General features: G+C 71.1%; 94 protein-coding genes and 1 riboswitch (1 of these 95 only partly in view). Of the genes, 52 read left to right on the top strand and 42 right to left on the bottom strand.

The window, feature by feature from the left end; genetic code table 11:
- Positions 1-287: 287 nt before the first annotated feature.
- A complete protein-coding gene (locus tag ABTZ59_RS16565) occupies positions 288-917 on the top strand; it encodes an aspartate/glutamate racemase family protein (RefSeq protein ID WP_351397076.1) in 630 nt (209 codons plus the stop codon).
- 379 nt (positions 918-1296) lie between these two features.
- On the opposite strand, the gene gnd is transcribed toward ABTZ59_RS16565, so the two are convergent.
- On the bottom strand, positions 1297-2739 hold the full coding sequence (gene gnd / locus ABTZ59_RS16560) for an NADP-dependent phosphogluconate dehydrogenase (protein ID WP_351397073.1): 1443 nt from the start codon (positions 2737-2739) through the stop codon (positions 1297-1299).
- Positions 2740-3023: 284 nt separating this feature from the next.
- Here gnd and ABTZ59_RS16555 point away from each other — a divergent pair, with 284 nt between their 5' ends.
- From ABTZ59_RS16555 to ABTZ59_RS16520, 8 genes are all read left to right on the top strand, one after another.
- Positions 3024-4145, top strand: coding sequence for a DUF1996 domain-containing protein (locus ABTZ59_RS16555; RefSeq protein WP_351397071.1), 1122 nt, complete (start codon positions 3024-3026; stop codon positions 4143-4145).
- A 105-nt stretch (positions 4146-4250) separates the two neighbouring features.
- On the top strand, positions 4251-6020 hold the full coding sequence (locus ABTZ59_RS16550) for a discoidin domain-containing protein (protein ID WP_351397068.1): 1770 nt from the start codon (positions 4251-4253) through the stop codon (positions 6018-6020).
- Positions 6021-6362: 342 nt separating this feature from the next.
- Positions 6363-7124: a DeoR/GlpR family DNA-binding transcription regulator gene (locus ABTZ59_RS16545; RefSeq protein WP_351397065.1), complete on the top strand. Its 762-nt coding sequence runs from the start codon at positions 6363-6365 to the stop codon at positions 7122-7124.
- Between the two features lie 114 nt (positions 7125-7238).
- A complete protein-coding gene (locus tag ABTZ59_RS16540) occupies positions 7239-8603 on the top strand; it encodes an ABC transporter substrate-binding protein (protein WP_351397062.1) in 1365 nt (454 codons plus the stop codon).
- A complete protein-coding gene (locus ABTZ59_RS16535) occupies positions 8600-9583 on the top strand; it encodes a carbohydrate ABC transporter permease (RefSeq protein WP_351397060.1) in 984 nt (327 codons plus the stop codon). Before ABTZ59_RS16540 ends, ABTZ59_RS16535 begins: the two co-directional genes overlap by 4 nt.
- A complete protein-coding gene (locus tag ABTZ59_RS16530; RefSeq protein WP_351397058.1) occupies positions 9580-10479 on the top strand; it encodes a carbohydrate ABC transporter permease in 900 nt (299 codons plus the stop codon). Before ABTZ59_RS16535 ends, ABTZ59_RS16530 begins: the two co-directional genes overlap by 4 nt.
- On the top strand, positions 10479-11468 hold the full coding sequence (locus tag ABTZ59_RS16525; protein ID WP_351397055.1) for a zinc-dependent alcohol dehydrogenase family protein: 990 nt from the start codon (positions 10479-10481) through the stop codon (positions 11466-11468). Before ABTZ59_RS16530 ends, ABTZ59_RS16525 begins: the two co-directional genes overlap by 1 nt.
- Positions 11465-12409, top strand: a complete 945-nt coding sequence (locus tag ABTZ59_RS16520) for a PfkB family carbohydrate kinase (protein WP_351397052.1) — start codon at positions 11465-11467, stop codon at positions 12407-12409. Before ABTZ59_RS16525 ends, ABTZ59_RS16520 begins: the two co-directional genes overlap by 4 nt.
- A gap of 85 nt (positions 12410-12494) precedes the next feature.
- Here ABTZ59_RS16520 and ABTZ59_RS16515 read toward each other — a convergent pair whose 3' ends face one another.
- The 4 genes from ABTZ59_RS16515 to ABTZ59_RS16500 are packed head-to-tail and all read right to left on the bottom strand — an operon-like array spanning position 12495 to position 17052.
- Positions 12495-13850 carry a GH1 family beta-glucosidase gene (locus ABTZ59_RS16515; RefSeq protein ID WP_351397049.1) on the bottom strand — a complete coding sequence of 452 codons (1356 nt, stop codon included), beginning with the start codon at positions 13848-13850 and terminating at the stop codon, positions 12495-12497.
- A 20-nt stretch (positions 13851-13870) separates the two neighbouring features.
- Complete coding sequence (locus ABTZ59_RS16510) at positions 13871-14731, bottom strand: carbohydrate ABC transporter permease (protein WP_351397047.1); 861 nt, start codon at positions 14729-14731, stop codon at positions 13871-13873.
- Positions 14724-15734, bottom strand: a complete 1011-nt coding sequence (locus ABTZ59_RS16505) for a carbohydrate ABC transporter permease (protein WP_351397044.1) — start codon at positions 15732-15734, stop codon at positions 14724-14726. Before ABTZ59_RS16505 ends, ABTZ59_RS16510 begins: the two co-directional genes overlap by 8 nt.
- A 10-nt stretch (positions 15735-15744) precedes the next feature.
- On the bottom strand, positions 15745-17052 hold the full coding sequence (locus ABTZ59_RS16500) for an ABC transporter substrate-binding protein (RefSeq protein WP_351397040.1): 1308 nt from the start codon (positions 17050-17052) through the stop codon (positions 15745-15747).
- 142 nt (positions 17053-17194) lie between these two features.
- Here ABTZ59_RS16500 and ABTZ59_RS16495 point away from each other — a divergent pair, with 142 nt between their 5' ends.
- A complete protein-coding gene (locus tag ABTZ59_RS16495) occupies positions 17195-18607 on the top strand; it encodes an ROK family transcriptional regulator (protein ID WP_351397037.1) in 1413 nt (470 codons plus the stop codon).
- A 144-nt stretch (positions 18608-18751) separates the two neighbouring features.
- Here the strand turns inward: ABTZ59_RS16495 and ABTZ59_RS16490 are convergent, their stop codons facing one another.
- Entirely contained in the window at positions 18752-19891 is a 1140-nt protein-coding gene (locus ABTZ59_RS16490; RefSeq protein WP_351397034.1) for a LacI family DNA-binding transcriptional regulator, read from the bottom strand.
- A gap of 16 nt (positions 19892-19907) precedes the next feature.
- Positions 19908-22430 carry a glycoside hydrolase family 3 C-terminal domain-containing protein gene (locus ABTZ59_RS16485; RefSeq protein WP_351397031.1) on the bottom strand — a complete coding sequence of 841 codons (2523 nt, stop codon included), beginning with the start codon at positions 22428-22430 and terminating at the stop codon, positions 19908-19910.
- 240 nt (positions 22431-22670) lie between these two features.
- Between ABTZ59_RS16485 and ABTZ59_RS16480 the strand changes: the two genes are divergently transcribed.
- Complete coding sequence (locus ABTZ59_RS16480; protein ID WP_351397028.1) at positions 22671-23981, top strand: transglycosylase family protein; 1311 nt, start codon at positions 22671-22673, stop codon at positions 23979-23981.
- Here ABTZ59_RS16480 and ABTZ59_RS16475 read toward each other — a convergent pair.
- Entirely contained in the window at positions 23862-24812 is a 951-nt protein-coding gene (locus tag ABTZ59_RS16475; protein WP_351397026.1) for a DMT family transporter, read from the bottom strand. The two genes, ABTZ59_RS16480 and ABTZ59_RS16475, sit on opposite strands and share 120 nt — an antisense overlap.
- Positions 24813-24920: 108 nt before the next feature.
- Between ABTZ59_RS16475 and ABTZ59_RS16470 the strand changes: the two genes are divergently transcribed.
- From ABTZ59_RS16470 to ABTZ59_RS16405, 14 genes are all read left to right on the top strand, one after another.
- On the top strand, positions 24921-25706 hold the full coding sequence (locus ABTZ59_RS16470; protein WP_351397023.1) for a (2Fe-2S)-binding protein: 786 nt from the start codon (positions 24921-24923) through the stop codon (positions 25704-25706).
- 43 nt (positions 25707-25749) lie between these two features.
- Complete coding sequence (gene glgA, locus ABTZ59_RS16465; RefSeq protein WP_351397021.1) at positions 25750-26922, top strand: glycogen synthase; 1173 nt, start codon at positions 25750-25752, stop codon at positions 26920-26922.
- A 65-nt stretch (positions 26923-26987) separates the two neighbouring features.
- Complete coding sequence (gene glgC, locus ABTZ59_RS16460) at positions 26988-28205, top strand: glucose-1-phosphate adenylyltransferase (RefSeq protein ID WP_351397018.1); 1218 nt, start codon at positions 26988-26990, stop codon at positions 28203-28205.
- A gap of 135 nt (positions 28206-28340) precedes the next feature.
- Entirely contained in the window at positions 28341-30995 is a 2655-nt protein-coding gene (locus tag ABTZ59_RS16455; protein WP_503002950.1) for a PA14 domain-containing protein, read from the top strand.
- Positions 30996-31232: 237 nt separating this feature from the next.
- Entirely contained in the window at positions 31233-32165 is a 933-nt protein-coding gene (locus tag ABTZ59_RS16450; protein ID WP_351397012.1) for an NADP-dependent oxidoreductase, read from the top strand.
- A 5-nt stretch (positions 32166-32170) separates the two neighbouring features.
- A complete protein-coding gene (locus ABTZ59_RS16445) occupies positions 32171-32986 on the top strand; it encodes a GNAT family N-acetyltransferase (RefSeq protein WP_503002964.1) in 816 nt (271 codons plus the stop codon).
- Between the two features lie 148 nt (positions 32987-33134).
- Complete coding sequence (locus tag ABTZ59_RS16440; protein ID WP_503002948.1) at positions 33135-34643, top strand: SDR family NAD(P)-dependent oxidoreductase; 1509 nt, start codon at positions 33135-33137, stop codon at positions 34641-34643.
- A 281-nt stretch (positions 34644-34924) separates the two neighbouring features.
- The gene (locus tag ABTZ59_RS16435; protein WP_351397006.1) at positions 34925-35098 is read left to right on the top strand and encodes a hypothetical protein; all 174 of its coding nucleotides are present in this window, start codon (positions 34925-34927) and stop codon (positions 35096-35098) included.
- A 444-nt stretch (positions 35099-35542) separates the two neighbouring features.
- Positions 35543-36712: a DUF6777 domain-containing protein gene (locus ABTZ59_RS16430; protein WP_351397003.1), complete on the top strand. Its 1170-nt coding sequence runs from the start codon at positions 35543-35545 to the stop codon at positions 36710-36712.
- 63 nt (positions 36713-36775) lie between these two features.
- Positions 36776-38848 (top strand): SpoIIE family protein phosphatase, encoded by a 2073-nt coding sequence (locus ABTZ59_RS16425; protein ID WP_351397001.1) that lies wholly within the window; start codon positions 36776-36778, stop codon positions 38846-38848.
- Between the two features lie 109 nt (positions 38849-38957).
- The gene (locus ABTZ59_RS16420; protein ID WP_351396998.1) at positions 38958-40424 is read left to right on the top strand and encodes a wax ester/triacylglycerol synthase family O-acyltransferase; all 1467 of its coding nucleotides are present in this window, start codon (positions 38958-38960) and stop codon (positions 40422-40424) included.
- Between the two features lie 137 nt (positions 40425-40561).
- Entirely contained in the window at positions 40562-41548 is a 987-nt protein-coding gene (locus tag ABTZ59_RS16415) for an aldo/keto reductase (protein WP_351397110.1), read from the top strand.
- Entirely contained in the window at positions 41545-41859 is a 315-nt protein-coding gene (locus ABTZ59_RS16410; protein WP_351396995.1) for an L-rhamnose mutarotase, read from the top strand. The genes ABTZ59_RS16415 and ABTZ59_RS16410 overlap by 4 nt, the downstream gene beginning before the upstream one ends.
- A gap of 56 nt (positions 41860-41915) precedes the next feature.
- Complete coding sequence (locus ABTZ59_RS16405; RefSeq protein WP_351397107.1) at positions 41916-42782, top strand: amidohydrolase family protein; 867 nt, start codon at positions 41916-41918, stop codon at positions 42780-42782.
- Here ABTZ59_RS16405 and ABTZ59_RS16400 read toward each other — a convergent pair.
- On the bottom strand, positions 42770-43489 hold the full coding sequence (locus tag ABTZ59_RS16400; RefSeq protein ID WP_351396992.1) for an alpha/beta hydrolase: 720 nt from the start codon (positions 43487-43489) through the stop codon (positions 42770-42772). The genes ABTZ59_RS16405 and ABTZ59_RS16400 overlap by 13 nt on opposite strands.
- Before the next feature lie 160 nt (positions 43490-43649).
- On the opposite strand from ABTZ59_RS16400, the gene ABTZ59_RS16395 reads away from it, so the two are divergent.
- The gene (locus ABTZ59_RS16395; protein ID WP_351396989.1) at positions 43650-44525 is read left to right on the top strand and encodes an Fpg/Nei family DNA glycosylase; all 876 of its coding nucleotides are present in this window, start codon (positions 43650-43652) and stop codon (positions 44523-44525) included.
- 82 nt (positions 44526-44607) lie between these two features.
- Here the strand turns inward: ABTZ59_RS16395 and ABTZ59_RS16390 are convergent, their stop codons facing one another.
- Positions 44608-45288: a zf-HC2 domain-containing protein gene (locus tag ABTZ59_RS16390; RefSeq protein ID WP_351396987.1), complete on the bottom strand. Its 681-nt coding sequence runs from the start codon at positions 45286-45288 to the stop codon at positions 44608-44610.
- A gap of 82 nt (positions 45289-45370) precedes the next feature.
- Between ABTZ59_RS16390 and ABTZ59_RS16385 the strand changes: the two genes are divergently transcribed.
- The 4 genes from ABTZ59_RS16385 (at position 45371) to ABTZ59_RS16370 (ending at position 49351) form a co-directional block, all read left to right on the top strand.
- The gene (locus tag ABTZ59_RS16385; protein WP_351396984.1) at positions 45371-46120 is read left to right on the top strand and encodes a LytR/AlgR family response regulator transcription factor; all 750 of its coding nucleotides are present in this window, start codon (positions 45371-45373) and stop codon (positions 46118-46120) included.
- 116 nt (positions 46121-46236) lie between these two features.
- Entirely contained in the window at positions 46237-46614 is a 378-nt protein-coding gene (locus tag ABTZ59_RS16380) for a hypothetical protein (RefSeq protein WP_249950136.1), read from the top strand.
- Positions 46611-48164: a sodium/solute symporter gene (locus ABTZ59_RS16375; RefSeq protein ID WP_351396981.1), complete on the top strand. Its 1554-nt coding sequence runs from the start codon at positions 46611-46613 to the stop codon at positions 48162-48164. The genes ABTZ59_RS16380 and ABTZ59_RS16375 overlap by 4 nt, the downstream gene beginning before the upstream one ends.
- Positions 48161-49351, top strand: a complete 1191-nt coding sequence (locus ABTZ59_RS16370) for a histidine kinase (protein WP_351396978.1) — start codon at positions 48161-48163, stop codon at positions 49349-49351. The genes ABTZ59_RS16375 and ABTZ59_RS16370 overlap by 4 nt, the downstream gene beginning before the upstream one ends.
- A 62-nt stretch (positions 49352-49413) precedes the next feature.
- Here ABTZ59_RS16370 and ABTZ59_RS16365 read toward each other — a convergent pair whose 3' ends face one another.
- On the bottom strand, positions 49414-49929 hold the full coding sequence (locus ABTZ59_RS16365) for a hypothetical protein (RefSeq protein ID WP_351396976.1): 516 nt from the start codon (positions 49927-49929) through the stop codon (positions 49414-49416).
- Between the two features lie 113 nt (positions 49930-50042).
- Here ABTZ59_RS16365 and ABTZ59_RS16360 point away from each other — a divergent pair, with 113 nt between their 5' ends.
- Complete coding sequence (locus ABTZ59_RS16360) at positions 50043-50282, top strand: zf-HC2 domain-containing protein (protein ID WP_351396973.1); 240 nt, start codon at positions 50043-50045, stop codon at positions 50280-50282.
- Here the strand turns inward: ABTZ59_RS16360 and ABTZ59_RS16355 are convergent.
- Positions 50204-50785: a sigma-70 family RNA polymerase sigma factor gene (locus ABTZ59_RS16355; RefSeq protein ID WP_503002962.1), complete on the bottom strand. Its 582-nt coding sequence runs from the start codon at positions 50783-50785 to the stop codon at positions 50204-50206. The genes ABTZ59_RS16360 and ABTZ59_RS16355 overlap by 79 nt on opposite strands.
- 276 nt (positions 50786-51061) lie before the next feature.
- On the opposite strand from ABTZ59_RS16355, the gene ABTZ59_RS16350 reads away from it, so the two are divergent.
- The gene (locus ABTZ59_RS16350) at positions 51062-52267 is read left to right on the top strand and encodes a CapA family protein (RefSeq protein WP_351396967.1); all 1206 of its coding nucleotides are present in this window, start codon (positions 51062-51064) and stop codon (positions 52265-52267) included.
- 96 nt (positions 52268-52363) lie between these two features.
- Here ABTZ59_RS16350 and ABTZ59_RS16345 read toward each other — a convergent pair whose 3' ends face one another.
- Positions 52364-52822 carry a universal stress protein gene (locus tag ABTZ59_RS16345; protein WP_030349349.1) on the bottom strand — a complete coding sequence of 153 codons (459 nt, stop codon included), beginning with the start codon at positions 52820-52822 and terminating at the stop codon, positions 52364-52366.
- Between the two features lie 236 nt (positions 52823-53058).
- Here ABTZ59_RS16345 and ABTZ59_RS16340 point away from each other — a divergent pair, with 236 nt between their 5' ends.
- On the top strand, positions 53059-53904 hold the full coding sequence (locus ABTZ59_RS16340; protein WP_351396962.1) for a polysaccharide deacetylase family protein: 846 nt from the start codon (positions 53059-53061) through the stop codon (positions 53902-53904).
- Positions 53905-53933: 29 nt separating this feature from the next.
- On the opposite strand, the gene ABTZ59_RS16335 is transcribed toward ABTZ59_RS16340, so the two are convergent.
- Entirely contained in the window at positions 53934-54605 is a 672-nt protein-coding gene (locus ABTZ59_RS16335; RefSeq protein WP_351396959.1) for a class F sortase, read from the bottom strand.
- A gap of 309 nt (positions 54606-54914) precedes the next feature.
- Between ABTZ59_RS16335 and ABTZ59_RS16330 the strand changes: the two genes are divergently transcribed.
- Positions 54915-55400, top strand: a complete 486-nt coding sequence (locus ABTZ59_RS16330; protein WP_351396956.1) for a hypothetical protein — start codon at positions 54915-54917, stop codon at positions 55398-55400.
- A 170-nt stretch (positions 55401-55570) separates the two neighbouring features.
- Here ABTZ59_RS16330 and ABTZ59_RS16325 read toward each other — a convergent pair whose 3' ends face one another.
- Positions 55571-56110 (bottom strand): hypothetical protein, encoded by a 540-nt coding sequence (locus ABTZ59_RS16325; RefSeq protein ID WP_351396954.1) that lies wholly within the window; start codon positions 56108-56110, stop codon positions 55571-55573.
- Positions 56111-56292: 182 nt separating this feature from the next.
- A complete protein-coding gene (locus tag ABTZ59_RS16320; protein WP_351396951.1) occupies positions 56293-57057 on the bottom strand; it encodes a bestrophin-like domain in 765 nt (254 codons plus the stop codon).
- A 930-nt stretch (positions 57058-57987) separates the two neighbouring features.
- Between ABTZ59_RS16320 and ABTZ59_RS16315 the strand changes: the two genes are divergently transcribed.
- From ABTZ59_RS16315 to ABTZ59_RS16305, 3 genes are all read left to right on the top strand, one after another.
- Positions 57988-58953, top strand: coding sequence for an SCO0930 family lipoprotein (locus tag ABTZ59_RS16315; protein ID WP_351396948.1), 966 nt, complete (start codon positions 57988-57990; stop codon positions 58951-58953).
- 209 nt (positions 58954-59162) lie between these two features.
- Positions 59163-59975 carry an SAM-dependent methyltransferase gene (locus ABTZ59_RS16310; RefSeq protein WP_351396945.1) on the top strand — a complete coding sequence of 271 codons (813 nt, stop codon included), beginning with the start codon at positions 59163-59165 and terminating at the stop codon, positions 59973-59975.
- Positions 59976-59977: 2 nt separating this feature from the next.
- Complete coding sequence (locus ABTZ59_RS16305) at positions 59978-62143, top strand: putative bifunctional diguanylate cyclase/phosphodiesterase (protein ID WP_503002960.1); 2166 nt, start codon at positions 59978-59980, stop codon at positions 62141-62143.
- 30 nt (positions 62144-62173) lie between these two features.
- On the opposite strand, the gene ABTZ59_RS16300 is transcribed toward ABTZ59_RS16305, so the two are convergent.
- On the bottom strand, positions 62174-63115 hold the full coding sequence (locus tag ABTZ59_RS16300; RefSeq protein WP_351396939.1) for a LysR family transcriptional regulator: 942 nt from the start codon (positions 63113-63115) through the stop codon (positions 62174-62176).
- Between the two features lie 92 nt (positions 63116-63207).
- Here ABTZ59_RS16300 and ABTZ59_RS16295 point away from each other — a divergent pair, with 92 nt between their 5' ends.
- From ABTZ59_RS16295 to ABTZ59_RS16285, 3 genes are read left to right on the top strand one after another with little or no spacing between them, the layout of a single operon-like run.
- Positions 63208-63918: a succinate dehydrogenase gene (locus ABTZ59_RS16295; protein ID WP_351396936.1), complete on the top strand. Its 711-nt coding sequence runs from the start codon at positions 63208-63210 to the stop codon at positions 63916-63918.
- 1 nt (position 63919) lies between these two features.
- Positions 63920-65911: a fumarate reductase/succinate dehydrogenase flavoprotein subunit gene (locus ABTZ59_RS16290; protein WP_351396933.1), complete on the top strand. Its 1992-nt coding sequence runs from the start codon at positions 63920-63922 to the stop codon at positions 65909-65911.
- On the top strand, positions 65908-66657 hold the full coding sequence (locus ABTZ59_RS16285; protein ID WP_351396930.1) for a succinate dehydrogenase/fumarate reductase iron-sulfur subunit: 750 nt from the start codon (positions 65908-65910) through the stop codon (positions 66655-66657). Before ABTZ59_RS16290 ends, ABTZ59_RS16285 begins: the two co-directional genes overlap by 4 nt.
- A gap of 7 nt (positions 66658-66664) precedes the next feature.
- Here the strand turns inward: ABTZ59_RS16285 and ABTZ59_RS16280 are convergent, their stop codons facing one another.
- Positions 66665-67843, bottom strand: coding sequence for a Cmx/CmrA family chloramphenicol efflux MFS transporter (locus ABTZ59_RS16280; protein WP_351396927.1), 1179 nt, complete (start codon positions 67841-67843; stop codon positions 66665-66667).
- Between the two features lie 417 nt (positions 67844-68260).
- Between ABTZ59_RS16280 and ABTZ59_RS16275 the strand changes: the two genes are divergently transcribed.
- A complete protein-coding gene (locus ABTZ59_RS16275) occupies positions 68261-68749 on the top strand; it encodes a phosphatase domain-containing protein (protein ID WP_351397104.1) in 489 nt (162 codons plus the stop codon).
- 40 nt (positions 68750-68789) lie between these two features.
- Here the strand turns inward: ABTZ59_RS16275 and ABTZ59_RS16270 are convergent, their stop codons facing one another.
- Complete coding sequence (locus ABTZ59_RS16270) at positions 68790-69005, bottom strand: dodecin (protein ID WP_351396924.1); 216 nt, start codon at positions 69003-69005, stop codon at positions 68790-68792.
- A gap of 251 nt (positions 69006-69256) precedes the next feature.
- Here ABTZ59_RS16270 and ABTZ59_RS16265 point away from each other — a divergent pair, with 251 nt between their 5' ends.
- From ABTZ59_RS16265 to ABTZ59_RS16255, 3 genes are all read left to right on the top strand, one after another.
- A complete protein-coding gene (locus ABTZ59_RS16265; RefSeq protein ID WP_351396920.1) occupies positions 69257-70507 on the top strand; it encodes an extracellular solute-binding protein in 1251 nt (416 codons plus the stop codon).
- Positions 70508-70811: 304 nt separating this feature from the next.
- A complete protein-coding gene (locus tag ABTZ59_RS16260; protein ID WP_351396919.1) occupies positions 70812-71612 on the top strand; it encodes a GNAT family N-acetyltransferase in 801 nt (266 codons plus the stop codon).
- Entirely contained in the window at positions 71609-72556 is a 948-nt protein-coding gene (locus tag ABTZ59_RS16255; protein ID WP_351396917.1) for a lysophospholipid acyltransferase family protein, read from the top strand. The genes ABTZ59_RS16260 and ABTZ59_RS16255 overlap by 4 nt, the downstream gene beginning before the upstream one ends.
- On the opposite strand, the gene egtD is transcribed toward ABTZ59_RS16255, so the two are convergent.
- Genes egtD through egtA form a run of 4 tightly spaced genes read right to left on the bottom strand, consistent with a single transcriptional unit; the run spans position 72451 to position 76959 of the window.
- Positions 72451-73413: an L-histidine N(alpha)-methyltransferase gene (egtD, locus tag ABTZ59_RS16250; RefSeq protein ID WP_351396914.1), complete on the bottom strand. Its 963-nt coding sequence runs from the start codon at positions 73411-73413 to the stop codon at positions 72451-72453. The two genes, ABTZ59_RS16255 and egtD, sit on opposite strands and share 106 nt — an antisense overlap.
- Complete coding sequence (locus ABTZ59_RS16245) at positions 73410-74339, bottom strand: class II glutamine amidotransferase domain-containing protein (protein WP_351396911.1); 930 nt, start codon at positions 74337-74339, stop codon at positions 73410-73412. The genes egtD and ABTZ59_RS16245 overlap by 4 nt, the downstream gene beginning before the upstream one ends.
- Entirely contained in the window at positions 74339-75667 is a 1329-nt protein-coding gene (gene egtB / locus ABTZ59_RS16240; protein ID WP_351397101.1) for an ergothioneine biosynthesis protein EgtB, read from the bottom strand. The genes ABTZ59_RS16245 and egtB overlap by 1 nt, the downstream gene beginning before the upstream one ends.
- Positions 75668-75684: 17 nt before the next feature.
- Positions 75685-76959 (bottom strand): ergothioneine biosynthesis glutamate--cysteine ligase EgtA, encoded by a 1275-nt coding sequence (gene egtA / locus ABTZ59_RS16235; RefSeq protein WP_351396908.1) that lies wholly within the window; start codon positions 76957-76959, stop codon positions 75685-75687.
- 172 nt (positions 76960-77131) lie between these two features.
- Here egtA and ABTZ59_RS16230 point away from each other — a divergent pair, with 172 nt between their 5' ends.
- Positions 77132-78088, top strand: a complete 957-nt coding sequence (locus ABTZ59_RS16230; protein ID WP_351396905.1) for a TIGR02452 family protein — start codon at positions 77132-77134, stop codon at positions 78086-78088.
- Here the strand turns inward: ABTZ59_RS16230 and ABTZ59_RS16225 are convergent.
- Positions 78063-78542: a type II toxin-antitoxin system PemK/MazF family toxin gene (locus tag ABTZ59_RS16225; RefSeq protein WP_351397098.1), complete on the bottom strand. Its 480-nt coding sequence runs from the start codon at positions 78540-78542 to the stop codon at positions 78063-78065. The two genes, ABTZ59_RS16230 and ABTZ59_RS16225, sit on opposite strands and share 26 nt — an antisense overlap.
- 93 nt (positions 78543-78635) lie before the next feature.
- A complete protein-coding gene (locus ABTZ59_RS16220) occupies positions 78636-79334 on the bottom strand; it encodes an alpha/beta fold hydrolase (RefSeq protein WP_351396902.1) in 699 nt (232 codons plus the stop codon).
- A gap of 193 nt (positions 79335-79527) precedes the next feature.
- Here ABTZ59_RS16220 and ABTZ59_RS16215 point away from each other — a divergent pair, with 193 nt between their 5' ends.
- The 3 genes from ABTZ59_RS16215 (at position 79528) to ABTZ59_RS16205 (ending at position 82869) form a co-directional block, all read left to right on the top strand.
- Positions 79528-79797, top strand: a complete 270-nt coding sequence (locus ABTZ59_RS16215) for a hypothetical protein (RefSeq protein ID WP_351396899.1) — start codon at positions 79528-79530, stop codon at positions 79795-79797.
- A gap of 222 nt (positions 79798-80019) precedes the next feature.
- Entirely contained in the window at positions 80020-81210 is a 1191-nt protein-coding gene (locus tag ABTZ59_RS16210) for a thiolase family protein (protein WP_351396896.1), read from the top strand.
- Between the two features lie 222 nt (positions 81211-81432).
- Positions 81433-82869 carry an aldehyde dehydrogenase family protein gene (locus ABTZ59_RS16205; RefSeq protein ID WP_351396893.1) on the top strand — a complete coding sequence of 479 codons (1437 nt, stop codon included), beginning with the start codon at positions 81433-81435 and terminating at the stop codon, positions 82867-82869.
- A gap of 77 nt (positions 82870-82946) precedes the next feature.
- Here the strand turns inward: ABTZ59_RS16205 and trxA are convergent, their stop codons facing one another.
- Complete coding sequence (trxA, locus tag ABTZ59_RS16200; RefSeq protein WP_351396890.1) at positions 82947-83336, bottom strand: thioredoxin; 390 nt, start codon at positions 83334-83336, stop codon at positions 82947-82949.
- A gap of 141 nt (positions 83337-83477) precedes the next feature.
- On the opposite strand from trxA, the gene ABTZ59_RS16195 reads away from it, so the two are divergent.
- Complete coding sequence (locus ABTZ59_RS16195) at positions 83478-84905, top strand: dihydrolipoyl dehydrogenase family protein (RefSeq protein WP_351396887.1); 1428 nt, start codon at positions 83478-83480, stop codon at positions 84903-84905.
- Here the strand turns inward: ABTZ59_RS16195 and ABTZ59_RS16190 are convergent.
- On the bottom strand, positions 84893-86080 hold the full coding sequence (locus ABTZ59_RS16190) for an MFS transporter (protein ID WP_351396884.1): 1188 nt from the start codon (positions 86078-86080) through the stop codon (positions 84893-84895). The two genes, ABTZ59_RS16195 and ABTZ59_RS16190, sit on opposite strands and share 13 nt — an antisense overlap.
- Positions 86081-86140: 60 nt before the next feature.
- On the opposite strand from ABTZ59_RS16190, the gene ABTZ59_RS16185 reads away from it, so the two are divergent.
- A complete protein-coding gene (locus ABTZ59_RS16185) occupies positions 86141-87112 on the top strand; it encodes an ArsR family transcriptional regulator (protein WP_351396881.1) in 972 nt (323 codons plus the stop codon).
- A 174-nt stretch (positions 87113-87286) separates the two neighbouring features.
- On the top strand, positions 87287-89647 hold the full coding sequence (locus ABTZ59_RS16180) for an alpha-L-fucosidase (protein WP_351396878.1): 2361 nt from the start codon (positions 87287-87289) through the stop codon (positions 89645-89647).
- Positions 89648-89699: 52 nt separating this feature from the next.
- Here ABTZ59_RS16180 and ABTZ59_RS16175 read toward each other — a convergent pair whose 3' ends face one another.
- From ABTZ59_RS16175 to ABTZ59_RS16140, 8 genes are all read right to left on the bottom strand, one after another.
- Complete coding sequence (locus ABTZ59_RS16175) at positions 89700-90977, bottom strand: YeeE/YedE family protein (RefSeq protein ID WP_351396875.1); 1278 nt, start codon at positions 90975-90977, stop codon at positions 89700-89702.
- 393 nt (positions 90978-91370) lie between these two features.
- A complete protein-coding gene (locus ABTZ59_RS16170; RefSeq protein WP_351396872.1) occupies positions 91371-92735 on the bottom strand; it encodes an MFS transporter in 1365 nt (454 codons plus the stop codon).
- Positions 92736-92833: 98 nt separating this feature from the next.
- Positions 92834-93193, bottom strand: coding sequence for an ArsR/SmtB family transcription factor (locus ABTZ59_RS16165; RefSeq protein WP_351396869.1), 360 nt, complete (start codon positions 93191-93193; stop codon positions 92834-92836).
- 110 nt (positions 93194-93303) lie between these two features.
- Positions 93304-95643, bottom strand: coding sequence for a 5-methyltetrahydropteroyltriglutamate--homocysteine S-methyltransferase (gene metE / locus ABTZ59_RS16160; protein WP_351396866.1), 2340 nt, complete (start codon positions 95641-95643; stop codon positions 93304-93306).
- Positions 95644-95805: 162 nt separating this feature from the next.
- Positions 95806-96052: riboswitch (cobalamin riboswitch) on the bottom strand.
- A 78-nt stretch (positions 96053-96130) separates the two neighbouring features.
- Complete coding sequence (gene metX / locus ABTZ59_RS16155) at positions 96131-97288, bottom strand: homoserine O-acetyltransferase MetX (protein ID WP_351397095.1); 1158 nt, start codon at positions 97286-97288, stop codon at positions 96131-96133.
- Complete coding sequence (locus tag ABTZ59_RS16150; protein WP_351396863.1) at positions 97285-98646, bottom strand: bifunctional o-acetylhomoserine/o-acetylserine sulfhydrylase; 1362 nt, start codon at positions 98644-98646, stop codon at positions 97285-97287. The genes metX and ABTZ59_RS16150 overlap by 4 nt, the downstream gene beginning before the upstream one ends.
- A 145-nt stretch (positions 98647-98791) precedes the next feature.
- Positions 98792-99277, bottom strand: a complete 486-nt coding sequence (locus ABTZ59_RS16145) for a hypothetical protein (RefSeq protein WP_351396860.1) — start codon at positions 99275-99277, stop codon at positions 98792-98794.
- Between the two features lie 14 nt (positions 99278-99291).
- Positions 99292-99858 (bottom strand): COG4315 family predicted lipoprotein, encoded by a 567-nt coding sequence (locus ABTZ59_RS16140; protein ID WP_351396857.1) that lies wholly within the window; start codon positions 99856-99858, stop codon positions 99292-99294.
- Positions 99859-100141: 283 nt separating this feature from the next.
- Between ABTZ59_RS16140 and ABTZ59_RS16135 the strand changes: the two genes are divergently transcribed.
- The gene (locus ABTZ59_RS16135; protein WP_351396854.1) at positions 100142-101536 is read left to right on the top strand and encodes an LCP family protein; all 1395 of its coding nucleotides are present in this window, start codon (positions 100142-100144) and stop codon (positions 101534-101536) included.
- 24 nt (positions 101537-101560) lie between these two features.
- Here ABTZ59_RS16135 and ABTZ59_RS16130 read toward each other — a convergent pair whose 3' ends face one another.
- From ABTZ59_RS16130 to ABTZ59_RS16100, 7 genes are all read right to left on the bottom strand, one after another.
- On the bottom strand, positions 101561-102763 hold the full coding sequence (locus ABTZ59_RS16130) for a serine hydrolase domain-containing protein (protein ID WP_351396851.1): 1203 nt from the start codon (positions 102761-102763) through the stop codon (positions 101561-101563).
- Positions 102760-103683 carry a DUF6895 family protein gene (locus ABTZ59_RS16125; protein ID WP_351396848.1) on the bottom strand — a complete coding sequence of 308 codons (924 nt, stop codon included), beginning with the start codon at positions 103681-103683 and terminating at the stop codon, positions 102760-102762. Before ABTZ59_RS16125 ends, ABTZ59_RS16130 begins: the two co-directional genes overlap by 4 nt.
- A gap of 156 nt (positions 103684-103839) precedes the next feature.
- Positions 103840-104577 (bottom strand): hypothetical protein, encoded by a 738-nt coding sequence (locus ABTZ59_RS16120; RefSeq protein WP_351396846.1) that lies wholly within the window; start codon positions 104575-104577, stop codon positions 103840-103842.
- On the bottom strand, positions 104574-104756 hold the full coding sequence (locus ABTZ59_RS16115; RefSeq protein ID WP_249950535.1) for a hypothetical protein: 183 nt from the start codon (positions 104754-104756) through the stop codon (positions 104574-104576). The genes ABTZ59_RS16120 and ABTZ59_RS16115 overlap by 4 nt, the downstream gene beginning before the upstream one ends.
- Positions 104757-104925: 169 nt before the next feature.
- Complete coding sequence (locus ABTZ59_RS16110) at positions 104926-106767, bottom strand: APC family permease (RefSeq protein WP_351397091.1); 1842 nt, start codon at positions 106765-106767, stop codon at positions 104926-104928.
- 705 nt (positions 106768-107472) lie between these two features.
- The gene (locus ABTZ59_RS16105; RefSeq protein WP_351396843.1) at positions 107473-108543 is read right to left on the bottom strand and encodes an LLM class flavin-dependent oxidoreductase; all 1071 of its coding nucleotides are present in this window, start codon (positions 108541-108543) and stop codon (positions 107473-107475) included.
- A gap of 88 nt (positions 108544-108631) precedes the next feature.
- Positions 108632-109481, bottom strand: partial view of an ABC transporter substrate-binding protein gene (locus tag ABTZ59_RS16100; RefSeq protein ID WP_351396840.1) — the 3' portion only. The gene runs 143 nt beyond the window's last position; the window shows 850 of its 993 coding nt (coding positions 144-993); the start codon falls outside the window, past its right edge; the stop codon is at positions 108632-108634.

Here is a 109481-nt window from a genome sequence, read left to right as displayed (position 1 = left end):
CGCGGGGGGGTGGGTCGCGTTGACCTCCCGGGGGCGGACGCCCCTTTTGAGCGTCCCTGTGCGCCCCCCCCCCCCCCCGGGGGGGGGGGGGGGGGGGCGCCCCCCGCCCCCCCCCCCCTCGACCGGACAGGACCTAGGCGGCCAGATGGGCGCAGCGCCATCCCGCCGGGGCGCCCCAGGCCCCGGCCGAGACCGTCAGGGCCGCCCAGGAACAGGTGAAAGCCTCCCCGCGCCACCGGTGAGCGCGCGGCGCGACACGGGGCCGAACGCCGTCTAGCATCGCGATCATGCTGGCGCTGCTGCACACCTCACCGGTTCACGTTCCGGTCTTCGACGCCCTGCGGGACGCCGACCATCCAGGACTCGTCCTGCGTCATCTCGTGGACGAGTCCCTGCTCAGCCGGGCCAGGGCCGAGGGCCCGGACGCCGTCGCCGCCGATGTCGAATCGGCGCTCGCCGGCGCCGTCGCCGAGGGAGCGACCGCCGTGCTGTGCACCTGCTCGACCATCGGCGAGGTCGCGGAGCGGGCCGCCCCCGCCCTCGGGGTGCCTGTCCTGCGGGTCGACCGGCCCATGGCCGTGGCCGCCGCCGCGGCCGACCGGGTCGTGGTGGTCGCCGCGCTGGACAGCACCCTGGAAGCGACGGTGGCGCTGATCCGGCAGGAGGCGGGGGAGCGCCGTATCGAGGTGCGTACCGTACTGGTGGAAGGCGCGTGGGAGCGCTTCGAGGCCGGTGACCGCGACGGCTATCTGAACGCGGTGGCCGCCGCCGTCGACTCCGTCACCGAAGCCGATGTGATCGTGCTCGCCCAGGCGTCGATGGCCGACGCGGCCGAGCGCGCCACGAGTGTCGTTCCGGTGTTCTCCAGCCCGCGTCCCGGGCTCAACGCCGCCGCTGCCGCCGCCGTCGCCATCTGACCCCCGCGCGGGTCCGGCGAGTGTGGGCACCCGGGTACGCGCGGGTCCGGCGAGCGGACGCGTGCGGTTACGCGTGGATCCGGCGAGCGTGGGCACGCGCTCCGGGAGACATTGGGAACGCACGACTCCCGCACTTCTGGAGGTCCGGCATGGCCAGCTCCTTCCCCGATCCCGTACCGCCGGTGCCCACCCCGCCGCCGGGCCCGCCAGGTCCGCCGGGGCCGGTGCCCGGGCCGGGCCCCGCGCCGGAGCCCATCCCCTCGCCGCCGAGCCCCGTGCCCATCCCCGAACCCGAACCCGTGCCGCACCCGCCGGGCCCCGACCCCGTACCGGAGCCGGAGCCCTCACCGGGGCCACTGGGCTCCCGGGACACGTCTGTCTAGCTCGTCGAGACCTCGGAGCGGTCGCCGCCCCAGAGGGTGTGGAACGAGCCCTCACGGTCCGTGCGCCGGTAGGTGTGCGCGCCGAAGAAGTCGCGCTGCCCCTGCGTGAGCGCGGCGGGCAGCCGCTCGGCGCGCAGCGCGTCGTAGTACGCGAGCGCCGCGGCGAAGCCCGGCGTCGGCACCCCCTGGTGCACGGCCGCGGCGACCACCGCGCGCCAGTCGTCCTGCGCCGCGCCGATCTCCTCCGCGAACTGCTTGTCGGACAGCAGGCTCGGCAGGTCGGGTCGTGTGTCGAACGCCCCGCGGATCCGGTCGAGGAACGCGGCGCGGATGATGCAGCCCGCCCGCCAGATCGCGGCGACAGAACCGAGGTCGATGTCCCAGCCGTACTCCTCGCTGCCCGCCTGGATCTGGTGGAAGCCCTGTGTGTACGACACGATCTTCGACGCGTACAGCGCCTGCTCGACCTGTTCGGCGAAGCGCGCCGCGTCGGCCTCGCCGAGCGGAGCGGCCGTCGGGCCCGGCAGCGTCCTGGACGCCTCGCGCAGCGCGGCGTGGCCGGACAGCGAACGGGCGAAGACGGCCTCGGCGATGCCGGAGACCGGGACCCCCAGATCGAGGGCGATCTGTACCGTCCAGCGGCCGGTGCCCTTCTGCTCTGCCTGGTCGGTCACGATGTCCACGAACGGCTTGCCGGTCGCCTCATCCGTATGGGCCAGCACCTCCGCCGTGATCTCGATCAGATACGAGTCGAGCCGGCCGGTGTTCCATGACCGGAAGGTCTCCGCGATCTTCGCGGGGGAGTAGCCCGCCACGGACCGCAGCAGGTGGTACGCCTCGGCGATCAGCTGCATATCGGCGTACTCGATGCCGTTGTGCACCATCTTCACGAAGTGGCCCGCGCCGTCGGGGCCGATATGGGTCACGCACGGCGCGCCGTCGGGGGCCTTCGCGGCGATCCGCTCCAGCAGCGGGCCGAGCGACACGTACGACTCGGCGGATCCGCCCGGCATGATGCTCGGCCCGTGCAGCGCCCCCTCCTCACCGCCCGAGATGCCCACACCCACGAAGTGGATCCCGCGCTCGCGCAGTTCCCGCTCCCGGCGACGCGTGTCCGCGAAGTGGGCGTTGCCGCCGTCGATGATGACGTCGCCCTCCTCAAGCAGCGGGGCGAACTCCTCGATCACGGCGTCCGTCGGCTCACCGGCCTTGACCATGATGACCAGACGCCTCGGCCGCTCCAGCGCGGCGACGAAGTCCGCCGCCGACTCGGCGGCGACGAAAGCGCCCTCGTCACCGAACTCGTCCACCAGAGCGCGGGTCTTCGACGCGGTGCGGTTGTGCACGGCGACGGTGAAACCGTTGCGGGCGAAGTTACGGGCGAGGTTGCGGCCCATCACCGCGAGCCCCGTGACGCCGATCTGGGCAGTACCACTCATGCGTGCGCTCCTGGATATCGGTCGGATGTGTCGTGCCTCGCCAGTACGTCCCGCCGGGGAGGGATACGCACCGCCGAACACGGCCGTTCACCAATCGTCAAGCCGCCCGGGAGCTTTCGCATTCCGGGCTTGTCGCATCGTGCCGTGTCCGGCGCGTGAGCGGCAACAAGGGCCGTGCCCGGGATCGTTCACAGAGTATTGACACCCTCTCAGCGACGGCGTAACACTGACACGGCCTTGGAGAGCGCTCTCCCGCAGTGATTCCAAGCGGCATGGAGGTCCGCATGGCCGAGAGATTCCGCACCACCGCCCTGATGTCCGCGTTACTCGTCGCCACCGCACTGGCTCTGGTGGCCTTCGGGTTCTCCGCGATTCCGGACACCGCCAACGCCAGTACCGCCCCGCGCGCGGCCGACCGGCCGGCCGCGGCCGGGCAGGCGGCGCCGGCCGCCCACGCCGGGCACAAGATGGCTCCCGCCGCCCCCGTACCGTCGGGCGATGATCCCGACGGGGACGGCTACATACCGGCGAACCCGCCCGTGACCGGGGTGCAGCCGTCCACCGAGATCCCCCCGCACCGCTACTTCCACGAGTTCCAGGCGAACTGCTCGGTCACCCACACCAGGCCGGACGACCCGATCGTGTTCCCCGGTCAGCCCGGTAAGTCGCACGATCACACGTTCATGGGCAACAGGACGACCGACGCCTACAGCACCACGGCCTCGCTGAGCGGCGGCGGCACGGCGTGCAAGGCGCCGGGCGACACGTCCGCGTATTGGATGCCGACCCTGTACAAGGGTGATGTGGCGATCCCGCCGGTCGGTCCGCAGGTCATCTACTACAAGTCGGGCGTCACCGACTACCGCTCGGTGCGGCCGTTCCCCAAGGGGCTGCGCTATGTCGTCGGCAACCCGATGCAGTCGGCCGACGAGTTCCGCAACCACCCGGGCTGGGTGGAGGGCTGGGAGTGCGGGAACCAGTACAACAACACCGAGATCCCGGCGTCCTGCCCGACCGCCCAGGACGTTCAGCTCAACCTCCGCTTCCAGGCGCCGAGTTGCTGGGACGGAAAGTATCTGGACACCCCGAACCACCAGAGCCATATGGCCTATCCGGTCGCGCAGGGCGCCAACCAGGACGTCTGCCCGACCTCGCATCCGGTGGCTCTGCCGATGATCGAGTTCAAGATGGCCTGGCCCGTCAACGGCGATATGTCGCAGGTCAGACTGGCCAGTGGGATGGGGCACTCGTTCCACTACGACTTCTTCAACGCGTGGGACGACGCGACGCTGAACGCGTTGGTCCGGCACTGTGTCGTGGGCGGACTCCAGTGTGACGCCCGCGGCTACGACCAGACCCATCCGGAGGCGGGGGCCGCGCTCAACGCGGACTACGAACTGCCCTGACCGGCGCGCTCTCCTCGATGGGTGCCGGACACCCATCGAGGAGAGCGCTCTCCCATGCTCGTGCCCCCACCCCTCGCCCCCCACTTCCCGAGGAGACACCACCTCATGCACCCACCCGCCGTACACCCGGCCCGCGGAGCGGCCGGCAGAGCCCGCCGCCTGGCCCCGGTCGCCGTCGCCGCGCTCTTCGCCGCCTGCGCGGTGGCCCTCCCGGCGCCCGCCGCGCAGGCCGCCGGCAGCGTCGTCAAGGTCACCGGATCGCAGGGCTCCTGGCAGCTGACCGTCGATGGAGCGCCCTACCAGGTCAAGGGCCTGACCTGGGGCCCCGCGATGGCGGACGCCGCGCGGTACATGCCCGACGTGAAGTCGATGGGCGCCAACACCGTACGCACCTGGGGCACCGACGCCACCAGCAAGCCGCTGTTCGACGCGGCGGCGGCCAATGGAGTCAAGGTCATCGCCGGTTTCTGGCTCCAGCCGGGCGGCGGTCCCGGCAGCGGTGGCTGTGTCAACTATCTGACCGACACCACCTACAAGAACAACATGCTCGCGGAGTTCCCCAGATGGGTGGACACCTACAAGGACCACCCCGGCGTCCTGATGTGGAACGTGGGCAACGAGTCCGTCCTCGGGCTGCAGAACTGCTACAGCGGCGCCGCGCTGGAGCAGCAGCGCGACGCGTACACCACCTTCGTCAACGAGATCACGAAGAAGATCCACGCGGTCGACCCCAACCACCCGGTGACCTCGACGGACGCGTGGACCGGGGCCTGGCCCTACTACAAGCGCAACGCGCCGGACCTCGATCTGTACGCGGTGAACTCCTACGGCGATGTCTGCAATATCCGCAAGACCTGGCAGGACGGCGGCTACACCAAGCCCTATATCGTCACCGAGGGCGGTCCCGCCGGCGAGTGGGAGGTGCCCGACGACGCCAACGGGGTGCCGGACGAGCCCGCCGACACGGCCAAGGCGAGCGGCTACACGAAGGCGTGGGGCTGTATCACCGGTCACCCGGGCGTGGCGCTCGGTGCGACGCTCTTCCACTACGGCACCGAGTACGACTTCGGCGGCGTCTGGTTCAATCTGCTTCCCGCGGGCCAGAAGCGGCTCTCGTACTACGCCGTGAAGCGGGCGTACGGCGGCGACACCTCCGCCGACAACACTCCGCCGGTGATCTCCTCGATGTCCGTCGACGGCGCCGCCTCGGTCCCGGCCGGGCGGGAGTTCACCGTACGGACATCGGTCTCGGACCCGAACGGCGATCCGCTCTCCTACCAGCTGCTCCTGGGCAGCAAGTACCTCGACAACTCGGGACAGCTGACGGACGTCCGATTCACCGACACGGGCAATGGCACCTTCCGGGTCACCGCGCCCGAGCGGCTCGGAGTGTGGAAGGTCTATGTCAAGGCGTCCGACGGCAAGGGCAATGTCGGCATCGAGACGAAGTCCTTCAAGGTGGTGCCGCCGCCGGTCGACGGGACCAATCTCGCCCGGGGCAAGCCGGCCACGGCCTCCTCGTCCCAGCCGAGCGGCACCGGGTGCCCCTGCCCCGCGGGCAACGCGGTCGACGGCTCGTTCGACACCCGCTGGGCCAGTGACTGGAGCGACCCGCAGTGGATCCAGGTCGACCTGGGCCGGAAGACAACGTTCCGGCATGTGCAGCTGGCCTGGGAGGCCGCGTACGGCAAGGGATACACCCTCCAGACCTCCGACAACGGTCAGGACTGGGCCACGCTGAGGACCGTCACCGACGGCAACGGTGGCATCGACGACCATGACGTCGCGGGGGACGCGCGTTATGTGCGGGTCAACGCGACGGTACGGGGCACCGCGTGGGGCTACTCGCTCTACGAGTTCGGGGTGTACGGCTGATCTCACCGGCAGCGCGGAACCGTGCGGCGGGCCATGGATTCTCCGTGGCCCGCCGCCGAATGTTTAGCGGGCGAATTTGCGTATACGGGCGCAGCCCGCGCGTAAATCACGGACCGCACCGGGCGCCGATCGGGCACCGGATAAGCCATATTCGGGCAGTGATCCGCGCAACACCGCCTCTGCCACCCCTGATGACCAGCGCAAACGCTCTTGACCAAACGGGCATGAACGGACACAGTCGATGCTGCGAAGAAGCTGGTCGCAGCGGGTCCCTTGCTTGTACAAACGATCCATGAGCCCGAACGGGTGCTGAGCCGCAGCAAAGCAGGGAAGTGTGTCACCGTGGACACCGACGAACGACGACGTGAAATTCTTGAGATCGCCCGACGTGACGGGTCAGTGGAAGTCAGCGCACTGGCCACGAAGCTCCGGGTCGCCAAGGAGACCGTCCGGCGTGATCTGCACGCCTTGGAAGGTCATGGACTGGTACGGCGTACCCACGGCGGTGCCTATCCGGTGGAGAGCGCCGGGTTCGAGACGACTCTCGCGGTACGGACCACCCGGCTCGTACCTCAGAAGTCACGGATCGCGGCGGCCGCCGCCGACCTCCTGGGAGACGCGGAAACGGTCTTCATCGACGAGGGATTCACCCCCCAACTCGTCGCGGAGGCACTGCCGCGCGACCGGCAGTTGACCGTGGTCACCGCCTCTCTCGCCGTGGCGACCGCACTCGCCGAGGCAGAGAAGATCGCCGTTCTGCTGCTCGGCGGACGGGTGCGCGGCTCCACCATGGCCACGGTCGATCACTGGACCACCAGAATGCTCTCCGACTTCGTCATCGACCTGGCGTACGTCGGAGCGAACGGCATCTCCCGCGAGTACGGCCTCACCACCCCCGATCCGGCCGTCAGCGAGGTGAAGGCCCAGGCCATGCGCAGCGCCCGCCGCCGGGTCTTCGCCGGGATCCACACCAAGTTCGGCGCCGTCAGCTTCTGCCGCTTCGCGGAGGTCGGCGACTTCGAGTCGATCGTGACGGACGCCGGTCTGCCATCGGCCGAGGCACAGCGGTACTCACTGCTGGGCCCCCAGGTCATCCGCGTCTGAAGCAGCGCGCGCCACCCCTCATTTCGCCCTCTGCCCCCGGTCCGTGCCCGGGCCGGGAGGCAGGGCAGAGCCGTCCCGAAAACCCCTCTCGTAACGATGATCAGGAGAAATCTCATGCCCCTCCAGCAACGACGACGCGACCTCCGCGTGCGTGTGGGTGCGAGCGCGGCCCTGGTGGCCCTTCTCGCGGGGTGCAGCGGCGCGGGCGGCGCCTCTTCGTCCGGCGGTGGTGGCGACACCATCAACGTGCTCATGGTGAACAACCCGCAGATGGTCGAGTTGCAGAAGCTGACCGCCGACAACTTCACCAAGGACACCGGCATCAAGGTCAACTTCACGGTGCTCCCGGAGAACGACGTCCGCGACAAGATCACCCAGGACTTCTCCAACCAGGCCGGCCAGTACGACGTCGCCACCATCAGCAATTTCGAGGTGCCCTTCTTCGCGAAGAACGGCTGGCTGCACTCGCTCGACGAGTACACCGCCAAGGACAAGGCCTTCGACCAGGGCGACATACTCAAGCCCCTCCAGGAATCCCTCACCGCGGAGGACGGCAAGCTCTACGGCCAGCCCTTCTACGGCGAGTCGTCCTTCCTGATGTACCGCAAGGACGTCTTCGAGGCGAAGAAGCTGACGATGCCCGCGAAGCCCACCTGGCAGCAGGTCGCCGACCTCGCCGCCAAGGCGGACGGCGCGGAGGAGGGCATGAAGGGCATCTGTCTGCGCGGGCTGCCCGGCTGGGGCGAGGTCATCGCGCCGCTCACCACCGTCGTCAACACCATGGGCGGCACGTGGTTCACCAAGGACTGGGAGGCGCAGCTCACCTCCCCTGAGTTCACCAAGGCCACCCAGTTCTATGTCGACCTGGTACGCGAGCACGGTGAGGCGGGCGCGCCCCAGGCCGGCTACGCCGAGTGCCTGAACAACATGACGCAGGGCAAGTCCGCCATGTGGTACGACGCCACCGCCGGAGCCGGCTCGCTGGAGGCCAACGGATCCCCGGTCAAGGGCAAGATCGGCTACGTACCCGCCCCGGTGGACAAGACGGAGAGCTCCGGCTGGCTCTACACCTGGGCCTGGGGCATGCAGAAGGCGTCCACGAAGACCGAGAACGCGTGGAAGTTCATCTCCTGGGCGTCCAGCAAGGAGTACGAGAACCTCGTCGGCGAGAAGATCGGCTGGTCCAACGTGCCCGCCGGCAAGCGCGCCTCCACGTACACCAACCCGGACTATCTGAAGGACGCGGCGGCCTTCGCCGATGTCACCAAGCAGGCCATCGCCAACGCCAACCCGCGTGACCCGGGCACCCAGCCGCGTCCCACGGTCGGCATCCAGTTCGTCGACATCCCCGAGTTCACGGACCTCGGCACCAAGGTCTCGCAGGAGATCAGCGCGGCCATCGCCGGCAAGAAGACGGTCGCCGAGGCGCTCAAGAACTCGCAGGCGCTCGCCGAGAAGGTAGGCAAGGACCAGAAGTGAGTACCTCCGTCAGCACCCCCCCACTCTCCCCGGCCGGCCCGGGGCGCCCCACGGCGCCCCGGCGCGCCGGCCGGGGCGCCCCGGGCCGGGTCCGCGCCTGGGCCACCCGGGCTCCGCTGCTGCCCGCTCTGATCTTCCTGATCGCGGTCACCCAGCTGCCGTTCGTGGCGACGCTGGTGATCTCGCTCTTCGACTGGAACTCGCTCGCCCCGGACGACCGCGCCTTCGCGGGGCTCTCCAACTACGCCTCCGTCTTCACCGACGCGAGTCTGCGCGACTCGGTCTTCACCACCGTGCTCCTCACCGCGACCGTGGTGATCGTCAGCGTGGTCCTCGGACTGCTGCTCGCCCTGCTGCTCGACCGTGAGTTCATCGGCCGCGGCTTCGTCCGTACGCTGCTCATCACCCCGTTCCTGCTGGTCCCCGTCTCGGCCGCGCTGCTCTGGAAGCACGTCCTCTACAACCCCGAGTACGGTCTGCTCAACGGCGGTTGGGCGTGGTTCACCGGACTCTTCGGGGTCGCCGGCCCCGCCCAGCCCGACTGGATCTCCGACATGCCGCTGCTGGCGGTCGAGGCATCCCTGATCTGGCAGTGGACGCCGTTCATGATGCTCATCCTGCTCGCCGGACTCCAGAGCAGGCCCGCCGAGATCATGGAGGCCGCGAAGCTGGACGGCGCGACCGGCTGGCAGATGTTCCGCTTCCTGACGGTGCCGCATCTGCGCCGCTATCTGGAGCTGGGCGTCCTGCTCGGGTCGATCTACATCGTGCAGAACTTCGACGCGGTCTTCACGCTCACCTCGGGCGGACTCGGCACCGCGAACCTCCCGTACACCATCTACCAGACCTTCTACCAGGCTCACGAGTACGGACTGGCCTCGGCCGCCGGAGTCGTCGTCGTGATCGGCACCATCGTGATCGCGACCTTCGCCCTGCGTGTCGTCTCGTCCCTCTTCAGTGAGGAGGCGAACCGGGCATGAGCACACTCTCCGTACCGAACACCGCCACCGCGTCGCGCCCCCGCATCGACAAGTACGCCCCCGCCGCCAGGCGGGCCAGGCGGCGCTCCGCCGGGCTCGGGCTGCTGGCCTGGATCGTCGGAATCGCCTTCTGTCTGCCGGCCCTGTGGATGCTGCTGACCTCCTTCCACTCGGAGGCGGACGCGGCGACCAACCCGCCGTCCATCGGCGCGCCCCTCACCCTCGACAGCTACCGGGTGTTCTTCGGCGAGGGCGGCGGCGCCAGCCCCTGGCCGCCGCTGATCAACTCCCTGACGGCGTCGCTGTTCTCCACGCTGTTCGTGCTGGTGCTGGCGCTTCCGGCGGCGTACGCGCTCTCCATCAAGCGGGTGGAGAAGTGGACGGACGTCATGTTCTTCTTCCTCTCCACGAAGATGCTGCCGGTCGTCGCCGGACTGCTGCCGGTGTATCTCTTCGCCAAGAACATCGGGATGCTGGACAACATCTGGCTGCTCGTCATCCTCTACACCTCGATGAACCTGCCGATCGCGGTCTGGATGATGCAGTCCTTCCTCGCGGATGTGCCGGTCTCCATCATCGAGGCGGCGCAGGTGGACGGCGCCCGGCTGCCCACCGTACTGATGCGGGTGGTGGCGCCGGTGGCCGCGCCCGGTATCGCGGCCACTTCACTGATCTGCTTCATCTTCAGCTGGAACGAGCTGCTCTTCGCCAGGGTGCTCACCGGTGTGACGGCGCAGACCGCCCCCGTATTCCTGACGGGCTTCGTGACCAGCCAGGGGCTCTTCCTCGCCCAGCTGTGCGCCGCGTCCGTCGTTGTGTCCCTGCCGGTTCTCGCCGCGGGGTTCGCCGCCCAGGACAAGTTGGTCCAGGGCCTTTCTCTTGGAGCTGTTAAGTAATGAGGGCAGCGATCGTCGAAGCCGTCGGCAAGGTCTCCGTCACGACGGTTCCCGACCCCACCCCCGGCCCCCGGGATGTGGTTGTCGCCGTCGCGGCGTGCGGGATCTGCGGTACCGATCTGCATATTCTCCAGGGTGAGTTCGCGCCCACCCTGCCCATCGTGCCCGGCCATGAGTTCGCCGGGGAGATCGTGGAGATCGGCTCCGAGGTCACCGAACTGTCCGTGGGCGACAAGGTCGCTGTCGACCCGTCGCTGTACTGCAACGAATGCCGGTACTGCCGCTCCGGCCGGGGCAATCTGTGTGACCGCTGGAACGCGATCGGTGTCAGCAAGCCCGGTGGCGCGGCCGAGTTCGCCGTCGCGCCGGTCGCCAACTGCGTCAAGCTGCCCGATCACATCGATGTGCGGGACGCGGCCCTGATCGAGCCGCTGTCCTGCGCGGTCCGCGGGTACGACGTGCTCAGCTCCACCCTCGGCGCGGATGTACTGATCTACGGTTCCGGCACCATGGGACTGATGATGCTGGAGCTGGCCAAGCGCACCGGCGCCGCGGGCGTCGATGTCCTGGACATCAACCCGGAGCGGCTGGCGACCGCCAACAGGCTCGGCTGCTCGCGCACCGGCGCCTCGGCGGAGGAGTTCGACCGGCGCGGCGGCTGGGATGTCGTGATCGACGCCACCGGCAACGCGGGCGCGATCCAGGACGGCCTCGGCCGGGTCGCCAAGGGTGGTACGTTCCTCCAGTTCGGCGTCGCCGACTACGCGACGACCGCGGTCATCGAGCCGTACCGGATCTACAACCAGGAGATCACGATCACCGGCTCCATGGCGGTGCTGCACAGCTACGAGAGGGCCGCCGCGCTCTTCGCCACCGGCGTTCTCGACCCGGCGGTCTTCATCAGCGACCGGCTGCCGCTGGAGCAGTACCCGCAGGCGATCGAGCGGTTCAAGGCGGGCCAGGGCCGCAAGATCGTGGTCCAGCCGTGAGCGAGGGAATCGAGGTCGCCTCCGGCGCCGTCCTGGTGATGGGAGAGGCGCTGATCGACCTCGTACCGGTGCTGGACGAGCCGGAGTCCTACCGGGCCCAGCCCGGCGGCGCGCCCGCGAATGTCGCGGCGGGGCTGGCCCGGCTGGCCACGCCCAGCTGGTTCGCCGGGGCGCTCGGCGGCGACGGCTTCGCCCGGATGATCGAACAGCGGCTGGTCTCGGCCGGTACGGAACTGGGCCTGTGCGCACGCTCGGAGCTGCCCACGACGCTCGCGGTCGCCGACCCGGGCCCGGACGGCACCAGTTACCACTTCCATCTCCAGGACACCGCGACCTTCCGGCTGCCGGACCACTCCGCGGTGGTGGACCGGTTCGCCGCGGTCTACGTGGGTGGGGTCGCGGCGGTCGTCGAACCGGCGGCCGGGGCGGTCGCGGCCACCGCGCGCGCGGGCGCCGAACGGTCCCTGCTGGTGGTGGACCCCAATGTGCGCGAGGACCGGACCATCGATTCGGAGCTGAGCGCCCGCCGGCTGCGTGAGCTGTGCGAGCTGGCGCAGGTCGTCAAGGCGAGCGACGAGGATCTCGCGCGTCTGTGGCCCGACGCCGATCCGGACGAGACCTGCCGGTGGCTGGCGGAGGAGGGCCGGCTTGTGATCCTCACCCGCGGCGCCAAGGGCAGCACGGCCTACGCGGGCGGCGCGGAACCGGTCTCCGTGCCCGCGGTGCCCGTCGAGGTGGTCAACACCATCGGCGCGGGCGACGCCTTCATGGCGGCCGTGCTCACCTGGCTGAGCGCCAACGGCCCGCATCGCGAGGGCGGGGTGGCCGGGCTGTCGCGCGACCGGCTGGCGGAGATGCTCGTCCTCGCCTCCCGGGTGGCGGCCTCGGTGGTCGCCCAGACCGGTACGGAACCCTCGCTGCCCGACGGCGATCCCGGCTGACCTCGGGGCAGGCCCTGGACGGCCGGAGCCGCCACCCCGCACCGACGGGGTGGTGGCTCCGGCCGTCGCCGTGGGAGCACCCGTGTCAGGCCGCCTTACGGCCCCGGGCGTTCGCCGCGCGGATGATGTCCGCGTAGTGGTGGCCGCTGCCCTTGATGGTGCGCCGCTGCGTCTCGTAGTCCACATGGACCAGACCGAAGCGCTTGTCGTAGCCGTACGCCCACTCGAAGTTGTCCAACAGCGACCAGGCGAAGTACCCGGCGAGCGGGACACCCTTCGCCACCGCCCGCGCACAGGCCGCCAGATGCTCGTCCAGATACCTGGCGCGCTCGGGGTCGTCGACCGTGCCGTCCGCCGCGACGGTGTCGGGGAAGGCCGCGCCGTTCTCGGTGACATAGACGCGCCGCGCGCCGTACTCCTCGGTGAGCCGCAGCAGCAGCCGCTCAAGACCGTCGGCGTGCACCTCCCAGCCCATATGGGTGTGGCGCGCGTCCGGTACGTCGATCTGCCGGGCGAACGGCGCGGCCCCGGTCGGGTCGTCCCGCACGATCTGGCGGAAGTAGTAGTTCAGCCCCAGCCAGTCCAGCGGCGCCGCGATGGTCTCCAGATCGCCGGGGCGCTCCGGCAGTTCCACGCCGTACAGATCGAGCATGTCCTGCGGATAGCCGCGGCCGTGGATCGGGTCGAGCCACCAGCGGTTGGTATGGCCGTCGGCCCGTACCGCCGCCGCGCGGTCGGCCTCGCTGTCGCTGGCCGGCTCGATCGGGCTGAGGTTGTTGACGATGCCGATCCGGGCGTCGGAGGAGGCCGCGCGCAGCGCCCGCACCGCCAGACCGTGTCCGAGATGGAGATGGAACGAGGTGCGCACGGCCGCCGTGAGATCGGTGATCCCGGGCGCCATCGTGCCTTCGAGATGGCCGATCCATGAGGAACACAGCGGTTCGTTGAGGGTCGCCCAGTCCTTGACCCGGTCGCCCAGGCGCTCGGCGACGACGGACACGTACCGGGCGAAGTGCTCGGCGGTGTCCCGTACCGGCCAGCCGCCCCGGTCCTGGAGCGCCTGCGGCAGATCCCAGTGGTAGAGCGTGGCGAACGGCGTGATGCCGGCCTCCAGCAGGCCGTCCACCAGCCGGTCGTAGAAGTCCAGACCGGCCTCGTTCACCGGTCCGTCGCCGCCGGGGACGATCCGTGGCCAGGCGAGCGAGAAGCGGTACGCGTCCACGCCGAGCCGCTTCATCAGCCCGATGTCCTCGGGCACCCGGTGGTAGTGGTCGCAGGCCACATCGCCGTTGTCGTCGTTGTCGATCGTGCCGGGCGTGTGCGAGAACGTGTCCCAGATCGAGGGGGCACGGCCGTCCTCGGCCACGGCTCCCTCGACCTGGTACGCGGCGGTGGCGACGCCCCAGGTGAAGTCGTGGGGAAGGGCGTTGAGGTCGTTCACGGACTGCCTTTCTGGAGGATTCACTTCACGGCGCCCGCGGTCAGGCCGGCGACGAGGTAGCGCTGGAGAAGAAGGAACCCGACGACCACCGGCACGCTGACGACCAGCGAGGCGGCCATGATCTGGTTCCAGTAGACGTCGTTCTGGGTGGCGTAGGCCTGGAGGCCCACGGCGAGGGTCCTGGTGGTGTCGTTGGTCATGACGGAGGCGAAGAGGACCTCGCCCCACGCCGTCATGAACGCGTAGACGGCGACGGCGACGATCCCCGGGACCGCGGCGGGCACGACCACCCGGAACAGCGCGCGGATCGGTCCGCAGCCGTCCACCATCGCGGCCTCGTCGAGCTCCCTCGGGATGGAGTCGAAGTATCCGATCAGCATCCAGATGGAGAACGGCAGCGAGAACGTCAGATAGGTCAGGATCAGACCGCCGCGCGAGCCGTACAACTCGACGCCCGTGGTGTTCCCGATGTTCACGAAGATCAGGAACAGCGGAAGCAGGAAGAGGATGCCGGGGAACATCTGGGTGGAGAGCACCGTGACCGTGAAGACGCGCTTGCCCCGGAAGCGGTGGCGGCTGACCGCGTACGCGGCGAACACCGCGATCACCACGGACAGTACGGTCGCCGAACCCGCCACGATCAGCGAGTTCACGAAGTACTTGGCGAGCGGGACGGTCGTCCAGATGTCGAAGTACGGACGGATCGTGAGGTTCGTCGGGAACCACTCGAACTTCCCCGAGACGTCCTGGAGCGGCTTGAGCGAGCTGCTGACCATCACATAGACGGGCAGCAGCGCGAAGGCCGCGAGCGCCGTCAGGATGACGCGGCGCGTCCAGATGAACGACCGCGGCGGCGCCATGGGAGACCTGGGCCTAGACATCCGAGCCCTTCCTTCCCCGCGAGGTGAGGAACAGATAGACCGCCGTGACCAGCAGCAGGAAGAGCAGCAGCAGGACGGACATCGCGGAACCGGAACCGAAGTTCCAGGTGACGAACGACGATTGGTAGATATGGATCGAGATCAGATCCGCCGCTTCCGGCGCCGACTTCCCGAACAGCACATACGGCGTGTTGAAGTCGTTGAACGTCCACAGGAACAGCACCAGCACCAGCACCTGGTTGACCGGGCGCAGCGACGGCAGGGTGATCTTGCGGATCTGCTGCCAGATGCCCGCTCCGTCGATGGAGGCGGCCTCGTAGAGATCCCGCGGGATGTTCTGGAGGGCCGCCATCAGCATCAGGAACGCGAAGGGCCAGGACTTCCAGAGCGAGACGACGACCAGCGCGACGAAGCTGTTGTTGCCGATCAGCCAGAACGACGGCTTGTCGGTGAGGCCGAGCTGGTCGTACAGGAGGTGATTGATGAGGCCGTTGTCGTGCTGGAACATGAACGCCCAGGTGATCACCGCCGCGTACACCGGCAGGGCGTACGGGACGAGGAAGATCGTCCGCAGCACACTCCGGCCGCGGAAGTTCTCCTGGAGCATGATCGCCGCCGTCACACCGAGCAGCCAGGACAGCCCGACCGAGAGCACGGTGAAGGCGCAGGTCACCAGGAACGAGTGGAGCAGCGCCTGGCCGATCGGGGCGTCGAAGTCGACGGCGATCCTGTAGTTGTCGAGACCGGCGAAGGGTGAATTGCCCCAGTTCCGGATGAAGAACTGGGTGAGCTGCCGGAAGCTCACCCAGATCCCGATCACCATCGGGATGAGGTGGATGAGCAGTTCGAGCGCGACGGCGGGCAGCAGCAGGAGATAGGGCAGTCCGCCCTGACGGATCCGGTCGGGGATGCGCGGCAGACGTCGTCCGCGCGCACCCCCGCTGTCCGTCTTCTCCGTATCGCCCGCCTCGCGCCCACTGGGGGGTGTCAGGGTGGCGGTCATGGGGACAGCCTCACTGCGCCATCTGCTGCTGGGCCTTGGTCAGGGCCGCCTTGACGGATTCGGTGGTCACCGGCTTGCCCGCCGCGGCATCGGCGAACAGACCCTTGACGGCCGTGCCGACGGTCGTCTCGAACTGGGACTCGTTCGCGACCTGGGGGAGCGGCGCGGCGCTGGTGGCCAGCGTGTCGCGCAGGACCTTCACGTCCGTGGCGGAGAACGCCGGGTCATCCTGCGCGGCCTTGACGGGAGGGACCGCGCCGAAGGTCTTGTTGAGCAGCTTCTGCTCGGCGTCGCTCGTCATGAACTTCACGAACTTCTTGGCGCCGTCGATGTTCTTGGTGTTCTTGAACACCGCGATGTTGATGCCGGCGACCATGGAGTTGAGGTTCTGGCCGGTGCCCGGGGTGCCGGACGCGACCGGTACGGGAGCGACGCCCCAGTCCTCGGGCTTCATTCCCTGGGCGGCGAAGGTCGTGGCCGCGGCCTGCCACAGGACCATGGCCGTCTTGCCCTTGGCGAAGTCCTGGAGGGACTGGTTCTGGGCGTACTCCGCGTTGCCCGGCGCGATGATCTTGTCCTTGGCCATGAAGTCGACGTACTGCTTCACGGCGGCGACGGCGCCGTCCGAGGTGAAGGTCGGCTTGCCGGACTCGTCGAAGAAGTCGGCTCCGTGCTGCTTGCCGAGGGCGAAGACCTGGTGGATGTTGTTCGAGAGATTGGAGCCCTCGGCGCCGAGCGCCCACTTGCCGTCCTTGGAGATCTTCTTGCCGTCGGCGACCAGTTGGTCCCAGGTGGCCGGCGGCTGCGAGATCCCGGCGTCGGCGAACATCTTCTTGTTGTAGTAGAGCGCGTACGCGAGCGAGTACAGCGGCACGGCGGCGGGGTCCTGACCCTCCGCGCCCGTCGAGGCGACAGCCGAGTCGACGAACCGGTCACGGCCGCCGATCTCGTCGAAGTTCTTCTGGTCCCATGGCAGCAGCGCGCCGGTGGCCTGGAGCGAGGCCGACCAGGTGTTGCCGATGTTCAGCACATCGGGGCCCTGTCCCGAGGTGGTGGCGGCGAGGATCCGGTTGAGCAGGTCGGACCAGGGGACCACCTCCAGCTTGACCTTGATCCCGGTTTCCTCCTCGAACTTCTTCAGTTCGGGGGTGAGTATCTCCTTGTCCGCCTCGATGCTGGGTCCCTGGTTGGACGCCCAGTAGGTGAGCGTCTTCGGCGACTCGTTGCTGCCGCCGGACGAGGAGCCCCCACCGCATCCGGCGACGGCGGTGAGGGCACTGGCGAGTGCGATGGCTGCGGCGGCTCTGGCTTTGCGCATGAGAGGTGGCCCCTTTCCGGGGATGGCTGCGTTCGAGAGTCGAACGGCCTCCATGACTTAATTTATGACGTGATTTAAGAGGTGAGCGAAGGTCGCGTCAAGGTCCCTGACCGGGGTATGTTGCGACGAGGGAAGGAGCAACATGGCAGAACGCAACAGACGGACGGTGCGTGACCTGCGCAGGGGGAACCGTGCCCGGGTTGTGCGGCGGTTGTATTTCGACGGTCCGCTGAGCCGCCAGGAGCTCGGTCCCGCCACCGGACTGAGTTCAGGATCCATCAGCAACGTCGTTGCCGAACTGGCCGCCGAGGGCCTGCTGGAAGAAGCCGGCGTGGTCGATTCGGACGGCGGCCGTCCCCGTACGCTGCTGCGGGTCGCCCCCGGCGGCGGTCTGCTCATCGGCATCGACATCGGTGAGACCCGCGTCCGGGTCGAGCTGTTCGATCTGTCGCTCACCGAACTGGCCCGCACCGAGCGGCTGCTCGGCCCCGCCCGGCTGCTGGGCCCCGGCCGGCACGGCTACGACGTCGAACGCATCGTGAACCACGTCCGGATCGGCGTCTTTGATGTCCTGCGCGACGCGGGCGCCGACCCGGAGCGCCTTCTCGGCATCGGCATCGGGGTCCCCGGCATCATCGAGCGCGGCGGCCCGGCCGGAGCCACGGTCCACGGTCCCACCATCGGCTGGCACGCGGTGCCCTTCGAGAAGTTGCTCCGCGCCGTCCTCGAAGTCCCCGCCGAAGTGCCGCTGTTCATCGACAACGGCGCCAAGACCCTCGGCCAGGCCGAGATGTGGTTCGGCGGCGGCCGGGGCGCGGGCACCGCCGCCATCGCGCTCATCGGCTCCGGTATCGGCGCGAGCGTCATCCATGGCGGCGCCCTGATCGAGGAGAGCGGCAGGAGCAGCGCCCTCGAATGGGGCCACACCACCGTGCGGATGCGCGGCCGTCGCTGCCGCTGCGGCTCCATCGGCTGTCTGGAGGCGTACGCCGGGGCGGAGGCGCTGCGCGAACGCTGGTACGAGGCGGGCGGTTCGCTCCCCGAGGACGCGGACGACGAGACCGCGCTCGCCGCCCTGCTGGTCGCGGCCTTCCCCGGACCCGGCGGGCCCCCGCCCGACCCGCTGGCCGTCTCGCTCCTGGACGACACGGCGGAATGCCTGGGCGCGGCCGTCGGCGATCTGATCAACCTGTTCCTGCCCGAGCGCATCCTGCTGGGCGGTTGGGCGGGGCTGCTCATCGGCCCCCATCTGCTGCCCGCGATCCGGCGCCACGCGGAGCAGTACGCACTCGGCCACGCGGCGGCGCGTACCACGATCGAGCTGGGCGAACTGGGGCCTGACGCGGTCACGGTCGGCGCGGCCACGCTACCGCTCGCCGCCTTCCTCGCGCGGGGCGGGAGCCGCCCGAGCGTACCCGGCCAGGTGAGTACGGCGGAGCCCGGCGGGGCGGCGGCGCCGCAGCGCTGGCGGCGCGCTTCCTCCGCTTCGTCGGCCTCCGCTTCCTCTGCTTCCTCGGCCTCCGCGACGCCCGCCACTTCGGGGGAGCCCTCATGACCGGCGCGGCCCCGGACTGAACCGGCCCCGTACTGAACCGGCCCCGGACCGAACCGGTCTGAACCGGCCCCGACCCGGACCGAACCGAGCCGAACCGGATCCGCGGTGCGGACGGGATGGGCAACGGGGCATCTACGCGGAGACTCAGGCCGATCCGCGTATCACCAGCGTCGGCTCGAAGACCACCGACGTCACCGCGCTGTCCGGTCCGGCGAGCCGGTCGAGCAGCAGCCGGGCCATCTCCGCCGCCATCTCCTCCACCGGCTGTCTGACGGTGGTCAGCGGCGGCCGGCACGCGGCGGCGGCGCTGCTGTCGTCGAACCCGATCACCGCCACATCCTCGGGCACCCGTCTGCCGTGCTCCCGCAGTACATGGCAGGCACCCACCGCCATCAGGTCGTTCGCCGCGAACACCCCGTCCAGATCCGGGTATTCGGCCAGCAGCCCGACCATCGCCGCCTCACCGCTCTCCTGGGTGAACCGGCCCTCGGCGAGGGGAACGTACGGCTGCCCGGCGCGCGCCATCGTGTCGCGGAAGCCCGTCAGCCGGTCCTGTCCCGCGGGCACGTCCAACGGGCCGGTGATGGTGGCGATCCGGCGGCAGCCGCGCGCCAGCAGATGTTCCGCGGCCAGCCGCGCGCCGTCCTGATGGGCGAGATCGACATAGCTGATCCGGGTGGGCCGGGAGGGGCGCGCGTACAGCACGGCGGGCAGCCCGGCGTCCGTGATCAGGGCGGGCAGCGGATCATCGGCATGGGTCGACACGACCAGGGCGCCGTCGACGCTGCCCTGACGGAGATACGAGACGACCTGGTCGCGGGCGCGCGAGGTCTCGGCGAACATCAGGACCGGATACATCCCGCGCGGCCGCAGGTAGTTGACGACACCCGCCAGCACCCGGCCGAAGAACGGGTCGGCGAACACCTCGGCGGTGAAGGAGGATCCGGCCCCGCCGTCGGGCTCGTCGGTACGGCGCGCGAGGCCGTCGCCGCCCGTCGGTCCCGCGGGGTGCGGGACGGCGGCCTCGTCCTCCGGAGCCGGGTCGTCCCCCGCGCCCGAGACCACCAGGGCGATCGCGTCCGTACGACGGGTGACCAGGGAGCGGGCCGCGCGGTTGGGGGTGTAGCCGGTCGCGGCCACCGCCTGGCGTACGGACTCCTGTATCACCGGGTCGACATTGCGGACCCCGTTGACGACCCGTGAGACCGTGGCGCGGGAGACTCCGGCCGCTCGCGCCACATCCTCCAGCGTAGGTGAACCGGCCGGTCTCGGATCTTCCGTCATGCCCCCATTTATAGCATCAGCGGAGAGCGCTCTCCGCTGCCGCCCCCGGTGACCGTCCCAGTGGCACGGACGCCGTGATCACCGCGCTGAGCGGCAGGTCTCCGGCCGACCGGCCGCCCCACAGCAGCAGTTCGCCCGGGACGCTCTCCCGGCGGTGGCGCCGCGCCGACCAGCGCTCGGTCGCCCGGCCGTCCACCCGTACCACCGCGACGACTTCCTCGCCGGGGTCCGCGACGACCGCCGTGTATCCGACGAGCCGCCGCGCCGCCGGGTCGCGATCGGACGAGGGCCCGGCCAGATAGAGCTGAACCACCTCGCGGCCCCGTCTGCGACCCGTGTTGCGCAGTCGTATCCGTACCTCGAAGGGCTCGCCCGCGATCACCTCGGCCGGCGCCTCCATCGCCCCGTACGACCAACTGGTGTAGCCCAGACCGTGGCCGAACCAGTGGGCGGGCGGGACACCCGAGCGCAGCCAGGCGCGATAGCCGATGTACGGGCCTTCGGAGTAGTGGAGTTGACCCCGCTCCGGGCGGGTGCGCAGGACAGGCACGTCCTCCTCGGCCGCCGCCCAGGTGGTGGGCAGCCGGCCGCCGGGCTCGGCGCGGCCGAACAGGACGTCGGCCAGCCCGTCCCCGGCCTCCTGCCCCGGGAACCAGGCGAGCAGCAGCGCCGGCACCTCGGCACGCCAGGGGAGGGCGACGGGACCGCCCGTGTTGAGGATCACGACCGTACGGGGGTTGGCGCGGACGACGGCCCGTACCAACTCGTCCTGGCCGTCGGGCAGTGCGAGCGTCTCACGGTCACGGCCCTCCGACTCGCTCTCCTCGGTGGTGCCCACGACGACCACGGCGGCGTCCGCGGTCCTGGCCGCCTCGGCGGCCGAGGCGAGCGCCGTCGCGGCGTCGCCCGGGGGCGGGGCGGCGGCCAGGATCGTCGCGATTCCGGTACCGGCGTCGAGGCCGCGCCTGGCGACCACCTCCACCTCTTCACCGGCGGCCAGCGCGGTACGTACGCACCGGTACGGCGGGGCGACATGGACCCGGGTCGGATCGTCGGAGTCCAGCGGGAAGGTGCCGGACAGCAGGGTACGGCCCGCGACGGAGAGGGAGATCGGCCCCCAGCCACCCACCGCGAGCGCCCACTCGCCTTCCCGGCGGGGCCGGATCAGGGCCCGGATCTCCACGGTCCGCGCGCCCGGCACCCTGGCCGGTTCCACGATCCGGCCGGACAGCCGGTGCTCCGCGTGGAGTTCGGCGCCGTCCTCGTCCAACAGCCGCACCAGGACACCCGGTTCACCACTGACCGGGTCGCGGGTGCACGGCCCGTCGGTCTCCGCCGGGTCCAGCGGCCGGGGCAGCGCGCTCGGGGGCAGGCCCGCGCGGTACGTCACCTCGGCGGCCCCGGCCAGCGCCGCCCGGATGCCGTCCAGTGGGGAGACCCGGGAGGCGGGGAACACCTCCGCGCTGCCGCCGCCCTGAATCCGTACCGCCGCGGCGTGCGCCCCGATGACGGCGACGGAGCGCAGCCGCGCCGGGTCGAGAGGCAGCAACTCCCCGTCATTGCGCAGCAGAACGGCGCCGGCCGCGACCGCCCGGCGCAGCAGCGCGCGGGGAGGGGTCGCGGGCGCGGCGCCGGGCCGGGCCGTCGGCCGCCGTTCCCGGGGCGTTTCTCCCAGAGCGCCCACCCGGTCGGCCAGTCGCAGCAGTCGCCGTACCTTGTCGTCGATCCGTTCCATCGGGACGAGCCCCTGCTCCACGGCGGCGCGCAGCCCGTCGGCCCACGGACCGCCGGGCCCCGGCATCGCCAGATCCTGAGCGGCGCGGGCCGTGTCGAGCAGGGTGCGTACGGCGCCCCAGTCGGAGACGACAGGGCCGTCGAAGCCCCACTCGCTCTTGAGCGGCCCGGCCAGCTGCGGCGCCGCGGCCATCGTGACCCCGTTGACCCGGTTGTACGCGGACATCACCGCCCAGACACCGGCGTCCACGGCGGTCTCGAAGGGAGCGAGATAGACCTCGCGCAGCGTCTGTTCGTCCACCCGCACATCCACGGTGAGCCGGTCGGTCTCCGCGTCGTTGGCGACGAAGTGCTTGGCGGTGGCCGCGACTCCACCGGACTGGACGCCGCCGATCAGCGCGGCGCCGGTGCGCCCCGTCAGCAGCGGGTCCTCGGAGAAGCACTCGAAGTGCCGTCCGCCCAGCGGTGACCGGTGCAGATTGAGGGTGGGCGCGAGCAGGACGTCGACGCCCTTGCGCCGGGCCTCCGAGGCGAGCAGTCCGCCCAGTTCGGCGACCAGTTCGCCGTCCCAGGCGGCGGCGAGCGCGGTGGGGGAGGGCAGGACGAGCGAGGTGTCCCGTTCGTCCCAGGCCTCGCCCCGTACCCCCGTCGGCCCGTCGGAGAAGGTGATCGACCGCAGCCCGATGGCCGGTTCGGCGTGCGTACGCCAGTTGCTCGCGCCCGTCAGCAGACGCACCTTCTGTCCGAGATCCAGCTTCTCCAGCAGATGGCCGATCTCCTCGTCGGTCATGCCCGTCCCGTCCATGCCTGCCCCCTTCGTGCGATGGGAGAGCGCTCTCCAGCTCCCCTCGCACAGATTCCCCGGACCCTGGCGGCCATGTCAACGGCGGCCAATACGCGGTTCCTTGAGACGCGCACCGGTCCGGGGTGGCACGCTGAGTACGCGGCGTTCGCCGGGGAGTAGCCGAGGTCTTGTCATGGTCTGTGCCAAGCCCCTAAGTTGGCCGCTTGTGACGTGTCCTACAGCCAGTGGGGGAGCCCAGCCATGGCCGCAACCGGTCGGCACCGCCGATACCAGCCGAGCCGAATCAATCGCGCGTCCCTGACTGTCACGGCCGGTGGCGCGGGGATGGCGCTGCCGCTCATCGCCGCGGGTACGGCACACGCCGCCTCGGTCGATGTCTGGGAGAAGGTAGCGGCCTGCGAGTCGACCAACAACTGGCAGATCAACAACGGTAACGGCCACTTCGGCGGGCTCCAGTTCACCCAGTCCACCTGGGAGGCGTACGGCGGCGGGAGCTACGCCCCGCGCGCCGATCTCGCGACCAAGGACCAGCAGATCGCCGTCGCGGAGAAGGTGCTCAAGGGCCAGGGCCCCGGGGCCTGGCCCGCCTGCTCGGTCCGCGCGGGACTGACCCGGGGCGGTGACGCGCCGGACATCACGCCGGACCAGGCCCGTGACGCGGCGAACGCGCCCCGTACGGCGACCGCGAAGACCAGCGGTCCGATCCAGGCGAAGAGCGCCTCGGCCGCACGCGAGAAGGCGTCGCCCACCTCCGTGCCGACGCAGCGCGAGGGCTACACCGTCGCCCGTGGCGACTCGCTCTCCGAGATCGCCGTCGACGAGTCGGTCAAGGGCGGCTGGCAGCGGCTGTACGAGGAGAACCGCCGGCTCATCGGCAGCGACCCGGATCTGATCTTCCCCGGCCAGAAGCTCGTCCTGCACGTTCTGGCGCCACCGAAGGGCAGCGCCTCCGCTCGGCCCGAGGCGAAGCCCGCCCCGGCCGAGAAGCCGAAGCAGACGGCGAAGCCCGTCGTCCAGCCACGGCCCGCCGCGTCGAAGCAGGCGGAGAAGCCGAAGGAAGCCGAGGAGCCGAAGCAGGCGGAGAAGCCGAAGGAGACCGAGAAGCGCGAGGAGGCCAAGACGCCCGTCCGGGCCGAGAAGCCCAAGACGGGCGGGGTCAACGCCCCGGTCTCCGCCTCCACCGGCACGCAGTACCGTCAGTCCGGCTCCTGGGCCAGCGGCTATCACACGGGGGTGGACTTCCCGGTCCCCACCGGCACGTCGGTGAAGGCCGTCGCCGCCGGACACGTGGTCTCGGCCGGCTGGGAGGGGTCGTACGGCTACCAGGTCGTCATCCGGCACGCGGACGGCAAGTACAGCCAGTACGCGCACCTTTCCGCGCTCAATGTGCGCGAGGGCCAGCAGGTCGGCGGCGGCCAGCGGATCGCGCGGTCAGGATCCACCGGCAACAGCACCGGACCGCATCTCCACTTCGAGATGCGTACGGGCCCGGGGTACGGATCCGACATCGACCCCCTCGCCTACCTGCGGGCGCGGGGCGTCAGGATCTGACGGGGACGGGGCGAGACGCTCGGTGGTGAGCAGGATCAGCCCGCCCGCCGCGACCACACCCGAGCACAGCGCCAGGACCGTACCGAGCACGTCGTAACTGAACCGCTCGTCGAACAGGGTGAGTCCCACGGCCGCGGCCACCACCGGATTGACGACGGTGACCGTGGCCAGCGGCGCGGCCAGCCCGGCGCCGCGGTAGGCCGCCTGCGACAGCAGCAGCCCGCAGACCGCGAGGACCGCGATCACCACCAGGCTCGGCGCCCGCACGGTCGGATCCTCGGACGTCCAGTCCACGGCGACGGTCTTGGTGAAGACCGAGGCGATCCCGAACGCGACACCGGCCGCGCCCGCCAGCAGCGTGCTCCGTACGCCCGGGCGTCCCACCACCCGCGCGACCAGGAAGAGCAACCCCACGGCGCCGACCGCGCCCGCGGTCAGCGTCAGCCGCTCCTCGCCGGCCAGCGACCGCGAATCAGCGCCATCGGTCAGCGCCAGCAGTCCGGCCAGCCCCAAGGACGCCATGATCGCGCCCTGCCAGGCGGTGTGCCCGGCCCTGCGGCCGACGAAGAGCGCCGCCATGGGCAGCGCGAAGACGATGGTGAGCGCGCCGAGCGGTTGGACCAGGCTGAGCGGCCCGTACGCCAGCGCGACGACATGCAGCACCGCGCCCGCGCCGTTCAGGGCCACGGCGGCCCACCAGACCCCGCGGTGCAGGGCGGCGTGCGGCCGGTCGGCGGTGTCCGTCGCGACCCGTTCCTGGAGGATCGCCCCGGCGGCATAGGCGACCGCCGACACCAGGGACAGCAGCACGGACAGCGCGAGTGCACTCATGGAGTCACGATCTCTTGTCGGCGTGATTTCGGCGTCGTCCTGGAGAGGTCATTTCGGTGTACTGCTGTCGTAGTACACAGTGAGGCCGGATGTAGTCCTGAGGATGGGATGGACGGGATGGACCGAGGGGGCGGTACGGACCGGGTGGCCGGTACGGACCGGAGCGGGCCGGTTGACCTGGGGCCCGTCCTGACGCGGGTCGCCGACGTGGGCGGGTTCTTCGCCCTGCGCGTGGGAACACCCGCCGCCCGGCATGTCCCGCTGGCCCGGGTGTACGCGGGCGACCTCGCCCCGCTGACGGCCCGCGTCGACAGGGTCGCGGCCCGGCTGCGCGCACCCGAGCGCAGGATCGGCGCCTCCGTGGCACAGCTCGGCCTCGCGGCCCGGCTCTGGTCGATCGCGCTCGGCGGCGCCGTACTCGCGGACGTGGTCCCCGATCTGGACCCGGACCGGCTCCACTGGGATCCCGGCACGACCTCCCCGGACGATCTCGTGCTGACCGGCCCGCGCGCGCTGCCCGGCACCGCCGATTCGGTGCGCGAGACGGTGCAGTACGGCCATCTCGTCCCGCTCGCCGACGCCCTGCGGCGCGATGGCCGGATCTCGCCCCGGCTGCTATGGGGAAACGCGGGTTCCGCGCTGGCCGGAGCCGTCCGGGAACTGACCGTGTGGGGAGAGGGAAACGGGCGGCCGGAGGTGGCGGAACGGGCCGGGGAGCTGGCGGCCGACCTCTTCGCCCACCCGGACCTGCGCGGCACGGGCGGCGCGGTGGCCGGATCGTTCCGCCGACGCAGCTGCTGTCTCTACTACCGGTGCCCGTCGGGCGGACTGTGCGGGGACTGTGTCTTCGACCGGCCGCCCCGGCGGTCTTCCGCGCGAACGGATTCCGGGTGACCATGACAGGGCTGCGATCGCCGGGCGAGAACGGGGGGATGGCGTGAGACTCGGGCTGCTCACCCGCGAGTATCCGCCGGACGTCTACGGCGGTGCCGGCGTCCATGTGGAGTTCCTGGCACGGGAGTTGCGCTCCCTGACCGAGCTCGAAGTGCACTGCTGGGGCGGCGGCGACGCGATGCCCGCGCCCGGGGTGGTACGCCACCGGGCGGCCGCCGGACTCGACGGGGCGAATGACGCCCTGCGCTCCTTCTCGGTGGATCTGGCGATGGCCGCCGCCCTGGAGGGCCGCGAGTTGGTCCACTCCCACACCTGGTACGCCAATCTCGCCGGCCATGTCGCCAAGCTGCTGTACGGCATCCCGCATGTGATGACAGCGCACTCCCTGGAGCCGCTGCGCCCCTGGAAGGCCGAGCAGCTCGGCGGTGGTTACGCCCTCTCCAGCTGGGCCGAGCGCACGGCCGTCGAGGGTGCGGACGCCGTCATCGCCGTCTCCCGTGGCATGCGTGAGGACATCCTCGCCTGCTATCCCTCGCTCGACCCGGACAGGGTGCGGGTCGTCCACAACGGCATCGACACCCGGCTCTACCGTCCTGACCCGGGGACCGCCGTACTGGACCGGGTCGGTATCGACCCCGACCGCCCCTTCGTGCTCTTCGTCGGCCGTATCACCCGCCAGAAGGGCGTTCCGCATCTGCTGCGCGCCGCCCGCGCCCTCGACCCCGGCGCCCAGCTGGTGCTGTGCGCGGGCGCCCCGGACACCCCCGAGATCGGTGCCGAGTTCCATGAGCTGGTCGAGGAGCTGGGGCGGACCCGTGACGGGGTGTTCTGGATCCCGGAGATGCTGCCGCGTGCCGAAGTGATCCAACTCCTCACCCACGCGGCGGTGTTCGCCTGCCCCTCGGTGTACGAGCCGCTCGGCATCGTCAATCTGGAGGCGATGGCGTGTGGCACGGCGGTGGTCGCCTCGGCGGTGGGCGGAATCCCCGAGGTCGTGGACGACGGCGGTACGGGCCTGCTCGTGCCGTACGACGAACGCCACCCGGAAGCCTTCGAGTCCGGTCTCACCGAAGCGCTCAACCGCGTGCTCGACGATCCGGAGTCGGCGGCCCGGATGGGGACGGCGGGCCGGCGGCGCGCGGTGCGGGAGTTCGGCTGGGACCAGGTGGCCCGCCGTACGCACGCGGTGTACGAGGAGCTTCTCACCTCCGCATAGGTGCGGCACAAGTACGGCACAAGTACGGCGCAGGTACGGAACAGGTCCGAACAAAGGGAGCGGCCATGCGCGGTGGACCTTCGGTGCTCGGGATCGTACTGGCCGGCGGGGAGGGCAAGCGTCTGCTGCCGCTCACCGCGGACCGGGCCAAACCGGCGGTGACGTTCGGCGGTACGTACCGCCTCGTCGACTTCGTCCTCTCGAACCTCGTGAACGCCGACATCCTGCGCGTCTGCGTGCTCACGCAGTACAAGTCGCACTCCCTGGACCGCCATGTGAGCACCACCTGGCGGATGTCCAGCCTGCTCGGCAACTATGTGACCCCGGTCCCCGCCCAGCAGCGGCTCGGACCGCGCTGGTATCTGGGCAGCGCGGACGCGATCCTCCAGTCCCTCAATCTCGTCCATGACGAACAGCCGGACTACATAGCGGTGTTCGGCGCCGACCACGTGTACCGGATGGACCCGCGGCAGATGCTCGCGCGGCACATCGACAACGGCGCGGGCGTCACCGTCGCCGGAATCAGGGTGCCGCGCGCCGAGGCCTCGTCCTTCGGTGTCATCACGCCCGCCACGGACGGCACGCAGGTACGGGGCTTCCTGGAGAAGCCGGCCGACCCGCCGGGCCTGCCGGGCGACCCCGACCGGGTGTTCGCCTCGATGGGCAACTATCTCTTCACCACGAAGGTCCTGGTCGACGCCCTGCTCCGGGACTCCGAGGACGAGAACTCCGTACACGACATGGGTGGTTCGATCCTGCCGATGCTCACCGAGCGCGGCATGGCCCAGGTCTATGACTTCCAGGACAACCATGTGCCGGGCGAGTCACCGCGCGAGCACGGCTACTGGCGGGACGTGGGTACGCTCGACTCGTACTACGACGCCCATATGGATCTGATCTCGCACCACCCCGCCTTCGATCTCGACAACCGCCGCTGGCCCATCTACACCCACTCCGGCCAACTCCCGCCCGCGCGCTTCGTGTCGGGCGGTATCGCGAGCGAGTCCATCGTCGGCCCCGGCTGTGTCATCCGGGGCCAGGTCACTCGCTCGGTGCTCTCCCCGGGCGTGGTGGTGGCGGAGGGCGCCGTGGTGCAGGGCTCCGTGCTGCACGACAACGTACGGGTGGGACGCGGGGCGGTGGTGCGCGGCTCGATCCTCGACAAGAACGTGGACGTACCACCGGGCGCGACCATCGGTGTCAACCCGGGCCGCGACCGGGAGCTGTACACGGTCTCCGGGAACGGGATCATCGCACTGGGCAAGGGCCAAGTGGTCGCCTGACCGCGCGCAGGGCCGGTCCGACGCCGTCGTGGCGCGGCCAGGGGCCTTGCCACGTGTCCTGTTCGCGGATCGACGCGCAGGGAACCGGACGTGCTCTGTCCTGACCCTGGACAGCGGGCGGAACGGCATGCTGTCATGCCAACTGCCGTTCCTTCCAACGTTGTACAGAGTCCCACGACGAGCCGCTACCTCAGTGGAGGACATGTGCGCATCCGAAGAAAACTGGCCCTCTTGCTCGCCGCCGTGCTGGGCTTCGGGGGACTCGCCGCGGTCCCCGCGGCGTCGGCCGCCGACGACACGGTCGAGGCCCACGGGCTCAAGGGCGAGTACTACACCCAGTCCGCCCCCGGAGCCTTCGACTTCCATGAACTCAAGGCCACCGCCTTCGACCCGACCATCGACTTCGCCAATCTGGAACCGCGGCTGAAGGCCGCCACCGGGCAGGCCGACGATGTCACCGTGCGCTGGACCGGGAAGATCGTTCCGGCCACCACCGGCCCGCACACCTTCTCGATGACCGGCGACAACGGATTCCGGCTCTGGATCGACGGCCGGCTCACCATCGACCACTGGGTCGACGACTGGGACAAGGAACAGACCTCCCCGCCCGTCGAACTCACCGCGGACCGCGCCTATGACATCAAGGTGGAGTACTTCGAGCACTACGGAGGCTCCAACCTCCACCTGCGGTGGACCGAGCCCGGCGGCAGCAAACGACCGGTGCCCCAGTCCGCGTTCCGGCTGCCCGACGGTTTCGCGTACGACGGCGCCACCGCCGCCACCGTACTGCCGGACGGCCGCACCCTGCGGCTCGACTTCGTCCAGAAGCTCGCCGCCCCGCCCGCCGGTCTCGTCTCCCATCTCAGCGCGATCATCGGCGGCGCGGCCTGGCCGCTGGGGAGCGTGAAGAGCGATCCCGACGACGCCAGACGGCTGCTGGTCACCCTGAAGGAGCCGGTCGTCGGCAAGGGCGGCTCCGCCGATCTGCGCTACGACGGCGCGGGCGGCCTCGCCGCCCAGCAGGGCAAGCGGGTCGCGGCCTTCTGGAGCAGCGGGCCCAACACCTCGCAGTACCAGCTCTCCACCCCCTGGGCCAAGGAGGTGGGCCCCGGCAACGCGCTTCCCGAGTATCCCCGGCCGCAGCTGACCCGTGACTCCTGGCAGAACCTCAACGGGCAGTGGCAGTTCGCCGCCGCCGAGAAGGGCGAGCGCCCGCCGGTCGGCACCACACTGCCCGAGCGGATCCTCGTCCCGTACCCCGTGGAGTCGCAGCTCTCCGGGATCGAACGGCACGAGGACCGGATGTGGTACCGCCGTACGTTCACCGTGCCGCCGAACTGGCGGATAGGCCAGGACAAGCGACTGAACCTCAACTTCGACGCCGTCGACTGGCAGGCCGAGGTATACGTCAACGGCACGAAGGTGACCGAGCACAAGGGCGGCTACGACCGGTTCAGCGCCGATGTGACCGACGCGCTCAAGCCCGGCCGTACCCAGGAGCTGATCGTCGGCGTCTACGACCCGACCGACGCCGCGGACGGCGAGAACCCGCCCGTCGGCAAGCAGCGCCTGAACCCGAGCGGCATCTGGTACACCCCCTCCTCCGGAATCTGGCAGACCGTCTGGATGGAACCGGTCGCCGCCGACCATGTCGGCTCGCTCCGGCTCACCCCCGATGTGGCGGGCGAGAAGCTCGCCGTCGAGGTACGCGGGATCCGGGACGGTGTGCCGGTCACGGCCACCGCGTACGACGGCAAGCGCAAGATCGGCACCGTCACCGGCCGCACGGGAAGCACACTGAACGTGCCGGTACGCGATCCGCGCCTGTGGTCGCCGGACGATCCCCATCTCTACCGGCTGGAGGTGACGGCGGGCAAGGACAGGGTCGGCAGCTACTTCGGGATGCGCTCCCTCACGGTCGAGAAGGTCGACGGTGTGCCGCGTACGGTGCTCAACGGCGAGCCGACCTTCCTCATGGCCACACTCGACCAGGGCTTCTGGCCCGACGGGCTGCACACCGCGCCGACCGACGAGGCTCTCGCGTACGACCTCAAGATGCATAAGAAGCTCGGCTACAACTCCGTACGCAAGCACATCAAGGTCGAGCCGGACCGGTGGTTCTACTGGGCGGACCGGCTCGGGCTGCTGGTCTGGCAGGACATGCCGGCGATGAACACCATCACCCCGAACGCCGCGTCCCGTGCCCAGTACGAGCACGAGATGAAGAAGATGATCGACCAGCACAGCAGCAGCCCCTCGGTGGTCATGTGGGTCACCTTCAACGAGGGCTGGGGCCAGTACGACCAGGCGCGGATCGCCGACCAGGCCAAGGCATGGGACCCGTCCCGGCTGGTCAACAACATGAGCGGGGTCAACTGCTGCGGCGCGGTCGACGGCGGCAACGGCGACATCGCCGACGCCCATGGCTATCCGACCCCGCAACTGCCCGCGCCCGACGGGAAACGGGCGCTGGTCAGCGGGGAGTACGGCGGACTGGGGCTCGCGGTGCCCGGCCACGCCTGGCCGGTGCAGCACACCTATGTGGGCGTCGACCAGGCCGCGTACACCGACGAGTACCTGGCCCAGCTCGGCAACGTCCGCAAGCTCGCCTGTCAGGGGAGCAATGGCGCGGTCTACACCCAGATCACCGATGTGGAGGGCGAGCTGAACGGACTGCTCACCTACGACCGCAAGGTGATGAAGCCCGATGTCCAGCGGCTCAAGGCGGCGCACGACGCGCTGATCCGTGATGCCTCCGACCCGGCGTCGATGGAGTGCGCCACCTCCTGATCCGCCCGCGGCCCCGGCCCGCCCGGTATCCGGGGCGGGCCGGGGCTCGCGCACGCGGGCTCCTGCCCGCCGGGCCGCGTGAACTCCGGGTCAGACGAACCGCGTGAACCCCGGGCCACATGAACACTGTGTGACCTCGGGAATAGGCTGAGCGGTGAGCCACCTTGAATCTCCTGTCGCCGCATCCGACGTTGGCGGAGCGGCGACGGAAGCCACCGGTCAGAGCGAGGAGCCTCGATGCCCAAGGCCACGTCCAAGGCGTATGTCTTCACCCGGCACGGCGGTCCGGAGGTGGAGACCTTCGTCGACCGGCCGACGCCGAGCCCCGGCCCCGGCCAGCTGCTGGTGGCCGTACGCGCCGCGGGCGTGAATCCCGTCGACTGGAAGCTGCGCGGCGGTTACCGCCGGCCCGGCTCCGCGCCCGCCTCACTGCCCGAGACGCTGGGCAGCGAGGCGGCCGGTGTGGTCGAGGAGATCGGCCCGGACGTCGAGGGCTTCGCCGTCGGCGACGCGGTCTTCGGCTCCACCCTCACCGGCGGATACACGGAGCGCACCCTGCTGCCGGTCGGGATCACCGCGCACAAGCCGGACGCGCTGTCGTTCACGGACGCGGCCGTACTGCCGGTCGCGGCGGCGACCGCGTACGACGCCGTGCGCCAGGCCGATCTGCCGTCCGGCGCCACCCTGCTGATCACCGGCGCCGGCGGGGGAGTGGGCGTGGCCGCCGTACAGCTCGCGCGCGCCTGCGGCGTGCGGGTCATCGGCACCGCGAGCGCGGGCAAGAAGGAGTTCGTCGAGTCCCTGGGCGCGGTCCATGTCCCGCCGGGACCCGACCTCGCCGCGCGGGTACGGGCCGTGGCGCCCGACGGTGTCGACGCCGTCCTCGACCTCGTCGGCGGCGATGTCCTCCGGGACGCGGCCGAGCTGCTCGTGGACCGTACGAAGCTGTTCAGCGTGGCGGACAAGGCGACGGTTCCCCAGCTGGGCGGCGCGGTGGTCGTACGGCAACGGACCGCCGCGGTCCTCGATGAGGTCGCGAAGCTCGTGGTCAGCGGCGCTCTGCGGCCGTTCGTGACCAGGACCTTCCCGCTGGAGCGCGCGGACGAGGCGCTGCGCGCGGTCGAGGCCGGGCATGTCCAGGGAAAGATCGTGATCGAGGTCGGCGCATGAGCGGCATGCCCGGGTCCCTCTCGCGCCCGCCCGCGCCGCGCCCGTCCTCGTCCCCCGCGCGGGAGCCGTCCCCGGCCGGTACGGCGGAGCTGCCCCCGGCCGTGCCCGGCCACCCGCTGGACCATCCCACGCTGGCCTCGCTCACCGGACCGCACGCGCACTTCGCCGAGCGGCGCGGCCGGCTGCTGCGCTATCCGCCCGACGTCTCGCCGTGGCTGGCGCTGCCCGACGCCCCCGACGCCGCTGACTGGGCCGACGCCGCCGCGCTCGCGGGCCCCGGCGGATCCCTGGCGCTCGCGGGCTACCGGGTGCCGCCGCCCGACGACTGGCAGGTCACCTTCAGCGCCGACGGAGTGCAACTCGTCGGCACCGACGTCACAAGCGCTCCTGACGCGGAGGCCGTCCCCCTCTCCACCGCCGACGTACCGGAGATCCTCGACCTGGTGGAGCGCACGCAACCGGGGCCGTTCCTGGCGCGCACCATCGAGATGGGCACGTATCTCGGCATCCGCCGCGAAGGGGCGCTGGTGGCGATGGCGGGAGAGCGGCTGCACCCGCCGGGCTGGGTCGAGATCAGCGCCGTCTGCACGGATCCCGCGTTCCGGGGCCAGGGCCTGGCGGCCCGTCTCGTCCTCGCGGTCGCCCACTCCATCAGCGCCCGCGGCGAACGGCCGTTCCTGCACGCGGCGGCGTCCAATACGAACGCCATCCGGCTGTACGAGTCGCTCGGCTTCCGGCTGCGCCGGACGACGAGGTTCCTCGGGGTCCGGGTCCCGGCCGATGAGTCCCGGAGCGTCGAGACGGGAGCCCGGACCGGCTGAGGCTGAGATAGTGGGATTTTGTTGGGCCCCGGCACATCGGTATGCTCCTGACCTGCGGGAATGGCCGCAAAGCCCACGAAAAGCCCCATCTGGGACTCCGGCGTACGAGTGACCCCGGTGTACAAGCGATCGAGGAACGGCAACAGCGATGACGGTGACAGAGGACAGCCCGGCGTACGGCGACAGCGAGCCGTATGCCGAGAGCCCGGTGTACGCCGAGGGCCAGCAGTACGGTCCCGGCATCGACCCCGAGCGCATGGCCGTCTGTCTGGCGGTACTCGACGAGCTCGACAAGCTGGATGTCGACCACCCCGACGCGATCACGGTCCGGCGGGCCACCGCCGGGATCTACCGCACCGTCAAGCAGCGCCGCCGCCAGGAGCGCAGGGCCGCCAAGACCGCCCACGACAAGGCCGTCACCGAAGCCACCGCCACCGGCTCCGCCGAGCGCATCGACGACGAGACCCAGGGCCTGCTGCCCTCCTCCTCGGCCATCGGCGAGATCGCGGGCATACTCCGGCGCCCCCGCTCCTGCTACATCTGCAAGACCCGCTACACCGAGGTCGACGCCTTCTACCACCAGCTCTGCCAGCGGTGTGCCGCCGAGAACCGCGCCCGCCGTGACGCCCGTACGGATCTCACCGGGCGGCGCGCACTGCTCACCGGCGGCCGGGCGAAGATCGGCATGTACATCGCGCTGCGGCTGCTGCGCGACGGCGCCCACACCACCATCACCACCCGTTTCCCGGGCGATGCCGTCCGCCGCTTCAAGGCGATGCCGGACAGCGACGAGTGGATCCATCGCCTCAAGATCGTCGGCATTGATCTGCGGGACCCCGCGCAGGTCGTCGCCCTCGCCGACTCCGTCGCCGCCGAAGGCCCGCTGGACATTCTGATCAACAACGCCGCACAGACGGTACGCCGCTCCCCGCAGGCGTACAGCGAGCTGCTGGCCGCCGAGTCCGCGCCGCTGCCCGCGGGTGAACTCCCCGCCTCCCAGGTCATCGGGGCGTTCGGCAGCGGTGCCCAGGCCGTACTGCCCGCCGCCGGCACGCAGGCGCTGAGCGCCTCCGATGTGACGGGCCTCGCGCTGGTCGGCGGCTCCGCCACACCGGCCAGGATCGAGGCGGGCACGGCGATCGACGCCGGGGGTCTGGTGCCCGATCTGCACGACACCAACAGCTGGGTGCAGACGGTCTCCGAGGTCGACGCGGTCGAGCTGCTCGAAGTCCAGTTGTGCAATTCCACCGCGCCCTTCATCCTGATCAGCAGGCTGCGTCCGGCGATGGCCGCGGCCGAGGCGGCCCGTGCCTACGTGGTGAACGTCTCCGCGATGGAGGGAGTCTTCAGTCGTGGTTACAAGGGGGCCGGTCACCCGCACACCAACATGGCCAAGGCGGCCCTGAACATGCTGACCCGTACCAGCGCCCAGGAGATGTTCGAGAGCGACGGCATCCTGATGACCGCCGTCGACACGGGATGGATCACCGACGAGCGCCCGCATCCGGACAAGATGCGGCTGGCCGACGAGGGCTTCCACGCCCCGCTGGACCTGATCGACGGCGCGGCGCGGGTGTACGACCCGATCGTGCGGGGCGAGAGTGGCGAGGATCTGTACGGCTGCTTCCTCAAGGACTACGCACCCGCCAACTGGTAGCCGCGGACAGACGGCCGACGGGCTCATCACCCGTCAGGTGGCCACCGGCCCGGAGGTCATGGGCCGAGTGGCCGGAATTTCACTCGAATGCGAGCCCTATCGAGCGGGTTGGCGCTCATATGGTTACGCTGGTGCGAACGGACGGCCAAGCAGGGGATACACCATCCCCAGGGCTGTGCTGGGACAGGCCCACTACCAGGGCCGCGGTCCCGTCCGACAACGGCGCCACCGCGACGGAAACGTGTCCTGTCCCAGAGTTGCGTGACACAGAGGAGTGCGCGGTGACACCAGACCTCACGAAGCACGAGCAGCGTCCGGCGGAGTTCGTGGAACGGAACCGTCGGCCCGACAAGAAGCTCGGAAATCTCGAAGTATGGGCCAGGTCGGCTCCGATCAGACTCGCCGGCTACGAGGACGACCTCGCGGAGCCGCACATCCTGCCCGGGATCGACTGACGCACCGGATCGACCGACGGATCGCCCTACGTCCCGTATCCCGCGCCAGTCGGGGTACGGGACGACGCATGACACGACCTGGAGCCGCGCGATCTGGAAGAGCGCGTCACCACCCCCCGACTTCCACTGCGCCGACTCCCACGCCCCGGCCACCGGCGGCGTAGTGCGGGCGGACCGGTCGCGGCCGCGTCCCGCGGCTGCTTCGGTGATCGCCCCGCCATGCGGACCGCCGTCGGCCTACCGGCCAGCGCGATCCGGCTGACCAGCACGGATGTCCCACAGCGCCCCCCCGGGCCTCACCATGTTCAGGTGCCGCGACGAGCGCGTACCGCCGCCTGAACGCGTGCGAGCTCCGGGCCTTCCGTCCTCTCTCCCGCTTGCGGGGTGGAGAGAGTTCCGGCAGACATAGGGGGACATCCATGGAGGAAGAGTCGGGAGATTCTGGTGCGCTCACCCCACCGTCGTCGGTATGTCACGCTCGCCATGCTGTCCGTGGGGATTCTGATCACGGCCGGCTGTGGCGGGGACGAGGGTGGCGAGGACATGGCGAGCGCGGAGGAGCTGCTGCTCCAGCCGGCCGCCGAGCGGGGACCCGATCCGTTCACCCGGTCCACCGTGAGCCCTGATTCCGTGACCGGTCCGGAGGTCCGGGCACCTTCGTCGGACTCCGGGGGCGGCGCGAGCGGCACCGTACGGGCACCACGCGCCCTGCCCGGCTCCACTCCGGGACTCTACGGCGGCACCGCCGTCGCCAGCTGTGAGGTGGATCGGCAGGCCCGTCTCCTCACTCAGGACCGGGCGAAGGCCCGCGCCTTCGCCGAGGGGGCTGGTGTCACCCAGGCGTCCGTCCCGGACTTCCTGCGCGGACTGACCCCCGTGGTGCTGCGGCCCGACATCCGGGTGACGAGCCACGGCTACCGCGACGGGTCCGCCGCCGCCTTCCAGTCCGTACTGCAAGCGGGTACCGCCGTCATGGTGGACAACAGGGGCGTGCCGAGGGTGCGCTGCGCCGACGGCAGTCCGCTGGGCCCGCCGATCGCCGCCAAGGGTTCCGTGCGGTACCGGGGCGAGAAGTGGAAGGGCTATCTGCCCGACCGGGTCGTCGTCATCACCCGTACCCCCGAGGCCGTCACCAGCCTGATCATCGTCGATCTCGCCGCCAACAGCTGGATCGAACGCCAGATCGGCACCGGGGGCCGGCGGGACAAGCCGCCCCAGGTGCCGCCGCGGTACGGGCCGGAGGCCGACATCACGGACCCGAACGCGGTGAAGATGCCGGGGGCCGGTTTGCCCGAGGTCCCCGCGGGTGTGGGGTCGGGGCCCGGGGACTCCCAGCAGGGCAGGTCCGCCCCGGACCAGGGACGGGACGTGCCCGACCAGCCGCGGGACGCGCCGCTCCTGGACGACGACGGGGTGGTCCCGCCGGACGGGCCGGTGCCGGTGGAGCCCGTGCCGGGCGGCGGAGCCGATGGGGACCTCCCGTTGTCCGACGAGGACATCCTGACGGGTCCTGACGATCCCGCGGTGCTCCCCGGCGACGAGTTGTCCGCCCCGTCGCTGAACGGTCCGGGCTCCGGCGGCGAGCTGATCGGCCCCGACGCGTTCGCCGGCTGACGGGGCGGTCCGGGGCTGACGGGACCGCTCGAAGAATCCGACAAATGATGACAGAGTGTCTCCATGGTTGAACGGGAAGCGGGTCCCCTGGCGCTCCCCGACGACTGGCCCGTCCCTCCACACATCAGTCTGTCCCTCAACCGGATGGGCACGTTCGACTGGCACCTCGACAGCGGGCTCCTGCATCTCGACTGCCCGGCGCTCGCGGTCCTGGATCTGCGCCCCGACGAGTACGACGGCCGGCTGAGCAGCCTGGAGGCACGGGTGTCACCGAGCGAGGGCAGCCGGCTGAAGACGGTGGTGGACCGGGCGGTGCGGGACGGCAACGTCACCTGCGGCGCGTACCTCCGTATCCGGCGGCGGGACGGAAACCTGCGCTGGACGCACACCCAGGGCGCCATCCGTCGTGACCCGGCGGGCCGGCCCTACCGCGTCGTCGGCATCGTCCGGGACGCCACCCAGGAACTCGCGGACTCGGCCGCGCGACTCGAACTGAGCGCGGTGCGCCGGGTGCGGACGAGCGTCGTCGAGGGCGCCGCCGCCGCTCTGGCCCATGCCAGGACCGTCCAGGACGTCATCGACGTACTGAAGGACTCCCATGGCCTGGCACACCTCGGGGCCAGCAGTCTCGTCATGGGGCTGATGGAGGCGGGGCGCATCCATCTGGTCGCCGAGGGCCCCGAGGGCTCCTACGTACCGGGGACGCGGGTCACGCGCACCGACGAGCAGTACCCGATGAGCGAGGTGGTACGGACGCTCGTACCGTGCTTCATCGAGTCCGCCGAGGAGTTCGCCGAGCGCTACCCCGTGCTCTGGCCGGACATCAGCGGGCTGGGCATCAACGCCGCCGCCTATCTGCCGCTGATCGCCCAGGCGCGGCCCATCGGCGCCCTCGGGCTGCTCTACCAGGAGAAGAGCGGCTTCACCGCCGAGGACCGCAATCTGCTGGTCGCGCTCGGCAGCAGTATCGCCCAGAGCCTCCAGCGCGCCGTCCTCTTCGAGCAGGAGCACGATCTGGCCGAGGGGCTCCAGCAGGCGATGCTGCCCCGCCGGATCCCCGCCGTGCCGGGCGCCGAGATCGCGGTCCGCTACCGCTCGGCCCGGCTCGGCCGGGACATCGGCGGCGACTGGTACGACGTGATCCCGCTGCCCGGCGGCCGGGTCGGGGCGGTCATCGGCGACGTACAGGGCCATGACACCCACGCGGCCGCCGTGATGGGACAGCTGCGCATCGTGCTGCGCGCGTACGCGGCCGAGGGGCACGCACCGGCCACCGTGATGGCGCGGGCCTCGGTCTTCCTCCATGAACTGGACACGGACCGCTTCGCGACCTGCACCTACGCGGAGGCCGATCTCACCACCGGAGTGATCCAGCTGGTCCGGGCCGGCCATGTCGATCCGCTGATCAGGGACACCGACGGCAGCTGCCGCCGGCTGCCGGTGCCCGGCGGGATGCCGCTCGGGCTCTCCGCGGCCTTCGGACGGCTCGACTACCCGGTGGAGACGATCGAACTGGACCCCGGCCAGACCCTGTTGCTCTACACCGACGGACTGGTGGAGCAGCCGGGCGCCGATCTGGACGACGGGCTGCAACTGCTGGCCGCACTGGTACGGGACGGTCCGCGCGATCTCCAGCTGCTGGCCGACCGGCTCTGCGAGGTGGTCGACGCGCGGGGCGGCGAGGACGATGTCGCCGTACTGCTGCTGCGCCGCGGCGGCGCGCGCGCCCCGCGCTCCGGCGGCCGGCTCCAGCAGCGGGTCGCGCGGGGCGACCCCGAGGGGCTGAGCACCGCCCGGCACATGATCCGCGCGGCGGTGGCCGCCTGGGGAGCCAGGGGACGTTCCGACGAGATCGAACTGGCCGCCGACGAGCTGATCACCAACGCGCTGATGCACACCGGTGGCGGGGCCGTCGTGACCGTACGGGTGCTGTCCGGGGTGGAGCGACGGATGCGGGTCGAGGTCGAGGACGAATCGAGCGCTCTGCCGCACCGCCGGGACGCCGGGTACTCAGGGGTCTCGGGGCGCGGACTCCAGCTCGTGGCAGCGCTGGCGGACGAGTGGGGCGTGGAGTCGCGCGGCTTCGGCAAGTGCGTGTGGTGCGAGTTCGTCGTGCCGAGCCGACCGTCACGTTGAACGTTTTTCGTCGTTAACTGTAGGTGAATTGATCGTACTTGACCGTAATCAAACAAGGGTGATGGGCTCTGCTCGTCGCCGTACCACGCCTCTAGGACCTGGGGTTCCCTTGACCACCGAGCTGCTGGCACCTCTCGATCTGGCCTTCTGGCATCTCGAATCCGCGGACCATCCCATGCACCTCGGCGCGCTCGCGGTCTTCACCGCGGCACCCGGCACGGCCGGCGGAGCGGGCGTGCTGGAACTGCTCGCCGCGCGCGCCGCCGCCATCCCCCGGCTCAGGATGCGGGTACGGGACGTCTGGCTGCCGGTCGGCGGAGCGGCCTGGGCGGTGCACAAGGAGTTCGACGTGCGTCGGCATGTGCGCCGATTGCCCCTGCCCGAGGGGGAGTTCGCGACACAGGCGGCGCGGCTGGCGGGCGAGCTGATGGAACGTCCGCTCGAACGCGGCATCCCACCCTGGGAGATGTATGTCCTGACGACGGAGGGCGGCGGCCGAGAGGGGACGATGAGCGGCGGCCGGCCCTTCGCCGTCCTGGTGAAGCTGCACCACGCGCTGGCCGACGGCATCCGTGCCGTCGCCATCGGCGCCGGAATCTTCGACCAGATCGCCGACGCGCGGGCGGCCGGTGACCGCCGGGCACGCCCGGTGCCGCCCCGGTCCTGGCTGCCCGGCCCCTGGCAGGTGGCGGGGCTGGCCAGGGGCCGGATCGAGGAGCTGGGCAGGGCGGTCGGTATCGGCGCGTCGGTCGTACGGGCGAGCCGGCTCGACCCGCGCGGTATGCGCGCGCTCAGCGCCGGATCCAGCGGGACACGGCGGCTGGCCACCGCCCTGCTGGATCTGGAGGACGTCCAGCGGATCCGCAGGGCCGCGGGCGGCACGGCCAACGATGTCCTCCTCGCGACCGTGGCCGGCGCGCTGCGCCGCTGGATGCTCGAACGGGGCGAGCCGCTGCCCGTCGCCCCGCCGCGCGCTCTCGTACCGGTCTCCCGGCGCAGACCGGGCAGTCCGCCCGGCTCGGGCAACAGACTCTCCGCCTATCTCCTCGGTCTGCCGGTCGCCGAGGCCGACCCCCGGGCCAGGCTCGCCGCCGTACGCCGGGGCATGGACCGCAACAAGTCCGACGGGCCCTCGCGCGGAGCCGGCGCGGTGGCCGTCCTCGCCGACCAACTGCCGCCGCTCGCCCACCGGCTGGGGGCGCCGCTCGCCGGCAGCGCGGCCAGGATGCTCTTCGACATCCTGGTGACGAGCGTCCCGCTGCCGCGCTCGACGCTCTCGCTCGGTGGCTGCCCACTGCGCGAGGTGTATCCGATGGCGCCGCTCGCCCGCGGCCAGTCCCTCGCGGTGGCGCTGTCCAGCTATGGCGGACGGGTACATGTCGGGCTGGTCGCCGACGGCAAGGCCGTGCCGGACCTCGACCGGCTGGCGCGCGCAATGACCGACGAACTGCGGGAACTGCTCCGCGTCACCGGGCCGAGCGGCCGGATCCGCTCCGGCGACTCCGGCCGAGCGGCCCCCGCCGGAGGATCCTTGGCGATGAAGAGCCCCCGGACAACCGAGAGATCGGACAGCTGAGTGCGAACTCCGCACAGATAGCTGCCTCATGGGTGTTGACGGGTCCAGTCATCCGATGAATATTCATCGTGATCGGCATGCTGACCGCCCTCGGCCGGGGGTGGTCGGCGGCGGCGACATCGGGAGGCGGCAGCGGTATGCGGCACACCACGCTCGGCCAGGGAACGGTCGGGGTGACCGGACTCTCCTTCGGGGCGGCCGGGATCGGCAATCTCTACACCCCCGTCGGACCCGAGCAGGCCGCCGCGGCGGTGGACGCCGCCTGGGACGCGGGCATCCGCTACTTCGACACCGCGCCGCACTACGGCCTCGGGCTCTCCGAACGACGGCTCGGCGAGGCGCTGCGCGACCGGCCGCGCGCCGCGTACACCCTCTCCACCAAGGTGGGCCGGCTGCTCGCCCCCGTCACCGGCGGCGGACCCGTCGGCGACGATCTCGCCCAGGGCTTCGCCGTACCCGCCACGCACCGCCGTGTCTGGGACTTCAGCGGGGACGGGGTACGCCGCTCCATCGAGGACAGTCTCCGGCGACTGGGGACCGACCGTATCGACATCGTCTATCTGCACGACCCCGACGACCACGCGGAGGGAGCCTTCCAGCAGGCGTACCCGGCGCTGGAGCGGCTGCGCGCCGAAGGGGTCGTCGGGGCGATCGGCGCCGGGATGAACCAGACGGCGATGCTCACTCGCTTCCTCCGTGACACCGACGCCGATGTCGTCCTGTGCGCCGGCCGCTTCACCCTGCTCGACCAGTCGGCGCTCACCGAACTGCTGCCCGAGGCCGTCGCGCGTGGCAGGAGCGTGGTCGTCGGCGGGGTCTTCAACTCCGGGCTGCTCGCCGACCCGCGCCCCGGCGCGACATACGACTACACCGCCGCCCCGCCCGAACTGCTCGACCGGGCCCTGCGGATGGACGCCGTCACCCGGCGGTACGGAGTGCCGCTGCGCGCCGCGGCCCTGCGCTACCCCCTGCGCCATCCCGCTGTCGCCAGTGTGCTGGTCGGTGCCCGTTCCGCGGCGGAGGTACGCGACGCGGCCGAACTGGCCGCACGTGCGGTCCCCGACGAGCTGTGGGCCGAGCTGCGCGTGGAAGGACTGCTGAGCGAGGACGGAGTGCTGTCATGAGGGTCGCCCTGCACACCAGGGTCCGTGCCGACCGGATCGGGGCGTACGAGGCGGCGCACCGCGAGGTGCCCGCCGAACTCACCGCCGCGATCCGGGCCGCGGGCGCCACCTCCTGGACGATCTGGCGCAGCGGTACCGATCTCTTCCATCTGCTGGAGTGCGAGGACTACCCCCGTCTGCTCGCCGAGCTGGACCGGCTGCCGGTCAATGTCGCCTGGCAGGCGCGGATGGCCGAGCTGCTCGATGTCGTGCACGACTACTCCGCGGCCGGTGCCGACGCCGGACTGCCCGTCGTCTGGGAGCTGACATGACACCGCCCGACATGACACCGCCCGACATGACACCGCCCGACATGACACCGCCCGACATGACACCGCCTGGCATGGCACCGCCGGGCGTGATCGACGCGCACCACCACATCTGGGATCTGTCCGTACGCGACCAGGCTTGGATCACCGGACCCGCCATGGCTCCCCTCCGCCGGAACTTCACCCTCGCGGATCTGGCCGCCGAGACCCGGACCGCGCAGGTGTCCGCCACCGTCCTGGTCCAGACCGTCGAGGTCCCCGAGGAGACCCCGGAATTCCTTGCCGCCGCCGACGGCAGCGACCTCGTCGCGGGGGTCGTCGGGTGGACCGATCTCACCGCGCCCGGGGTGGCGGACACTCTCGCCGCACTGCGCGAGCTGCCCGGCGGCGACCGGCTGGTCGGGATACGCCATCAGGTGCAGGGAGAGCCGGACCCGGAGTGGCTGCTGCGCCCGGACGTACGGCGCGGGCTGGCCGCCGTCGCCGCCGCCGGGCTGGTCTACGACCTGGTGATCCTGGCACATCAGCTGCCCGCCGCCGTGCGGGCCGCCGAACTGCTGCCCGGACTCACCTTCGTCCTCGACCATCTCGGCAAGCCGCCCATCGCCGCGGGCACGACAGAGCCGTGGGCGGGGCTGGTCGGAGAGCTGGCAGCGCGGCCGAACACCGTCTGCAAGCTCTCCGGGATGGTCACCGAGGCCGCCTGGGACTCCTGGACGGCCGAGGGGCTGCGTCCGTACGCCGATACCGTCCTCGGCGCCTTCGGGCCCGAACGGCTGATGTTCGGCTCCGACTGGCCGGTGTGCCGGCTGGCCGCCACATACGAAGAGGTACTCGACGCGGCCCGCACCGTGACCGACGGACTGAGTGAGGACGAGCGCGACGCGGTCTTCCGGGAGACCGCGCGGCGCGTCTACGCCCTGTGAACCGGGTCCGTGCCGTCCTCGGCCGGCTCCGGGAAGGCATGGCGTACCGGGCCGGGGAAGGGCTCCATGCCCAGCAGGGCGGTGACCGAGTGGGTGGCCAGCGTGTGCCAGGTGCGCGGATGGCGCAGCATCGCGTGATCACCGCCGGGCAGCAGTACGGCACAGGCCTCGGCGCCCGCCGCACGGGCGCGGGTGGCCAGCTCGACGCTGCCGCGCGGATCCGTGACCCGGTCACGGTCGCCGTGCAGCAGCACGGTCCGGCAGCCCGCCAGCTGCTCCACGGGCTCACCGGGCGGGCACCAGGGCGCGAGCCCCACCACGCCACTGACCAGGTCGTGCCCGGCGACGGCCAGGGCCGCCCGGCCTCCCATCGAGTGCCCCACGAGGACGACGGGGACAGGACCGACCAGCGGCTCCAGCTCGTCGAGCGCCCGGCGGGTGTCGCGCGCCGCGTCGGCCCGGCTGCCGTTCCAGCCCCGGCAGCGATAGCGCACCCGGCCCACCACCACGTCGTATCCTTCGGTGGCCCGTAGCACCGCACGGGTGAACGGCCACATCCGGGCGCCCGGCAGACTCAGCCGGGCCGGCGGCTCCACGCCCGCCTCGCGCCCGCCGTGCAGCAGCAGGACGACGGCGCGGGGCCGCGCGGCGGTTCTGTCGAGAACGAGCGCGGGCTGGACCGCGCCTCGGCGATCGCGTACGGGCATGGGCCTTCCTTCCGACGGCGGGAGCCCGGTGGCAGTCCTGGGCACCTTTGGCGGGGCTCTTCCATGAACGATCCGGCGAACGGATTCGTCGCCGCGGCGCTCGTGGATTGTCCGGCCGGCCCGCCGGGCGTTCGCACGGCCCCTGCGGCACCCTGGATCCATGCCGGAAGTACCCGAAGTCGAAGCGCTGCGAGAGTTCCTCGACGGCCAGCTGGTGGGCAAGGAGATCGTCCGTGTGCTGCCCCTGACCATCAATGTGCTCAAAACATACGATCCGCCTCTCTCCGCACTGGAGGGCGCCACGGTCACCGCCATCGCCCGCCACGGCAAGTATCTGGACATCGTCGCGCGTGATGCCCAGGACGGCGAACTGCATCTCGCCCTCCACCTCGCCCGCGCGGGCTGGCTGCGCTGGAAGGACTCGTTCCCGCAGACGCCCCCTCGGCCGGGCAAGGGGCCGCTCGCGCTGCGCGTCGTCCTCAGTGAGGGCGACGGTTTCGATCTGACCGAGGCGGGCACGACCAAACGCCTCGCCGTGCATCTCGTACGTGATCCCGCCGACGTCCCCGGGATCGCGCGGCTCGGCCCCGATCCCCTCGACGACTCCTTCGACCGCGCGGCGTTCGCCCGGCTGCTCGCGGGTGAGAACCGGCAGATCAAGGGCGCGCTGCGCGATCAGCGTCTGATCGCGGGCATCGGCAACGCCTACAGCGACGAGATTCTGCACGCGGCGAAGATGTCGCCGTTCAAGCCGGTGAAGAACCTTTCCGAGGACGAGATCAGCACCCTCTACGAGGCGCTGCGCGGCACACTGCGCGAGGCCGTCGACCGCTCGCGCGGAGTGGCGGCGGGACGGCTCAAGGCGGAGAAGAAGAGCGGTCTGCGGGTGCACGGCCGTACCGGTGAATCCTGTCCCGTCTGCGGCGACACCATCCGCCAGGTCTCCTTCAGCGACTCCTCGCTCCAGTACTGCCCGACCTGCCAGACGGGCGGCAAGCCGCTCGCCGACCGCAGACTGTCACGACTCCTCAAGTGAGCGGCCCCTGAGCGGCCACGAAGCGGCCTCCCGAGCGTCCGCCGATCCGGGGCGCCCCGCACGTTCAGCGACCGGCCCACCGTCATCGCCCGCCGATCGTCAGCACCCCCCGGCCGTCCGCGTCCCGCACCTCGAAGTGGTCGATCTCGTCGGGCCGCAGCGCCGCACCGCCCCGGATGACCAGCGGCACGGAGCCGCCCGCGCGCGCCGCCCAGGACGTGACGGTCTCCTTCGACCCGTCCCGGCCCACCGCGATCAGGGCGCAGGAGCCGACGTCACCGGACCGGACCAGTTCGAGACCGATATCGGCCCCCCATGCCTTCTCCGCCGCCGTCACCACCGCCGTCGTACCCGTCGACCGGTCCGACGCGGTCCACCGGGCCACCGCTGCGCCGCGATCCGTCGAAGGAGCCGGAGGAGCCGGGGGAGACACGGCGAGGACGGCGAGCGGACCCCCCACCGCGAGCACCGCCGCCGCGGCCACCAGCGCGAGCCGCCGGCCGCGGCCCCGGCGCCGCACCGCGGCGGTACGGCCGAGCAGCCCGGCCAGCAGCTCAGGACTCGCGGCCGTGAACGGCGCCAATCCGACGGGGGTACGCCGCGCGTAGGCGTCCAACTGCTCCTTCACACCGCCGAATTCGGCCAGCAGATCCGAACAGCGCGGACAGTCCGTCAGATGGTCCTCGAACCGGAAGGCGTCCGGGGCGTCGAGCACGCCCAGTGCGTAGGCGCCGGCATCACGATGGAGGTCCAAGGTCCGCATGCCGTCTGTTACGCAACGGAACACGGAATGACTCAAGCCGGGGGAGTCCTTGTGGGCGGGCCACCGCCTACACTCCGGCGTCATGCTGCGTGTACTGGCTGTGGACGACGAAGAACCGGCCCTTGAGGAGTTGCTGTACCTGCTGAGGGCCGACCCGCGGATCCGCGGCGCGGAGGGCGCCACCAGCGCGACGGAGGCGCTGCGGCGCATCGGCGCGGCGCTCGACACCGGTCCCGACGACCCCGCCGCCATCGACGTGGTCTTCCTCGACATCCATATGGCCGGGCTGACCGGCCTCGATGTCGCCAGGCTGCTGGCCGGCTTCGCCGAACCACCGCTGATCGTCTTCGTCACCGCCCATGAGGACTTCGCCGTCCAGGCCTTCGATCTGAAGGCCGTCGACTATGTCCTCAAGCCGGTCCGCAGGGAGCGGCTGGCCGAGGCGGTACGCCGGGTCGCCGAACTGGTGGGGGAGCGGGCGCCGGTCCCCGCCCCCGCCGCCGATCAGATAGCCGTCGAACTCGGGGGAGTGACACGCTTCGTCGCCGTCGACGACATCGCCTACGCCGAGGCCCAGGGCGACTACGCACGGCTGCACACCGACACGGGCAGCCATCTGGTCCGTATCCCGCTGACCACGCTGGAGGAGCGCTGGCGGGCCCGCGGCTTCGTGCGGATCCACCGCCGCCATCTCGTGGCCCTGGCCCGGATCGATGAGCTACGGCTCGACGCGGGCGCGATGAGTGTCCGCGTCGGCGATGCCGAGCTGGCGGTCAGCCGACGGCACGCCCGCGCGCTGCGGGATCTGCTGATGCGGCAGGGCGGGCGCTGACCAGGGACTTCCCCCGGGAACACCGGGCTGCGTACACTCCGGGCCCGAGCACTGCGCCGGGCCCCCGACTCGGCCGGGGCGCGAGGGCGCGGAGCCAGAGTGACAGGGGGACGGACATGACCGGGGAGCCCGGGTCGCGGCAGCCGGCGCCCCGGCGCGAGGTGGTCACCGGTGAGCCCCGTCGCGTACGTCCCCTGCCGCGCTACCGCGCCCAGGCCGAGATCGAGGAGCAGACCGCGCTCGGCGACGCCTATGTCCGCTCCCTGATGCGCGGTCAACTACGCGCCGGACTCACCGCGTTCGCGCTCCTCGCGCTGGTCGCGGGCACACTGCCGCTCGCCTTCGCCACCCTGCGCGACGCGACGGCGGTCTGGGTGGTGCTCGGCTTCGCCGCGTATCCGCTGCTCACCCTGCTCGCCTGGTGGTACGTACGGCGCGCGGAGCGCAACGAGCGCGATTTCGCCCGGCTCGTGAAGGGCCGGCCCGTTCCGTGAGCCAGAGTTATACGGTGACCGCCGTCACCGTCGTCGTGCTCGCGACCGTCCTCGTCGGCGGCTTCGGGCTGCGGATATCCCGTACCACCTCCGACTTCTATGTCGCCTCCCGCACGGTACGGCCCGCGCTCAACGCGGCGGCCATCAGCGGCGAATACCTCTCCGCCGCCTCCTTCCTCGGCGTCGCGGGACTGGTGCTGCTGCACGGCCCCGACATGCTCTGGTACCCGGTCGGCTATACCGCCGGCTATCTCGTGCTGCTGCTCTTCGTCGCCGCCCCGCTGCGCCGCTCCGGCGCCTATACCCTGCCGGACTTCGCCGAGGGCCGGCTCGAATCGCGCGCCGTGCGCCGACTGGTGAGTGTTTTCGTGGTGGGCGCGGGCTGGCTCTATCTCGTACCTCAACTCCAGGGCGCGGGGCTGACGTTGAAGATCCTCACCGGCGCACCCGACTGGTTCGGCGGGGTGCTGGTCGCCGTGGTCGTGGTGGTGGCGGTCGCGGCGGGCGGGATGCGCAGCATCACCTTCGTCCAGGCGTTCCAGTACTGGCTCAAGCTCACCGCGCTGCTCGTGCCCGCGCTCTTCCTGCTGCTGGCCTGGCAGGGCGACGGCCGGCCGGGCGCCGATCTCGATCTGACGGAGGCCGTCGTCGGCCGCGCGGACCATCCGCTGTACGCGACCTATGGTCTGATCGTGGCGACCTTTCTCGGCACGATGGGGCTGCCCCATGTCGTCGTCCGCTTCTACACCAGCCCCAACGGCCGGGCCGCCCGCCGGACCACCGTGATCGTCCTGGCGCTGGTCGGCGCGTTCTATCTGCTGCCGCCCGTCTATGGCGCGCTGGGACGGTTGTATGTCCCGGAACTCCCGTACGGTACGGACGCCGACGCCGCCGTGCTGCTGCTGCCGGAGCGGGCGATCGGCGGGCTCGGCGGGGATCTGCTCGGCGCGCTGGTCGCGGGCGGCGCCTTCGCCGCGTTTCTCTCCACCGCGTCCGGGCTGACCATGGCCGTCGCGGGGGTCCTCACCCAGGATGTCCTTCCCTCGCGGGGCGTACGCCACTTCCGGCTGGCCACCCCGCTCGCCATGGCCGTACCGCTCGGCGGGTCACTGCTCGTCAGCGGGATGCCGGTGGCGGACTCGGTGGGGATGGCTTTCGCGGTCTCCGCCTCGTCGTTCTGTCCGCTGCTGGTGCTCGGCATCTGGTGGCGGCGGCTCACCCCGCCCGGTGCGATCGCGGGACTCCTGCTCGGCGGCGGTCTGGCGTTCGCCGCCACGGTGATCACGGTGAGCGGGACCGTACGGTCGGGCTGGCCGCACGCGCTGCTCGCCTGGCCCGCCGTCTGGTCGGTGCCCGTCGGTTTCCTCGCGATGATCCTGGTGTCCCTGGCCACGCGCGGCCGGATACCCCCGGGCACCAACGCGGTGATGACACGCTTCCATCTGCCGGAGGCCCTGATGCCCGGCAGCCGTGACGGCGGCGCGAGCTCAAGCGCCGGAACGCCGGGTGGCGGAACCGGCGACAGCACCACGTCCGGAGGCGCCGGATGAGCGGAGCCGCACTCGCCGTCCTGATCGTGCTCGGTCCGCTGCTCCTCGCGGGCGGCTTCGTGCTCGGCCGGCGCACCGCGCGTCCCGAGCGGACCAGCGATGTCGGCACGCCCGTGGAGCGCGCCACCTTCGAGACCCTGCACACGGCCTCGCTCGCCGCGCCCCCGCTACGGGCCGGTCTCACCGAGGAGAGCGCCCGCAAAGCGGCCCGCCGACTGCGCTCCCTGCTCGGCACCGACGCGCTCTGCCTCACCGACCGCGAGCGGGTCCTCGCCTGGGACGGGTCGGGCGAGCACCACGGCAAGCAGGTGATGGCCCAGGCCGAGGCGGTGCTCACGAGCGGACGCGGCACCGCCTTCGCGAGCGGCTGCGGCGATCTCGACTGCCCGCTGCGCTGGGGCGTGGCCGTGCCGCTGACCGTCGACCACCGGGTCCTCGGCACCCTGGTCGCCTACGCCCCGCGCGAGTCGGCGGTGCTCGCCAGGGCGGCGGGCGAGGTGGCCCGCTGGGTCTCCGTACAGCTGGAACTGGCCGAGCTGGACCGCTCCCGCACCCGGCTGATCGAGGCCGAGATCAAGGCGCTGCGGGCCCAGATCTCCCCGCACTTCATCTTCAACTCCCTCGCCGCCATCGCCTCGTTCGTCCGTACGGACCCGGGACGGGCCAGGGAACTGCTGCTGGAATTCGCCGACTTCACCCGCTACTCGTTCCGCAGCCATGGCGACTTCACCACCCTCGCCGATGAACTGCACTCCATCGACCAGTATCTGGCGCTCGTACGGGCCAGGTTCGGCGAGCGGCTCTCCGTCACGCTCCAGGTCGCTCCGGAGGTCCTGCCGGTGGCGATGCCGTTCCTCTGCCTTCAGCCGCTGGTCGAGAACGCCGTCAAGCACGGCCTCGAAGGGGCGGTCACCACCAGCCGGATCACCATCAGCGCGCTCGACGCGGGCGCCGAGGCCGAGGTGGTGATCGAGGACGACGGTGTGGGCATGGAGCCGGACCGGCTGCGTCGGATCCTGCGTGGCGAGGGCGGCGCGTCCACCGGGATCGGACTGCTCAATGTGGACGAACGGCTGCGCCAGGTCTACGGGGACGAGTACGGACTGGTCATCGAGACGGGCGTGGGTGCGGGTACGAAGATCACGGTACGGATCCCCAAGTACCGCGCGGGTGTGCACGGCACCTGAGCGCCGCCCGCGTGCGCCACCGGCCGCGACAGCGGATCGGAACAGCGGATCGGAACAGTCGGTCAGAACAGGTGGATCGCCAGATGGCCCAGCGGCAGCCCGAGCTGCCAGGCCGGGGTCCAGACCTGTGGCCCCTCCGCCTCGTCGGCCGGGAACGGATCGCCGTACGCCGGGCTCACGGCATCGAGATCCGGGGCCAGCAGCTCCGTCTCCTCCAGCCACCGCCATGCCGCGCCCGCCAGCTCCAGATCCGGATCCCGGGTCTCCTGGCCAGACTCGAACGCGGCCGCCTCCAGCCGGTCGAGCCGCGCGCAGACCCATTCCCGCCAGCAGGTCCCGTACGCCGTGAGCGAGCGCCACTCCTCCATCCTGGCCACCACGCGCGGACCGCCCACCGAACTGTCGGAGAGGAAGATCGTCAGGGCCAGCGCGCCCCGCCCCGCCCGGTATTCGAGCGTTGTCGGCGGCATCAGATCACCGGTGCGCAACAGCTCGTCAGCGATGTACTCCGCGTACATCCAAGCCATGGGCACCAGGAGGCCTCCACCACCCGCCCCTTCGGTACATTCCGGACGCATCGCTTTTCCGCCTTCCTTTCCTCCCCCGAAGCCTGCTTCACGGAGCATTGAACCGGCGGTGGCCGCCCCGCGTGGCCAGAAAGGCAGGATCGGTCGGCGGACAGGAGAGGATTGTGACGGGTGTGGCCGACGGTGACACGTCCGGCGATGGAGCGGACGATTCCGGCCCGCATGTGCGGTCGCTCCTGGGCGCCTATGTGCTCGCGGCGCTCGCGCCCGAGGAGGACCGGCGCGTCGCGGACCATCTGGTGGTGTGCGGCCCGTGCGGTGCGGCCTATCTGGAGGTGGCCGACGCGCCGTCGTTGCTGGCGCTCCTGGACGAGGACGACCTGCGGTGGCCGGACGCGCTGTAGCCGGGCAGTGAACGGGCCAGTGCGCGCAGCGCGTAGTACGAGCGGGACTTGACCGTGCCGGGCGGAATCCCGAGCACGCGCGCCGCCTCGTTCACGCTCAGGCCCCGGAAGTAGATCTGGGTCAGCACCTCGCGGTGCTCACGGCTCAGCGTCCGCACCGCTTCGCGTACGTCGAGCACCGCGACGGTGGATTCGGTGCGGTCCTCGGGGTCGGGCGTGGCGGCGAGAATCCCGTCGCTGACCTCCGTGGGCCGCGCCAGCCGGGATCTGCGGGCGTCGATGGCCAGCCGTCGGCCCACGGTGAACAGCCAGGGCCGCATGGAGTCGAAGGGTCCGTCGAATGCCTCGGGATGCTGCCAGGCGCGGACCAGTGTCTCCTGGAGCAGATCTTCGGCGCGCTGCCGGTCGCCATAGGTCAGGCCGAGCAGAAAGTTCAGCAGGGCCGGCCCGTGGTCGCGCTGAAGCTCCGTCAGTGCCCGCTCGTCGGTCCTCTCCTCGGCCATGGCTCTGGTCATCGTGAACGCCCTTCCCGCCGGGGTCGCCGTCGTACGCGGCTCCGTTGCCGCCTGGCGTATCCGAACGCATGCCGGCGCCGAGGGACAGACAGCGCACCGAGGTCTGCGACGAGCGGTCGCTCACTGCGGCGAGTGGTGCGGTGAACGGTCGGGCGGTGGCGTTCGGGCCCTTTCATGAGCACTGTCGGCTTCGTCACTTGACATCTAATTATATGAACATATGGATTCTTTGGGACGGTATCCCCCGGAAATGGAGCCTGCCCGATGACGAAGCGCATGCGACAGGGAGCGGTGGCCGCTGCGGCGCTGCTCATCGGAACGGCGGCGGCCTGCGCCGCTCCCGAACGGCCCGCAGACCAGGTCCCGCACGGCTCGCCGCAGGCGGGGTCCGCGGCGCCCTCCGCCGCCGGCGGCGCCGCGGCGGGGCAGCGTGGATTCACGCTCGTCGCCTCGGGCGACGTGCTGCCGCACGACTCCGTCATCGACCGGGCGAACGCCGACGCGGACGGCGAGGGCTATGACTTCGGGCCGATGCTCGACAGTGTGAAGCCGGTGGTATCCGGCGCCGATGTGGCGATCTGCCACATGGAGACCGTGTTCGGCGAGAAGGACGGCTCGTACAGCGGCTATCCGGCCTTCGTGTCCCCGCCCGAGATCCCCGCGGGTCTGCGGGCCACCGGCTACGACTCGTGCTCCACGGCCTCGAACCACAGCCTGGACGACGGAGCCGACGGGGTACGCCGTACCCTCGACGCGTTCGACAAGGCGGGCGTCCGGCACGCCGGTACGGCACGCTCGGCGGCCGAGGCCGCGCGCCCCGCCCTGCTGACGGCGGGCGGCGCCAAGGTGGCCCAACTGGCCTACACCTTCGGCACCAACGACTACGACCTTCCCGAAGGACAGCCCTGGGCCGTTCGGCTCATCGACGAGCGGAAGATCATCGCGGATGCCCGTGCCGCGCGCAAGGCGGGCGCGGATGTCGTCGTGATCAGCCTGCACTGGGGCACCGAGTGGCAGACGGAGCCCGACGAGGAGCAGCTGAGCCTGGGCAAGAAGCTCACCGCGTCGCGCACGAACGGCCGTCCCGACATCGATCTGATCCTCGGCACCCACGCGCATGTCCCGCAGCCGTACGAGAAGGTCAACGGCACCTGGATCATCTATGGGATGGGCGACCAGATCGCCGGGACGATGACCAACGACGACGGCGAGCTGGACGGGCGCGGCAACCATGGCTCGATCGGCCGGTTCACCTTCGCGCCGCCCGCCGCGCCGGGGCAGCGCTGGCCGGTGAAGAAGGCCGAGTTCATCCCGCAGATGTGGGACCTCGACACCGGACGCGTGGTGAATCTCCCGGCGGCCGTACGGAGCGATGCCGAGCGCGACGACTACCGCGAGATCCAGTCGGAGATCAGCGAGGCGGTCCTGAGCCGTGGCGCGGGGGCGGACGGCCTCACCGCGGGCCGCTGAGCCGGACGCGGGGAGGGCGCCGGGAGCGCGCCCGCGGGGACGCGGGTCGGGCGACGGGCGGGGGCGCCGTACCCGGCCTGATCTCCGGCCTCGGGCCTACGGGACGACCGTCACCGGCCAGCGGCCCGCCTTCACCAGCCGTACCGCCACCGAACCGATGATCCGGTGCCCCGCCGACTCCGAGGCGCCCACCACCACGGCGTCCGCCTTCAGCTCGTCGGCCGCGGTGACCAGTCCGCTGTACGGATCCCCGTGGAAGGTGTGGAACTCCCAGCGGACGTCCCAGACGTCCCGGACCCGCTCTATGGCCACCCGGATCTCCTCCACCAGACCCTCGGCGATCTCCCCGGTCGTCTCCGCGACCGGGGCGCCGAGGGCGGCGCCGGCCGGCATGACGGGCTGCACGTAGACGATGGCGAGCAGGGCGTTCTGCCGCCTGGCGAGTCCGCCGGCGTACGCGGCGGCGCGGAACGAGGACTGCGAACCGTCCACGCCGACGACGATCACCTTCGGGCCGTCGGTACCACGTTCGAATTGAGTGGGCTGCTGAGTCACGGCACGCAGGGTATCCGCTCCCGGCGAACGGGCCGGCGGCGGTCTCCCCGGCGCGCTGAGCACACGGTCCGACCCCCCCCCGCGGCTGCGGTGCCCCCGGCCATTCGTGAGAGACTGCTCCCCGCACCGGAGTACCGGCGCCGCGTTCTCTTCATGGCTCACCCCATCGGGTACTTTCCCCCGAATAACCGGTGTTGGTGAGCGGCACGGAGCATCCGCCGTGCGAGCCATTGGTCATGAAAAAGGATCAGATGATTCCGGGGCGCCGTGCGGTCCTGCGGATCGCCGCCTGCCTCGGCGCCGCGCTCACCACCCGGCTGCTCACCGCCGGGCAGGCCCAGACACCCGGCAGCCCCGTGCCGCCGCTCCCGTCCGGGGGAGGACAGCCGGTCGGCGGCGCGGGTGCCCCTCTCAAACCCTCCACTTACCGGCTCCAGCCGATGACGGAGGGCGCACAGTCCGGCTACCGCAGACCGACGCCGCCGGTCCGCAAGGTACCGATCCTGGAGATGCCCGAACTGGGCCGCACGATGGTCCTCACCTTTGACGACGGGCCCCACCCCGACTACACCCCCGGCATCCTGCGCACACTGCGCCAATACGACGTACGCGCGATGTTCTTCGTCTGCGGCGAGATGGCCGACACCAACCGTGATCTGCTGCGGGAGGCCGACGACGACGGCCACATCATCTGCAACCACACTTGGTCGCATCCTCTGATGACCACGCTCAGACCGTCGCAGATCCGCGCGGAGATGGGACGTACGAGCGACGTGGTCGAGGACATCCTCGGCACCCCGCCCCTCTGGTACCGCGCGCCCTACGGCGCCTGGAACCGGTACGCCTTCGAGATCGGGTCCGAGATGGGCATGGAACCGCTCGCCTGGACCGTCGACTCACTCGACTGGGAGATGCCCGGCACCGACAGCATCGTCCGCAGAGTGCTGGACGGTGCCGGGCCGGGGGTCGTCGTCCTCAACCACGACGCGGGCGGCGACCGCTCGCAGAGTGTGGCGGCGCTGCGCCGCTATCTGCCCCGATTGCTGGACGACGGGTACCGCATCGCCGTGCCCCACCGATGAGACCGGCCCCCGGCCGCCCCCCCGGCTGGTCAGTAGGTCCTGACCAGCCGGGCGAAGACGACGACATTGCCGTCGTACCCGTTCCTCTTCGAGTAGCCGCCACCGCAGGTGATCACCCGTAGCTCGGGATGGCCGGAGTCGCCGTACACCCGGGCCGCCGGGAAGTCGTTCTTCGAATAGACCTCCACCCCGTAGATCTCGAACACCGCCGTCCTGCCGTCGAAGCGCTCCACCTCGATGTGCGCGCCCTTCTCCAGCGAGCCGAGACCGAAGAAGACGGCGGGCCCGGACCTGTTGTCGACATGGCCGACGACCACCGCGGTGCCCCGCTGGCCGGGTGCGATGCCGTTCTGGTACCAGCCCGCCAGATTCGGGTCACGCGGCGGCGGGGCGGCGATCCAGCCGTCCGGGTCCAGCCCCACATCCACGACCGGCGCGTCGACCTTGAGCATCGGGATGCGTACCCGGGACATCGGCGCGTACGGCAGCGGCCTCACGATCGGCGCGGAGTCGGGGGCGGTGGCGGCGTCCGCCGCCGGATCGGGCACGCTGTCGAGCGCGGCGGCCGCCGCGGGCTGCGGCGGTCCCAGCGGTACGTCCACCCCGTTGCGCATCATCGCGATGCCGGTGAGCATGACGAGAGCCAGAACGCCCCAGGGCGAGCGCTTCCTCGACTCGCGGGCGCTGTGATTCGGGCCCATAGTTCTCCCTTCGTGGACGTCTGCACGCACGGTAAGTGCGTCGCCCCGTGGCGGCGATCACTGAAAGGCGAACGGGTGGCGGGTCCAGTGGGGCTGACCCATCCGAGTAACCGGCGCCTAAAATCTCTGACGGTCTGTGACCTGCGGATCCATCAGACGGATGTCCTCCTGGCGGCGTGTCGGCTCACCGAGGTGGACCAGCGCCGAAATGCGCTGTCCCCAAAGCCCGGTGAGGGTTCGTCATGGAGGGCGTACTCGTCGAATTTCCCGGAGCACCGCTTTGGGGCGCCTTCCGCTGGAGGTTCAACGATGCGTGCTTCACGCGCTCTGGCGGTGACCGCCACCGCCTGCGCGGCCGTGGTGCTCTCCGCGCCGCTGGCCGTCGCGACCAACGGTCCGACCAATGTCACCATCAATCCGTTCGAGGTCCACCAGGGCAGCACGATCGAGATCAGCGCCCGGGGCTGCGGCCACGGAGGCACCGTCACCTCGAACGCCTTCCGGCGGGTCGATCTGTCCGTGAACGCGTCGGGGCACTCCACGGCCAGGGCCCGGATTCATGACGACGCGACGCCGGGCAACTACAACCTGGCCGTCAGATGCTCGGACAACGACCGGGTCGCCACACACCAGTTCCGGGTGCTGGAGGGGCGGGGCGCGCTGGGCGGGCTCGGCGGCTCCATCGGTCCCAGTTCCACGGAGATGGCGGTCGGCGGCGGGCTCGTCGCCACGGCGGCCGTCGGCGGCTCGCTCTTCCTCGCACGCCGCCGCCGGCCGGCCGGTGTGGGGATCTGACCGGGTGCCCTTCTCCCGGCAGCCTCCACCGGGGGTCCGCGAGGCCCCGAACGCCCGTCGCCCCGAGTCCTGACCGAGGACTCGGGGCGGGGGCCTTTTCCTGTGAGTTCCTATGGAGAGGACGCCCGGGGCGTCCGGTGTACGGGCGGTCGGTGACCGGCCGCCGGTGATCAGTGCTGACGGCTTGCCGCGCGCCGGCGTACGACATAGATCGTGCCGGTGGCCGCCGCGACCACCAGCGCCGCACCGGCGACGATCTCGGTGGCGTTGATATCGCCCATGCTGCCGCCGAGACCTCCTCGCACGCCCGCGGGTACGACCGTGGCGTCCGTCGTACGGGTGACGGTCGCGGCCGGTGTCGGGTTCCGCGTGGCGCCCGAGATCCGGAGACTGGTCGTCCCCGACTGGCCGTTACAGGTGAAGGTCACCTGATACGTGGCGCCGGCCTTGGCGTCCCAGTCGACCGTGGCGGTGGCCGACTTGCCCGAGGGGATATTGACCGTGTCGAAGACCCCGGAGGAGGCGGTGGCGGTCGTACCGCAGTTGGTGACGGAGAGAGTCACCCTGCCCCCCGCCGCGACCGTGGAGGGCGTGACGGTGTACCGGAACGGCGCGTCTCCGCCGTTGACGGCGGCCGTCGAGGTGGGAGCGGTCAGTACGAATGCGGACACCGCCATCAGAGCGGCGGACGCGGCACGTATCGCGCGCATGATGAATCCTCCGGGTCCCCGAGGAGCAGCTGCGGAACCGTTTCCACATAAGGCAGGGAATGCACCTCGATGCCGGAAACGCTAGGAGCGCCTTATCACAGCCGCGATCGCTGACGGGCGAATGGGGCACGGGTGTCCCCCGGGCGGCGGACGTCCGACCCCACTCGGAATCCGGTCCTCGCTCAGGATCCGATCCGCGGAAACAGATCGAGGAAGGGGGCCGCGGTCGCGCTGATCCCGCGGCCGTAAGGAGCGTCGAAGTCCCAGATGAGGAAGAGCAGGAAGGAGATCAGCACACTGAACAGCCCCGCCAGCAGCAGTTCCCGGAAGGTACGGCGGATCTGCAGGACGAAGATCAGCCCCACCGTGACCACGGCGCCGATGATGAGACCGAACCAGACGACCCCCGGCATGGTGGCGCCCGCGTTCTGTCCCCGCGAGCCCCGGGCGTCGTCGGCGGCGGCCACTTGGTCGACCAACGGCTGGTAGGCCTGTCCCTCCAGATCGGTTCGGGGCGCGTACTGGCTGACATCCGTGCGGATCCGGTCGAAGAGCTGGGTGCCCTTCGCGCTGAGAGCCTCGTGCTCGGACATGTGCGGCCATTCGGTGCGGACGACATAGGTGACATAGGCGTCGACGTCGGCGCGGATCCGGTCGCGTACCTCCGCGGGGTAGACCTGGACCCGCTGCTGGATCTCGTGCAGCGCCTGGGCCTCCTGGCGCACGGTCTCCTGCGCCGCGCTGCGGCCCTCCCAGACACCGGCGATCGCGAGACCCAGCACGATCGCGTAGATCACGCCGATCATCATCGTCATGTAATCCATGACGTCGGGGGTCTTCGAGGTGTCGTCGTCCTCGCGGACGCGGCGGCTGTTGATGACGACGATGGTCAGGACGACCGCGCAGGCGGCGGCCATCGCGATGCTCAGAACGAGCCATTCCGACATGAGATCTCCGTGTGTCAGCGGGAGCGGGGACGCAGGACGGCTACGGCGAGCACGGCCGGGGCCGTGATCAGGAGCATCAGCAGCACGGGAGAAGGGCCGCTCCTCGGCCGATCACGGGTCGCCTTCCGATAGACGGGCAGTGCCACCGAGGACGGCGTGGGAGCCGCTGACGGGGCGGGTGAAGGCCGCGTGGGACTCGGGGCCGGTGGCTTGGGCGCGGGCGGCGGCGCGGGCGGCGGTGTGGGCCGGGGCTGCCTGAGGGGCGTCCGGGCGACCGGCGGGGGTGGTGCCGGTGCGACGCTGGGGGCCGGCGGCGGCGCGGGCGGTGACGGCCGGGGAGAAGGGGGCGGCGGTGCCGGAGGTGTCGGTGGCGGGGGAGGGGTGGGCTTGGGTGGCCGCGGCGGTTTCGGGGGTTTTGGTGGTTTCGATGGCTTGGGTGGTTTCGATGGCTTGGGTGGCTTGGTCGGCTTGGGTGGCTTGGGTGGCTTGCAGGGCTTGGGGGGTTTCGATGGCTTCGGTGGTGGCTCGGGCGGCGGGGGAGGGGTCGGTGTGGGGGTCGGCCGGCAGTGGCCGCTGCCCGCTACGGCGACGGCTCCTCCCGGGCCGCCGGGACCACCCGATCCGAGGGACGCGTGGGCACAGCCGCCGGCCAGAGCGGGCAGCGGGAGTGCCGACAGGGATATGAGTGCGGCGGCCGCGAGCAGCCGTCCGACGAGTGATCCATACACGGCCAGGAGTTTGTTCCCCATCCGGCCCCGGCACGCGGGAAGTTGCTCGAATTCCCCCGAATAGGGGGATGTGGCGTCGATGACTTGCGCTACGGAAGTTTTTTCTCTCCGCGTTGAACGCGAGGCCGTCCCCGGCGCGTACTTAGGACCATGAGCAGCGCAACCAGGCGCCTCAACTGGCCTACAGATAACGGGAGTTGACATGAAAACCTGGCGGAACGCCTCGCTCGCGGTGACCGCGGTGGCCGTACTGGCCCTGACGACGGCGTGCGGTCAGGACCAAGGGACGAACACCAACGGCCAGTCCGTCGGCGCCGCCAAGCCGGCCGACGCCGGATACGGCTCCGGCAGCGGATACGGCTCGGAGGGCGGCTATGGGTCGGATACGGGCGCGACGGGCGCCGCGGCGGCCAAGCCGGCCGGTCAACTCGCCGTGTGGGACAGCAAGAAGCTCGGCGAGGTGCTCACCGACAGCGAGGGGTTCACGCTCTACCGCTTCGACAAGGACACGGCGAGCCCGCCCAAGTCGAACTGCGAGGGCGACTGCGTGAAGGCCTGGCCGGTGGTGGCCGCAGGTGATGCCAAGGCCGCGGCGGGCACCGACCCCACACTGCTCGGCGAGATCACCCGCGCCGACGGCACCAAGCAGCTCACCGTCGCCGGCTGGCCGATGTACCGGTACGCCAAGGACACCAGTCCCGGCGACGCCAACGGCCAGGGCGTGGGCGGCACGTGGTTCGCCTCGGCGCCCGACGGCAAGAAGGCCGCGGTGGCCGGTGCCGGCTCCGACGCGACCCCCGCCGATCTTCCCGGGCTTTCGGTACGCAAGGACCCCAAACTCGGTGACATTGTGGTGGATTCGAAGGGAATGACGGTCTATCGGTTCACGAAGGACTCCGCCTGGCCGATGAAGTCGGCCTGCGTCGGGGCCTGTCTGGAGAAGTGGCCGGTCGTCGCTCCCGTCGAGAAGAATGACACCGAGGGGATCATCAAGAAGGGCTTCGTGACCTTCGACAGGCCCGACGGAATCAAGCAGCAGAGCATCGACTGCTGGCCGATCTACACCTTCGCGGGCGACACAAAGCCCGGAGATACCAATGGTCAGGGCGTTGGTGGCAGCTGGTTCGCGGTTTCCCCGGATTCCAAGCTGGTCGGCGCGCCCAAGTAGTCCCCACTCCGACATCAGAGGCCCATCGGTCCGCCGCCGCACCGTTCGGTGCGGCGGCGGACCGGTCGCACGTGCCAGCGGCGTGTGACCAAGAACGGATCGCTAATTTCCGTTTGGGCTCGCTCTCTTGGCGGGCGATCAGTAGCCTCGGCTCGAACAACCGGCCGTGTACCTTGGCCGCATCCCGTGGCGACTTGTTGGAGACATCGATGGAGCGTCCCGCCTGGGCACCGCAGGGCATCGACATATCGATGCCGAGCGTTTCCCGCATTTACGACTACTATCTGGGCGGTTCGCACAATTTCGAGGTGGACAGGGAAGCGGCCCGCAAGGCAATGGGGTTCATGCCGGGGCTTCCGACGATCATGAAGACGAACCGCGCGTTCATGCGTCGCGCGGTGAAATTCGCGGTGGACGAGGGCATCACACAGTTCCTCGACATCGGATCCGGCATTCCGACCTACGGAAATGTCCATGAGGTCGCCCAGGCCGGCAACCCCGACGCCCGGGTGCTCTATGTCGATCACGATCCGGTCGCCGTCGCCCACAGCCAGGCCGTTCTCGACGGCGACGACAACGCTGCCATCGTGAGCGCCGATCTCCGCGAGCCCGGCCAGATCCTCAAGAGCCCCGAGCTGCGCGGGCTGTTGGATCTGGAGCGGCCCGTGGCGCTGCTGCTCGTCTTCGTCCTGCACTTCCTGGAGGACACGGACGACCCGTACGGCGCGGTGGCCGAACTGCGCGACGCGCTCGCGCCCGGCAGTCTGCTCGTCCTCACCCATGCCTCCTACGACGGTGTGCCGCTCCCGCAGGAGCGGACGGGCGCCGCGGTCGCCGTCTACAAGGACATCCGTAACCCCCTGGTCATGCGGACACGCGAGCAGACGGCCCGGTTCTTCGACGGCTTCGAGATGGTCGAGCCCGGTCTGGTGTCGATGCCGCACTGGCGGCCCGAGGGCCCCGCCGACCAGGAGGACCCGTACGCCTTCTCGGGGTTCGGCGGAGTGGGACGCAAAGCGTGACGATGCCTCCGCAGTCGACAGCAGCCGAGAGTGAACCGGACGGCTTGGAAGACAGACTCAGACGCTTCGCGACGATCTGGAGCCGCGCGGTCTTCCCGGCGACGGCCACGTCTGTGACGCGCCCCGAATTCGAGACGCATCTGCTGCCGCTGGCCCGGGAGTTGCGGGAGGCGCTGCACGCGCACCCCTTCGACACCGCGCCCGCCACAAGCGTCGGGGCCGCCCTGGTGGCGGCGCACTGCACCGACCCCGAGGCCCTCGGCCGTACGCTCGGCGTCATCGACTCCTATCTGGTGCTGTACTGCGGTACGCAGGAGCTGACCGCGGAGGACAACCGCGCCCGCTGCGCCCGTCTCCAGCACTCCCTCGCCGTCGGCTTCGCCCAGGCGCTGCGCGAGCGCACCCTGAGCGAGCAGGAGGCCATCGCGCGCTCGGCGCTCGCCGCGCGCAATGACGCCCAGGACGCGCTGCACGCCACACAGGCACGCTTCCACGCGGTGTTCGAGGGCGCGGCCATCGGCATCGGCATCGCCGATCTCGAAGGCAATGTGCTGGAGGTCAATGACACCCTCACCCAGATGTTCGGCGGACTCGAACACCATGTCCGCAGCCGCAATGTGAGCGAGTGGGTCCACCCCGAGGACGCGCCCCATGTCTGGCGCCTCTACGACGAGTTGGTGCGCGGCGAGCGCGAGCACTTCCGGGTCGAGAAGCCGTTCTACCGCAATGACGGCACGGTGCTCTGGACCAATCTGACCCTCTCGCTGCTCCGGGACGCCGAGGGGGCTCCGCAGTACCAGCTGGCGCTGATGGAGGACACCACCGAGCGGCGGCTGCTCAATCTGCGGCTGCGGTACGAGGCCACGCACGACGCGCTGACCGGACTGCCCAACCGGACGCTGTTCTTCGAGCGTCTGGAGAAGACGCTCCTGGCGGGCGGCGGCGCGCGCTTCGGCCTCTGCTATCTCGATCTCGACGGCTTCAAGGCGATCAACGACAGCCTGGGCCACTCGTCGGGCGACCGGCTGCTGGTCGAGGTCGCGGACCGGCTCCAGAGCTGTGTCACCGCGCCGGGCGAGATGGTGGCCAGGCTGGGCGGCGACGAGTTCGTGGCGCTGACCACCGGGCCCGACACCCAGCAGGGCGTGGCCGATCTCGCCTCCCGGATCCTCCATGTACTGGCCACTCCGATCCGGCTCGACGGACGGGAGTTCACGGTCCGGGGCAGTATCGGCATCGTCGAGGGGCCCTCCGCCGGGCGGAGCCCCGCGGAGGTGCTGCGCAGCGCGGACATCACCATGTACCGGGCCAAGGCCGCGGGCGGCAACCGTTACGAGGTGGCCGACCCGGAGGCCGACGCCCGCGCCATCACCCGGCATGGACTGACGACGGCGCTGCCCGCGGCCCTGGAGCGCGGTGAGTTCTTCATCGAGTACCAGCCGCTGGTGCATCTGGACGACGGGACGGTGCACGGCGCGGAGGCGCTGGTGCGCTGGTCCCACCCGCAGCACGGCGTGCTGGGACCCGACCGGTTCATCCCGCTCGCCGAGCACACCGGGCTGATCGTCCCGCTCGGCCGCTGGGTGCTCGAACAGTCCGTACGGCAGGCCATGTTCTGGCAGCGCCAGCTGCCCGAGGGCGCGCTCGGCGGACCGCTGCGGATCAATGTGAATCTCTCGCCGACCCAGCTGCACCACCCCGGGCTCGTCGCCGACACGGTGGAGGTGCTTGAGCGGATCGGCCTCCCGCCGGGCGCACTGTGCCTGGAGGTCACCGAGTCCGCGCTGATCGGCGCGGACGAGGATCTGCTCAAGCCGCTGCGCCAGCTCGCCGAGATGGGCGTGGACATCGCGCTCGACGACTTCGGCACCGGCTACTCGAACCTGGCCAATCTGCGCAGGCTGCCGGTGAGCGTCCTGAAACTGGACCGTTCCTTCACCCAGGGCATGCAGCAGCATCCGGCGGACCCGGTCGATCTGAAGATCGTCGAGGGGATCGTCGCGCTCGCGCACAGCCTGGAGCTGGCCGTGACGGTGGAGGGCGTGGAGACCGGGGCGCAGGCGGAGCATTTGCGCCGGCTGGGCTGCGACACCGCCCAGGGCTGGTACTACGCCAGACCGGGGCCGCCCGAGCAGCTGCACACGCTCGCGCTCGCGGACGCCGTCTGAGGTGGACGCCGTCCAGAGGCGTCTGTCCGTCTAGGTCCTGTCCGACGCGCTCCCGCCGGTCCTCCCGCCCGCGGTCCTGGTTCCGTTCGGGGCCGCGGTCCTGGTGGAGAGCAGCACCCTCTGCAGTTCCCTGGCGGCGCGCGGCGGGGCGACATCGCTGCGGTGGGCGAGGGCGATCGTACGGCGCAGCCCGGGCCTGGCCAGGGCGGTGACCCTCAGATCGCGCGTCCGCGCCGCCACCATGCTCGGTACGACCGCCACGCCCAGACCGGCCCGTACGAAACCGAGGACAGCGTCCATCTCACCGCCCTCCACGGTGAACGACGGCTCGAACCCCTCGGCCCGGCAGGCGGCCACGGTCAGCTCGCGCAGGTCGTAGCCGTGCCGGAACATCACCAGCGGTTCGCCCTCCAGATCGGCGATCCTGACCGGCCGCCGCGGGGCCGGGGCGGTGGCCGACGACACCACGACCAGATCCTCGTGCAGCAGCTCGACCGTGGTCAGCGCGGGCGACGCGGCCGGCAGGGGCATCACCACCAGGGCGAGGTCCAGCGCGCCGCGCGCCAGCTCCCGTACGAGATCGTGCGAGCCGCTCTCCTCGATCAGCAGCTCGATACCCGGGTGCAGATCGTGGAAGGCCCGCAGGACGTCGGGGAGCAGCCCGGTGCACAGGCTCGGCGGTGCCCCCAGCCTGACCCGGCCGCGCCGCAGCTGGACCAGTTCCTGTACCTCCACCCGCGCGGTCTCGGCGTCGGCGAGGATGCGCCGGGCGAGCGGCAGCAGCGCCTCGCCCGCGTCGGTGAGGGCGACATTGCCGCGGGCGCGGCTGAACAGCTCGGCCCCCAGCTCCTTCTCCAGCGCCCTGATCTGCTGGGAGAGGGACGGCTGTGAGACATGGACGCGTTCCGCGGCACGGGTGAAGTGCCGGGTCTCGGCGACGGCCACGAAGTAGAGAAGCTGCTGGAACTGCATAAGGGCCAGGGTCGCACGATAGGCAGAGGCTATGGAGTTCAGCCGGACCATGTCTTGGACCTCTGGGCGCCCCGGGGCCTAGCGTGCTGTCCATGGCGCTGGCAACGCGGGGGACGGACCAACGGCCGTCCATGACCCGCACCCTCTGGGGATCGACGATCGGAAAAAAGACGGTCATGGCCGTGAGCGGCCTGATCATGCTCGGCTATCTGGTCGCGCACATGCTCGGCAATCTCAAGATCTTCTTCGGACCGCCGGAGTTCAACGGCTACGCGCACTGGCTGCGGACCATAGGCGAACCGATTCTGCACTACGAGTGGGCGCTCTGGATCCTCCGCGTCGTCCTCGTCGTGGCCGTCGTCCTGCACGCGGTCTGCGCCTACCAGCTCAGCCGCCGTGACCTCGCCGCCCGCCCGAGCAAGTACGTACACAAGCGGGCCCGCGCCGGCTACGCCACCCGCACCATGCGCTGGGGCGGGATCATCCTCGCCCTGTTCATCGTCTGGCACATCCTCGATCTGACCACCGGCACGCTTCACCCCGGCGGCTTCCAGGCCGGCCACCCCTATCAGAACGTCGTGGGCACCTTCTCCACCTGGTACGGGAACGTCTTCTACATCGCCGCGGTGCTCGCCCTCGGACTCCATGTCCGGCACGGCTTCTGGAGCGCCGCACAGACCCTCGGCGCGGGCAACGCCACCCGCGAACGTGCCCTCAAGGGCACGGCCAATCTGCTGGCGCTGGCGCTGACCGCGGGATTCGTCGCCGTGCCCGTCGCCGTGATGACCGGAGTGGTGAGCTGACATGAACGAACCCACCAACTACGCCGATTACACCGTCGGTGAGCCGATCGCGGACACCAAGGCGCCGGACGGACCCGTCGCCGAGCGCTGGAACCGGCGCCGCTTCGAGGCGAAGCTCGTCAACCCCGCCAACCGGCGCAAGCACACCGTGATCGTCGTCGGCACGGGCCTCGCGGGCGGCGCCGCCGGAGCCACCCTCGCCGAACAGGGCTACCACGTCGTCCAGTTCTGCTACCAGGACTCACCCCGCCGCGCCCACTCCATCGCCGCGCAGGGCGGCATCAACGCCGCCAAGAACTACCGCAACGACGGCGACTCCATCCAGCGGCTCTTCTACGACACCGTCAAGGGCGGCGACTTCCGGGCCCGCGAGTCCAATGTCCACCGGCTCGCCGAGGTCTCCGTCGAGATCATCGACCAGTGTGTCGCCCAGGGCGTGCCCTTCGCCCGGGAGTACGGCGGGCTCCTCGACACCCGCTCCTTCGGCGGCGTCCAGGTCTCCCGTACGTTCTACGCCCGCGGCCAGACGGGCCAGCAACTGCTGCTCGGCGCCTACCAGGCACTGTCCCGGCAGATCGCGGCGGGCGCCGTCGAGATGCACCCGCGCACCGAGATGCTCGATCTGCTCGTGATCGACGGACGGGCCAGGGGCATCGTCGCCCGCGATCTGATCACCGGCGCGATCTCCTCCTACTTCGCGGACGCCGTCGTCCTCGCCTCCGGTGGCTACGGCAATGTCTTCTATCTCTCCACCAACGCCAAGAACAGCAACGCCACCGCTGTCTGGCGGGCGCACCGGCGCGGCGCCTACTTCGCCAACCCGTGCTTCACCCAGATCCACCCCACCTGCATTCCGCGCTCGGGCGACCACCAGTCCAAGCTGACGCTGATGAGTGAGTCGCTGCGCAACGACGGCCGCATCTGGGTGCCGAAGGCGCGTGGTGACCAGCGGCCCCCGGCCGAGATCCCCGAGGACGAGCGCGACTACTACCTGGAGCGGATCTACCCGTCCTTCGGCAATCTCGTCCCGCGCGACATCGCCTCACGGGCCGCGAAGAACGTCTGTGACCAAGGGCGCGGGGTCGGCCCCGGCGGACAGGGCGTCTATCTGGACTTCGCCGACGCCATCGCCCGGCTCGGCCGCAAGGCGGTCGAGGAGAAGTACGGCAACCTCTTCGAGATGTACGAGCGGATCACCGCCGAGAACCCGTACGAGGTACCCATGCGGATCTATCCGGCGATCCACTACACGATGGGCGGGCTCTGGGTCGACTACGACCTCCAGACCACCGTGCCGGGGCTGTTCGCGATCGGCGAGGCCAACTTCTCCGACCATGGCGCCAACCGGCTCGGCGCTTCCGCGCTCATGCAGGGCCTGGCCGACGGCTACTTCGTCCTCCCGTCCACCATCAACGACTATCTCGCCCGCAACCCGCACCACGACGAACTCGACGACTCGCACCCCGAGGTGGCCGAGGCGCTCGCCGACACCGAGGACCGGCTGCGGCTGCTGCTCGCCGTCGACGGCGACCGTACGCCCGACTCCTTCCACAAGGAGATCGGCGAACTCCTCTGGGAACACTGCGGTATGGCCCGCACCGAAGAGGGGCTGCGCAAGGTGCTCGACCGGATCCCCCAGATTCGCGAGGAGTTCTGGCGCCGGATCAAGGTGCCGGGCACCGGCGAGCAGCTCAACCAGTCGCTGGAGAAGGCCAATCGCATCGTCGACTATCTGGAACTGGCCGAGCTGATGTGCCTCGACGCCCTGCACCGCGCCGAGTCCTGCGGCGGCCACTTCCGCGAGGAGTCACAGACCGAGGGCGGTGAGGCAGCCCGCCGCGACGAGGAGTTCTCGTACGTGGCCGCCTGGGAATACCAGGGGTCCGGGGCTCGCCCGGGCGAGCACAGCACCGGCACCGGCACCGCGCCCGTCCTGCACAAGGAAGACCTCGTCTTCGAGTACGTCCACCCCACCCAGCGGAGCTACGCATGAGGCTCACCCTGCGCGTCTGGCGACAGCCGGACGCCGACGCCCCCGGCGCCATGGTCACCTATGGCATCGACGGCATCTCCGAGGACATGTCGTTCCTGGAGATGCTGGACACCCTCAACGAGGAGCTGATCCTCAAGGGCGACGAGCCGGTCGCCTTCGACCACGACTGCCGCGAGGGCATCTGCGGCGCGTGCGGGGTGGTCATCAACGGCGACGCCCACGGTCCCGAGCGCACCACCACGTGCCAGCTTCATATGCGGCATTTCAACGACGGCGACACCATCGATGTCGAGCCCTGGCGGGCCGGGGCCTTCCCGGTGGTCAAGGACCTGGTGGTGGACCGGTCCGCCTTCGACCGGATCATCGGGGCCGGCGGCTACATCACCGCCCCCACCGGCGCGGCGCCCGAGGCACACGCCACACCGGTCCCCAAACCCGACGCCGACCTCGCCTTCGAACACGCGGAGTGCATCGGCTGCGGCGCCTGCGTGGCGGCCTGCCCCAACGGCTCGGCGATGCTCTTCACCTCGGCCAAGATCAATCATCTCAATGTCCTGCCACAGGGCGCGCCGGAGCGTGAGACCCGGGTCCTCGACATGGTCGCGACCATGGACGAGGAGGGCTTCGGCGGCTGCACCCTCGCGGGTGAGTGTGCCACCGCCTGCCCGAAGGGCATCCCGCTGCCGTCCATCGCGGCGATGAACAAGGAGTGGCTGCGGGCCACCCGTAAGGTCGCACGCTCCTGACGCTTCGTCACAAGGTCGGCGTGGGTACCTCCTCGCGCTCGTTCGCCGTCCGGCGCCGCACTCCGTGGGCGACGCCGGCGGTGGCGAGGGCGAGGGCCACCAGCAGCGCGCTGACCCACAGCGGCGCGCGGAAGCCGAGTCCGGCGCCGATCGCGACACCCCCGGCCCACGGCCCGATCGCGCCGCCCACGTTGAACGCGGCCGTGGCGAGCCCGCCGGCCAGGGTCGGCGCCGCGGTCGCCGCGTACAGCACCCGTGAGATCAGTGTGGCGCCGACGGCGAACGAAAGCGTCCCCTGGACGAAGACGAACGCGCCCGCCACCACCGGGTTGCCGGCCGTCAGCGCGAAGAGCGCCCAGCCGGCGAGCAGTGCCACGCCGCCGGCGACCAGCAGCGGGACGGGCCGTACGTCGGCGAGCCGGCCGCTGATGGTGACCCCGGCGAACGAACCCAGCCCGAAGAGCGCCAACAGGGCGGGCACCCAGGCGGATTCGAGTCCGGCCACCTCGGTCAGGAGCGGTGCGAGATAGGTGAACGTACAGAACGTCGCGCCGTTCACCAGGGCGCCCAGCAGGAGGATCACCAGCAACCGGGGCTCGCGCAGGGCGCGCAGCTCCCGGCGTGCGCTCGTCCGAGCGCCGCCGCCGCTCGGCACCGCCCGCAGGATCGCGACGACGGCGGGCAAGGACACGATCGCCACCGCCCAGAACGCCGCGCGCCAGCCCCACAGTTGACCGAGCAGCGCGCCGCCGGGCACGCCCGCGACGCAGGCGATGGTGACACCGCCGAGCAGCGCGGAGGTGGCGCGGCCCTTGGCGTTCGGCTCGACCATGCCGGTGGCGGTCACCAGCGCCACCGCGAGGAACCCGGCGTTGGCCAGGGCCCCGATGACCCGGGTGACCAGCAGGACCCCGTAACTGGTGGTGACGGCGCCGACGACATGGACGGCCAGGAACGTGAGCAGGAAGATCAGCAGCGCGTGCCGGCGCGACCAGCGCAGACTGAGCATCGCCATCAGCGGCGCGCCGATGACCATCCCCACGGCGAACGCGGAGGTGAGCGACCCCGCCGCCGGGATGGACACCCCCAGATCGTGTGCGATGTCCGGCCCGAGGCCGGACAGCATGAACTCGGACGTCCCCATGGCGAAGACCGCCAGTCCGAGGAGGTGAAGAGCGAATGGCATAACAGAACTCCGCAACCACACGGTGGATCGTGTGACCGAATGGATCGACAAGGCGGTCGGCGAAGACGCCGACAGGGCGGCGGTGGGTCGCGGGACGCGGTGACCACCGCGCGAAGGGCCCCCGGCGTCAGGGAGGTGACGCCCGGTCGGGGCCGAACACAGTCCGTACTACGGTGATCCGATGGCAGCGGGCAGCGGCCGAGAGCGCCAACGGCCCCTTGGGCCGCCGAGCTTGTCGGCACGACAACGCGAGCAGGCCACCGGACGACCGGTGGCTAGAGTCTTGACGCCTCGGGACTGGACATGGCGGCAGGCTAGCGGGGCCGGGCGCGCGATGTCGAACGCGTTGTCGCTCACGACACGCCCTACGGGACAGCCCTTAGGCTGGCGGACGTGACACGGACAACGGGGAGCGGGATGACGGGCAACAGCAGGCCGCTGGCCATATTCGACCTGGACGGCACGCTGGCGGAGACCGGACACCGTCAGCACTTCCTGGAGCGCAGGCCTCGCGACTGGAGCGGGTTCTTCGGCGCGGCCGGACAGGACACACCACTGTCCGACGGCGTACGCATGGTGGCGGCAGCCACCGAGGAGTGCGAGGTCATGTATCTCACCGGCCGTCCGGAGCGCTGTCGCGCGGACACGGTGGCGTGGCTGCGCGAGCACGGACTGCCCGAGGGGCGGATCTGGATGCGTGGGAACGACGACCGGCGGCCCGCGCGCACGACGAAACTGGAGATCCTGCGCAGGCTGGCCGGCCGCCGGGAGGTGCGGATGCTGGTGGACGACGACGAACTGGTCTGCGACGCGGCCGAACGGGCCGGCTTCAGGGTCGTACGGGCCCGCTGGGCGAGTACGTCACAGGCTCTGAAGGACGCGCAGGAGCGCGAGGGCCGCACCTGACGGTGGCCCGCCGCCGCTCAGCGGGCCGCTCAGCCGCCGCTCAGCCGGCGTCGTCGAGGCGGAAGCCGACCTTCAGTCCGACCTGGTAGTGCTCGATGTCGCCGTCGACGATACGGCCCCGTACCTCCGTCATCTCGAACCAGTCCAGACCCCGCAGCGTCTGGGACGCACGGGCGATGCCATTGCGGATGGCGTCGTCGATGCCCTCGTGCGAGGTGCCGACGATCTCGGTGACCCGGTAGATGTGATGGGACATGGGGCGCTCTCCTCTGACGCGTCACGGGTGTCGCGGTGTCACATCACCGTGCCCCACCATGCGGCAGGCCGCGAGACTTCCGGCGCCGGATGGCCCTCCGCCACCCCTTCCGTCTGCCTTCTGTTCGCTTCCGGGACTTGACCGACCGTTTGGTCCATACCAAAATCCCACACACCCGTGCGAACCCGTTCGCTCCCCCCACGTCGGGCCCTCTTCCTGCACCGTGCCCTCACGCCAGAAGGTTGACCTACGTGAAGAACCGCCCTCTCGCCTGTTCCGTGGCTCTTGTGGCCTCCGTCGCCCTCTGCGGCTGCGGAGTACTGCCCGGTGGGGACGACTCCGTGACGGTCACCGTCTGGCTGATGAAGGACAGTGTCTCGGACGACTTCCTCAAGCGCTTCGTGAGCGAATACGAGAAGGAACATCCGTCCGTTCAGCTCGACATCAAGATCCAGGAGTGGACCGGAATCGGCGAGAAGGTGATGACCGCGCTGGACGGCGAGGACGCGCCGGATGTGATCGAGGTCGGCAACACCCAGGTCGCCCAGTACGCGGAGAGCGGCAATCTGCGCGATCTCACCCTGGAGTCGGTACGGGATCTGGGCAGCGAGGACTGGCTGCCCGGTCTCGCCCAGCCGGGCAGTATCAACGGCGCGCAGTTCGGCATCCCCTGGTACGCGGCCAATCGCGTCGTGATCTACAACAAGGATCTGTTCGCGCTCGCCGGGATCGAGGAACCGCCCAAGACCCGAGAACAGTGGCTGGACGACACCGCTGAGCTGAACCGCGGCGGGAACCAGGGCATCTATCTCGCCGGACAGGACTGGTACACCCTGGCCGGGTTCATCTGGGACGAGGGCGGCGAGCTGGCCGTCGAGTCCGCCGGCGAGTGGCAGGGGGCGATCCACACGCCCGCCGCGCTGCGAGGCATGGACTTCTACAAGGACCTCCAGTCGCTGGGCAACGGACCGAAGAACTCCGACGAGGCCAAGCCCCCGCAGGCCGAGATCTTCGCCAAGGGCGATGTCGCGCAGATCATCTCCACCCCCAGCTCGGCACGGATCATCGAGGAGAAGAACCCCGAACTGAAGGGCAAGCTCGGCTTCTTCCCCATTCCGGGCAAGACCGCCGATGAGCCGGGGGCCGTCTTCACCGGTGGCTCCGATCTGATCGTGCCGAAGAACTCCAGCCATCACTCCGCCGCAGTCGAGGTGGTCAAGGCGCTGGCGGGCGAGGTCTGGCAGACGGATCTCGCCCGGACGATGAGCTACGTACCGAACAAGACGACCCTCGCCGGGGTCATCCGCGGCGACGCGAGCGCGGCCGCGATGGCCGAGGGCGCCGCACGGGGGCGGGCCACCCCGAACTCCCCGCAGTGGGCGAGCGTCGAGGCCGACAACCCGATCAAGCCGTATATGACGGCCGTCCTTGAGGGCGGGGACCCGGAGGAGTCGGCGAAGACGGCCTCGGAGATGATCAGCGCGGAGCTGCTCTCCGGCTGAGGACCGTTCCGGGTTTCCCGCGGTTACGCCCGGGTTCCCCGCGATCCGCTCATGATTTCCACCGATTCGTCCAGCTGCTCTTACGGTGCGTCGGGGGTCCCTCACGGGGCGGGCCGCGTTTCCCGGGGGCGTACCGGGCGCCGACCCCGGCACGGCGCGCTCCCGGCATTCAGCCGTCCCACATCCGTTCTCCTCCGAGTGGTCATGTCAAATCCAGTCGGCCACGGAAGAAACTAGGTGCCGGGCCCGTCGCGCGAGCGGCGGACCCCGGCGGCCTGCCTTCCCTACCGGCACAGGAGTCCACATGTCCGCCATCGCACCCGCTCCCCTCGTCGCCGCCGCGCCCGCCCCCGGGACGGCCACCGGCGCCGCGGAGCCGCGCTACATCGTGTCCCTCGCCCGTGACCAGGAGGACGTCCGGGCCGCGCAACGGCTACGCCACCTGGTCTTCGCCGGTGAGATGGGCGCCCGGCTCGACGGCCCGGAACCGGGACTGGACGTCGACGAATTCGACGCGTACTGCGACCACCTGCTGGTACGCGAGGAGAGCACCGGCGAGGTCGTCGGCACGTACCGGCTGCTGCCGCCCGAGCGCGCCAAAGCCGCCGGACGGATCTACTCCGACAGCGAGTTCGACCTCTCCCGGCTCGCCCCGATCCGTCACGATCTGGTAGAGGTCGGCCGCTCCTGCGTCCACCCCCTGCACCGCACCGGCGGTGTCATCGCCCTGATCTGGGCCGGGCTCGCCCGCTATATGACCGACACCGGCTACAACTGGCTGGCCGGCTGCTGCTCCGTCCCGCTCGCCGACGGTGGCGCGCTCGCCGCCTCGACCTGGAGCACCGTGAAGGAGAAGCACCTCGCGCCGGAGGAGTACTGGGTCACCCCGCACCGCCTCTGGACCCCGGACGCGTCCGCCGCCGCTGCCAAGCCCTCGGAGCTGCCGCCGCTGCTCCGCGGCTATCTGCGGCTCGGGGCCTGGGTGTGCGGCGCGCCCGCGCACGACCCGGAGTTCGGCGTCGCCGACCTGTACGTGCTGCTGTCGATGCGCCGCACCAACCCGCGCTACCTGCGGCACTTCCTCTCGCTCGCCCCCAGCGCATGAGCGCCTGGCTGCCGACAGCGCCCTGCACCCCGCGTGACTGCTCCACCCACCAGGGACCCTCGGTCGGAGTGCTGATCGGGTCCCTGCGGCTGCTCGCGGGGGTCGGTCTCGTCCTGGCGGGTGCGCTGGTGGCTCCCTTCCTCACTCTCCTGGGAGGGGCGGCACGGGACTGGCTCACCCGGCGCTGGGCGCGCATGGCCCTCCGGCTCTTCGGACTGCGCGTCCGCGTGGTGGGGGAGCCCCCGCCGGGGCGCGGCCCAGGGACGCTGGTCGTCGCCAACCATGTCTCCTGGCTGGACATACCGCTCCTCGCGGCGGTCTTCCCGGGACGGATGCTGGCCAAGAGCGAGATACGGAGCTGGCCTCTGCTGGGCGCGCTGGCCGCGCTGGGCGGGACCCTGTTCGTGGAGCGGGAGCGGCTGCGGGCGCTGCCCACGACCGTACGGACCCTGTCCACCGCGCTCACCGCCGGCTCGCGGGTGATCGTCTTCCCCGAGGCCTGCACCTGGTGCGGGCGCGAGCACGGCCGGTTCACCAGCGCGGTCTTCCAGGCGGCGCTGGACGCGAACGCCGCCGTCCGCCCGGTACGTATCACCTACCGCGCACCCGACGGGGAGCCGTCCGGCGCCCCGGCGTTCGTCGGGGACGACACCATCACCGCCTCGCTGTGGCGGGTCGTGACGGCCGGCGGGCTCACGGCGGAGATCACGGTCCTCCCACTGATCCCCGCCGGGCGCCACACCGACCGCCGCGAGCTGGCCCGGGACGCCCGGTCGGGCATCGCCGGCACGGTCAGGGACGACGGCGTCGCCCGGACCGCGGTCATGGCCGGTGTCCCTCACACAACGGTCGCGAGCGACAACGCGAACCGGCCCTCCTCATCCGTCCACCAGTGCGCCAGCTCCATTCCGGCCTCGGCGAGTTCGGTGCGGACCCGCTCCTGACGGAACTTCGCCGACACCTCCGTACGCACCTCCTCGCCGGCCGCGAAGTGCACCACCAGATCCAGCTCCGGGACCTTCGCCGTGAGGTCCCGGCGCGCTCGCAGCCGCATCTCGATCCACTCGTCCTGGGCGTCCCAGAGCGCCACATGGTCGAAGTCACGCGGATCGAAGTCGGCGCCCAGCTCCCGGTTGATGACGGTGAGGACGTTCTTGTTGAAGGCGGCCGTCACCCCGGCCGCGTCGTCGTACGCCCTGACCAGTACGGACTCGTCCTTGACCAGGTCCGTACCGAGCAGCAGCGCGTCGCCTGGCGCGAGCAGTCCCCGGACCGACGCCAGGAACGACGCGCGCTCCGCCGGCAGCAGATTGCCGATCGTGCCGCCGAGGAACGCGACCAGCCGGGGGCCCGGGGTGTCGGGCAGCGCCAGCCCCTCGGTGAAGTCGGCGATCAGCGCGTGCACCTGGAGCCCCGGGTGCTCGGCGAGCAGGGACCGCGCGGCCCCGGTCAGCGCGCTCTCGCTGACATCCACCGGCACATAGCTGTGCAGACCGGTGAGCGCGTCCAGCAGATGACGGGTCTTCTCGGACGATCCGGAGCCCAGCTCGACGAGGGTCCGCGCCCCCGTCGCCGCCGCGATCTCCGGCGCCCGGGCGAGCAGGATCTCCCGCTCGGCGCGGGTCGGGTAGTACTCGGGCAGCCTGGTGATCTCCTCGAACAGTTCGCTGCCCCGGGAGTCGTAGAACCACTTGGGAGGCAGCACCTTGGGGGTACGGGTCAGCCCCTGGAGCACATCGGCGCGCAGAGCGGCGTCCGTGGCGTCCTCGGGCAGGGTGCGGGTCAGCAGGAACGGGCTCACTCGGGTGGCTCCTTGAGAGGGGACAACTGCACGTCGTCGCGGGTCGCCACGAGCAGGGTGCGGTCGGGGACCTCGTGCCAGCGCGCGTCGTCGTCGTACGGCTCGGAGGCCACCACGGTCCGATGGCCCCCGGGGTCGGTGAGATACCAGAGGGTGTCCCCCCACGCGGTCGCGGCGATCCGCTCGCCGTCGGTGAGCAGCAGATTGAGCCGGGAGTCGGGCGCGGCGGCGGCGACATCGAGGACGGTGTCGCCGAGCGCCTGGCCCAGGGCCTGTGCGGCGGATCTTCCTGGATCAGCCCGCGGCGTCCGGTGCCGTGCATCGCACGGCGGAGGATCGCCCATGTACTGGACGTACTTGGGCGACTCCGACTCCGACAACGCGGCTAGGTGCGGTGCCGGGCGCCGCGGGCCCGCGAAGACCCGCTGCTCAGGCCCTGGTTCGTCACCGGCCCGCAGCCGGTGCAGCAGCAGCGCCCACACCAGGGCGGAATCATTGCGGGCCGCCAGGGTGAGCAGTTCCTCGGCGGGGAGGGACGCGGCCGCCGCCGCGAGACTGCCGGGCCAGCCGCCGACCGAGCCGTTGTGGCTGAACAGCCATGGTCCGTCGGCGAACGGCGCGGCGGCGGCCTCCCCGTCGGCGCCCGGCTCGGTCGCGTCACGTACCGCGGCGAGCAGGGCGCCGGTACGTATCACCCGCGCCAGATCGGTGAATCCGAGGTCGCTCCAGATGGGCCGCGCGCGCCGGTAGCGCGCGGGCAGCGGATCGCCGTCCGCGTACCACCCCACCCCGAAGCCATCCGCGTTGACCGTGCCGTTGCGCTGCCGGCGCGGCGCCCAGGACTGCCGGAACAGCGCGTGCGGCGGCGCGACCAGCACCTCACCGAGCGTCACCGGCGGCCCCAGCCGGGCGAGATGGCGGCACATCAGACATCCCTCGCGGTACGGAAGCCGGAGAAGATCTGGCGGCGCACCGGCAGATCCCAGTTGCGGAACGTGCCCCGGCAGGCCACCGCGTCCGCCCCGAACGATCCGCCCCGCAGCACCTTGTGGGCGCTGCCGAAGAACACCTCCGAGTACTCGCGGTACGGGAAGGCGGCGAACCCCGGATAGGGCAGGAAATCACTCGACGTCCACTCCCAGACGTCCCCGATCAACTGCCGTACGCCGAGTGGGGAGGCGCCCCGCGGATAGCTGCCCGCCGGGGCCGGCCGCAGATGGCGCTGGCCGAGATTGGCCCGCTCCGGGGTGGCCTCGTCGTCCCCCCACGGATACCGCAGCGACCGGCCGGAGAGCGGGTCGTGGCGGGCGGCCTTCTCCCACTCCTCCTCGCTCGGCAGCCGCCGCCCCGCCCAGCGGGCGTACGCGTCGGCCTCGTACCAGCTGACATGGAGCACCGGCTCGTCCGCGGGCACCGGCTCCACCACCCCGAACGCGCGGCGCAGCCACTGCCCGCCCTCGCGCCGCCAGAACTGCGGAGCGCCGATGCCGTGCGTACGGATCTGTTCCCAGCCGGCCGGCGCCCACCAGCGTCCGTCCGTATAGCCGCCGTCGTCGATGAAGTGCTGATAGGCACCGTTGGTCACCGGCACCGTGTCGATGAAGAAGGCGGGGACGAGCCGCTGATGCGCCGGGCGCTCGTTGTCCAGCGCCCAGGGCTCGGTGGAGGTGCCCATCGTGAAGGGCCCGGCGGGTACGAGCACTTCGGCGGGGAGTCCGGTGGTGTCCCCGGCGGGCGGCGGGGGCGCGGTCAGCGCGGCGGGGCCCTTCCGTAGCTGGTGGGTGATGAGCATCGTCTCGTCGTGCTGCTGCTCGTGCTGGGCGATCATCCCGAAGGCGAACCCGGCGGTCAGCAGCGGACCGCCGTGCAGCGGGGTGCGCTCGATGATGTCGAGCACCCTGCCGCGTACGTCGGAGGCGTAGGCGCGTGCCTCGGCGGGCGGCAGCAGCGGCAGCGTGGGCCGTGCCGACCGGGGATGCTCGAAGGCGTCGTAGACGGAGTCGATCTCCGGGCGGATGGCGTCGCGTCCCGCGACCGTCCGCACCAGCCACTGCTCTTCCTGGTTGCCGATATGCGCCAGATCCCAGACCAGCGGGGACATCAGCGGTGAGTGCTGCGCGGTCAGCTCGTGGTCGTCGACGCAGGAGGTCAGCAGAGCGGTACGGTCCCGGGCGGCCGTCAGGGCCTCGACGGCGCGCCGCCGAAGCCGCTCCGCGGGTATCTCGACGGCTTCCGCGCTTTCCGCGCCGTCCATGGTCTTCGCGGAGTCGGTCATGTCCTGGGGTCCTTCCCGTTCACAGAGACGCGCAGATCATCGGCGGGACATCGGCCGGGCACGACATAGCGGTCGTTGAAGGCCGCGACCCCGTCCTGTACGGCCCGCGTGGCACCGATGCGCGGGAGTGCTTCCTGGGCGACGGCGAAACAGACGATCGCCGCCGCGTGCAGCTCCGGGTCGCTCAGCGCGTGCCGCGCCGCGTTGGCCCAGAGGAGATTGCGGGGCGCGGGCAGCGAACCCGCGGTCTCCGCCAGCGGTTTGACGGTGCGATAGACGGTCTCCGACGCCTCCGGATCGTCGAACAGCGCGGTGGTGACGGCGAGCGGCACCATCCAGCCGTCCTCACCCGGCTGGGCGTCGATCATCCGCAACTCCAGATGACCACGCGGCCGGACGGGCGGAAAGAGCGTCGTCAGGTGGTAGTCGAGATCCGCGCGCACCGGCGGACGCGGTACTCCCGACCGCATCCACTCGCGAAACGTCAGCCCGTCGGGTACCGGCCAGGGCCCCTTCTCCGCCCGGATGCACATCACCGGTGCGTCCAGGGCATGCGCGGCCCAGGCGGTACGCGGCTCGTACCGCGCCGAGGGCGCGGCCGTACGGGCCGGGTCCAGTTGTGCCCACATCGCCTGCCGGGTGGAGCGCCAGCCGGTCGGTCTGCGTTCGCTCATGGGGGAGTTGGCGAAGGCGGCGACCAGCACCGCGCCCAGCAGATGGGCGAGTTGCCAGCGCCGGCCGTAACCGAGCGGCCCCGGCTCCTCGTGGCCCGCGTCCAGACACACCTGGATGGAGGCCGTCGTCCGCATCATGGCGCGTCCGGCCGGACCGATCCGGTCGAGATAGGTCTCCATCGCGTCGTAGCGCGGCTCACGCAGCAGGCGATGCGGGGAGTGCCAGGGGTCCTGTCCGAGACCCGCGAGCGCGAGTCCCGCCGTACGCAGCGCCGGGCGTACGGTGTCCAGATCCGCGGCGGTGGTGGTGATGCACTCCATCAGTGACGCGGCGGGCGGGGAGCTGAGCTCCAGCTGGCCGCCGGGTTCGAAGGTGAGTGCCGATGCGAGACGCAGGGTCCGAAGCCCTTCGTACGCCTCTCTGAGGCGGTGGGCCGGGACCGCTCTTTCCGGGGAGCGCAGGTCGTGCACGAGCCATTCCAGTTCCACACCTACGGTGCGGGGCGGGCCCGTCTTGAAACAGATACCGCGTAGTAGATCCTCGGCGTCGTCCTCGCCGAGTGGTGTTCCCTCATCGGTGAAACCGTCGGATGGCATGGCCGGATCCTCCTGTCGAAGACCGTGACCGGACTCCGCTCCCGGGTCGGGGGCGAAGCGCTTCGTCCAACCTAAAGCCACTCTCGCCGCTTCGCACAAGAGTGCCCCCGAGGTCATCGTTTCGTCAGAAATCCGATTGCCCCGAACGGGGTCGTCCACGCAGGATTTCCGTATGAGCGCACGGCTGCGGGGGATCGCGAAAGAAACAGAAGAGATCGTCCGAACGGGCGGCTACCGTACGGAAGACGGCCGTGACGTGCGGATTCGTAAGGCCGTGGACGCGGCGGTCGCCGGGACCCGGATGTACGGGCCCGAGCCGGTTCCGCTCGCGTCGGCCACGGACAGGGGGACGGCGCCCGCGCGGGACCGGGCGACGGGCACTGCTCCGGACGGGGGCGGGGCCACCGGCCCGGCGGCCCGCGTACCGGTCATCGAGGTCACCGGCGAGAGCAGCCTGGAGGCGGCACGGCGGCTGACGGAGGCGGGTTCCGGACCGGTCGCCGTCCTCAACTTCTCCTCCGCGCGCAACCCGGGCGGCGGGTATCTCAACGGCGCGCAGGCCCAGGAAGAAGCCCTGTGCCGGGCCTCCGCGCTGTATACGACGCTACTGAGCGTGCCCGAGTTCTACGCCCACCACCGAGCGGACCGCAGCCCCTTCTACACGGACCGGGTGATCCACTCACCCGGTGTGCCCGTTTTCCGCGACGACCGGGGCCGGCTGCTCGACACGCCGTACCGGGTCGGGTTCCTCACCTCGCCCGCGCCGAACGCGGGCGTGATCGCCCGGAACGCCCCCGCCGAGGTCCACCGCGTTCCGGCCGCGCTCGCCCGCCGCGCCGAACGGGTGCTGGAGACGGCGGCGGAGCGCGGCTACCGGCGGCTGGTGCTGGGCGCCTGGGGCTGCGGGGTCTTCCGCAACGACCCCGATCAGGTCGCGCGGGTGTTCCGGGCGCTGCTCACCGGCGGCGGCCGGTTCACGGACCACTTCGACGAGACGGTCTTCGCGGTGCTCGACCGGACTCCGAACGGGACCACGGTGGGGGCGTTCCGGCGGGTGTTCGCGGACCGCACGGCCGCGGACACAGGCGCGGCGACGGTGCCCCTCAGCGCCAGCCGTACAGCTCCCTGAGCCGGTTGACGACCAGATTGAAGCGCCCGCGGTCCAGCGCGCAGGCCTCGCGCCGCATGCCCTTCTCGTGGACGCGCAGCACGCGGTCCACATTCACCCAGGACTCACGGCCCGCGCGGTCCCACGGTCCGACCCCGATCGGCACCCATTCGCGGTCCCGGTTGTGACGCTTGCTGGAGAGCTGCACGGCGAGCAGCGTGCCGGCCGCCTCCCGGGCGACCACCAGCACCGGACGGTCCTTGCCGCGCCCGTCGTTCTCCTCGAAGGGCACCCAGGTCCAGACGATCTCGCCGGGGTCGGGATCACCGTCGTGCTCCGGCGCGTACGAGGTGCGGACCCGGCCCACGTCCCGGGGCCGGGCCTCGGTCGTGGCGGCCGGGCCACCACGGCCCGGGGAGTCGAAGTCGCCGCTGTCACGGGTACGGTCGCCGCTGCCGGCGTCGGAGAAGGACATCATCCGGATGACGTTAGATCGTCCGCCGCGTACGCCGCGGCGCGGGTCCCTCCCCGGGCTGGGCAAGGACCCGCCCGGACCGGCGGTTCCGGGTCAGATCCAGCCGTCCAGGGAGGCCATGAACCCGTCGAAGTCGTCGCGGTGGATGGTGTGCCCGGCGCCCTCCACCGTACGGACATGAAAGCCGCGCCGCTCCAACTCCGCCGCGTTCGCCGGGGAGATCATGACGCTCGGACCGGCGAGCTGGACGAGCGAGGGGACGAAGGGCGCGGCCGGCAGCAGATCGGCGCCGAACGCCGGGGCGAGACCGAACGCGGTGTTCTCGTCCCAGACCGCGAGGGTCTCCAGCTCCAGGTCTATGTCCTCGGTCTCCCACCGGGGGTTCAGTGCCGTGATCTCCTCCCGTGACAGTGTCTTGGCGCGGGCCAGCGCCCGTGGCCCGGCCAACTCCTCCTCAAGGCGCGGCAGACACCAGGCCGGGTCGGAGTAGACGGCGCGCCCCGGGGCCAGCCGTTCCACGGCGAGCGAGAGCGCGAGCCCGCCGAGGGAGTGGCCGATCGCCACCTCCGCTCCGGTCGGCAGCGTCTCCACAAGGTCGTCGGCGAACCGCTCCATGCCGTAGTCACCGCGGCCGGTGGCACCATGGCCGCGCAGATCGACGGCGATCACACGCAGGCCGCGAGCCGCGAGGGCGGGGCCGACGCGGCGCCAGGTGCGGTGGTCGGCCATGATGCCGTGGATCAGGAGCGCGACGCGGTCGCCCTCGCCCCAGGTGTGGGTGTGGAGTCGCACAGTGCATGCCTTCCGGGATCGCTCGGTCGTGCCGGTTCGCTCTTGGGTGTGGCCGTGCTGGTCGGGCCGTCCGCCGGACCCGCGCGGACCGGTCAGGAAAGATACCGGCTGCCATGGCCCAGTCAACCGAGCGGCCCGTCGGCCGGGAGGCGGCGACATGCGTCGCCGTGCCGGGGTGGCTAGCGTCGGAGGTATGAAGACCGTTCCGCCGCGCTTCGAGATCCTGCTGGTAGCCGAGTTCACGGAGGGCGACGAAGGGCCGCCCACCGCGGCGAACGCCCTGCGCTCGGCGCTCGTCGAGGCGACGGGCGAAACGGGGGCCTCCGGCTATCCGCGGTACGCGGGCAACGGCATGGAGGCCGATATCGACCCCGAGACCCGCACGGTCGAAGCGCTGCTGATCGACGGCTACGAAGTGGACTACGGCCTGTCGGTCCGCGTGGTCGACGCTCCGGCCGGCTGAGGCCCCGCGGCCCACAACTCCTGGTCGACCAGCGCGTGGCCATACGCCGCCACCTCGAACGGTGCCGACCGTTGACAGCGATCGTCTGTGCGCAGAGACTCTGGCCAGACCATTGTGAACCATCGTTCACCAGGCGAACACCCTGATGGGCGGGGGCGACAGGGGGAGCAATCGCCCCCGCCGTCACCACGGTCAGGCCCTGGGAGAGAAGCCGGAGATCCGATGACCATCCGCGACGTCTATGTCGTCGACGCCGTCCGTACTCCGATCGGCAGGTTCGGGGGTGCCCTCTCCTCGGTACGTCCCGACGATCTCGCCGCCCACGTGCTGAAAGCCCTGGTGGACCGTTCGCCGGCGCTCGACCCCGGCAGGATCGACGACGTCGTGTTCGGGGACGCCAACGGCGCGGGCGAGGACAACCGCGATGTGGCGCGCATGGCCGTGCTGCTCGCCGGACTGCCGGTGTCCGTCCCGGGGGTGACCGTCAACCGGCTCTGCGGCTCCGGCCTCGAAGCGGTCATCCAGGCCGCCCGCGCGATCGCCCTCGGTGACGCGTCCGTCGCCGTGGCGGGCGGGGTCGAGTCGATGTCCCGCGCGCCCTGGGTCCTCCAGAAGCCGGAGCGGGCCTTCCCCGCCGGCCATCAGCAGCTGCACTCGACCACCCTGGGCTGGCGCATGACCAACCCCGCGATGCCCGCGCAGTGGACGGTTCCGCTCGGCGAGGGCGCCGAACTGATCGCGGACAAGCACACGATCACCCGGGAGCAGCAGGACGCGTTCGCCCTCGCCAGCCACCGCAAGGCCGCCGACGCCTGGGCCAAGGGTCTCTACGACGGCGAGGTCGTCCCGTACGACGGGGTGGACCTGGTCCGTGACGAATGCATTCGGGACAACACCTCCATGGAGGCGCTCGCCAAGCTGAAGCCGTCCTTCCGTACGGACGGGACCGGGACCGTGACGGCGGGTAACGCCTCGCCGCTCAACGACGGCGCCGCCGCGCTGCTCCTCGTCGACGAGACCGGGCTGCGGGAGACGGGCCGTGAACCGCTCGCCCGGATCCGGGCCTCGGCGGTCACCGGCGTCGAGCCGCAGCTCTTCGGCCTCGGCCCGGTCGAGGCGGTCCAGCGGGCGCTGGCCAAGGCGGGCCGTACGCTCGGCGAGCTGACCACGTTCGAACTCAACGAGGCCTTCGCCGCCCAGTCGTTGGGCTGCCTCGCCGAATGGCCAGGACTCGATCCGGCCGTGGTCAACCCGCGGGGCGGGGCGATCGCCATCGGCCATCCGCTGGGTGCCTCCGGCGCCCGGCTGGCCGGATCCGTCGCCCACCAGCTCGCCGCGGCGGGTTCGGGCACGGGCCTCGCGGCGCTCTGTATCGGTGTGGGGCAGGGGCTCGCGCTCGTTCTGGAGCGCTGAGCGCTGAGTGCGGAGCGCCGAGCGTCGAGCGCCGAGTGCTGACGGGGGCGCGGTGTGCGCGTACCCGCGTGCGTACCCACCGTCGGGATCACCGGCACGGAACCGGCCGAACTGCCCGAACTGGCCATGCGTCGCGAGGGACTTGCCCGGAAGCAGACCGATCGACCGACTGACCGACCGACTGACCCACCGACTGACCCACCGACCGAGTGGAGAGCCTTCATGTCCTTGCTCGACCCCAAGACGTGGCAGCCCGTCGGACTCTCGGGCGGTGAGTCGGCCGTGGTCGAACCCGCGACCGGCGACACGCTGGCGACGGTCGCGTTAGCCTCGCCGGAGGACGTCACGGCCGCCTCGCGAGCGGCGCGGGACGCGCGGGAGGCATGGTCGGACACGCCGTATCACGTCCGGGCCGGTGTACTGCGCCGCGCCGGTGACCTGTTCACCGAGCACGCCGCCGAACTGCGCGACTGGCTGGTACGCGAGTCGGGCTCGGTCCCGGGCAAGGCGGACTTCGAACTGCGTGTCGCCGCCCAGGAGTGTTACGAGGCCGCGGCGCTCGCCTCCCGGCCCACCGGCCAACTGCTGCCCAGCGAGGAGCCCCGGCTCTCCTACACCCGGCGGGTCCCCGCGGGGGTGGTGGGGGTCATCGCGCCGTTCAACGCCCCGCTGATCCTCTCCATACGGTCCGTCGCACCGGCCCTGGCGCTGGGCAACGCGGTGCTGCTCAAGCCCGATCCGCGTACCGCCGTCTGCGGTGGCCTCTCGCTCGCCGCGGTCCTCGCCGAGGCGGGTCTGCCGGAGGGGCTGCTGCACATCCTGCCCGCGGGCGCGGAGACCGGACGGGCGCTGGTCACCGACGAGCGGGTACGGGTGATCTCCTTCACCGGCTCCACGGCCGCCGGGCGCGCGGTCGGGGAGGCCGCGGGCCGTCATCTCAAGCGCGCCCATCTGGAACTGGGCGGCAACTCCGCGCTCGTCGTGCTGGCGGACGCGGATGTCGAGGCGGCGGTGGCACAGGCGGTATGGGGATCGTTCTTCCACCAGGGCCAGATCTGTATGACCACCGGGCGGCATCTCGTCCACGCCTCGTTGTACGAGGAGTACGTCGAACGGCTCGCCGCCAAGGCCCAGTCACTGACCGTCGGCGACCCGTACCGCGAGCCGGTCCATCTCGGTCCGGTCATCGACGCGGGCCAACTGGCCAGGATCGACAGGCTGGTGGAGGCGAGCGCGGCGGCCGGCGCCAGGGTCGCCGCCGGCGGCACCCACCAGGGTCTCTTCTACCGCCCGACCGTGCTCGCGGAGGCCGACGACCACACGCCCGCCTATACGGAGGAGGTCTTCGGGCCGGTGGCGCCCGTCCGGTCCTTCGCGACCCTCGACGAGGCGGCCGCGCTGGCGGCGGCCGGCCCGTACGGACTCTCCCTGGGCATTGTCACCCGCGACACGGCCCTCGGTCTGGAGCTCGCGGACCGTATCCCCACGGGTATCGCGCACATCAACGACCAGACGGTCAATGACGAGGCGGTCGCACCCTTCGGGGGCACCGCCGCGTCGGGCACGGGCGCGCGATTCGGCGGTGAGGCCAATCTGGACGCGTTCACCGAGCTGCGCTGGACGACCGTACGGCGCGAGCCGGCGGGGCATCCGTTCTAGACCCGGTTGCCGGGTTGTCGGGTTGCCGGTCGCCGGTTGCCCGTCGCCGGGCGCCGTCGGTCACCGGGCGCCTCCGGTCACTGCGCGGCTTCGCCGTTCTTGGCCCTCGCCTCGGCCTCGGCCACCGACTTGCGCACCTCGTCCATGTCCAGCGCGCGGGCCTGTCCGATCACATCCTCCAGGGCCGTCTCGGGCAGCGCGCCGGGCTGGGCGAACACCGCGACATTGTCCCGGACGATCATCAGCGTCGGGATCGAGCGGATCTCGAACGCGGCGGCCAGCTCCTGCTGAGCCTCCGTGTCGACCTTGGCGAAGACCAGGTCCTCGTGGCGCTCCGAGGCCTTCTCGTAGACCGGGGCGAACTGGCGGCACGGACCGCACCAGGAAGCCCAGAAGTCGATCAGGATGAAGTCGTTCTCCGACACCGTCCGGTCGAAGTTCTCCTTGGTGAGTTCCACAGTGGCCATTGCCTGATACCTCTTCCTGACTCTCCGGGTTACGGCGCCTGCGACAACCGTGTGGGTCACCGCCGTATTCCTGGCTGCTGCCCGAAGATCGTGTGGCCATGCGACCCGCCGCGCACCAGACTGACCCCTATGACACATGCCATGGAAACCTTGGAGTACGACGTTGTGGTGCTGGGCGCGGGACCGGTCGGTGAGAACGTCGCCGACCGGGCCAGGGCGGCCGGGCTCAGCACGGCGGTCGTCGAGAGCGAGCTCGTCGGCGGCGAGTGCTCGTACTGGGCCTGTATGCCGAGCAAGGCCCTGCTCCGCCCGGCGATCACCCGCGCCGACGCCCGCAGGGTCCCGGGCGTGAGCCAGGCCGTGCGGGGGCCGCTGGACGCCGAGGCCGTACTCGCCCACCGTGACGAGTTCACCAAGCACTGGAAGGACGACGGCCAGGTCGCGTGGCTCGACGGGATCGGCGCCGACCTCTACCGAGGACACGGCCGGCTGGACGGCGCGAAGAAGGTCGCCGTCACGGGGCCCGAGGGCGACACCCAGGTCCTGATCGCCCGCCACGCCGTCGCCGTATGTACGGGCAGCCGGGCCGTACTGCCCGATCTCCCGGGACTCGCCGCCATCAAGCCCTGGACCAGCCGCGAGGCGACCAGTTCCTCGCGTGTTCCGGGGCGGCTCGTGGTCGTCGGCGGGGGAGTGGTGGGCGTGGAGATGGCCACCGCGTGGCGGGCGCTCGGCTCCGATGTCACGCTGCTGGTCCGCGGTGACCGTCTGCTGCCGAGGATGGAGTCCTTCGCCGGTGAGCTGGTCGCCAAGTCGCTGACCAAGGCGGGCGCCACGGTCCGAACGGGCGCCTCGGTCAGCGCGGTCGAGCGCGACGGCGGCACCGGTACCGTGACCGTGACGCTGGCCGACGGCGAGCGTATCGAGTGCGACGAGGTCCTCTTCGCCACCGGGCGCGCCCCGCGCACGGACGACCTCGGTCTCGCGTCGGTCGGCCTGGAACCGGGCTCCTGGCTGACCGTCGACGACAGTTGCCGGGTCGAGGGCAGCGACTGGCTCTACGGGGTCGGGGACGTCAACCGCCGCGCCCTCCTCACCCATCAGGGCAAGTACCAGGCACGTATCGCGGGAGCCGCGATCGTGGCGAGGGCCCAGGGCGTACCGACCCTGGACGCCGGCCCCTGGGGCAACCACGCCGCCACCGCCGACCATCTCGCCGTCACCCAGGTCGTCTTCACCGAGCCGGAAGTCGCCTCCGTGGGCCTCACCCTCGCCGAGGCCGAGGCGGCGGGCCATCGCGTCCGCGCGGTCGACTACGACCTGGCCGGGGTCGCGGGCGCGGCCCTCTACGCCGACGGCTACCGAGGCCGGGCCCGCATGATCGTCGACCTGGACCGTGAGATCCTGCGGGGCGTGACCTTCACCGGTCCCGCCGTCGGCGAAATGCTCCACTCCGCCACGATCGCGGTCGTCGGCGAGGTCCCGATCGACCGCCTGTGGCACGCGGTTCCGGCGTACCCGACGATCAGCGAGGTGTGGCTGCGACTGCTGGAGACCTACCGGGGGTAGGGCGCGTCCGGGTGTGACCCACGGCCGCGAAGACCACCGGCCAGGGCCAGAGTGACCGCGAGGGAGGCCGTCGCCGTCAGCGCCATCGCCGTCGAGGGCGAGGTGTGCTGGGCGACGGCTCCCGCGAGGGCCGCCCCCACACCCTGCATGGTGAGCATCCCGGAGGTGTGCAGCCCGAGGGCGTGGCCGCTCAGCTCCTCGGGTGTGATGGCCATCAGCCGCTCCTGGAGCAGCAGATTCGACGCGTAGCCGACCGAGGCGAGGACGACGGCGGCCACCGCGAGCGGCAGCGCCGGGCGCAGGGCGAAGAGCGGGTACGGGGCGGCGAGCAGCAGGCACAGCGGTATGCCGAGCCGTCCGCGCCACCGCGAGGGGACGAACCTGCCGATCGCGACGTCCCCGGCCAGCATGCCGAGCGCCGCGACGGTGAAGAGGAGCCCCGCGTGCTGGGGCGCGTAGGGGATGAAAAGGGATTCGCAGCCGACGATCAGCCCGTTCGGCACCCAGAGGGCGAGATACACGTGGCGACGGGGCCCGGGGGACAGCAACGACACGTTGTTCCGCCAGGTCTCGCGCACCGACGGCCGCCCGGTGGCGCGCGGCGGGCGCCGGGCCAGACCGCACCGGGCCACGGCGGCCGAGACGAGATACAGCGCGGCGCCGACGAGCAGGGTGCCGCGCGGCGCCAGGGCGGCCACCAGCACACCGCCGACGGCGAATCCGCCGATCTGTGTGGCACCGGCGGACATATTGAACAGGGAGCGGCCCAGCAGATGACCCTTCCTGGGGAGAATTTGGTTCAGCAGCCCGTAGCGCACCCCGCCGACCGGCGAGGCGATCGTCCCGAGGCCCAGAAGGACCGCGAAGACGGCCCACCCGGGCAGGCCCGGGACGGCCTGGAGGGCGGTGCCGAGGGCGAAGAGCAGCGCCGTGCCCGTCAGCGCGGCGCGCGGCGGCAGCCGGTCGGCCGCCGACAGCAGGGTGGCCGCGCCGACCGCCTGAGCGAGGGCCGGGCCGGACATGGCGAGGCCGGAGAGCAGGGGCGAGCCGGTCTCGGTGTAGATCAGTATGCCCAGGGCCGGTCCGCTCACCGCCTGGGCCGCCGTCTGCCCGGCGGAGGTGAGAAACAGCGGGGTGAACTCCGGTGTCCGGAAGAGATCTTGATAGGTGCGCATGGCCGGAGTCTCAGCGGCACTTCCGCGAGAGCGTTACTGTTTCGCGGGGAGGCGAAACCATTGGGGTACTGGCTGGTCAGCGCGGACACGCTCGCGGAGAGCCGGTTCGTCGTGTCCCCGCTCGCCGAGACCACCGCGAGCCTGAAGATCCTGGAGCGGGGCACCGCCGCGCATCCGGGCGAGCGTGCCTGGCTCGACGCGTATCTGCCCGTCTACCGGGAGCGGTTGGCCGACGACCCGGTCACCGCGCTGCTCGTACGGGCCGGGCTGGGGCGCGGCTGGAACGCGACCTTCCTCACCCCCACGCCGACGGGTGAGGGCGAGCAGACGTTCACGGACGAGCTGGCGCGGATCCGCGAGACGCCCGCCGAGACGGCCCGCGCCGATCTGGCCGAGTCGCTGGCGGGACCGCTCCCCGCCCGGCTGCGCCGGTCCGATCTGCCGACGCGCGCCGCCGATCTGCTGGCGTGGGTGTGGACGGAGACGGTCCTGCCCCACTGGCCGCGGCGGCGGGGCATCATCGAGGCCGATGTCGTCGCGCGGACAGGGCAGTTGAGCCAGGGTGGCTGGGCCGCCGCTCTGGACGGCCTGCGCCCGGGAATGCGCTGGCAGGGCGAGGGCCGGCTGCGGATCAACGCGGAGGACTATCCGCAACTGGAGCTGTCCGGGGCGCGGTTGATGTTCGTCCCGGTCACCCCCGGCCGTGGCTGGGTCTCCTGGGACACCGCGCACCGGTACGCCGTGGTGTACCCGTGCTCGGGCGCGCTGGCCGAGCCGGACCGGGCGCCGGTGCCCGAGTCCCTGGGCGCGCTGCTCGGGACGGCACGGGCGGGCGTCCTCGTCCTCCTGGACGCGCCGAAGAGCACCACGCAGCTGGTGGCGCTGACCGGGCAGGGACTGGGGTCGGTGGGCCGCCATCTCAAGGTGCTGCTCGACGCGGGGCTGGTGCGGCGCCGACGTAGCGGGCGGTCCGTGCTCTATTACCGCACGGACGCCGGGCAGGTCCTGATGGATGCCCAACGGCGTGAGTGAGGGAGGCGTATCCCGCACCGTCGCGAGCGGTCGCCAGCCGCCCCGGGCCGCCCGAGCCGCCCCCGCGGGGGCTTCGTGGTCGCCGATTCATCCGATGGATATGGACGCGGCAACCGAATCCGGTCCTGAAAGGAGCATTGACAGGTTCAGGACATGCTTTAATCATCGGATCTCATGACGGAATTTCCCAGACGCCATGTACTCGGAATGACGGCAGGGGCGGCAATCGGCGCCGCTCTGGTCCACCCGGCCACCGCCGACGCGAGTCCGCGCACCACGTTGCCAGGGGCGGATACGGAGGGGGGAGGCGGTGACTGGGGCACGGTCCCGGCCGCTCTCCCCGTGCCCCTGGAGAGCTGGTTCGACAACGACGGCATCGACACCGCGGACGCCCGCGGTGGGAACTTCGACGGCTCCGGCTACACCTTTCCCGGCGAGGAACTGCCCGCCGGGGAGGTGGAGATCGACGGACTGGCCTATCTCTTTCCGGCCGCCACGGCGGGCGCGAAGAACAACATCGTCGCTCTCGGACAGCGCCTCGAACTGCCGCCGGGCCACTATCTGTCCGGCCATTTCCTGACCGCCAGCAGCTATGGCGAGACCTCGGGAGAGGCCACCGTCCACTACGCGGACGGCACCACCTCGACCGGCGCACTCGGCGGCCCCGACTGGTACGGGGGCAAGGGTGCCCTCGTCGCCCCGTACCGCTACGACCCCACCGGCGCCAAGGACCCGCACCAGGTCGTGATCGCCGCCGCCACGATCGCCATCGACCCGGGCAGGGAGGCGGTGGCACTCACCCTGCCGGTCACCCGCCCCGCCGAGGCGAACTCCTCCTCGCTGCACGTCTTCGCGCTCTCCCTCCAACCGGCCGTCGAGGGGCGGGCCCTGGCGGTACGCGGCGCGCGCTCGACGACCTCCGCGCTGGACCACGGCGCGCAGAGCGTCGAGGCCACGGTCGTCAACGCGGGAACGGTGGGCATCCTCGCCGCCGACGGGCTCAGCCTCTCCGTGGACGTCCCGGGCGCCCGTACGGTCGCGCCGGCCCGTGTCACCCGGCTCGCTCCCGGCGAGGAGACCCGCGTACGGATCGGCATCCGCCCCGGCCCCGGGACCGCGCCGGGGACCAGCAGGGACGGCCGGATCGTCGCCCGGGGGCGGGGGCAGCAGGCTGCCGAGGTCCGCCGTTCCCTCACCCTGGGAGTGCCCGACTTCCTGCCGACCGACGACTCCCTGAACACGCATCAGGCGCCGTACTGGTTCCAGGACGCGAAGTTCGGCATCTTCATCCACTGGGGGATCTACTCCGTGCCCGCGTGGGCGCCGGTCGGCGTGCAGTACGCCGAGTGGTACTGGTCCCAGATGCAGGACCCGAACAACCCCACGCACGCGTACCACCGCCAGACCTACGGAGAGTCGTTCGCCTACGACGACTTCATCCCGCGCTTCCGCGCCGAGCGCTTCGACCCACGCTCCTGGGTGGAGTTGTTCCGGGACGCCGGCGCCCAATACCACGTGCTGACCTCCAAGCACCACGAGGGATTCGCCCTCTGGGACACCAAGGTCTCCGACCGCAACTCGGTGAAGATGGGCCCGAGGCGCGATCTGATCAGGGAGCTCTTCGACGCCTCCCGCCGCTACACCCCGCAGCTGCACCGAGGTCTGTACTTTTCGATGCCGGAGTGGTTCAACCCCGACCACCCGTGGCAGGGGCACGCGCCGCGCAATCCGTACACCCTGGAACCCGTCCCCTACACCGGCCACTTCGCGGGCCAGGACTACATCAAGGACCTCCAGGCCGCGCAGATGCTGGAACTGATCGAGGGATACGACCCCGAGATCCTCTGGTGCGACATCGGCGGCGACAACGACAGCCATCGCGTCCTGGCGGAGTACTTCAACCACGCGAAGAACCGCGCACGCCCCATCGAGGTGACCGTCAACAACCGCTCGGGCATCGGCCCGCACGACTTCACCACGCCCGAGTACACGACGTACGACACGGTCGTCACCGCGAAGTGGGAGGCCAGCCGGGGGCTCGACCCGCGCTCCTACGGCTACAACCAGGCCACTCCCGACGACAAGTACATGACGACCGAGGAAGTCATCCACTCCCTCGTCGACATCGTCTCCAAGAACGGCAACTTCCTGCTCGACATCGGCCCCCGGGCGGACGGCACCATCCCCGAGATCATGGAGCGCAGGCTCCGGGAGACCGGGGAGTGGCTGAAGGTCAACGGCGAGGCGATCTACGGCAGTACGTACTGGGCGAGGATGCCGCAGCTCGGCGAGGACCTGCGCTTCACGGTCAGGCCGGAGAAGGCGTTCTACATCCACTCGCTCACCCGGCCGGGCAGCACCCTGACGGTCGGGGCCCCGGTGCCCGTCAGGCCCGGGGACCGGGTGACTCTGCTCGGCCACGACCGGCCGCTGAGCTGGCGTACGACCGGCGGCAAGCTGGTCGTCGACGTGCCGTCGGCGGCGCGCGGGTCCGGGCAGCACGTCTGGGTGTTCAAGATCGACTGGCGGTCCTGAGGCGGTAAGGGGGGCCGGGGGCGGGAGTCGGCACCCGCCCCCGGCCCGGTGGTCAGCAGATACCGTCCCCCGGCTTGGGGTTGCTCAGCGCGAACAGCGGACGCAGCCGCAGGCCGGCCCAGGTGCCCAGGATCGCGACGGCCCCCCAGATCCAGCCGTGCAGACTGCCCGAGGCGATGCCCGCCAGATAGGCGCCGATATTGCAGCCACCGGCCAGCCGGGCGCCGACACCCATCAGCACACCGCCCAGCACCGCGGCGACGGCGGTCCGCCACGGCACGCCACGATGGAGCGTCCACGTGCCGCCGAGCGCCGCCGCCACCGCCGCGCCGATCATGATGCCGATGTCGGTCAGGCTGTTCTTGTCGGCGAGCACCGGGCCCGCCAGCATCTGCGCGTTGTTGGGCTGCTGCCAGAACGTCCAGGTCTCCGGATGGCCACCGAGGGCACGTACCAGCTCGGCGCCCCAGAGGCTGAACGCGCTGGTGACGCCCCAGGCGCCACCGGAGACCAGCAGGACACCGGCGCCGAGCACGGACAGCGCCAGAGCGCCGGCGGCCAGCGGCCAGGAGCCGCGCAGCACCCGTGCGGCGGCGCCGCGCGCGGACGGTACGGGACCGATGGGCGGCGGGTTGCGGCGGGCCTGGACGCGCCGCGAGACGAGCACGATGAGCGCGAGCGCCAGCATGGTCACGGCCCAGGAGCCGAACCAGCCGATGTGGTCGGCCAGGACGACCGGCTCGAACGCGGGCAGGTCCTTCCAGAGGCCGAACTGCCAGGCGGCGAGCGTCGAGCCGGCGATGAAGCCACCCAGGGTGAGCACGATCGACGACTGCCCGGAACCGACCGCGAACAGGGTGCCCGAGGCGCACGCGCCGCCGAGCTGCATGCCCACGGCGAACAGGAACGAACCGGCCAGCAGCCCCACGCCCAGGGGCCCGGCCGACGGCGCGGGCACCGAACCGAACAGCCCGGTGCCGGTGCCGATCAGCAGCGCGAACAGGGTCGCCGTGGTCCCGAGCAGCAGGGTGTGGGCGCGCAGTCCGGTGCCATTGCCGACGGCGACGAGCTGCCGCCACGCGGAGGTGAAGCCGAAGCGCGAGTGGAAGAGCGCCACGCCGAGACCGAGGCCGAGCAGCAGGAGCACACCGGGCCGCGCCCCATGGGCGGACCACACATAACCGGTCAGCGCCACGGCGATCAGCGCGGACACGGCGAGCGGCACCCGGCGCACGGGCGGGGCGGGGGGTGCCTCGGGACGGGGCAGGGAGGTGGGGGAGGGGGCGAGCAGGGCGGCGGGCTTCGTCGCCTCCACGGACGGTGCGGTCATCGCGGGGGTCTCCGGGGACGGGGTGCGGGACGGGAACGGGGTACGGGGTACGGGGTACGGGACGGGGTACGGAAGGGGCCGGCGCATCAGGAGTTGGCCGCCGACGGCCGGAGCGGCGGACGTCCGGCATCCCGCGCACACGGGTTCCGCGGACAACGGTGTTCGTCAGTACGTGTTCGTCGGTTACGGGTTCGGCGGCGACCGAATCAGCGACGACAGGTTGAGCGGCGACAGAGGCCGTCGTCGACACACCACGCCGAGTTCGCGAAGAGCGCGAGACAGAGGAGGCGAGCGGGTGCGGACATGCGGATGAGCATAACGGCCGGATTCCGCCTTGTGGAGCGGTGTCTCGCCATACGGTCGGTGCGCACCGCCGGGCCCGCCGGGACGCCGTCAGACCTTGGCGGAGCTCCGCGCCGACGCGGGCCAGCGCGTGTGGAGGGCGTCGATACGGTAGTCGTGACCGTGCCACCACCCGGCGCCGGTGGCCACCGCGTCCCGTACGTGCGGATGTCCGGCGGGGAGTGCGCTGTGCACATGACCGAGGTGGCCGGGGTCCCGGCGCGGCCAGAGGACGACCGCCGCGACGGCCGCGGCCAGCGAGACCCCGGCCAGCGCTCCGGCCGCCGTGGACAGGCCCGCCCATACGGCCAGCGACCCCGCCAGGGGATAGCTGAGCAGCCAGCAGCCGTGGGACAGCGAGAATCGCGCGGCGAAGGCGGCCGGCAGATCGGCGGCCGTCGCGGAGCGGCGCAGCAGGCGCGCGCTCGGCGTGAGCACCACGGACGAGGCGGCTCCCAGCAGGGCCCAGGCGGCGAGCAGGGCGGGCCATGCCCACCGGCCGGGCGCCACGGCCGTGCCCAGCGAGAGCGCGGCCAGCACACCGGGCAGCACGAACGCCGCGGGCAGCATCAGCGCCCGGTCGCCGGCCCGGTCCAGCAGGCGGGGCAGCAGCAGGGCGGCGGCCATGGACCCGCCGCCGAAGGCGCCCAGCGCCCAAGGGATGTCGCCGGCGCTCCGGTGGAGGCTGTCGCGCACCAGCACCACCGTGTTGACGGTGACCATGGCGCCACCCGCCGCCACCGCCAGATCGAGGCAGAGCAGGGCCCGCAGCCTGGGGGTGGCGAAGAACAGCCGGGCGCCCATGGACGCCTTGGGGCGCCCGCTCCCGGTGCGTTCCACCGGTGCGGGTGCGGGCAGCAGTACGGAGACCACCAGCGTGGCCGAGGCGAGGAAGCCCAGCGCGGTGCCCGCGAACAGCCAGTTGTAGGAGATCGCGGTCAGCAGCCCGGCCGCCAGCGCAGGGCTGAACAGACTCTCCAGGTCGTACGCCAGCCGCGAGAGCGACAGGGCCCGCGTGTAGTCGCGCTCCTCGGGCAGCAGTCGCGGAATCGTCGCCTGGAACGCCGGGGTGAAGGCCGCCGAGGCGCACTGGAGCAGGAAGATCAGGACATAGACCTGCCACACCTGGGTGACGAAGGGGAGCGAGAACGCGACACCGGCGCGGAGCAGATCCATCGACACCAGCAGCGCGCGCCGTGGAATCCGGCCGGCGAGGGCGCCGACGAGGGGCGCGATGCCCACGTACGCGACCATTTTGATGGCCAGGGCCGTCCCGAGGACGGCGGACGCGTCCGCTCCCGCCAGGTCGTAGGCGAGCAGGCTCAGCGCGACGGTGGCGAGCCCGGTGCCCACGAGCGCGACGACCTGGGCCGTGAACAGATGCCGATAGGTGCGGTTGCGCAGCACAGCGAACATGCGACTGTCCTTGGCCGACGGTCGGGTGCGTCATCCCAATCTAATGCACATGTGCGCATCCACGCACGTGTTGGGGGCGCCACCGCGGCCCGGGAGGCTCAGTCGTGCCAAGGCTCGCCGGTGACCTGGTGGTTGGCGTGGCTGATCGCCTCCACCACCAGTCGGCGGAGATGTCCGTCCGTGAGCGCGTACACGACATGACGGCCGTCCTTGCGCGACCGCACCAGCTCCGCCAGCCGCAACTTGGCCAGATGCTGACTCACCGCGGGCCGCGCCGCTCCGCACGCGGCCGCCAGCGCGGTCACATCGGACTCACCCCGGGTCAGCAGCCACACCAGATGCAGTCGGGTGGGGTCGGCGAGCAGCGAGAACACCGCCGCCGCCGCGGCCAGTTCGGAGGTGCCGGGCGTGTGTTGATGCGCATCGCTCGCTGGTGAGGATCCATGGCGTCCGGGCATGGGCCCATCGTAGGCGCGGCGCGGGAAACGCTCCCCGGCCGCCGTCGCCGCCGCGAGCCCGCGGCGCCCGCCGCCCCCTGACCGGGGAGGGCGGGGCCGCGGGCCCGGTGTCACGGTGTCGGTGAGGCCGGGGCCGGGGCCGGGAGCGTGGCCCGGACCTCCCGGGCCGCCGCGACCAGGTTCTCCAGCGCGGCACGGACCTCCGGCCAGCCACGGGTCTTCAGCCCGCAGTCCGGGTTGACCCAGAGCCGTTCGGCCGGCACCGCCCCAAGTCCCTTGCGCAGCAGGTCCACCACCTCCCCGGTGGACGGGACGCGGGGTGAGTGGATGTCGTACACACCCGGGCCGACCTCGCGCGGATAGCCCGCCTCGGCCAGTTCGTCGGCGACCCGCATATGGGAGCGCGCGGCCTCCAGACTGATCACATCGGCGTCCAGCGCGTCGATCGCGGGAAGGATGTCACCGAACTCCGCGTAGCACATATGCGTATGGATCTGGGTGTCCGCGCGGACCCCGCCGGTGGTGATGCGGAACGCCTCGGTCGCCCAGTCGAGATACGCCTGGTGATCACGGGCCCGCAGCGGCAGCGTCTCACGCAGCGCGGGCTCGTCCACCTGGATCACGCAAGCGCCCGCGCTCTCCAGATCGTCGACCTCGTCGCGCAGCGCGAGGGCGACCTGCCGCGCCGTGTCACCGAGCGGCTGGTCGTCCCGTACGAACGACCATGCCAGCATGGTGACCGGGCCGGTCAGCATGCCCTTGACCGGCCGGCCGGTGAGGGACTGGGCGTATGCCGTCCAGCGCACTGTCATCGGGGCGGGGCGGGAGATGTCCCCGGCGAGGATCGGCGGCCGGACATAGCGGGTGCCGTACGACCGCACCCAGCCGTGCCGCGTGGCGAGGTAGCCGACGAGCTGTTCGGCGAAGTACTGCACCATGTCGTTGCGTTCGGGCTCGCCGTGCACCAGGACGTCGATGCCGGTCTCCTCCTGGAACGAGATGACCTCACGGATCTCCGCCTCGATCCGCTTGTCGTACCCCGCCGCGTCGATACGGCCGGCCCGTAGATCGGCGCGGGCCGTGCGCAACTCCGTGGTCTGCGGGAACGAGCCGATGGTCGTCGTCGGCAGCAACGGCAGCCCCAGACGGTCACGTTGGGCCTCCGCACGCTTCTCGTACGGCTGGGGGCGGCGGCTGTCCGCGTCCGTGACGGCCGCGGCCCGTGCGCGAACGGCCGGGTCGTTGGTCAGCGCCGATCCCGCCCTTGAAGCCAAGTCGGCACGGTTGGCCGCCAGTTCGGCCGTGATGGCGCCGGTGCCCCGCGCCAGACCACGGGCCAGCGTGACGATCTCCTCGGTCTTCTGCTGGGCGAAGGCGAGCCAGCGGGCGATCCCCGGATCGATCTCGCGCTCGGCCGTGACGTCCAGCGGCACGTGCGACAGGGAGCAGGAGGACGTGACATCCACCTGTCCGGCGAGGCCGAGGAGCGTGCCGAGGACCGACAGGGACTTCTCGAAGTCGTTGATCCAGACGTTACGGCCGTTGACCACACCAGCGAGGAGACGCTTGCCGGGCAAGCCGCCGACCGCCGCCAGCTCATCGAGATTCGCCGCCGCGGGCCCGGTGAAGTCCAGCCCGAGCCCCTCGATGGGGGACTTGGCCAGTACGGACAGGGCCGCGCCGAGCTTGTCGAAGTACGAGGCGACCAGCAGCTTCGGCCGGTCGGTGAGGGAGCCCAGATCACGGTAGGCGCGGTTGGCGGCGTTCAGTTCGGCCAGGGAACGCTCCGCCACCAGGGCGGGCTCGTCCAACTGGACCCACTCGGCGCCCGCCGCGCGCAGATCGGCGAGCACCTCCGCGTACACGGGCAGCAGCCGGTCCAGCAGGGTCAGCGGCTCGAAGTCGGCGGCGACCCCGGGGGCCGGCTTCGCCAGCAGCAGATAGGTGACCGGACCGACCAGCACCGGACGTGCCGTCAGACCGAGCGCGAGGGCTTCCCGGAACTCGTCGGCCTGCTTGCCGGAATCGGCGGTGAAGACGGTGTCGGGCCCCAACTCCGGCACCAGGTAGTGGTAGTTGGTGTCGAACCACTTGGTCATCTCCAGCGGCGTCACCTCCCGCGTGCCGCGCGCCATCGCGAAGTACCCGTCCAGGGGGTCCGCTTCGACGGCGGCGCGGTGCCTGGCGGGGATCGCGCCGACCATGACACTGGTGTCCAGGACATGGTCGTAGTACGAGAAGTCACCGGTCGGCACCTCATGGACACCGGCGTCGGCGAGCCGGCGCCAGGTGGCGCGGCGCAGTTCGGCCGCGGTGTCCCGGAGGGCGTCGGCGGTGATCCGGCCCTTCCAGTAGCCCTCGACGGCCTTCTTGAGTTCCCGGTTCGGGCCCTGACGGGGATAGCCGTACACGGTGGCCCGGGCTGCCGCGGCTGCGGACTTCGTGGTCAAGGGACTCTCCTTCGCGAGTATGTCTCCCAAGATCCCGGCGACGGACCGCGGGCGCGAAGAGCCGAACAGATCCGGCGGGCCGGCGGCGTCGTGCCGCCACGGATACCCGCCCGATATGTACGCCGACCCGCCCTCGAGGTCACCGAGATCTCCGCGCGCACCGGTGGCGCGCGGGCAGTGGCAGGTCTTCGGACTCGCGGGCGCGTCCCGTACCCGTACGCGCGGATGAACGCGCGTACCGACAGGGACTCCTACTGGCCGTCGCTTCCCGGGTCCGGCTCGGACCCAGTGCTGATGACGGCGGTCGTTCCCACTCACCGCTGCGGGGCAGTCCCGGATTTCCACCGGGTTCCCTCTTACGACGCGCCTGCCCGGCTGGCAGGGCGAACCGACTGCACCAGCCACCTTAGGCGCTGAAGCGGATCACCGACAGCACGGTTCATATTTCGGCCATCCGATGGTCCCCGACCCGTCCGCCGACCGGGCGTCACGCCCCGGACAGCAGCTCCTCGATCAGAGCGCCCACCTGCGCGGTCTCGATCAGGAAGCCGTCGTGCCCGTACGGCGACTCGATGATCCTGAGCCGGTCGGCCCCGGGGATGGCGGCGGCCAGCTCCGCCTGCTGGGCCGGCGGATAGAGCCGGTCGGAGTCGACCCCCGCGATCAGGGCCGGCATCCGGACCCGGCGCAGGGCCGCCGCCGCGCCACCGCGGCCCCGGCCCACGTCATGGCCGTTCATCGCTTCGGTGAGGGTCACATAACTGCCCGCGTCGAACCGTCGCACCAGCTTCGCGGCGTGATGGTCGAGATACGACTCGACCTGGTACCGGCCGCCCTGCCAGGGATGGCCGCCCCGCTGCGGCTCCCGGCCGAACCGGGCGCCGAGCTCCGGCTCGCTGCGGTAGGTCACATGCGCGATGCGCCGGGCGATCCCCAGCCCCCGGTGCGGACCGCCGCCGGCCGGGGCGTCGTGGTAACGGCCCCCCTGCCACCCGGGGTCCGAACGGATCGCCGCGATCTGGACGGCGCCCCAGGCGATCTGCTCCGCGGAGGAGGCGGCGGGACACGCGAGGACCAGCAGCGAGCCGGTGCGCTCCGGCCGGCCGACAGCCCATTCGAGGGCGCGCATACCCCCCATGGACCCGCCGATGACCGCGGCCCAGCGCGCTATCCCCAGCGCGTCGGCGAGGGCCGCCTCGGCGGCCACCTGGTCGCGCTGGGTCAGATATGGGAACGCCGGCCCCCAGCGGCCACCGCCCGGCCGCGCCGAGGAGGGGCCGGTACTGCCCTGACAGCCGCCGAGCACATTCGGGGCGACCACGAACCAGCGAGTGGTGTCGAGCGCCCGGCCCGGACCGACCAGGGCATCCCACCACCCCCCTGTGGGATGCCCCGGCCCGGCCGGTCCCGCGACATGGCTGTCCCCCGTCAGCGCGTGCAGGACCAGCACCGCGTTCGAGCCGTCGGGAGCGAGCCGCCCCCATGTCTCGTACGCGAGCCGGACTCCGGGCAGCGCCCCGCCCGCCTCCAGCGGGAGCGGACCGTCGAGCGTCACCCAGGAGCGGCGGCCGGCCGGATCCCCCTCCTGCCAGCCACCGGTGACCGGCGGGAGGGGGAGCGTGGCCGAGTCGGCGGACGTGTTCAGGACGACGCCTTCGCGGCGCGGAACCCCGCCTCCAGATCGGCCTTGAGATCGGCCACGTTCTCCAGCCCCACCGAGAGCCGCACCAGCCCCGGAGCCGTGCCCGTCGCCGCCAGCTCCTCCTCGCCGAGCTGACTGTGGGTGGTCGACGCCGGATGGATGATGAGACTGCGCACATCACCGATATTGGCGAGATGGCTGAAGAGTTCGACCCCGTCCACGAACCGCTTGCCCGCCTCGACCCCGTCACGCAGTTCGAACGCGAGGACCGCGCCGGCGCCGTGCGGAAGGTAGCGCCGCCCGGCCTGGTACCAGCGGTTGGACGCCAGCCCCGGGTAGTGGACGGCGGAGACCTCGTCCCGCTGCTCCAGCCACTCGGCGAGCGCCAGCGCGTTGGAGGTGTGCCGCTCGACGCGCAGACTCAGCGTCTCCACGCCCTGGAGCAGCAGGAACGCCGAGTGCGGGGAGAGCGCGGGGCCGATGTCGCGCAGCAACTGCACCCTGAGCTTCACCGCGAAGGCACCCGGGCCCAGGTCAGGCCAGTAGCGCAGCCCGTGGTAACTGGCGTCCGGGGTATGGAAATCCGCGAACCGCTCGGTGTGCGCGCCGAAGTCGAACGTGCCCCCGTCGACCACCACCCCGCCGATGGTGGTGCCGTGCCCGCCGAGGAACTTCGTCGCCGAGTGCACCACGATGTCCGCGCCGTGTTCGATCGGGCGGAGCAGATAGGGCGTCGGGACGGTGTTGTCGACGATCAGCGGCAGCCCGGCGTCGTGCGCCGCGTCCGCCACCGCCCGTACGTCGAGGACATTGCCGCGCGGATTGCCCAGCGTCTCCGCGAACAGCGCCTTGGTGTGGGGGCGTACGGCGGCCCGCCAGGCGTCGATGTCGTCCGGATCGTCGACGAAGGACACCTCGATGCCGAAGCGGGGGAGCGTGTGCCGGAAGAGGTTGTATGTCCCGCCGTACAGCGAGGTGCTGGAGACGATGTGGTCCCCGGCGCGGGCGAGCGTCAGGATCGCCAGCGTCTCGGCGGCCTGCCCCGACGCGAGCGCGACGGCCGCGACCCCGCCCTCCAGAGCGGCGATCCGCTGTTCCAGCACATCCTGCGTGGGGTTGTGGATCCGGGTGTAGATATTGCCGGGCTCGGCGAGGGAGAACAGATCGGCCGCGTGCTGGGTGTCCTTGAAGACGAACGACGTCGTCTGGTAGATCGGCACCGCGCGGGCACCGGTCGTCGGGTCGGGCTCGGCGCCCGCGTGGATCTGCTTGGTCTCGAAGGACCATGAGGGACCGGCGTCCTGCCGGGAGATGTCCTCGGGAGTGTGTCCCCCGGTGATGGAGTCGACGGGCTGGCTCATATCAGGCCTCGCACGGGTTTCTCGGGACAGCGGAATCGCTTGATTACGGACCGTAGAGCCACCGGGTCATGGCAGGAAGCGCGCCGCGCGCATGGCCATGAACCCGCAACAATGCGGAAATACACAGCAGTCCGGCGAAGCCCCGTCAGGTCCGGCGGGGGCGTCTGCCCGCGCGGCGACGGCCGCGGTAGCGCTGCGCGAGGGGATGGGTGATCAGCAGGAAGGCGGTCGCGACCACGGCGATCGCCTCGGCGACGACGACGAGCTTCTTGTCGCCGAACCAGAGGGGCTCGTACATGTTCGGAATCGGGCCCAGCCGGCCGACATCGACATAGCGGTAGATCAGCAGCAGCGCCAGCCCGCCGGCCGCGACCATCCACGCGAAGAGATCCCCGGGCAGCCGCTGCCAGACCAGCACGAGCAGCGCGGCGAGCGACGCCAGGGCGGCCTCGATACGGAAGAGGTCGCCCTGGCTGATGGTCGCGGTGACCACGTCGTACTGGTCGGCCAGATGGGCGTGGAGATAGGCGTCCCACGCGAGCCCCGCCGCGGCCAGAAGCCGGGCCGCTCCGCGCAGCACACGGAGCTTCCGGCCGGAACCCGAGCGGACGCCGGAGGGCGCTGAGGACATCACTTCTCCCGGGGTTAGTAACCGCCGCCGGTGTTCCGCTGCGGAGTGGTGTTCTTCGTGCCCGACCTGCTGAGGACGTACCAGGTGTCGTGGAACGAGACATCGCCCTGGCCGTTGGTGTCACCGGGCTTGTGGTCACCCGTGAACCGGTACAGCGGGTGGCCGTTGTAAGTGACCTGCTTCGCGCCCTTGTCGCGGGTGGTGGTGGCGAGCAGATCCGCCTTCACCCCGCCGGTGCCCGCCTCGGGCTTGCCGCTGGTGAGCAGGGGTGGCCAGATTTTCACGCAGTCACCCGTACAGGTGGACTTGTTCTCCTTGTCCGCCTCGAAGAGATAGAGGGTCCGCCCCTCGCCGTCGACCAGGATCTTGCCGAGGGACGTGGATCTCGCGGACACCTTGCCGACGGCTGTCGGGGAGGGGGACGGGCGCGCGGAGGCGCTGGCGGTGACGGCCACGGGACGCTCGGCCGCGGCTGACTTCTTCGCCGGCGCACCACCGTCGCCGCCCGAACATCCCACGGCCGTCGCCGCGCACAGCAGGGTCGCGGCCATCGCGGTGGCACGGCTGATGATGGTCCCCATCGAGGCTCCTCGGATCCGGCCGCTCCACGGGCGGCGAGCCGCCCGACCGAGCACGGCGGCACCACCCACTACACGCCACGCCCCGCGACGCGGCCACCGGACAGAGCCGTCCGAATGTACGGGGCGGCGTGCGCGTCAGGGCGGCCCGCGACATGAAGATGCCCCGGCCGACCGTGCCCAGCGGGCCGGGTCGGCTGTTCACCACAGGGGAGTCCGACAGCGCACCGCACTGATCCGGGCCGGGGGGCCGTTCCCCATCCTCGTCCGAAAGGGGATTGACGCCGTGAACGCAGCAACGATGAGGCCGAGGGGCCGTCCCGCCCCCTCACCGCGCGGCCGGCCGGGCAGGTGGGACCAGTACCGCCGGGCCGGTCGCTGGCTCGCCCTGGCCGCCGCGGCCCTGGTGCTGGGCACGGCCGCGGCCGGTGGCTGGTTCTACTCCGCGCTGAGCGGAAACATCCATGGCGCGGGCGTGGACGACGCCCTCGGCGACAACCGCCCGCAAGCCACCCAGGGGGGCGAGAACGTCCTGATCATCGGCTCCGACAGCCGTGCGGGGCTGGGCGGGGCCTTTGGCGAGAACCTGACCACCATGCAGTCGGACACCCTGATGCTGCTGCATATCGGCGGCAGCGGCGAATGGGCCACCGTGGTGTCGTTCCCCCGTGACTCGTGGGTACGGATCCCTTCGTGCCGCCAGGGCAACGGCGCTGTCTCCACCCCCCACCATTTCAAGATCAACGAAGCGTTCGCGATCGGCGGCTCCACCGGTGACACCGCCAAGGCCGCCGCCTGCGCGATCAAGACCGTCGAGCAGAACACCCGTGTCCGTGTCGACCACTTCATGATCGTGGACTTCCGTGGGTTCACCGGCATGGTGGACGCCCTCGGCGGCGTCGAGGTCTGCCCCCCGCTGCCCATCCACGACAAGAAGGCCCACCTCGACCTCCGCGCGGGGTGCCAGACGCTGAAGAACGAGCAGGCACTCGGTTACGTACGCGCCCGCTACAGCCTCGGTGACGGCACGGACATCGGCAGGATCGGCCGCCAGCAGGAGTTCATGCGCGCCCTCGCCGCCAAGGCCAGGGCCCAGCTGTACCAGCCGCGGGCGCTCTACGGATTCCTGGACGCGGCCACCGAGTCACTGACCACCGACCCCGAACTGGCCGGTCTCGAACCCCTCTACAAGCTCGCCTCCGGCATCAAACGCATGCCCGCCGAACGGATCACGTTCCTCACCGTCCCGAACTATCCCCGGGCCAGGGACGTCCCCGGCGACACGGCCAACGTCCTCTGGAACCCGCCCGCCGCCCAGCAACTGTTCAACGCACTGCTGAACGACCGGGAGATGACCAGATCCCGCCTGGTGAAGGCGGCGGAGCAACTGCCCCCGGCGGCCGGCACCGTTCAGGTCGCCGTCCTCAACGGCACCGACGTCCCCGGCAAGGCCCGCGAAACCGCCGAACGGCTGCGCGCGCTCGGCTTCCGGATCACGGCGACCGGCAATGCCCCCGCCGCGGCCGGGCGGAGCACGCTCACCTACCCCGAGGGCCTGGCGGACCAGGCCCGGTCCCTGGCCACGCGACTCCCCGGCCTCGACCCCGCCCCCTCCGAGGGGACCAGGCCCGGCACGCTGACCCTCACCATCGGCCCCGATCTGCCCGATGTCACGGGGTGACCCGCGACTCCGTCGCACGGACCGTCAGCCGGGCCGCGCCAGGGCGAGCAGCGCGTCGTACGCGCTCTGGACGAATGCCTGGTCGGCCGCCGGGCTCGTATTCGTCAGCGCGACGAGGGCGGTGCGGTGGCGCGGGCTGAACCCGGCGAAGGCGCTGAAGCCACGGGTGCCGCCGCAATGGTGGTAGACATCGCCGTCCGGCCGGACCCGGATGTTCCAGATCAGCGCCAGCCGTTTGCCGCCGTCGCGCAGGGCGAGCCGGGGGCGGACCACATCCACCAGCGCCGTACGCAAGGTGGCCGGCACCGCCGCCGATGGCGGGCAACCGGACGGGGCGTTTGGAGTGTTGTCCAGCATGGCGTCGAGAAGGCCCAGCAGATCGCGCGCGCTGGACCGGATCGCGCCGGCCCCCGCGAGCCCGGGGATCAGCCAGGGCGGCCGAGCGCGACCGTGCCAGTAGCCGGTGGCCTGCGGAAGGTCCGGTCCGCAGCTGGTACGGATCAGCCCGAGCGGATTGAGCACCCGGGCCGTGAGGAGATCCCCGTACCCCTGGTGGCCACCCGTCGCGGCGCGGGTGAGGAGGTGACCGAGCAGCCCCACACCGAAGTTGGAGTACCGCAGGCGCTCGCCGGGGCGGGCGTGCGGACGAGTCCTCGCCAGGGCGCGCAGCAGATCGGTGGTGGAGAAATGGGCGTACGGATTGGAGAACCAGTCCGCCGCCGCGCCCCCGAGGAGCCCCGGAGGCAGCCGGGGCAGCCCCGAGGTGTGGGTGGCCAGATGGAGCGGGGTGATGGGTCCGCCGCGCGGCCGGGGGAGGGAGTCCGGCGGCAGGAACCGGGCCAGGGGATCGCCGTACGCCATCTCGCCCCGGGCCACCAGCTCGGCGAGCAGCAGCGCCGTGAAGCACTTCGTGAGTGAACCGATCTCGAACCGGGTGTCGGCCGTGACCGGGATCCCGCCGTGGTGCGAGGTGCTGCCGTACGTCACGAGGGCCCGCCGGTCGCCGCGGCGCAGCGCGACCGCGACCGCGCCGGCTCGCGGCGCCGCCGCCCTGATGGCGTCGGCGGGACGGCGTGCCCAGTCGGGCGGGCGCGGACCGTCGTCGGCGTTCGCCACGTACATCCCGGCCCCGTCCGCCCGTGTCGTCCCCGCGGTCCCGTCCGCCGCCGGCCCCGCCGGCCCCGCCGTTCCGGTCGCTTCCTCGGCCCCGGCGGCGCCCAGCGTCATGAGCGGGCGCCGAGGGAACGGGAGACGGCGAGGGTACCGGCGACCGCCGCGACCACGGTGGTGTGGTGGTGGGCGGCGAAGCGTTCCCCGGGATCGTCGCAGACCGGCCGGCCGTCCCGGGGCATGAGCCCGTCCTCGTGCTGCGTCTCGACCAGCCGCTCCCACTCCGCCGGATCGCGGCGGGGCTCGGGGAGACAGTTGCTGACGATCAGCAGCTCGGCCACCAGATCCCATTCCCCGATCTCGGTCCAGATGTCGATCCAGACGGGCAGCCAGCGGCCGAGGTACTGGGCGACGTCCCCCGGCAGCCCCGAGGGCAGCCGCCCCCAGTCGGTGAGATGGAAGACGGTGTGCGTCATGTAGTAGGCGGTCATCCAGTCGATGAGCCAGGGCTCCGGGCACGCGCCCAGCCAGGTGGCGCGGGACAGCGCGGCCCAGTCGGTGGCGAGGCCGCCCTGGTCGAATCCGCCGATCCGCGCCGCGTTGGCGACGGCGAGACGGCGGTTGGGCAGCACCTCCGACGCCCGCGCCGAGCGCAGCGAGGTGGTGTGCGCCAGCAGCCGGTCCAGTGCTTCATGGCGGTAGTCGCAGCGGGTGAAGTGGGCGTATGTCTCCAGCGGGTCGGTCATCATCGGATAGCGCAGCAACCGCTCGTGGAGCATGGCGCCGCCCCCGAGTTGCTTCCAGCTGAAGTCCAGCAGCTCGCGGGCGAGCCGTAGTTCGGTGGAGCCGGCCACGCCCTCGCGCAGCACGAGCGAGGCGGCGAGCGCGGTCTCGCCCAGCGGTTTGTACACGCTGTCGGGCTCGGCGAGTTCGGCGGTGGTGTCGGGCGGCAGGGCGCCGTGCTCCCGGTGGGTATGGAGCCAGGTCAGCGCCTGGGCGGCGATCCGGTGGGCGGCTTCTGTGACGGGCATGGCCATCGGGTCTCGGTCCGATCGGGTACTAGTGCGGGATCCGGGTGGCTGGTGCGAAGAATCAGAGGGAGGCGAGGGGAAGGCCGGAGCGGATCGCGGGCCCAAGCCCAAGCCCAAGGCCAAGGCCCGGCGGGGGGCGGGGGCCGGGGGACGGGGGCCCGGTCAAAGGGCGATCAGACGGCGGGAGATCGCCGTGTCCAGCGCCGGCCGGTCCCCGCCGACGAGGAGTCCGACGTGCTCCACCAGTGGCGCCGCGTCGAGCGGCAGTCTCGCTCCGTCCGAGCGCAGCCAGGCCAGCCAGCGCGCGATCCGCGCGGCGGTGGGGTAGTCACGGCGCAGTACGGCACGGGTCGCCCCGCGCGCCAGCGCCAGCGGCGATCTGCGGGCGGCGTCATGCAGCGGACCGTCAAGACCCGGCAGCGCCAGCGTGGACAGCTGCCCCATCATGACGGCCCATGCGGCCCACTCCGCCGTGTCGTCGGCCGGCGCGGCGTCCGCCGGGCACGCCGGCCGCGGAGCCGTCAGCCGCCTGCCGTCACTGCCCGTGAGTACGGTGAGCAGGGTGACGGTGCCCCAGTCGCGCCAGGCCATCAGCCACGGGCCCTCGGGTCCGTCGGGCGGCGGGGGCGGCGCCTCCCGCGGGGGCGGCAGCGCCGAGAACGCCAGGGCGATGGCAGCCGCGTCCTCCGGGTGCAGCGGGGCGCCCGCCAGTACGACGGGCGCGAAGGTATCGGCGCCGAGGATGCGGATCGCGGCCAGCGCGGCTCCGGGCTCCCGAGCGCTCTCGACATGGGCGGCGACCACGGATGTGCCCTCGGCGCCCCGCAGGGCACCGAGGGCACGTCGTGCCAGGCCGGCCGCTGATTCCTGGTAGGCGGTCCGCGACCGGTCCTGGTTCACAGGCCCTTCGGCTCCTTCGGCTCCTTCGGGGAAAGAAGAAGCAGCAGAAGCAGCGCGCCCGCCGCTTCCGGAGCGTAGACGGGAGCGTCGCTGAAGGGTGCCTCGGGTTCTGCCATCGCCATGGTCAACGCGTGGTGGTCCAGAGTGATTTCTCTCGGCCGGACGGTCTGAGAAAGCATCGATGGGCTCCTCATGTAGATGCCTAATGCCCTGAATGGGCAACGCACCGCCCACGCTAAGTTACATATGACAAACAGGCCAATTGGGATGACGCATGGTCATACCGACACTCGTCATGCCCTCATGCGACCTGTCTCCTGGTCACGTTCACGTCTGTCATGTCCGTGTCTACACATGGAAGGGGACGGTGGTCACCACGATCTTCGGGAGGGACCGGAGCGCGCGCCGCAGCCGTCCGGCCAGCGGGCTGTGGAGCGGACGGTGCCACCAGTGCCGTTCCACGATCTCCGGCAGGATCACCGTGATGGTCAGATCGGGGCGCTGACGGTGCAGGGATGTGAGATAGCTGATGAGCGGCGCCACCGTAGCCCGATAGGGGGAGATGACGATCCGCAGCGGAAGATGGTCCCCCCACAGCGACCAGGCCTCCCGGAACCGCTCCGCGTCCTCGTCGTTCGGGCTGACATGCAGGACCAGTACGGGCTGCTGGAGGGAGGCGGCGTAGGCCAGCGCGCGCATGCTCGCCTGCTGTAGTGAGTCGATCGGCACGACCGAGAGATGGCGGATCTCCTGCGGTGAGTCCTCGGCCTCCGAGTCCTCCGCGCCGGCCGACGGAGCCCCGGGGCCGGTCGGGGGTTCCGGGCACGGCTGCGGTGTGATCGTGCCGCTGGGGATCTCGATCGTCTGGGGATGCAGCCGCAGCGCCTGCCCGACCTTGTCGTAATGGCGCCGGATCCGGGTCGTCACCAGGAGGAACAGGGCGACGGTGAGAATCGCGAGCCATGCTCCTTCGGTGAACTTGGTGATTCCGGCGGTGATGAAGACCACCGCGGAGAGCAGCGCGCCGGTGGCGTTGAAACAGAGGCTCTTGCGCCAGTGCCGGTCGCGCTTTCGCCACCAGTGCATCACCATCCCGCTCTGCGACAGGGTGAAGGCGAGGAACACCCCGACGGCGTACAGCGGAATCAGCGAGGCGGTCTTCCCGTCGAACGCGACATAGACGCACACCGCCGTCACGGAGAGCACGATGATCCCGTTGCTGAAGGCCAGCCGGTCGCCAAGACGCAGAAAGATCCGTGGTGCGTGGTTGTCGCGCGCCAGCAGGTACAGCACCCGGGGGAAGTCGTTGTACGCCGTGTTCGCCGCGAGCAGCAGCACCAGCGCGGTCGCCGCCTGGGTGAAGAGATACATGGCGCCAGAACCGAAGCTGCGATGGGCCAGTTGGGACAGCACCGTCTCCCGCGACTGCGGTACCACACCCTCCAGATAGACCATCGCCATCGTGCCGGCGAACAGCGCGATGAGCAGCCCGATCATCCAGGACAGGGTGGTGCGCGCGTTGCGCCAGGCGACCGGCTTGAAGGCGGGCACGGCGTTCGAGATCGCCTCGATACCGGTCATCGCCGTCGAACCCGAGGCGAAGGAGCGCATCACCAACAGCAGACCGACACCCTCGACCGCGTGCAGCGGCGGGGTCGGCACGGGTTCGAAGTCCCGGCCCGCCGCGTCGTACACACCGACGGCCACCAGCGCGGTGACGGCGATGACGAAGGCGTAGGTGGGCGCGGCGAACAGAGCGCCGGCCTGCCGGACCCCCCGTAGATTCCCCGCCAGCAGTACGGCGATGACCAGCACGCCGATCAGCACGGCGTCATCGGCCAGCCCGGGGACCGCGGAGGTGACCGCGGAAATCCCCGAGGAGACCGAGACGGCGACCGTCAGGATGTAGTCCGTCATCAGCCCGGCCGCCGCCACCAGCCCCGGCACCCGCCCCAGATTGTCGGTGGCGACAATGTACGAGCCGCCCCCGTGCGGATACGCCCGGATCGTCTGACGGTACGAAAGCCCGACGGCGAGCATCAGAAAGACGATCGCGCCGGCCACCGGCAAGGAATACGCGAGCCCCGCGGTACCCGCGAGCACCAGGACCGCCAGCAGCGCCTCGGGACCGTACGCCACCGACGACAGCGCGTCGGCGGAGAGCACCGGCAGCGCGATCAGCTTGCGCATCCGCTCGCTCGCGATGGCCGTGCTCTTCAGCGGCGCCCCCAGAAGCACGCGCCGTACGAAGGCGCCGAAGCCGCCGAGCGGTGCGCCCATCTCGCCGTCCACCGCCTTGGGTGGCGGCGCGTTGAGCTCGGGCACCTCCACGAAGCGGCCGAAGCGGGCCGGGACGATCTGCGCCGGCTCCGGGTAGCTGCCGGTATCGGGGTCCACGGGCAGTGCGCGCCGCCATGCGTCGGGGGTGGCGGACACCCGCTCCCACTCCTGCCCGATCAGCCGCAGCGTGGAGGACTGCTCGGCGTCGAGTTTCGGCACGGAGAGCGGCGCCGGGGCGGTGTCGGCCTGGGCCTGGTCCTGCGGCTGGTCCTGGGTCCTGCCCTGACCGCCTCGGCGCTCGTCTCCCTGGGGTCCCTGGGTTTCCGTCACATCCGCGAGTCTCTTCGGCGGACCGGGTCACCGGCCCCACCCGCGCCGGACGACACACGGCCGGGCGCGGCGACAACCCGTTCGGACGTACGGCCCGCGGCGGCCAGACGGGCGCCGGGCCCGCCGGACGGACCGGGGCATCCCACCAGCCGCCCGGTGGGGATGCCCCGGCCCCGGCAGTCCCGCACCATGGCTGTCTCCCGTCAGCGAGTGCGGGACCGGTACGAGGGGGCCGGACCGGCACGGGGGCGCGGACCGGCACGAGGGGGCGGACCGGCCAGCCGGCTACGGCTCCGGCGCGGTCCACAGGGCCGAGGGCGCCGCACGCCGGATCACCGGCGCGACCTCCTCGGCGAACCGCTGGAGTTGCTCCCGCTGCTCGGGCAGACTCAGTCCGAATCCGTCGACGGTGATGGACTGGAGATCGTGTCCGTAGACCTCGTGGTAGCCGAGTATCTTGTCGATGATCCGCTGCGGACTGCCGATGAGCTGCGGGCCGCTCTCGATCGCCTCCTCGATGGTGGTGAAGGGGGTGTTGTAGCCGGCCTTGCCCACCAGATGCGGTTTGAAGGTCTGCTGGACACGCTTCTCGTACTGCTCCTTGAAGTCCCTGACCGCCCGCTCCGTGGTGTCCGCGATATAGAGCCCGCCTGAGCCCGCCGCCACATGGGCCCGCGCCGGATCGTGTCCGTATTCCTCGAACTTCTCGCGGTAGTGGCCGATCAGCCGCGCGTACGCCTCACGCGGCTGGATGGCGTTGGCGGTGAAGAGCGGGTCGCCGTGCTTGGCTGCCAGCTCGGGGGAGTTGAGGCTGGTGGCCGAGCCGTGCCACACCCGGGGCGGACCGGCGTACGGGCGTGGCACGGTCGTGACGTTCTTGAGCGGCGGCCGGAACAGGCCCTCCCAGTCGAGGTGTTCCTCGCGCCAGAGCCTGCGCAGCAGCTCGTACTTCTCGGCCTGGTACTCCCACTGCCGTTCCTCGTCCAGCCCGAAGAGATCGAAGTGCCCGGCCTCCGCGCCCTTGCCGATAACGAGCTCGATCCGGCCCCGGGAGAGCTGGTCCAGCGTCGCGTAGTCCTCTGCCACCCGCACCGGATCCAGGATGGCCACGACCGTGACCCCGGTCAGCAGCCGGATACGGGAGGTACGGGACGCGAGCGCGCCCAGGATCACCGTGGGACTGGAGGAGAGGAACGGGCCCGCGTGCCGCTCCCCGACGGCATAGGCGTCGAAGCCGAGCCGCTCGGCCTCCACCCCCAGCTCGACGACTTCGTTCAGCCGGTCTGCCGCGGGCGGGAGTTGTCCGGTGAGGGGGTGTGGTGCGTGTCCGACGATGGTGAGAACGGAGAATCTCATGACTGCCTTCCGCTGCGTCCGAGGTCCGGGCCGGGCGAGGGCCGGCGGTGTGTACGCGGTGTGCGTGGGGAGAGTGGGCCCGATCCGGCTACTGACCCGTCTTCGGCAGCCCCTCGGGGTTCAGCTCGGAGGAGGCCACGGCCTCGTTCGCCAGTCCCCACCGCTCCAGGACCTGGCGGTACGTACCGTTCTTGATGACGGTGTCGATCGCCTGCCGGAACGGCTCGATCAGACCGTTGTCCTTCTTGGTGGTGGCCGCGATCTTGCCCTGGACCGCGTCCCCCGCCCCCGAGAACGTGCCGATGATCTCGGTCTGGCCGGTGGAGGCGGAGTGGTACGCGGCGACCGGGTTGGGGCCGAGATACGCGTCGAGGCGGCCGGAGGCGAGCGCCAGATAGTAGTCGCTCGAATTCTGGTAGATCTTGATCTCGGTGGGCTTGAGGCCCTTCTCCACATTCGCCTTGCCCCAGTCGACCAGCAGCTTCTCCTGGTTGGTGCCCGAGGCGACCCCGATCGTCCGGCCCGCCACGTCCGCCGGGCCCTTCACCCGCCAGTCGGTGCCCTTCTTGGCCTCGAACGCGATGTTGTCCAGCCGGTAGGTCGCGAAGTCGTACTTCTCCTTGCGCTCCTCGGTGACGGTGATGTTGCTGAGGCCGAGGTCGTACTTGCCGCTGTCGAGACCGACGAAGATATTCGCCCAGTCGACGGTGTTGTAATGCGGCTTCAGTCCGAGGACGTCCGCGACCAGCGAGGCGAGATCCGGCTCCACTCCGATCACGGTCTTGTCGTCGGTGGCGTAGAAATCGAGCGGAGGCACCGAACCGGCCGAGTTGACGACCTCAAGGGTGCCCCGTTCACGGATCTCCGCGGGGACGAGCGCCGCGATGGAGTCCACCCTGGGCGTGGTGATCCGCTTCTGATCGGGGCTCAGATTGATC

The organism is Streptomyces sp. NPDC094034 (assembly GCF_040303865.1).
Classification (GTDB): domain Bacteria; phylum Actinomycetota; class Actinomycetes; order Streptomycetales; family Streptomycetaceae; genus Streptomyces.
The sequence above is the reverse complement of the archived record's forward strand: the minus strand, read 5'-3'. Positions and strand labels throughout refer to the sequence as shown.

Bases quoted from the DNA above. Each gene is read 5' to 3' on its own strand.
- ABTZ59_RS16280 (WP_351396927.1), bottom strand. From the start codon at position 67,843: ATGCCATTCGCTCTTCACCTCCTCGGACTGGCGGTCTTCGCCATGGGG.
- ABTZ59_RS16350 (WP_351396967.1), top strand. From the start codon at position 51,062: ATGACGAAGCGCATGCGACAGGGAGCGGTGGCCGCTGCGGCGCTGCTC.
- ABTZ59_RS16380 (WP_249950136.1), top strand. From the start codon at position 46,237: ATGACCGGGGAGCCCGGGTCGCGGCAGCCGGCGCCCCGGCGCGAGGTG.
- trxA (WP_351396890.1), bottom strand. From the start codon at position 83,336: ATGGCCACTGTGGAACTCACCAAGGAGAACTTCGACCGGACGGTGTCG.
- ABTZ59_RS16180 (WP_351396878.1), top strand. From the start codon at position 87,287: ATGACGGAATTTCCCAGACGCCATGTACTCGGAATGACGGCAGGGGCG.
- ABTZ59_RS16355 (WP_503002962.1), bottom strand. From the start codon at position 50,785: ATGGCCGAGGAGAGGACCGACGAGCGGGCACTGACGGAGCTTCAGCGC.
- ABTZ59_RS16445 (WP_503002964.1), top strand. From the start codon at position 32,171: ATGCCCGGGTCCCTCTCGCGCCCGCCCGCGCCGCGCCCGTCCTCGTCC.
- ABTZ59_RS16410 (WP_351396995.1), top strand. From the start codon at position 41,545: ATGAGGGTCGCCCTGCACACCAGGGTCCGTGCCGACCGGATCGGGGCG.
- ABTZ59_RS16170 (WP_351396872.1), bottom strand. From the start codon at position 92,735: ATGTTCGCTGTGCTGCGCAACCGCACCTATCGGCATCTGTTCACGGCC.
- ABTZ59_RS16110 (WP_351397091.1), bottom strand. From the start codon at position 106,767: ATGCGCAAGCTGATCGCGCTGCCGGTGCTCTCCGCCGACGCGCTGTCG.
- ABTZ59_RS16305 (WP_503002960.1), top strand. From the start codon at position 59,978: ATGCCTCCGCAGTCGACAGCAGCCGAGAGTGAACCGGACGGCTTGGAA.
- ABTZ59_RS16260 (WP_351396919.1), top strand. From the start codon at position 70,812: ATGTCCGCCATCGCACCCGCTCCCCTCGTCGCCGCCGCGCCCGCCCCC.
- ABTZ59_RS16525 (WP_351397055.1), top strand. From the start codon at position 10,479: ATGAGGGCAGCGATCGTCGAAGCCGTCGGCAAGGTCTCCGTCACGACG.
- ABTZ59_RS16530 (WP_351397058.1), top strand. From the start codon at position 9,580: ATGAGCACACTCTCCGTACCGAACACCGCCACCGCGTCGCGCCCCCGC.
- ABTZ59_RS16290 (WP_351396933.1), top strand. From the start codon at position 63,920: ATGAACGAACCCACCAACTACGCCGATTACACCGTCGGTGAGCCGATC.
- ABTZ59_RS16275 (WP_351397104.1), top strand. From the start codon at position 68,261: ATGACGGGCAACAGCAGGCCGCTGGCCATATTCGACCTGGACGGCACG.
- ABTZ59_RS16115 (WP_249950535.1), bottom strand. From the start codon at position 104,756: ATGCTTTCTCAGACCGTCCGGCCGAGAGAAATCACTCTGGACCACCAC.
- ABTZ59_RS16490 (WP_351397034.1), bottom strand. From the start codon at position 19,891: ATGACGGAAGATCCGAGACCGGCCGGTTCACCTACGCTGGAGGATGTG.
- ABTZ59_RS16370 (WP_351396978.1), top strand. From the start codon at position 48,161: ATGAGCGGAGCCGCACTCGCCGTCCTGATCGTGCTCGGTCCGCTGCTC.
- ABTZ59_RS16295 (WP_351396936.1), top strand. From the start codon at position 63,208: ATGGCGCTGGCAACGCGGGGGACGGACCAACGGCCGTCCATGACCCGC.
- ABTZ59_RS16105 (WP_351396843.1), bottom strand. From the start codon at position 108,543: ATGAGATTCTCCGTTCTCACCATCGTCGGACACGCACCACACCCCCTC.
- ABTZ59_RS16475 (WP_351397026.1), bottom strand. From the start codon at position 24,812: ATGAGTGCACTCGCGCTGTCCGTGCTGCTGTCCCTGGTGTCGGCGGTC.
- ABTZ59_RS16310 (WP_351396945.1), top strand. From the start codon at position 59,163: ATGGAGCGTCCCGCCTGGGCACCGCAGGGCATCGACATATCGATGCCG.
- ABTZ59_RS16195 (WP_351396887.1), top strand. From the start codon at position 83,478: ATGGAAACCTTGGAGTACGACGTTGTGGTGCTGGGCGCGGGACCGGTC.
- ABTZ59_RS16395 (WP_351396989.1), top strand. From the start codon at position 43,650: ATGCCGGAAGTACCCGAAGTCGAAGCGCTGCGAGAGTTCCTCGACGGC.
- glgC (WP_351397018.1), top strand. From the start codon at position 26,988: ATGCGCGGTGGACCTTCGGTGCTCGGGATCGTACTGGCCGGCGGGGAG.
- ABTZ59_RS16190 (WP_351396884.1), bottom strand. From the start codon at position 86,080: ATGCGCACCTATCAAGATCTCTTCCGGACACCGGAGTTCACCCCGCTG.
- ABTZ59_RS16285 (WP_351396930.1), top strand. From the start codon at position 65,908: ATGAGGCTCACCCTGCGCGTCTGGCGACAGCCGGACGCCGACGCCCCC.
- ABTZ59_RS16205 (WP_351396893.1), top strand. From the start codon at position 81,433: ATGTCCTTGCTCGACCCCAAGACGTGGCAGCCCGTCGGACTCTCGGGC.
- ABTZ59_RS16505 (WP_351397044.1), bottom strand. From the start codon at position 15,734: ATGACCGCCACCCTGACACCCCCCAGTGGGCGCGAGGCGGGCGATACG.
- ABTZ59_RS16330 (WP_351396956.1), top strand. From the start codon at position 54,915: ATGCGTGCTTCACGCGCTCTGGCGGTGACCGCCACCGCCTGCGCGGCC.
- ABTZ59_RS16500 (WP_351397040.1), bottom strand. From the start codon at position 17,052: ATGCGCAAAGCCAGAGCCGCCGCAGCCATCGCACTCGCCAGTGCCCTC.
- ABTZ59_RS16140 (WP_351396857.1), bottom strand. From the start codon at position 99,858: ATGGGGACCATCATCAGCCGTGCCACCGCGATGGCCGCGACCCTGCTG.
- ABTZ59_RS16480 (WP_351397028.1), top strand. From the start codon at position 22,671: ATGGCCGCAACCGGTCGGCACCGCCGATACCAGCCGAGCCGAATCAAT.
- ABTZ59_RS16390 (WP_351396987.1), bottom strand. From the start codon at position 45,288: ATGCGGACCTTGGACCTCCATCGTGATGCCGGCGCCTACGCACTGGGC.
- ABTZ59_RS16175 (WP_351396875.1), bottom strand. From the start codon at position 90,977: ATGACCGCACCGTCCGTGGAGGCGACGAAGCCCGCCGCCCTGCTCGCC.
- ABTZ59_RS16565 (WP_351397076.1), top strand. From the start codon at position 288: ATGCTGGCGCTGCTGCACACCTCACCGGTTCACGTTCCGGTCTTCGAC.
- ABTZ59_RS16230 (WP_351396905.1), top strand. From the start codon at position 77,132: ATGAGCGCACGGCTGCGGGGGATCGCGAAAGAAACAGAAGAGATCGTC.
- ABTZ59_RS16245 (WP_351396911.1), bottom strand. From the start codon at position 74,339: ATGTGCCGCCATCTCGCCCGGCTGGGGCCGCCGGTGACGCTCGGTGAG.
- ABTZ59_RS16405 (WP_351397107.1), top strand. From the start codon at position 41,916: ATGACACCGCCTGGCATGGCACCGCCGGGCGTGATCGACGCGCACCAC.
- ABTZ59_RS16340 (WP_351396962.1), top strand. From the start codon at position 53,059: ATGAAAAAGGATCAGATGATTCCGGGGCGCCGTGCGGTCCTGCGGATC.
- gnd (WP_351397073.1), bottom strand. From the start codon at position 2,739: ATGAGTGGTACTGCCCAGATCGGCGTCACGGGGCTCGCGGTGATGGGC.
- ABTZ59_RS16550 (WP_351397068.1), top strand. From the start codon at position 4,251: ATGCACCCACCCGCCGTACACCCGGCCCGCGGAGCGGCCGGCAGAGCC.
- ABTZ59_RS16495 (WP_351397037.1), top strand. From the start codon at position 17,195: ATGGCAGAACGCAACAGACGGACGGTGCGTGACCTGCGCAGGGGGAAC.
- ABTZ59_RS16365 (WP_351396976.1), bottom strand. From the start codon at position 49,929: ATGCGTCCGGAATGTACCGAAGGGGCGGGTGGTGGAGGCCTCCTGGTG.
- ABTZ59_RS16485 (WP_351397031.1), bottom strand. From the start codon at position 22,430: ATGGACGGGACGGGCATGACCGACGAGGAGATCGGCCATCTGCTGGAG.
- ABTZ59_RS16215 (WP_351396899.1), top strand. From the start codon at position 79,528: ATGAAGACCGTTCCGCCGCGCTTCGAGATCCTGCTGGTAGCCGAGTTC.
- ABTZ59_RS16225 (WP_351397098.1), bottom strand. From the start codon at position 78,542: ATGTCCTTCTCCGACGCCGGCAGCGGCGACCGTACCCGTGACAGCGGC.
- ABTZ59_RS16555 (WP_351397071.1), top strand. From the start codon at position 3,024: ATGGCCGAGAGATTCCGCACCACCGCCCTGATGTCCGCGTTACTCGTC.
- ABTZ59_RS16150 (WP_351396863.1), bottom strand. From the start codon at position 98,646: ATGAGCCAGCCCGTCGACTCCATCACCGGGGGACACACTCCCGAGGAC.
- egtB (WP_351397101.1), bottom strand. From the start codon at position 75,667: ATGGACGGCGCGGAAAGCGCGGAAGCCGTCGAGATACCCGCGGAGCGG.
- ABTZ59_RS16125 (WP_351396848.1), bottom strand. From the start codon at position 103,683: ATGGCCATGCCCGTCACAGAAGCCGCCCACCGGATCGCCGCCCAGGCG.
- ABTZ59_RS16415 (WP_351397110.1), top strand. From the start codon at position 40,562: ATGCGGCACACCACGCTCGGCCAGGGAACGGTCGGGGTGACCGGACTC.
- ABTZ59_RS16470 (WP_351397023.1), top strand. From the start codon at position 24,921: ATGGACGGGATGGACCGAGGGGGCGGTACGGACCGGGTGGCCGGTACG.
- ABTZ59_RS16130 (WP_351396851.1), bottom strand. From the start codon at position 102,763: ATGACGCTGGGCGCCGCCGGGGCCGAGGAAGCGACCGGAACGGCGGGG.
- ABTZ59_RS16270 (WP_351396924.1), bottom strand. From the start codon at position 69,005: ATGTCCCATCACATCTACCGGGTCACCGAGATCGTCGGCACCTCGCAC.
- ABTZ59_RS16325 (WP_351396954.1), bottom strand. From the start codon at position 56,110: ATGCGCGCGATACGTGCCGCGTCCGCCGCTCTGATGGCGGTGTCCGCA.
- ABTZ59_RS16145 (WP_351396860.1), bottom strand. From the start codon at position 99,277: ATGTCCTCAGCGCCCTCCGGCGTCCGCTCGGGTTCCGGCCGGAAGCTC.
- ABTZ59_RS16385 (WP_351396984.1), top strand. From the start codon at position 45,371: ATGCTGCGTGTACTGGCTGTGGACGACGAAGAACCGGCCCTTGAGGAG.
- ABTZ59_RS16425 (WP_351397001.1), top strand. From the start codon at position 36,776: ATGGTTGAACGGGAAGCGGGTCCCCTGGCGCTCCCCGACGACTGGCCC.
- ABTZ59_RS16255 (WP_351396917.1), top strand. From the start codon at position 71,609: ATGAGCGCCTGGCTGCCGACAGCGCCCTGCACCCCGCGTGACTGCTCC.
- ABTZ59_RS16540 (WP_351397062.1), top strand. From the start codon at position 7,239: ATGCCCCTCCAGCAACGACGACGCGACCTCCGCGTGCGTGTGGGTGCG.
- ABTZ59_RS16455 (WP_503002950.1), top strand. From the start codon at position 28,341: ATGCCAACTGCCGTTCCTTCCAACGTTGTACAGAGTCCCACGACGAGC.
- ABTZ59_RS16450 (WP_351397012.1), top strand. From the start codon at position 31,233: ATGCCCAAGGCCACGTCCAAGGCGTATGTCTTCACCCGGCACGGCGGT.
- ABTZ59_RS16300 (WP_351396939.1), bottom strand. From the start codon at position 63,115: ATGCAGTTCCAGCAGCTTCTCTACTTCGTGGCCGTCGCCGAGACCCGG.
- ABTZ59_RS16165 (WP_351396869.1), bottom strand. From the start codon at position 93,193: ATGCCCGGACGCCATGGATCCTCACCAGCGAGCGATGCGCATCAACAC.
- egtA (WP_351396908.1), bottom strand. From the start codon at position 76,959: ATGCCATCCGACGGTTTCACCGATGAGGGAACACCACTCGGCGAGGAC.
- ABTZ59_RS16335 (WP_351396959.1), bottom strand. From the start codon at position 54,605: ATGGGCCCGAATCACAGCGCCCGCGAGTCGAGGAAGCGCTCGCCCTGG.
- ABTZ59_RS16315 (WP_351396948.1), top strand. From the start codon at position 57,988: ATGAAAACCTGGCGGAACGCCTCGCTCGCGGTGACCGCGGTGGCCGTA.
- ABTZ59_RS16210 (WP_351396896.1), top strand. From the start codon at position 80,020: ATGACCATCCGCGACGTCTATGTCGTCGACGCCGTCCGTACTCCGATC.
- ABTZ59_RS16400 (WP_351396992.1), bottom strand. From the start codon at position 43,489: ATGCCCGTACGCGATCGCCGAGGCGCGGTCCAGCCCGCGCTCGTTCTC.
- ABTZ59_RS16440 (WP_503002948.1), top strand. From the start codon at position 33,135: ATGACGGTGACAGAGGACAGCCCGGCGTACGGCGACAGCGAGCCGTAT.
- ABTZ59_RS16510 (WP_351397047.1), bottom strand. From the start codon at position 14,731: ATGTCTAGGCCCAGGTCTCCCATGGCGCCGCCGCGGTCGTTCATCTGG.
- ABTZ59_RS16320 (WP_351396951.1), bottom strand. From the start codon at position 57,057: ATGTCGGAATGGCTCGTTCTGAGCATCGCGATGGCCGCCGCCTGCGCG.